A 113,919-nucleotide genomic window follows, 5' to 3' on the forward strand; every position below is an offset into this window, starting at 1 on the left:
GCGCGCCAGGGCTAGCAGACCCCCCAGTAAAGCAAGTTGAAAGCGCATAGTTCGCCCTAGGGCAATGACCCGGCCAAACTGGCGCGGCACCCACTTAACGCCCGCTACTGCCAGGCTAGTACCTGGGCGTTCCAGACCCCGAAGGTGTATAAAATTCGGGGCTTACCAAAATTTTAGGGGAGCTAACGGGTGTTAGTTCGGAACTTTGCCGTAAATTCTTCTACCTCCCCTAGTTCCGCCCCACTGTGTACTTGCACCACGTGGCCGCCTATTTGCCGGCGGCCGTCGTTACAAACGAACATTTCACCCAACTCAATGGCCTGGCTTCGGACTGGATAATTGAGCGAACCGGTATTCGGGAGCGGCGCAAAGCTGGCGAAGGTGAAAATGCCAACACCATGGCCGTGGCCGCCACCCAGGCCCTGCTGGCCGAGCTGCCCGACTTCGACCCCGCGCGCATCGACCTTATCGTGGCCGGCACCTATACCCCGCACGATACCATTTATACGGCGGCCCATGCCGTGCAGCGCTATCTGAACATCAACGAGATACCGACCGTAAGTATTTCGTCGGCCTGCTCGTCGCTGCTAAACGCGGTAGAGATAGTGGAGGGCTACTTTGCCCTGAAGAAAGCTAGCCACGCGCTGGTAATCGTGACGGAGCACAACACGGCCTACAACAACGAAACCGACACCATGGCCGGCCACCTGTGGGGCGACGGGGCGGCGGCGCTGCTCTTTACCCAGGAGCCGCTGGCGCCCGGCGACCTACGCGTGCGCCAGGTGCTGACCGGCGGCGCCGCCCCCATGGGCAAGGCCGACGAGGCCGTGACGCTGAAACCCGTCGAGAAAGGAATTGTGATGCCCTACGGCCGCGACGTGTTTCAGCAGGCTTGCACCTACATGACGCGCATTACGCAGGATTTGCTGAAAGCTAACAACTTGACCGTAAACGAGCTGACTTACCTAATTCCGCACCAGGCTAACTTGCGCATCTCGGCCAACGTGACCAAGCAGCTGGGCCTCGACCCCGCCCGCGCCGTCAACAACATCGACCGCCTGGGTAATACCGGCTGCGCTGGCGCCGCCATCGGCCTGGCCGAAATCTGGCCCGACCTCAAGCCCGGCGACCAGGTGATTGTGACGGTTTTCGGCGGCGGCTACTCCTACGGCGCCATGCTGCTGGAAAAGCCATAGGGCATCTACCAACTGACTAGCAAATGGCTCTGCCTCCTGCCGCCGCCTTTCTGCCCGAGCTAGCCTGGCAAACCAGCCGGGCCAGCGGCCCCGGCGGCCAGAACGTGAACAAGGTAGAAAGCCGGGTGGAGCTGCGCTGGCACCTGGCCAACTCGCAGCTACTGAGCGAAATGCAAAAACAGCTGCTACTCGAAAAGCTGGCCCCGCGCCTCACGGCCGACGGCTACCTGCTGGTAGTGGCCCAGGACGACCGCAGCCAATTGCGCAACCGCGAGTTGGCCCTCGCGCGCTTTCACCAGCTGCTGCAAAAAAGCCTGCACCGCCCCAAGGCTCGCCGCGCCACCCGCCCTAGCCCAGGCGCCGTGCGCGAGCGCCTGGAAGGCAAAAAGCGCAACAGCGAAAAGAAAGCCAATCGGCGGAGTTCGTTTGAGTAGCTGCTCTTCCGCGCAAAAGGTCGTTCCGCGTACTGTCCATGAGCAGGCTAGCAGCTTGAGCTACAGCAGCGTGCCGCGCAGCAACACCAGCGCCACGGTAAAGTAGATAATAAGGCCCGTCACGTCGACCAACGTGGCCACAAACGGCGCCGACGAGGTGGCTGGGTCGAGGCCCAGCTTCTTAAGTATTAGCGGCAGCATGGAGCCGGAGATGCTGCCCCACAGCACGATGCCTACCAGCGCCACGCCTACCGTGCTGGCCACCAGCAGCCAGTGCGGGCCATAGATGGGCGTAATACTCTGCCAGATGGCAATGCGCCCAAAACCCACCGCGCCTAGAATAATGCCCAGCAGTAGGCCGCCGGTAAGCTCGCGACGCAGCACCACCCACCATTCGCTCAGCGTAAACTCCCCTAGGGCCATGGCCCGGATGATGAGCGAGGTAGCCTGCGAGCCCGAGTTGCCGCCCGAGCTAATAATGAGCGGGATGAACTGTACGAGCACAATGGCTTTTTGCAGTTCGCCTTCAAAAAACTGCATGGCCGAGGCCGTCAGCAGCTCGCCCAGAAAGAGAACGACCAGCCAGCCGGCCCGTTTCTGCACCAGCCGCAGCAGGGGCATGGTCAGGTAGGGCTCCTCCAGGGCCTCCGAGCCGCCGAACTTCTGGATGTCCTCGGTGTCCTCTTCCTCCCGGATGCTGAGGATGTCGTCTAGGGTTACGATGCCGAGCAAAATACCTTGGTCAGGGCTGACCACGGGCAGGGCCACGCGGTCGTTGCGCCGGAAAACGTCGATGGCCTCCTCCTGGTCCTGGGCGGCCGTTAGCTCCACAAAGCGGTGGTCCATGAGGTCGCGCACGCGGGTGGCGGGGTCGGCCAGCAAAAACTCGCGGATGCGGATGTCATCGATGAGCTTGCCGCGCGCGTCGGTCACGTAGAGCATGCTCAGCGTTTCGGACTGCCCGCCGTGCTGGCGCACGTAGTCGAGCACCTGCTGCACCGTCCAGTTCTCACGAATGGCGATGTAGTCGGGCGTCATCAGGCGGCCCACCGAGTACTCGGGATACCCTAGGAGCTGCAGCGTTACGCGGCGCTCGGGCTCGCTCAGGTTTTGCACCAGCTCGGCCACGAAGTTGGCGGGCAGGTACTCCAGCAGCGCCGTGCGGTCGTCGGGCGACATCTCGTTGAGGATGCCGGTAATCTTGTCCTGAGCCAGGTTGTCGAGGAAGTGCCGCTGCACGTCCAGGTCCAGGTACTCAAATACTTCGGTGGCCAGCTTCAGCGGCAGCAGCCGGAAGATGATGAGCTGCTCGCGGTCGTCTTCGTTCTCAATGAGTTCGACCAGCTCGTTGGGCTGGAAGCCACGCAGGAGTTTCTTCAGCTTGAAAAACTCGCCCTCCTGGATTAATGCGGTTACTTGGTCCACGGTTTCGGGCGAGGTCATAGGCAAAAACCAGTTAAAGGTTTTGAAGTAGCAGAAGAAAGTGTTTCGCTAGGCAGCTAAGCAGTGGCGGCGCAAAATTACGGGTAAAAGCTGCGCTGGTTGGCAGCCCGGCGGGCTTTTTTGGCGTACTTAGCCTTCGCAACTAGCTCTGCCTGCCCTTTTGACTACTCCTACTGCCGCCTCGCCCGGCGCGGCCGCCCCCCAAAGCACCGTGCTGGTACTAGGTGGCGGCTACGACGACCCTACCCTGGCGCTGCTAGCCGGCCTGCTGCCCAGTCGCACCGCGCCCATCGAAATCCTAACTACGGCCACCGCCCACGAGCCCGTGCGCACCCACGCCGCCTACGCCCGTGTGCTGCGCGGCTTGGGCTGCCCCCACGTCGGCCACCTGCTCATCGACGAGCAAAACCCCGCCGACGCCCCCCATACGCTAAGCCGGCTTGAAGACGCGGCCCTGATTTTTCTGACTGGCGGCGACCAGGAGCGTCTTACCGAGCACCTGCTGGGCACCGAGTTTCTGCGCCTTTTGCGCCGCCGCCACCAGCACGACGCGGGCCTGGTGCTGGCCGGCACCAGCGCCGGGGCCTCGGCCCTAGGGGCCCAAATGCTGGTGGGCGGCCGAGGCTGGCGCAGCCTGCTGGCCGGGGGCATCGACGTGGTGCCGGGCCTGGGGCTGCTGCCCAATTGGCTTATCGACCAGCACTTTATCGAGCGAGCACGCTACCCGCGCCTGCTGCATGCCGTGCTGGCTTTCCCGCACCTGCTGGGCCTAGGGCTGAGCGAAGAAACCGGCTTGCTGCTGCGTCCCGGCCAGGCCCCCGAAGTAATTGGCGACGAAGTAGTGATGGTGGTAGATGGCCGGCGCCTGCGCAGCAAGAACCTGGCCGCCAAGGGCAAGCCCGTGGGTGGCCAGGGCTTCGAGGTGAGCCTGCTGGTGGCCGGCGACCGGCTGGAAATCAAGTAATAAATGCGGGAATGAGGTGATGAGAAAGCGGAAGTATTTCATTCTCCCATTCCTGCATTCCCGCATTCCCCAAACTAAACGGCCCTAGTTTTGCGTTGGGGCTGACGGATATTTTTAACGCTATGGCGCTGCTGCGTTTTCAGGTAGTTGGGGTGGGGCTGCTGGTACTGCTGGCCGGGGGCTGCATTCGCAAAACGGTGTCTTTCAACTCGAAAGACGAGATGCCCGTGATGGCCCTGGCCGAGCCCGGCGACTCGCTGACCACTACCGCCCGCCGGGGCCAGCCCAAGCTCAGCACCGCCGGCCGCAAAGCCGTGCTGACCAAAGAGGAAGAGAAAGCCGCTAAGGACGAGGAGAAAGCCGCCCAGCGCAAAAAGACGAAAACCAAGAAAAACGTCTTCCTGGGCGAGCGCGTGAAACGCGCTTTCGTAAAGTCGGGGCCGAAGGGTAAAAACCAGATTATTGAGGTGTTCTACTACCTCAAAACCTTCAAGCAGCCCAGCGAGCTAGCGCCGGCCGTGTATTACTACGACCCGCGCAAGCACAAGATTTTTAAGGCCGCCGAGCCCCTAGACCCGGCTACCGACAAGGTGCTGCACGGCGTGTATAAGAAGCTGCAAAACAACAAGGTGCTGGCTACCGGCTACTATGCCAACGGCACCCGCCACCTGCGCTGGGAAACCTTTGACACCAAGGGCAACCTCACGGCCAAGACGCACTACGAGATGGGCTTCCCGCGCGATGCCAACATCAGCTACTACGACGCCGGCCAAACCATGATACGCGAAGTGGTGCCCTACGTGAACGGCAAGCTGGAGGGTGACTACGTGAAATATACCGCCGACGGCAAGCGCGAATGGGCCGGCAAGTTTGAAAACGGCCACCGGGTAGGGGAGTGGACCAACTACTGGGATTACAAAAACTACCGCCACTACGTGCTGCAATACGCCGATAGCGGCTACGACCCCGAGCCTGAGGAGCCCGAGTTGATTCGGGAGTACAGCCACGGTGGCTCGGTGATTTACGACAAGGAGAAGAACATCGATAAGCGCGCCGATGCCGACCCCGATGCGGCCGCCAAGCCCGATGCGCGCCGCCCCGGCAGCCACGGCGCGCCCGCCCCGCGCCCGCCCGTGCGCAAAGCCGCCGACCGCCGCCCCGGCTACCACCCCAAGCCGGCCGCTACGCCCCCGCCCGTGCCCGCCACGCCCCGCGATACCACTGCGTCGCCGGCCCGGTAGCCCTAGGGCCCACTCTTACCAAAAAGCATCCTCAAACACTTCCAGCTGGAAGCCCTGGCTGAGGGGCGTCAGTGCCAGGATGTCGAAGCGGATGTCGCCGCGCCAGTCTAGCTCCTCCTGTAAGTGCGTGGCCGCCAGTCGGAATAGCTCTTTCTTGCGGGCCGACACGAAGGTTTCGGGCGGGCCGTACTGGCTGGTGCTGCGGGTTTTCACTTCGGCGAACACCAGCAGTTCCTGGCCCCGGCGCAGCACCAGGTCTACCTCGGCGCGGCCGTGGCGGTAGCCCTGAGCCAGCACCTCGAAGCCCGCTTGCCGGTAGAAGTCGGCCGCGGCGGCCTCGCCCGCTTGGCCTAGCACTTGGGCCGGAGTGCGCATAAGTAATTGGCTAATAAGCTATAAAAGACAATGCTCCAGGCTGAGCGGCAACAGGCCCCTAGGGGGTGCAAGCTAAAGCCTGCCGGGTGAAGTATTTTTGCCGTAACTTCTATAGTATTACGTTTCTACCCCGTGTTGCCCACCCCGCCCGACCAGTATTCGGCCTGCCAGGCCCCGGCCGCCCCGCCGGTTGCGTTGCCCGCGCCGGCCACCTGGCCCGCGGTGCAGGTGCAGGCCCTAGGGCTAGTGCCCTACGTGCCCACCTGGGAGCTGCAGGAACAGCTACTAGCCGCTACGCTAGCCATAAAGGCGGCTAATCGGACGGCTGCCGCTGAGGGCCGGCCGCCGCAGCCCACACCCCAGCACCTGCTGCTGTGCGAGCACCCACCCACCTACACCCTCGGCAAAAGCGGCAAGCCCGAACACCTGCTGCTCGGCGAAGCTGCCCTGGCCGCGCACGGCGCCACCTTTCACCGCATCAACCGCGGAGGCGACATTACTTTCCACGGTCCGGGCCAGCTGGTGGCCTACCCCATCCTCGACCTGGAAGCCCTGCGGCCCGACATCCACTGGTACCTGCGGGCGCTGGAGGAAGCGGTGATTCAGACGCTGGCGAGCTACGGGCTACGGGCGGGCCGCATTGCGGGCCTCACCGGCGTGTGGCTCGACTGGGAAGCAGGTGCCCCTAGGCCGCGCAAAATCTGCGCCATGGGAGTGCGGTGCAGCCGCTGGGTCACGCTGCACGGCCTGGCCCTCAACGTGAATACCGACTTGCGCTACTTCAGTTACATTGTGCCCTGCGGCATTGCCGATAAGGCTGTTACTTCGCTGCAAACCGAGCTGGGCCGCGCCGTGCCCCTGGCCGAAGTGCAGGCGCGCCTGCTGCCCGAGCTACTGCGGCAGCTGGGGGCCGTGCCCGCAGCGCCTTCTTTTTCGCTGGCCCCAGCGGCGGCCCCCCTGCCCGTATGAAGCAAGATATTTCGTTTGAGCCCGTAGCGGGCGTATCAGTGGCCGTAGTGCCCGACCAGCCTACCCCCACCCCAGGCGAGGCTGACCAAGCCGTGTGGACCGTTTACCTGTTGAACAACAACGACTTTGAGTTGGAAAATGTGCTGGTAAGTGCCGACGGGTACGGCGCGCAGCCCACCGGCGAAATGGTGCGCACCTCCACGCTGCGCTACCATTTTGAGCAGGTGGCTCCCCACTCCGCCACCGCCATCGAGCTGATTAGCCCGGCCGTATTTCACCTCACCAACCAATATTGGGTGAGCTACTACGTGGCGGGCCAGATTTTTGACAAGAAGTTTTTGTTTGTGCCAGGGGCTATAGACGGGGCCAACCTGAGCCGCGTCGATTTGCTGGCCGGCCAAGTGGGCGTGTTGCACAGCTAGGTCCGCTGGGTGGGGCTCGTCATCAGCTTGTTTACCGTTATAACTAGTATTATATGAGTCATTTAAGTCTATACCTAGGGTTGGCTTGCTTGTGGGCGCTACTGGTGTCCATGTTTGCCGTGCCGTCTATCATCTACATCGCTCACCTCAAAAACCTGCTCGATACCCCCAACGGCCGCACCGTGCACAAGTCGCTGACGCCCCGCCTGGGCGGCGTGGCCGTTTTCGCAGGCTTTATGTCGGCGCTTACCATCTTCGCCCCCCTCAGCAACGGGGTGAAGGAGCTGCTAGCGGGCTGCATTATCCTCTTCTTTGTGGGGCTGAAAGATGATATGGTGACTATTTCGGTAGCCAAAAAATTTGTGGGCCAACTCCTGGCCACGGGTATTGTCATGATAATGGCCGACGTGCGCATTACCAGTTTCCAGGGGGTGCTGGGCATCGGCGAGCTACCTATGGGCGTGAGCTACGGCTTCACGTTCGTCATCATCGTGGGAATTACCAATGCCATCAACCTTATTGACGGGCTCGATGGGCTGGCGGGCTCCATCGTGCTCATTATCTCGGGCACGTTCGGGTACTACTTTTTTCGCTACGGTGGCCCCGAGTTCAGCAACTACTCCTTCGTGTCCGTATGCCTGATTGGTGGTATTCTAGGCTTTTTACGCTACAACTTCCACCACGCCAGCATTTTCATGGGCGATACGGGCTCGCTCGTGTGCGGCTTTATCGTGTCTATTCTGGCCATTCAGTTCATCGAGCTGGGCGCGCGCACGGGCCAGCCTTTCAGCAGCTCTTCGCCCGCCATCACCCTAGGCATCCTGTTTGTGCCGCTTTTTGATACCCTGCGCGTATTTGTGCTGCGCATGGCGGCCGGCCATTCGCCCTTCCTGCCTGATAAAAACCACATTCACCACCGCATCCTGGCCATGGGCTTTTCCCAAATCAGCACTGTGCTGCTGCTGGCCCTGCTCAATGTGGTAGTGGTGCTGGTAGTCATCAACCTCTACGAGCTGGGCAATATGGTGCTCATTGGCATCATCGCGGTTATATCACTGGCATTGAGCGTGTTTCTGGGGGTGCACCACAGCCGAGCGGCGCGGCGCCAGGTAGCTACGCCCTCCTAGGTTGCCGGTCCGATTTTCTTTCTCAACCTCCACCTACCCCATGCGCGCACGTAGGCTGCTGCGGTACTGCTGGCTAGGGCTGCTGCTGAGCCTGGCGGGCCTAGCCCGCGGGGCCGAGTACCGCCCGCTGCCGCCGCCCGCCCCCACTGGCCTCGACCCCGCCAATTGGCTGCTGCACGATGCCGCCGGCAACCGGCTGATTTTATACTTGCCCGGCTACCACGCGCCTGCCCACACCTACTACCAATGGCTGCGGCTGGTGCCGCTGCGCCCCTTCCGACTAGCTTTCACGGCCCAGCCCGGTCTCACTATTTTCCTCGATAACCAACTGGTATTCACGGCACCCGCAGCCGGTAGCTATACCATTGACCTGGGGGCGCGGGTACTGTCTGCGCGCCAGGGGCAGCCCCACCTGCTGGCCGTATGGCAGCCCGACGGCTACCCGCTGCTCAGCTCGTTTGCGGCCGAAATGGGCACTAGTGCTCCCGCAGCGGCCACGCAGCCCCAGGTTGCCTCGCCCACCCGGGCGTTGCTACGCCTAGGGCCTCCCCAGAGCCAAAACGTGCTGCTGCTGCTACTGCTGCTAGTAGGGATACTCTACGGCGTTGTGCGCAGCACTTTTCCAGCGGCGCTGGCCCCGGTGCTGCAAATCAGCGAGCTAGCCAGCAGCCACAACGAGCCGCAGGCTTTCTTAACCCGGCCGGCCTTCACGCTGCTCAATCTAGTGCTGGTGGCCCTGTTCTCGCTGTCGCTGGCGCTGCTGCTCACGGCCTTGCGCACCGACCTGGGCAGCCTGCCGCTGGTGCGCCAGCTGCTCGACGTGCCCGAGTCGGCCGTAATGGCGCGCGTACTGCTCTATACTTTGTTGATAATGAGCTTTGTGCTAGCTAAGTTTCTGCTGCTCGAGCTGATGAGCTATATCTTCGACCTGCGCGAGCTGGTGAACGTGCACTACCGCGAGTTTTTGCGCACCACGCTGCTGCTGGGCCTAGGGCTGCCGCTGGTGCTGCTGCTTTACCTGGGGCTGAACACCCGCTGGCCACTCGTGGTGGAAGTAGCCAATGGCTCGGTGCTGCTGCTGCTCACCCTCACGGTGCTGCGCGTTGCGCGCACGCTGCACCAACGCGCTTCGCTGCTTAATCTTCATTTGTTCGCTTACCTTTGTGCTACCGAAATACTGCCCATAGCGGTGCTATTGAAACTCATCGTCTTTACTTATCCTACTTAAACTGGTCAGTTACGCCATTTTAGGTTCTGTTTCTCTATTGTTCTAGCGTTACCCTTTTCTTTTCATTATGGCCAATAGCGCACCATCGCCCGGTCAGGACCGGCACGCCAAGCCTATTCGCAGCATCCTGGTTACGCAGCCGAAGCCCGCTACCGACGTATCGCCTTATTCTTCGCTGGCTGACAAGTACGGCATTCAGGTCGATTTCCGGGAGTTCATCGAGGTGCAAGGCGTTCCTTACAAAGAATTTCGCAAGGAAAAGGTCAATATTCTAGAGCACACGGCTGTTATCTTCACCAGTCGCAACGCCGTCGACCATTTTTTCCGCACCTGCCAGGAAGCCAAGCTGGAAATGCCAGCAGAAATGAAGTACTTCTGTATTTCCGAGCAAACGGCCAACTACCTGCAGAAATACATTGTGCTACGCAAGCGCAAGCTCTTCGTGGGCCAGCGCACGGCGGCCGACTTGTTTGATGTCATCAAGAAGCACAAGAGCGAGAAATTTCTCTATCCCTGCTCCGATATCCGCAAGGACGACCTGCCCGAGTTTATGCGGGCCAATAATCTGAAGTTCACCGAGGCAGTCATCTACCGCACCGTAGCCAGCGACCTTTCCGACCTGGCTGAGGTGAAATACGACTGCCTAGCGTTTTTTAGTCCTTCGGGCATCAGCTCGCTGTTCATCAACTTCCCCGACTTTACTCAGGATGCCACGCGCATCGCCGCCTTCGGCCCCACTACCGCCAAGGCCGTGCGCGACGCCGACCTTATCCTGGACATCGAGGCGCCCATGCCCAACGCGCCTTCCATGGCCGGCGCCATCGAGGCCTACATCCGCCAGCACAATGGGCAACCCAGCGTAGCCACCGATAAAAACAAGAGCGCCAATTAACTATAACTGCCTCGTTTAGAAAGGCCAGCCTGCGTGACTAATCGCGGGCTGGCTTTTTTGCGTTCTACCTCAGTACGGTGCAATTTCGTGGGTACATTTGGTGTTAAGTACCCAGGTCTGCCTAGGCTGGTACGGGCTTGCTTTGCCCACCCGCTCTTTCCCCCTCGCTCATATGAAAAAAATCTTACTCGCCGCCTTATTGCTGGCAGCGGCTGGCTCGGTACGGGCGCAGCAGCAGCCGCAATTCACCCACTACGGCCTCAACGGCATGTACCTGAATCCCGCCTATGCGGGCATCAAGCAGCAAGTCGAGGTCAACGTAATCGGGCGCTACCAGTACCTGAATCTGGGCAACACCTTGGGGGATGATAACGGCTCGCCGCGCACGGGTATGGTATCGGCTTCCATTCCAATTTTGCCCCTAGGGGGTGGGGTGGGCATTGCCGCCTATTACGACCAGGCCGGCGTGACCAAGATTACCAATACTGCGCTCTCCTACTCGCAGCACATCAAGCTGGGCCAGGGCCGCCTGGGCATCGGCGTGCAGGGTATTTATACCTATATAGGGAAGGGTACTTATCGGGCCATCGACCCCGACGACATTAATATCCCAGCCAACGCTTCCGACCATAAGTTTGACCTAGGGGCCGGGCTGTGGTACGAAGCCCCCAAGTTTTACGCTGGCTTGAGCTTGAACAACCTGTTGCGCTCCGAGTATACGTTCAAAAGCAACGGAACCCAAGGTGTTGGTAGCCAGTACTTAGGCGAAAACCATGCTTACTTAAGTACCGGCTACAATATCGAAGCTTCCTCCAGCGTTACCGTCACGCCCATGGCACTAGTAAAAGCCGTGCTGCCAGGGCGCTACGACACCAAAAGCAAATACGACAACCAGCACAATTACTCGTTTGAGGCCGGTGTGCGGGCCACGGTAAATGACCAATTTTCAGTAGGCGCGAACTATCGCTACGACGAATCCATTTCAGGCCTGCTAGGCTACGCCTTCGGGGCCGACAATCGCTACCGCATTGGCTACGCTTTCGACTTTATTGCCTTTAACCAAGCCGCTCGCGCCTTCAGCTCCCACGAAATACTCTTCCAGTTGCGGCTGCCCCAAATGACCCTACTCACGCGCCCTGCTATCCACACCCCGCGTTATAGCTTCTAGATTTTTTTGGATTTTTCCAGCTTGCAGCAAAAGGGTCAAGTAGTAAAAAAGACAATAATTTCGTAGTCAAAACCAGCTCATTCAGCCCTTTTCCCCTACTTCTCAACGAATAATTATACTATCTGCAGGCCGGAAATATTGTGCGAAAGCTGCAGATGGTGTAGCTTTGCCATCAACATGCAATTCGACACAATTAACGCCTAGGTATAAGATTAATTCTTTCTTGTTATTATGAAAAAAATTCTGGTATTCCCGCTACTCGCGCTTTCGGGACTAATGCTGGGTGGTTGCTTTACCAAAGACTTTGGTGGCGACCTCGTGGGCTCGGAAGACCGTCCTATCTATAATCCTCAGGAAGTACCTTTTGGCATGGTGGCTTGCCCCGGCGGCACCTTCCACATGGGCCAAACCGACCAGGACATCGCAGCCTCGATGGTGAACATGAACAAGCAGGTGACTATCGCCGGCTTCTACATGGATGAGACCGAAATTACGAACAACGAATACCGCCAGTTCGTCAATGCCATTATGCAGGACTCGGTGGAAGCCCTAGGCGAAGACTACATTAAAACGGAGCTTTATCCCGATACCACGGTGTGGGTGCGTGACTTTACCTACCACATGGGCGACCCGCTGCTGGAATATTACTACTCGCACCCAGCTTTTGACGACTACCCGGTGGTGGGCGTAGACTGGTTTGCAGCCAAGTATTTCTGCAACTGGCGCACCAAGCTCAAGAATACCCACAACGAAGAAAGGGGCGAGTCGCCCATGCCCAACTTTCGCTTGCCTTCGGAAGCGGAGTGGGAGTACGCTGCCCGCGGGGGCCGCGAGCTGGCTACCTTCCCCTGGGGTGGCCCTTACGTGCGCAACACCAAAGGCTGCATGCTGGCCAACTTCAAGCCCGGCCGCGGTGACTATGCTTCGGATGGCTACGCCTACACCTCGGAGGTGGGCTCATACTTCCCCAACGACTTTGGCCTGTATGACATGGCCGGCAACGTGAGCGAGTGGTGCGACGACGCCTACATGGAAGCGGCTGTGCCGGTAGTGTGGGACCTGAACCCCACCAACCCCGACGATAACGAGCCTCGCAAAGTAGTGCGTGGCGGCTCGTGGAAAGATATTCAGTACTTCCTCGAAACCGGCACCCGCAACTTCGAATACCAGGATTCGTCGCGCTCCTACATCGGCTTCCGCTGCTCGATGATTCAAATTGGCATGGGCACCAACCGTCGTCTCAACTAACCAGATTTACTTCCAACATCACCATTTCTTTTCTCCTACAACCTTTACCTATTTACAATTCAAATGGCTGCTAAACCTAATTTTCTGTACGACCAAGTGATGCCTAAGATATATGGCATCGGTGCTGCCGTAGTTATCATTGGTGCTCTATTCAAGATTCTGCACTGGAAAGGTGCTGACGTTATGCTAATGGTGGGCCTCGGCACAGAGGCCGTTATTTTCTTCCTGAGTGCCTTCCAGCCCCACTCGCCCGATACCGACTGGTCGCTGGTATATCCCGAGCTAAGCGAAGGGTATGACCCCTCGACCAACGACAACCGCTTCCGCGATGCCAAAACGCCTGCGCCTAATGGCTTGACTGGCAAGCTGGACGACATGCTGAAAAACGCTAACGTAACTCCCGAAGCGCTAGCTAACCTGGGCCAGGGCCTCAACCGCCTCAGCACCACCACCGCGCAGCTAGGCAAGCTGGGCGAGGCTACCAACGTAACCGACGAGTACACGCAGAAAGTGCGCGCCGCTGCCAACTCGCTCGACGGCATCAACAAGGCTTACGGCAACACCGTGGAGGCTATCTCTTCGCTGTCGAATGCTACTAATGACGCCAAGGAGTACCACGCCCAAGTACAGAATGTGACCAAAAACCTCGGCGCCTTGAACGCGGTGTACGAGATGGAACTGCAAGATGCCAACACGCACTTGAAGTCGATGAACCAGTTCTACGGCACCCTCGGCAAGGCCATGGAAAACATGGTGCAGGCTGGCAAAGACACCGAAAGCCTACAGCACCAGGTAGCCGACCTAACTGGCAACCTGTCGTCGCTCAACCGCGTGTACGGCAACATGCTGAACGCCATGCGCGCTGGTGCCCCTGCCTAGGCTAAACAAGGTCATCTTTATTCAATTAGTTAATTAGAAAGATATCCGATGGCAGGTGCTAAAGAAACACCGCGGCAGAAGATGATTGGCATGATGTACCTCGTGCTAACTGCTCTGCTCGCGCTGCAAGTGAACTCAGCTATCTTGCTGAAGTTCAAGTTTATCGACGATAGCCTTACCGATGTAAACGCCAAAACTGACCAAGCAGCTGCTAACACAGTGAAGGGCATCGAGGCGGCGGTGAAAAAGAATCAGAATCAGGCGGGCGACATTGCCGTGCTTAAGAAGAGCGAAGAGATTCGTGAGGAGACGAAAAAGGTTGTTGACTACCTCAATGAGGTGCGCGACAAGCTTATCACGTCAACGGAGAACGTTAAGGGCAAGAACGACTATAAGAACATGAGCGCTGAGGACAAGGTGGCTATCACCATGCTCGGCGGCAAGCAAAACGGCTTGGCTTACCCCATGCAGAAGCGCTTGAACGACTATTCGGAGTACATCAAGCAGTTCGTGCCCGATGCCATGCCCCTGGCACTCGATGCTAAGAATGACCCGCGCATTGCCCCTAGCTCAGAGCAAAAGAACAAGAGCTTCGCCGAACTGAACTTCGAGAACACGCCGGTAGTAGCCGCGCTGGCCGTACTGAGCCAGAAGGAAACCGAAGTGCTGAAGTACCAGGCTGATGCCCTGCAAAAGCAAGCTGAGAAAGTAGGCGCCAAAACCATCGTATTTGATAAGCTGGGCGCTTTTGCCTCGGCCGAATCGAACACGGTAGCGGCTGGCACCAAGTACAAGGCTGACCTGTTTTTGACGGCTGCCGCCACGGGCCTCAAGCAAAATATGACCTACAACGGCCAACCCCTGAAAGTTGGTCCTGATGGCCACGGCAAAGTAGAGTTCACGGCTCGTCCTGGCAACTTCGACGCTTCGGGCAACGCCAAAGCTTCGTGGATTGGCAAAATCACCATCAACCAAGGAGGCCGCGATACCACTTTCACTCAGAAGGTTGATTACACTGTTACCAAGCCGGTAATGCAGATTCAGTCGGCTTCGGTGCAGGCTTTGTATTACGAGTGCGGCAACAAGCTGAGCGTGCAGGTGCCGGCCCTAGGGGCGCAGTACCAGCCGGCCTTCTCGGCTTCGGGGGCGCAGGTTATTACGGGCCAAAAAGGCGAAGTGACCCTGGTGCCCAACGCCCGCGAGGTAACGCTGAACGTGAGCAGCGGTGGCAACGCTATTGGCTCGCAAGAATTCAAGGTGCGGCCGGTGCCTAACCCCACTATCCAGTGCTACGCTGGCAGCACCGAAGTAAACGAAAAGGCTGGCACTCCTGCCAGCGCGCTTCGCTCGATTACGCTGCGTGCAGTAGCTGACCCCGGCTTCAAGACTTTCCTGCCCGATGATGCCCGCTACCGCGTATCGCACTTCCAGGCCGTTCTAGCCCGTGGCAAGCGCCCGGTAATTGGGCCGGTAGAAGTGAACGGCCCGACGGGTAACTTCAGCAACATGGTTGACGCCGCCAAGGAAGGCGACCGCCTGTATATCGAAGTAAAAGGTGTGCAGCGCCAGAACTTCCAAAACCAGATTAAGGATGTGCAGATGCCTTCCCGCATCTTCAACGTGCCGCTGCAATAATTAGAATCTACCTTCAGCTTATTAATCACTACGTTATGACCCGCTATTTCAAAGTTCTGCCCGTAACGGCGGCCGCAATGCTCCTGGCCCTAGCCGGCCATGCGCAAGAGCAGGCGGCGGCAGTGGCTTCGACCGGTGCCGTGCGTCCCATCCCGGTGTCGGACCAGATGTTTAAGAAAACTATCTGGCGCGCCATCGACTTGCGCGAAAAGCAAAACCGCCCCATGTTCTCGGATGGCCACGAAATCAGCCGGGTCATTATCGAGGCCGTAAAGCGCGGCGAGCTTACCCCTTACCGCAGCGATTCGGTCACCACGACCATCACGGCCAAGGAGATGTCAGCCAACATGTCGTACCCTATAGAAGCTCCCATCAGCCCCGACGCTGACGGCGGTGACTGGGGTGCGGGTGCCCCGCCGGCTACCAAGAAAAAGGCTGCCGCCAACGATGGCTGGGGTAGCTCGAGCAGCAGCAGCGGTGGCTGGGGTGCGCCAGTGGCGGCAGCCAAGCCGAAGGGCACGCCTAAGCGCGATGCGAAAGGCAAAATTATGAAGGACAAGCGCGGCCGTGTCATCTACCAAACGGTGGCTGCTACGCCCGCCCCTGTGGTAGCGCCGCCCGCTACGTCGGACGAATACCGCCCCAAGGACATCTACCAGATGGAGCTGACCGAGGAGATGATTTTCGACAAGAAGCGCTCGCGGATGTACCATCAAATCAAGACCATCTCGCTCAAGCTGCCTTCTACGCTGAAAGCCAACGTATCGGGACTTGAGAAGAATGTGGCTTCTTTTAAGTATGCCGACTTGGTGAAGGTGTTCCGCAACAATCCGCAGACGGCCATTTGGTTTAATGCGCAGAACGATGCGCAGCACAAGAATCTGGCTGACGCTTTTGAACTGTGGCTGTTCAACTCCTACATCGTGAAGGTGTCGAATCCTTCGGGCGACGACTTGGCTACGCAGTACGGTAGTGAGCGCGATGGCCTGCTAGCCGCTCAGCAAACCGCCGCCGACCTGGTAGAGTACGAGTACAATCTGTGGTCTTTCTAAGCCGCGGATTTAACAGATATGTAGCTTAGGCTTCTCTGCTACGCGAAGAGCCCCGACCATCCGGTCGGGGCTCTTTTGTTTATTAAGGAGCGCAAAAGTGCCTAGGGCTAGCTTATGCTTCTGAAACTGCCCTAGGGCAGCCGGCCAAAGCCTAAGGGGTTATTCGACGGAGGTGGCGGGCGTGGCGGTTTCCTGCTGGTCGAAGTAGTTGAGCAGTACCTTGGCTTTGGCTTTGCCTACTTCAGCTACCAACTGAGCTTCGGTCAACTCCTTGATTTTTTTAACTGACTTAAACTTGTTGAGTAGCTTATCGGCCGTGACGGGGCCTAGGCCCTTCACGTCGGTTAGCTCGGTTTTGAGGGTGGCGGCGTCGCGCCGCGAGCGGTGAAACGTGATGCCGAAGCGGTGCACCTCGTCGCGCATGCGCTGGAAGAGGCGCAGGCTTTCGCTTTTCTTATCGATGTAAAGCGGCAGCGGGTCATTGGGCACGTAAATCTCCTCCAGGCGCTTGGCAATGCCGATAACGGCCATCTGGCCCCATAAATTAAGGTCTTTTAGCGCCTTCACGGCCATGCTGAGCTGGCCCTTGCCACCGTCTACAATTACCAGCTGGGGCAGGCTAGCGCCCTCGTCCACAAGGCGGCGGTAGCGGCGCGTCACCACCTCATACATCGTATCGAAGTCGTTGGGGCCTACTACCGTTTTCACGTGGTAGTGGCGATAGTCTTTCTTGCTGGGCCGGGCGTTGCGAAAGCATACCATGGCCGACACCGGATTGTCGCCCTGAAAGTTGGAGTTGTCGAAGCATTCGATGTGCTTGGGTAGCTCGGTCAGGCGCAGGTCTTTTTTTATCTGCTCCATGATGCGGACCTCGTTCACATCCTTGCTTTTCTCGTTCATGCTTTCCTTTTCCTTGCGGGCGTATAGCACGTTCTTAATGCTCAGCTCTAGTAGCTTACGCTTGTCGCCAATTTGCGGCTGGGCGATGCTGACGCCGGGAAGCGGCAGGTCGCCCACGGGCACGTTGGTCAGAATTTCCCGCGCCTCGCTGGCAAACTCCTGGCGCAGCTGCATGATGAGCGGGGCCAGAATTTCGGCGTCGGTTTCGTCGAGCTTCTTGGTTAGCTCCAGGTTTTGGGTGAGGATGATGCTGCCATTCATCACCTTGAAGTAGTTGACGAACGCCGCCTTTTCGTTGGAGGCGATGCTGAACACGTCGATGTTAGTTAGCGAAGCATTCACAATTGTGCTCTTGGCCTGGAACTCATCAAGCTTATCGAGCTTCTGCTTGAACTGGTGCGCCAGCTCGTACTGCATTTCCTGGGCCGCCGCGGTCATCTTCTCGCGGAAGTACTGCCTAGGCAGCCGTAAGTCGCCGTTCAGAATCTGGCGAATCTGCTGAATATATTGCTGGTAAGCTGCCTCGTCCTCGTTGCCCACGCAGGGGCCTTTGCAGTTGCCGATATGGTATTCTAGGCACACCTTAAACTTGCCAGCCGCTACGTTCTCGGGGCTCAGGTTGTAGGTGCAGGTGCGCAGCGGGTACAAGGCCCGAATCAGCTCCAGCAGCACGTTGAGGGCGCCCTGGTTGGCGTAAGGGCCGTAGTACTGACCATCGTCGGGCTGCTTATTGCGCGTAGGAATGAGGCGCGGAAAGCGCTCGTTAGTTAATAGTAAATAGGGATAGGTTTTGCCATCCTTCAGCAGGATGTTATACTTGGGCTGGTGCTGCTTTATCAGGTTGTTTTCCAGCAAGAAAGCGTCCGATTCCGAGTTGACGATGGTAAACTCAATGCGCTTGATGTTCTTGACCAGCTGCTGGGTTTTCTTGTTGTGGTCCTGTTTGGTGAAGTAGCTGCTCACGCGCTTACGCAGGTCCACCGCCTTGCCCACGTAGATGATGCCCTCGTCGTCGTAGTAGCGGTACACGCCGGGCTGGTGCGGCAAGTGGCTTATTTGTTCCTGGAGTTCGGGTTTGGCTGCCATAGACCGCAGATTTAACGGATTTAACGGATTGCGCGGATACGCTTGGCTGCGCCAAGCTGGCTACGCGGACGTAAGATGAAAAGAGGGCGGCTTTGACACGCTAGTGGCCCTAGGGCTAGGGGTAGCCGCCTGGGTTAAACGCAAAACGGCTGGCAAAAGTAGCCAGCCGTTTAAGAGTACATTGCTTAAAGCCTACGTCATCCGCGTAGCCAGCTTGGCGCAGCCAAGCGTATCCGCGCAATCCGTTAAATCCGTTAAATCTGCGGTCTTAGATGTCCTTGTCGTCCAGCACGTTGGCTTTAGGCTGCTGCAGGCGCTGCTCGTAGGGGATGCTATCCTGCTGCGTGGCGGGGCCGCGGTACTGCGAGCAGTCGAGTTGAATGGTGAGCGGCTTGCTGGGCAGGGGGAAAGGGCCGGTGTCAATATCCAGCGACTTATCGCGGTATACCTTCTGCATAAACAGGCCGTAGAGCGGCAGCGCCAGGCGCGCCCCTTGCCCGTAGGCGCCGGTGCGGAAGTGGATGCTACGGTCTTCGCCGCCCACCCACATGCCGCACACTAGGTTAGGCGTCAGGCCCATAAACCAGGCATCGGAGTAGTTAGACGTAGTGCCCGTCTTGGCCCCGATGGTGGTATTGAACTTGAAGCCCGTGTGCAGGATGGTGCTGGTGCCGCCCGGCTCGGTGGTACTGGCTTGCAGCATGTTGGTCATCACGTAGGCGGTTTCCTCGCTCAGGGCTTCCTTGGTTTGGGCCACGAAGCGGCGCAGCTCGTTGCCGTTCTTGTCCTCGATGCGCGTCACCATAATGGGCTGGGTCCACACGCCCTTGTTCACGAACGTGCCGTAGGCGCCCACCAATTCATAGATGCTGCAGTCGGACGAGCCGAAGCCCACCGCCGGCACCGCCTCAACGGGCGAACTGATGCCTAGGCGCTTGGCGTAGGCTACTACCGTTTCGGGCCCCAGCTTCGATACCAACCAGGCCGTTATCGAGTTCATGGAGCGGGCCAGGGCCTGCCGCAAGGTGAAGGTGCGCCCCGAAAAGCTGCCCTCAAAGTTGTGCGGCGTGTAGGCCGGGCGGCCCGCCACGGCCGGGAAAGTAGTGGGCACATCGGGCCTAGGGTAGCAAGGCGAATAGCCCTGGTCGATGGCCGCCGTGTACACGATGGGCTTAAACGTAGAGCCCGGCTGGCGCTTGCCCTGCTTCACGTGGTCGTACTTGAAGAACTTGTAGTTGGGCCCACCCACCCAGGCTTTGATGTAGCCATTGAGCGGATTCACCGCTAGGAAGCCCGCCCGCAGGTAGCGCTTGTAGTACGCCAGCGAGTCCATCGGCGACATCATCACCTGCTGCTCGCCCTGCCAGCTAAATACCGTCATGGGTATCTTGTGGTTGAGGTAGTAGCGCACCGAGTCCTTGTTGCCCTCGTAGCGCTCGACCAGCGACTTGTAGCGCTGGGTGCGGCGCATGGAAGCCTCCAGAAAGCCCGGAATCACGCGGCCGTTCTCGTCGCGCCAAGGCAACTGGCCTTTCCACTGCGCCGAAAACCACTTCTGCTGCAAGGCCAAGTGCTCAGCCACCGACTTCTCGGCGTAGGCCTGCATCCGCGAGTCGAGGGTGGTGTAAATCTTCAGGCCATCGGCGTACAGGTCGTGGTCGGTGTCGCGCGCCCAGGCTTGCAGGTACTTAGCCACCTCGGTGCGGAAGTAGGGGGCTAGGCCCTGCACCGGGCTCTCTACCGAGTAGTGTAGCACAATGGCCTTGGTGGTATCCTGGCGCAGCTCGGCGGCGGGCAGGTAACCATATTTGCTCATTTGCCGCAGCACCCAGTTGCGGCGCCGCTTCGAGCGCACCGGGTGCAGGGCCGGACTAAAGCGCGAGGGCGCGTTCACGATGCCCACCAGCGTAGCCGCCTCGGGCGTAGTCAGCTGCTTGGGGCTTTTGTTAAAGAAAGTTTTGGCGGCTGTATTGATGCCGAACGCGTTCGAGCCAAAATCCACGGTGTTGAAATACATCCGCAGAATTTCGCGCTTGGTGTAGTTGCGCTCGAGCCGGATGGCCAGCAGCCACTCCTTGGTTTTGGTGATAAGCAGCCCCAGCTTGCCGGACCCGTTAAGGGTGCCGTCGTTCAGGTCTTCGCGGGTGCGAAACAGCACCTTGGCTACCTGCTGGCTGAGCGTAGAGCCGCCGCCCGCCCGCCCTAGACCCTTCACGGCCCGCATAATGCTCTTGGGGTCGATGCCCGAGTGCTGCTCAAAGCGCACATCCTCCGTGGCAATGAGCGCGTCGATGACGTTCTGCGGCAAGTCCTGGTACTCGATGGGCGTCCGGTTTTCGCGGAAGTACTTGCCCAGCAAAACCCCATCGGCCGAGTAGATTTCCGACGCCAGCTCGCTCTTCGGGTTTTCGAGCGAGTGCAGGTTGGGCATGCGCCCGAACAAGTTCAGGAAGTTGGCGTTGACGGCCGCCACGTAGAGCACCAGCGCTACTAGGCCCACACCAAACAGCCACCATAGCGTGCTGGTAAAGGCCTGAAACCGCCCCGGCCGCGCCGGTGCGGGCTTGCGCCGCGCCGCTGGGCTAGGGCGCGGGCGGGCAGGAGTAGGAGGAGTGGGCATGAGTAGTAAAGAAGGATAAAAAATTGAGCAGCAAAAAGTTGCTAAGTAGCGCGTTGCCAGCGGCCGCGGGCTTAGGCCCTACTGGCCGGCCACTGCCAATGCGGAGCGTTGGCGCCGCCAGCCGGCCTAGGGCTGCTGCCTAGCAAAAAGTATGTCAACTTAATACCCGCTACCAGCTATTGGTAAACCTGCTGGTAGAATTGCTGGTAGCCGGCCACGTTGCCGCCGCTCTGCTCTAGCAAACCGAGGTTGGCCAGGCTGATAACGACCGTTTCGTAGCCCTGCCCCCGCAGCCGCGCCAGCGGCGACTGCGGCCCGCGCAGCTTGGTGGCGTAGCTCTGGGCCACCTTGGCGCTGGGCAGCGCGCGCACCACCACCATTTCCTGCCCGGTGCCCAGGTCCTGCGCCGGCTGCACCTGCAAGCCAGCCGCCCTGAAAAACTTGTTGTCGTAGGTGGTCAGCGCCGCGGCCAGGTCGCCCACTGGCGCCTGGCCCTTCGGATACACCAGCACCACCGCGTGGGCCGCGCTCAGCTGGGTAGTGTACGCTACCGCTGGCGCCGAGGTAGGCGCTGGGGCCGGGCTGGGTATACCCGTAGTGGCGGGTGCGGCCGTTGGCGCGGGCGTGCCGCTGGCTACCGGAGCCGCGTTAGTGCCAGCAGGTGCCGCTGGGGTGTCGGCACCAGTAGTTGTAGTAGAAGGCGTCGGCGTGGGGTCAGGTTTGCCTTTCGTTGGCTTACTAGCCCGGCCCTTATTTGGAGCAGTAGGCGCGGCAGTGCTAGGCGCGGTAGCAACAGGTGCGGCTATAGCATCAGCGGGCGCCGGGGCTGCTGGGGCCACTACGGCCGGGGTCGGCGTAGCTGTCGCCGCTGGGGCGGGGCTAGGGGCCGGCGCAGGAGCTACGTCGATGTAGGGCGACTCGTCGGCGCCGTACACGATGCGCATGCGGTTCTCCACCTCGCCGGGCCGGAACTGCGACACTCCTGGCTTTTCGGTGGAGGCCATGGCGCCGGCTAGCTGCCCGGCATCGGCTTTTTGGTAAGCGGCCCCTAGGGCCTGCGCCTGGGCCACCAGTGGGCTATCGGCAAAGTCCTTGATGAACTGCTGCACGCTGGCGCGAGCCGCGCCCGGTGGCTGGGTGCGCACGGCCAGCAGCAGCTTCAAGTACGCCACCCGGTCGGCCAGGTCGCTCTTGGGGTACTGGCGCTCCAGGTCAGCAACTGCCGTCTTGGCCTTGGCAAACGACTGCTCTTTGTACAAGTCAAACGCCGCGTCGAGGCGGGCGGTTACGGCGTTGTGCAGGGCGCGCTCGTGCTCGCGGTACTGCGGGTCGGCAATCAGCCGGGCATACGTTGAAGTGGGGAAATATTCCTGCAAAGCCGCCGCGTACTGGGCCGCCTTGGCCGGGTCGGGCAGGTCCTTGTAGTAGAGGTACAGCAGGTAGTCGGCATCGGGGGCGTGGGCACCCCTAGGGTAGCGCTGCACCTCGCCCGCGTAGGTTTCGTAGCCGCGCTGCTTTTCCTTCAGCAACTCCTTGTAAATGCCGCCTAGCTCGTACATCGCGCCCTCAATCTGCTGGTTCGAGACTTCCAGCTTAGCGGGCGTGTCGGGCAGGGCTTGGCGATACTGTGTGGCCAGGGCTTTTTGCTCGGCCAGCGGGTCGGGCGGGCCGGCGGTGCCCGGCTGGCCGGTGGTGCCGGCCACGCGGGTTTGGTCATTGCCGGTCAGGCTTACCGGCGCGCCGCCGTTGGCGGGGTCGTTGGGCGAGCTGCTCGGCGTGTTCAGGGTGCGCCAGTTGTCTTGCAGCTTGCGGTCGCCCCAGCGCCGGATAAACTCGGTGCGCGCGGTGGCCAGGCTGGTGGGGTTGTCGAAATACCAAAGCGCTCCCGAGGCCACCGCGTTCAGTGGGTCGGTGGTGCCGGGGTTGGCGGCCGTGCGCTGGTCGCCGGTAAAGGCTGGCGCCGTGCCCGTAAAGCCTGCCGGTGAGCCCGTAATATTATTCACTGCCGCCGCCTGCTGGCGGGCGGCGGCTAGCTGGGCGGCCAGGGCCTTGGCCTCAGCTTGGCGCTTGGCCTCAATGGCGGCGGCGGCGTAGGTCGTCAGGCGCTTGTCCAGCTCATCGGCGGGCAGCTTGGCCAAGGTTTGCAGGCTGTCCTGGGTTTGAATAATAGTGTACTGCTTGGCGAAGTCCTTCAGAATGTCGCTGCGCTCCTTTACGCTGGCATACAGCGAATTATCTTTGGGCATGGCCGTGGCGGCGCTGTCGTAGTAAGCGGCGGCTAGCGGGTACTTCTGCAGGTTCTCGTAGTAAATGCGCCCCGCCAGCAGGTAAGTATAGCCCTTTTGGTACTTGCTGGGGCTAGGCACCTTGGCGGCCGGCCGCAGCAGGGCCAGCGCCTCGGGGTATTTCTTCTGGCGATACGCCAGGCGCGCCTGCTGGTAATAGATGCGGTCGCGGTACTCCTTGTTTTTTTCGTCTTTCAGCAGGGCGGCAAAGTACTTGTCCAGCCGCGCCGTGTTCTGCTGGTCCAGGTCGCTCACCTCGGCCAGTAGCAGCTTGGTATTAAAGTCTAGCTCGTAGGGCGGGTTACGCTTCAAAATCTCGTTCAACTGCTCGGCCGCGGCTTTTTCCTGCCCCTGGCCCTCGTACAGCTGCGCCAGCAGGTAGCGCGTGCGCGAGCGCTCGTTTTTTGCTGGAATGAGTGGAATAGCCCGTTCCAGCATCGGAATAGCCTCCTTAGGCTCGCCAGCTTGCAGGTAGTAGTTGGCCCGCGTCAGAAACAGCTCGCGCGCGTCCTTGGGCAGGCCGCGCTCCTTGTCCAGCAGCGCCGACACGGCGCGAGCATCATCGGGCCGCTTCTGCTGCATAAAGGTGCGCATTAGCCCAATCAGCGCCTCCTGCTTGGCAATGGGGTCGTGGCTGGTGCTGTTCACGTACTTAAACGTCAGCTCCGCATCGTCAAACTCCATCTTGTAAAACCGCGCCCAGCCCACCAGCAGGTAGGCATCGTCGGTCCAGTCCGACCCCGGCCGGTGCTGAATAGGCAGCGAGGCCTTCTTCACAATGTCATTGAGGTCGGCGCGGGTGGCGCGCACCGTCGTGCTATCCAGGGTAGGGTAGAGGGGCAGCAACTGGTTGTAGTCGTTGGCGCGGCCCTTATATAAGGTAGCTTCGGTGGCCCACAGCTTCTCGCGGGCCAAAAAAAAGCCGTTGTCGCGCGCCGCCACATTATTGAGCGCGTGGCTCACCAGCGACTTATCCGAGGCGCACGCCACCGCACCCGCACTCAGCAGCCCTAGGCCCAGCCAGCGGCAAAAGGTCGAAAATAGCGTAGGTTTCAACGGCAACAGCATAAGGAAATACCAGCAGCGCAACGCCGCGCCCGGCCCGAAATGTTCGCCGGGCTCAGCCTTAACGGGCGGCAACTCGTAAAATTACGCTGGTCTCCGCCATGCCCCCGGCTTTCGTTCACGCTCGCCTCACCCACCCCATGTCCACTACGCCGCCCCCCACCCCACCCGAATCGGAAGAAACCCTTGCTACCCGCTCGGCGCTGGCCCGCTACTCCGGCATCGCCGTGCAAATGTTCGCCATCATCGGCCTCAGCGCTTGGGCTGGCGTGTGGCTCGATGGGCACTTCCACACCCAAACGCCCTGGTACACGGTCGGCCTCACGCTGGCGGGCGTCACGCTGGCGATGGTGCAGGTTATTCGCTCGGCCAGCCAGCCTTAGCCCTCCACCTACCGACCTTTGCCTACTACTAAGGCCTAGGGCAGGCCCGCAGTCGCTTAGTTAAGCCGGCTGCTTTAGCATCATTTGCACCACAGGTTTTTGCCAATGACTTCCCGTTTTTTCACCCAGTTCTTGGCCTTTAGCCTGGCTTGCTTTGCCGTATTGGCGGGCCTAGGCGCCGCCTTTGGCACAGCCGTAGTGCATCCGCTGGCGCCCTACGTGCTGGCTGCCATTTTGCTGCTTACCCTATTAGGGTACGGCCTCACTGCTTGGGCCGTGCGGCGCAACCCCGACCACTTTTTAGGGGCCTATTTTGGGGGCGTAGGGCTCCGCTTAGTATTGGGCATCGCCATTATTTTGCTGTACTTTTTTCGGGATGGCCGGGCCGAAACCCACGGGCTGCTCACCTTCCTCGGGGTCTTCTTCCTGGCCTATTTCCTGTGCGCTGGCTTTGAAATATGGGCTATTTTTAGTAACTTGCGCCCGTTTTCAGCGAGGCAAAGCTCAAAAGACGACTGATTTATCGTCGAGCTTGCAATTTAAGCTAATTTGAATGAAGCGGTTACTCACTCTTTTTCTTTGCCTGTTCACGTTCGCCGGTTTCGCGGCCGAGCCCACTGAAGGGGGCAAGAAAGGGGAAGCGTTCAATCCGGGCGAAGTGATTTTGCACCACGTAGCCGACTCGCACGAGTGGCACTGGTTCAGCACTGACAACGGCAATTTCGTTACCTATTTGCCCATCATCGCCTACCAGCCAGGCAAGGGACTTTCTGTATTTTCGAGCAAACACGTTGCGGAAGGCGAAACCTACGGCAATTTCAAGCTCAATGGTGAAAAACTCGTGACGCTAGATGGTAGCAAGGTCTACGATTTTTCTATCACCAAAAACGTGGCTGCCTTAGCCATGAGCAGCCTGGTATTGGTCATCGCGTTTGCATCGGTAGCCAAGTCCTATGGCCGCCGTCGGGGCCAGGCACCCAGCGGCTTACAGTCCTTTCTAGAGCCTTTCGTAATCTTTATTCGCGATGAGGTAGCTATTAAGAGCATTGGGCCCAAATACGAGCGGTACATGCCGTATCTGCTCACTGTCTTCTTCTTTATTTGGTTTAATAACCTGTTGGGGCTCACGCCTGGTGCAGCCAATCTCACCGGCAACGTGGCCGTTACGGCTACGCTAGCAGTTATCACGCTGCTTATCACGCTGTTTAGCAGCAATAAGAATTACTGGACGCACATATTCTGGACGCCTGGGGTGCCGCTGCCTTTGCGCATCATTATGATTCCAGTGGAACTAGTAGGGGTTATCGTAAAGCCCTTCTCGCTCATGGTGCGTCTGTTTGCTAACATCACGGCGGGCCACATCATTATCCTGAGCTTCATTAGCTTGATTTTCATTTTCCGTTCGGCTTGGACTGGTTTCCTGTCGGTGCCGTTCGGCTTGTTTATCAGCGTGCTGGAGTTGCTGGTAGCCTTGCTGCAAGCATACATCTTCACTCTACTAACCGCCATGTACATCGGGGGCGCAGTAGAAGAGCACCACGATGATGAGCATCACGCTGGCCACGAGCATGATGACTATGGCTTCGCGGAACAGCGCCAGGGTGGTTCTAACTTCGGGCATTTTGAGCGTCCTGGCGTAGCAGCTGCGCACTAATTCCTTGGCTGGACCGCCAGATGGTGGTAAGCCTCATTTCCTCAATTCTCAAGTTTTTCTTTTCTCATTTCTTTTTTTACCATGCTTCTCTCGTTGTTGCTGCAAGTTGTTAATTCGGTTGGTTTGGCTGTAATGGGTGCCGGTATCGGTGCCGGTCTGGCTATCATCGGCGCCGGCCTAGGTATTGGCCGCATCGGCGGTAGCGCTATGGAAGCCATTGGCCGTCAGCCAGAAGCCTCAGGTAAAATTCAGACTGCCATGCTTATCGTAGCCGCGCTAATTGAAGGTGCAGCTTTGTTTGCGGTCGTAGTCTGCTTGCTTATCGCTCTGAACTTGAAGTAAGCGCGTTGAGAGGCCCGGCCGGCTGGCTTCCTGCCCCTCGGGCGGTAGGAAAGCTAGCCGGCCGGGCTTTCCTTCAGTTTGCTTAGGTAGCTGGTAGGTAGCTTAAGAGAAGCTGCCTAGCTAGCGCAGCAAGCAACTTTACTACTGCTGCTTAGTGTTGAGCTGCTCTATTGTCCCAGCTACCGGCTCGCTTATTTACCCCTGATTTTTGCCATTCTTATGGAACTCATTACCCCCGAATTAGGGCTGATTTTCTGGCAAACCCTCATCTTCCTCATCCTACTTGCCTTGCTGGCTAAGTTTGCCTGGAAGCCTATTCTCGGTTCGCTGCGCGAGCGCGAGCAGGGTATTGAGGACGCCCTCCGCCAGGCCGACCGTGCCAAGGCGGAAATGCAAAGCCTAAAGGCCGACAACGAAAAGCTGCTGGCCGAAGCCCGCCGCGAGCGTGACCAGATGCTGAAGGAGGGCCAAGCCATGGCTGCGCAAATTGTGGAGCAAGCCAAAACCACCGCTTCCGAAGAAGCCGCCCGCGTGACCCAACAGGCCCGCGAGTCAATTCAGCAGGAGAAAAACCAGGCTTTAGCTGAAGTGCGCAATACTGCTGCTCAGTTGAGCGTGGACATTGCCGAGCGCCTGCTGCGCCGCGAGCTGACGGACCCTAGTGCCCAGCAGAAGCTAGTTGACGAATACCTGAAAGACGTAAAATTAAACTGAGTTGCTAGCTATTAGCTGTTAGCTGCCAGCCACCCTAGGCCGGCAATAAAGCTGATAGCTAACAGCTACTAGCTATCAGCTAACCAAAAAATGGCCGACCAACAAGTAGCCGCCCGCTATGCCAAGTCGCTGCTCGACCTGGCCCAGGAGCAAGGCACGCTGGCAACCGTGAAGCAGGATATGGACTTGCTGGCCAAGACTATGTCGGAAAGCCGCGACCTGCGGCTGCTGCTGCGCAATCCCATTGTGAAACACGACAAGAAACTCAGCATCTTAAATGCGGTGTTTCAAGGCAAAGTATCGGAAACACTGCTGCGCTTCTTCCAGATTGTGACCAGCAAAAACCGCGAGGCTACGCTGGAGCACATTGGCGACGAGTTTCTGACGCAGTACAACAAACTGATGAGCGTGCAAGTAGCCGAGGTAACCTCGGCAGCCCCGCTCACGCCCGCTGCCCGCGCCGCCGTAGAGAAAATGGTGAAGGAGCAAAGTGGCCAGCAGGATGTTTCGCTCACCGAGAAGGTGGACGCCTCGCTGATTGGTGGCTTCGTGCTGCGCATCGGCGACCGGCAGATTGATGAATCGGTGAAAGGAGGACTGCGCCGTTTGCGCACCTCGCTCACTGATAAGACTTACATTCCCAGCCTTAATTAGATTATCCCAATGGCAGAAGTACGCCCGGACGAAGTATCCGCCATCCTGCGGCAGCAGCTGTCCAACTTTAAAACGGCCGCCGAGCTGGAAGAAGTCGGCACGGTGCTCCAAGTCGGCGACGGCGTGGCCCGCATCTACGGCCTTTCGCACGCGCAGTCGGGCGAGTTGATTGAGTTTGAGAACGGCCTGCAAGGGCTGGTGCTCAACTTGGAAGAAGACAACGTAGGTGCCGTACTGCTCGGCGATTATTCCGAGATTCGGGAAGGCGCTACGGTGCGCCGCACCAATAAAATCGCCGCTATCCAAGTTGGTGAGGGCATTGTGGGGCGCGTAGTAAACACCCTAGGGCAACCCATCGACGGTCGCGGTCCCATCCAGGGCCAGACCTATGAGATGCCTCTGGAGCGGAAGGCGCCCGGCGTAATTTTCCGCCAGCCCGTTACCGAGCCGCTGCAAACCGGCATCAAGGCCATCGACGCCATGATTCCGATTGGCCGCGGCCAGCGCGAGCTAATTATCGGCGACCGCCAAACCGGCAAGTCAACGGTGGCCATCGACGCCATCCTCAACCAGCGCGAGTTCTTTGAGCGCGGCGAGCCCGTATTCTGCATCTACGTAGCTATCGGTCAGAAAGCCTCGACCGTAGCGCAGGTAGTAAACTCGCTTACCAAGGGTGGGGCCATGGACTACACCGTGGTGGTATCGGCCTCGGCTTCGGACCCCGCGCCGATGCAGTTCTACGCGCCGTTCACGGGCGCCGCTATCGGCGAGTACTTCCGCGATACAGGCCGCCCGGCCCTCGTAGTGTACGACGACTTGTCGAAGCAGGCCGTGGCCTACCGTGAGGTGTCGCTGCTGCTGCGCCGCCCGCCGGGCCGCGAGGCTTACCCTGGCGACGTATTTTACCTGCACAGCCGCCTGCTGGAGCGCGCCGCCAAAATCAACGCTTCGGACGAAATTGCGCGCAACATGAACGACCTGCCCGAAAGCCTGAAGCCGCTGGTGAAAGGCGGTGGCTCGCTAACGGCGCTACCCATTATTGAAACGCAGGCTGGCGACGTATCGGCTTATATCCCAACCAACGTAATCTCGATTACTGACGGGCAGATATTCCTCGAAACCAACCTCTTTAACTCTGGCGTGCGTCCCGCTATCAACGTGGGTATCTCGGTGAGCCGCGTGGGTGGCAACGCTCAGATTAAGTCGATGAAGAAAGTGTCTGGTACGCTGAAGCTCGACCAGGCACAGTTCCGCGAGCTAGAGGCATTTGCCAAGTTTGGCTCCGACCTCGACGCTTCGACCAAGCTCACCATTGAGCGAGGCCGCCGCAACCTGGAGATTCTGAAGCAGCCCCAGTTTTCGCCGGTGAAAGTGGAAGACCAGGTAGCCATCATTTATGCGGCTACCAACGGCCTGCTCGACACCGTGCCTGTAAACCGGGTGCGCGAGTTCGAAACGGAGTTCCGCCAGGTGATGCACGCCCGCAACGCCGATGCCCTAGCCGCCCTGAAAGCAGGCAAGCTGGACGACTCGGTGACCAATGCCATTCGCCAGACGGCGAAGGACGTAGCCGCTGGGTACGCTTCAAAATAAGCTTCTAGCTGCTGGCCGTTAGCTACTGGCTTTTTCTACGGAGAGAAAGCAGAGCTAACGGCCAGCAGTTTGTGTTATACAGAGTTATATAGAAAAGCTATCGGCCAGCAGCTACTAACTGCATCAAAGCCACCGCTAACAGCTCAAAAGAATGGCATCGCTCAAAGAAGTTCGCTCCCGCATTCAGTCGGTATCGAGCACCCAGCAGATTACCAAAGCCATGAAGATGGTGTCGGCGGCTAAGCTGCGGCGCGCGCAGGATGGGGTAACCCGGTTGCGGCCCTACGCCCAGCGCCTTACCAGCATTCTAGCTAACTTGACCCGCACCACCACCGATGAGGTCGTGAGCGAGTATGGGGTAGCGCGTGAGGTGCGGCGGGTGCTGATTATTGCCATCACGTCGGACCGGGGCCTAGCCGGGGCGTTCAATTCGAACGTGTTTAAAGGGGTGACTGCCCTTATTGGGCAGCGCTATGCCAACTTGCCGCGCACCAATATTTCGATAATGGCCATTGGCAAGAAGGCGAACGATTATTTCTCGCGCCGCGACCTAAAGCTCGTGGGAGACTACACGCACGTCTTTTCGCAACTTTCGTTCGATACGGTGCGCGTGGCAGCCGAAGAAGCCATGCGCGGCTTCACCGAAGGCAGCTACGATGAGATAGTGATGGTATATAACGAGTTTAAGAACGTAGCTACCCAGATAGTGCAAGCCGAGCAGCTGCTGCCGCTGGTGCCTACGCCCGTGCCGGCCGGCACGCCCAGCGCCAACGAGGCTGCCAATAGCATCGACTACATCTTTGAGCCTAGCAAAGAAGAGATTATCCGCTCGCTGATTCCGCTCAGCATTAAGACGCAGCTTTATAAAGCCGTCTTGGAAAGCAACGCTTCGGAGCACGGCGCCCGCATGACGGCCATGGATAAAGCCACCGACAACGCTGGCGAGCTACTAAAATCGCTGAAGCTGACCTATAACCGGACGCGTCAGGCGGCCATTACAACCGAGATTCTCGAGATTGTGGGCGGCGCTGAGGCGCTGGCGGCCAGCCGCTAGCCTAGAAGCTAGGCAGCAGCCTAATTGAAAAAGCCCCGCGGTAGCAATACGGCGGGGCTTTTTAGGTAATGAGGTCTGCTTTTGCCAGAGGCAAGGCCAGCAAATCAGCTTAGTTAAAGGCCGGGGACTGCTGCTGTTCAAGGAGTTTGGTGCAGTAATTTGCGGAATGAAACTGCCGCTGCGCTGGAAAGGATATGGCGTGCTCTTATTACTACTGCTAGGGCCTTGTGGCGTAGGAAAGGCCCAGCCTGGGCAGCCGGCGACCACCGAAATAAACGCGGTGCCCGATAGCTTGCTGCGCTTGGCGCTCACTAACTCGCTTCCCGACACAGCCAAGGTAAACCGGCTAAACGCCGCTGCTTTTGCGTTGCGCATCAACCGCTCGCTACTAACCCGGCGGCTTGCCAAGCAGGCTTTTAACCTGGCGCAGACCCTAGGCTACCAAGTGGGAATGATTAATGCGAACTTGAACCTTGGTTATTACTACCGGGGCTGCAACAAGTATGACTCCGCCCTTTACTATACCCACGCGGCTATGCGCACGGCCAAGCAGCTGCACCGGCAGTACGACCTGACGCGCGGCCTGTATAATATCGCCCGCGTCTATTCGGAGCAGGGCAACTATAGTAAGGCGCTGGCTTACAATATGGACGGGCTGGCGTTAGCGCGGGCTATTCATAACCCTAAGGCCGAGTTATTTCAACTCATTGAGCTGGGCTTGATTGGCTGCGCGTTGGGCGAGTATTCTACCGCGAGCAAGCAGTTTGAGCAAGCAATGCTGCTGGCCCAGCGCCTGAAGGACTACGTTGGTATGGGCCATGCGTATAGCGGCCTCGGTGACCTCAATCGCCAGCAGGGGCGCTGGAGCCTGGCCGGATACTACTATACGGAAGCAGCGGCCAGCTACCGCCACGTGTTTAACGACACCGGCTTGCTATCTATTGAGCTGAGCGTGAATGATATGGTAGGCCGCCAGGGAAATCATGCCGCCGCCCGGCGGGCAGCGCAGCACCTGATGCGGCAAGCCCGGGCCGCCTCGCTGCCTGGGATGGTGGCCCGCGCCCAGCTGCTGATAGCTAGAGCCTGCCTGGCGGTTGGTCAGCCAGATAGCGCGCGCTACTATGCAGTGCAAAGCCTAGCTACGGTGCAGCACAGCGGAGTAAAATCTGATGCCCGCGACGCGGCGCTGATTTTGGCGCAGGCGACCTCGCAGCTAGGTCAGTGGCAAGCTGCCTACCGCTACCAGGTGCTGGCTGGCGCCTATGCCGATAGCCTGACTGGGCAGGCTACCCGCCGCCGGGTGGCGGGCCTGCAAGAGGCGGTAGCCCGCAGCCGCCAGCAGGCCCGCTTGCGCTTGCTGGGGCAGCAAGAGCGCCTACGGGCGCAGCAGCAGGAGCTACGTAACCTGCGCCGCCACCAGCAGCTGCTAGTGGCGACTGCCTTAGCGGCGCTGGCACTGGCACTGGCAGCCTGGAGCCTCTGGTACTACCGCCGCCGCGAAAACCAACGGCTGTTGGCGCTGCGCACCCGCATTGCCGCCGATTTGCACGACGAAGTGGGTAGCGTGCTGACGCAGATTTCGATGCAAAGTACGCTCTTGCGCGAGGGTAACTATACCCCTACCCAGCAGCAAATCTATCTCGACCAGATGGTGGACGCCAGCCGCCTGGCCGCCCGCCAGCTCAGCGATGCAGTATGGAGTATTGATGCCCGGTACGACTCAGCCGCTAGCCTGCTTGACCGCCTGCGCGACCACGCCTACGAGGTGCTAACTCCTGCCGGCTTGGAAATACTATTTGCCGCCGACCCCGTGCTGGCCGACACTACTATTCCACTGCCCGTGCGCCAGGCGCTTTATTACATCTACAAGGAAGCGCTGCACAACGTGGTGAAGCACGCGCAAGCCCAGCAAATACGGGTGCGCCTGCGTCTGCTAGGCCCCCTGCTGGAGTTGGAGGTATGCGATGATGGCCGAGGTATCGCGGCAGTGCCCCGCGTCGGTGGCCAGGGTCTGCGCAATATGCGCATGCGCGCGGCGGCCGTAGGCGGCTCTGTAAGCGTAGTTACCGCCGCTGACGTTGTTATGCCGGGTGTACAGCTTACCGCGCGCCTGCCGCTTAGTAAGCGTGCGGCTTAGCAGGTAGCTCAACCAGCTTTTTCGGAAACGTTTGCGGGCTATAAGGGCTTAATTATAAGCTAGTGGAAAAGTAAGCGGTAGTAGTAATATTTATGAGGATGCAGCGCGGTAGTTATTTGGCCATAATAAATATGGCTTGATAAAATAGTACTTTTTAAGTGGATGCCAACGGCTTACTGCTGGGGTTTAGGACGAATATCACATTTTCATGTGATACCGGCATAAGGTATTTAATTCGACCTTTGTGCAGTGATGATTACTCTCGGCATTATCGAAGACCAGCAAGCTATCCGGGAGGCGCTTTGTAGCTATCTCGGCGAGCAGCCGGACATCGACTGTGTGCTGAGCGTAGGCTCGGTGAGCGAGTTTGCGGAGCAACTAGACGGGTTGGTTGCCAAGCCCACGTTGGTGCTATCCGATATTGGCTTGCCGGTACTATCAGGTATTGAAGGGCTGGCTCTGTGGCAGCAGCGCTTGCCCGATGCTGCCGTGGTGATGCTCAGCATCCATACCGATGCCGAACGAGTATTTGAAGCCCTGCGGGCTGGCGCGGTGGGCTACCTCGATAAGATGACGCCCCTGCCTATGCTGGCCGAGCTGCTGCGGCAGGTGGCCGCTGGGGGCTCGCCCATGAGCCCGAGTGTAGCCCGCCACGTTATCCGGCACCTGTGGCCAGCCCGCCAGCCCACCGACACCACGCTCACCCCGCGCGAAAAAGAAATTGTGCGCGGTATTGAAGATGGCCTCAGCTATAAGTTGATAGCCGACCGGCTCAGCGTCAGCATTGATACGGTACGCACGCACATCCGCCAGATTTATCGCAAGCTACACGTCAACTCCAAGGCTGAAATTATCAGCCGCAGTTGGGCCCGGTCGCGCGAAGCAGGTTAAGCTACCACCCCTATTATTTCTCCTTTTCCTTTCACCAAGTAACCGAGCCAATGACCAATGACTGATTCTTTGCCCCCCTTATTGACTGGCCAGTGCGCCGTGCGCCAACGCGAAGTGGATAATGCAGTGCTGGTGCAAACGCTGTGTGGGCGCCAGCTGACGGCCACTATCTACGAGCAGCTGCGGCGCTACGTGTTGGGCGAGCTAACTCGCGAGCAGGCCTTTGCCAGCTTCTACAGCCGCCGCTAGGCACCGCCTCAGTTCCTTATACTACTCCAAATACAAAAAAGAAGTACTGACTTACAACCAGGTTAATAAAAAATAAAAAAAGAGATTTCTACGATATTTTGCTCTGAATCAAACTTTGCTTTGCTGCTAACCAGTTGTTGAGGCCCTCGCTGCACCCGCGGCGGGGGCTTTTACGTGGGCGGCGCGGGCCAACCTTGGCAGCGGTATTTTTGCGCGGCAATGCGTTACTTCATTCACTTCGCCTACGATGGCACGGCTTACTGCGGCTGGCAGGTGCAGCCCGGCGTGCCTACCGTGCAGGCCGTGCTCGACAAGGCCCTAGGGCAGGTGCTGCGCCAGCCCGTGCACACCGTGGGCAGCGGGCGCACCGATACTGGCGTGCACGCCAGCCACCAGGTAGCGCACTTCGAGGCCGAGCTACCCCTAGGGCTGACGCTGGAGCTGCTGCGCTACCGCCTCAACCGCGCCCTGCCCCCCGATGTGCAGGTGCTGCGCGTGCACGAGGTAGGCTCGCATGACCACGCGCGCTTTTCGGCCGAGGCGCGCACCTACGAGTATTTCGTGAGTTTGCGACCCGACCCCTTTCGGCGCGACCAGGCGCTGTACCTGGACCGCGCGCCCGACGTGGCCGCCATGAACGAAGCGGCCAGCTACCTAGTGGGGCAGTACGACTTCACGGCTTTCTCGAAGGTAAAGGGCGGCGAAAACCACTATGTCTGCTACCTCTACGAGGCGGGCTGGCACGACGACCCGCGCCAGCCGGATGGCCTCGTGTTTCGCATTCGTGCCAACCGCTTTGTGCGGGGCATGGTGCGGCTGGTGGTGGGTACCCTGCTCGACGTGGGCCGCGGCAAGCTTACACCCGCCGAGTTTCAGCAGGTATTGTACCGCCAGCAGCGGATTGCGGCCAGTGGCGCAGCGCCGGCCAAAGGGCTGTATCTGAGCCGGGTAGAGTACGCCGCTGGCATCGTGCCGAATGAATTGGGTTTCGTTGACCCAGCCCATCCAGCATAAAAAAGCTTGTTAAGTTCTATCGCAAGTAGATTGGCCAGTATAAAATAGCCTAAAAGCAAGGTGCCTGCTACGCGGTATTAGTCAGCGGTTCGTCGCGATACAGGGCATCAATCAGTTTCTAATGGCTTTGGCGGTATCGGGGTTGATAGTTTGGGCGAGGCCTAGGCAGGCCGCCAAAAGCAGCCCCTGATAAAAGCAAATGGGTAGCAAGGGGTATAGCGGCGCGGAGAGATAGGCTCTGGCCCGTCCCTAGGCCCTAGGCCTTATGCCGGCGCGAAAGACTTTCCGCGCCCGACCTTTGTTAGTACCCCAACGACTATGAACCCAACCTCTGCTACCAAAACCGGCCAGGTATTCGACTGGCTGGTGCTGCGCCGCCTGCTGGCCTACGCCCGGCCCTACCGCGGCGCGTTTATCGGCCTGATTTTTCTCACGGTAGCCGCCGCGGTGCTAGGCACCGTGCGCCCGGCCCTCATTCAGCGCATGGTAGATGTGGACATCAGCAACAACGACTGGGTGGGGCTGAACCGCTCCACGGTGTGGCTGCTGGTGCTGCTGCTGGTCAACACCCTGGTGAGCTACCTCCAAACCTACTACGGCGGCTGGCTGGGCCAGTACATCGTGCGCGACATTCGCACCGACCTCTACCGGCACCTGCTCAGCCTCAAGCTCAGCTTCTTCGACCGCACGCCCATCGGCGTGCTCGTGACGCGTAATATTTCCGACGTAGAAACGCTCTCCGACGTGTTCAGTGAAGGGCTGGCGGCGATGGTGGGCGATATCCTGCAAATCGTATTCTTGATGGCGTTCATGTTCTGGACCAACTGGCAGCTGGCGCTGGTGAGCCTCTCGGTCATCCCGTTCATGCTGTTCAGCACCTACGTGTTCAAGGAAAAGGTGAAAGTGAGCTTCCAGGAGGTGCGCAACGCCGTAGCCAAGCTCAACAGCTTTGTGCAGGAGCACCTAACGGGCATGAATGTAGTGCAAATTTTCAACAATCAGGAGCGAGAATACCGCAAGTTTGAGGCGATAAACCAGGAGCACACCAAGGCCAACATCAAGTCGGTACTCTATTACAGCATCTATTTCCCAGTGGCCGAGGTGCTAGGGGCCATTGGCGTGGGCCTGCTGGTGTGGTACGCCGCCCAGGGCCAGATTGAGGGCAGCATCTCGAAGGGGGCGCTCATTGCCTTTATCATGTATAATGCCCTTTTCTTCCGGCCTATTCGCCAGATTGCCGACCGCTTCAACACCCTGCAGCTGGGCCTGGTGAGCACCGAGCGCCTGCTGAAGCTGCTCGACAGCCACGACCTGGTGGCTACCTCCGGCACTGCCCCCGTGCCCCAGCTGCAGGGCGACGTGCAGTTCGACCACGTGTGGTTTGCCTACAAAGACGCCGAAGCCGAGCAGGTGCCCGAATGGGTGCTGCGCGACATTAGCTTCCACGTGAAGCCGGGCCAGACGGTGGCTTTCGTGGGGGCTACCGGCGCGGGCAAAACCAGCATTATCAACCTGCTCTCGCGCTTCTACGACATCCAGCAGGGTCACATCCGCGTCGATGGCCAGGACCTGCGCGATTACGACCTAAGCCAACTGCGCCGCCAGATTGGCGTGGTGCTGCAAGATGTATTCCTTTTCGCGGGCTCTATCCGCGACAATATCACCCTAGGCAACCCGGCCATTGCCGACGAGCAGATTTGGGAGGCGGCCACGCTGGTGGGCGCCCGGCGCTTCATCGAGCGCCTGCCCGGCGGCCTCGACTACCACGTGATGGAGCGCGGCGCCACGCTCTCGGTGGGGCAGCGCCAGCTCATTAGCTTCGTGCGGGCGCTGGTCTACGAGCCGCGCGTCATTGTGCTCGACGAGGCCACCTCGTCGGTTGACAGCGAAACGGAGGAACTCATCCAAACCGCCATTGACAAGCTCATGGAAGGCCGCACGGCGCTGGTTATTGCCCACCGCCTCAGCACCATTCAAAAAGCCGACCGCATCATTGTGCTGGACCGCGGCGAAATCAAGGAAACCGGCACCCACGAGGAACTGCTGCGCCAGGGAGGCTACTACGCGCAGCTATACCGGATGCAGTATGCTGGCAATGAAGAGCTAACAGTCAGAAAAGAGTAGTACGACAGTGCCCGCAAGCCGGCCAATAGTTTTTACTCTTTATTGCCTGTTCATCACGTTTGCTAATGCGTTTTCTCTTTCCCCTCGTATTGCTTTTCACTGCCCTTGGGTTGAGTATCTATGCCTACCTAGGGGGGCTGCACAGCCCCACGGTGGCCCTCGAAACCACCGTGGCTCCGGTGCTGCTGGCCGGCCAGCCCTTCGCGGGCAAAGCCAGCGAGGCGAGCTTCGGCGAGCTGTTTCGCGCGGCCAAAACCACCCAGGATGCCCGCTCGCTACCCGCCGCCCAGGCCCTGGCCAACCTCTACTACAACGACCCCGAGGCGGCCCACGACAGTATTCGGGCGTTTGTGGGCTTGCGCGTGGCCGACACCCTAGGGCGCTTGCCGGCTGGCTGGCGCTACCGCGTGGTGCCGGCCGGCCGCCGCACCATGCACGCCCGCATGGTAGGAACTAGCTTCTTGCTGGCTCCCGGCAAGCTCTACAGCGCTGCCGAGCAGGGCCTCAAAGATTTGAAGCTGACCAAGCAGCCGCCCTACCTCGAGCAGTTTGGCCCGGGCGATAGCAGCGAGTTGTGGCTAGGAGCAAAGTAGGGGCTAGTGCCAGCCCCAGGGAACAGTGGCGCTCAGGCTAGCCTGCCAGCCCGAAAACTCACCCGCTGCGCCCAGCCCGCTGGTGCCCGGCAAATACTGGTAGCCCAGCCGCGACGATAGCCAGAACTCGCGGCCCACTTTGTAAGTAAGGCCCGCACCGCCCTCCAGTAGCGGGTGTACGCTCAAGAACACGGTGGCTGCGTGTTCGCTGCGCCCATATTGGCCATAGCTTACTACCGTTTGGTCGCGGTCGTAGAGCTGCACTGCCCCCGCCCCTAGGCTGCCCACGGCCTCCAGGCGCCAGCGCTGGGTATTGAGCAGCTGGTAGCGCACGTTGCCAGTAAGGGTCTGGATGCTGAGCGCCGGGCGGGTCGCGTCGTAGCCATAATTGGTAGCGCTGCTGCGGGCGGCGCTCAGCCAGCCGCGGCCACCCACCGTCAGGCGTGGCGCCACGGCCCGCCCTATTTCTACGCCAAATCCCGCGTAGGCACGGCCCTCCCGGTCGGTAGTAGCCCCTAGGCTCGCCAGCAGGGCCAAGCGGTTGGTTTGCTCGGTGAGGAGCCGCTTGTGGTGCAGGCAGTGGCAGCAGCAAGGGCAGTGCCGGCCGTGGTGCGCGGTGCGCCGGGGCAGCGAGTCGGTAGCAACCGGCGCAGTTTGGGCCAGCGCCGGGCCGGCCGCGGCCACCGCCAAAAGGGTAAGTAGGTGTTTCATCGGGAGAGGGAAGGGTGCGCCGTGCCGAACAAGCCACTGACTGGTAAAAGATACTGCCAATCAGCGGCTTATTAGGTAAAATTCCCGTGAAATCCCACAAAAAAGGCCGCCTCTATCGTTAAATAGAGGCGGCCTTTTAATTGCTTGGTCGGGGTGGCAGGATTCGAACCTACGACCTCGTCGTCCCGAACGACGCGCGCTACCGGGCTGCGCTACACCCCGAAAAACGCGGAGCCGATGGGGTCGGCTCCGCGTCGGGAAATCCAATCTGGTAAAAGTTGGCCTTAAAAAAAGCCCCCGGCCCGAAGGTCGGGGGCTTTTTCGTGGGGCAACTTGTCCCTTGGTCGGAGTGGCAGGATTCGAACCTACGACCTCCAGCACCCCATGCTGGCGCGATACCAGGCTACGCTACACCCCGAGGGAGATTGGGAGCGCAAAGGTAGCCAGAAAGTTGGAAATAGCGCAAGCCCTAGCTCTTTTTTTCTGCAAAAAGCAATGCCTGGTTCTCCTCCACTCCCAAATAAGCAGGGCTATACGGTGGCCGGTCACCCTTCACAGGGTGTATATTTACTCCGAAAACTTGGCGTTACTTCTATTCTTATGAAGCAATTATTTTTTTTAGCAAGCGTAGTGCTCCTGGCCCCCGCCAGCCTGTTGGCCCAAACCAAGCCGAAGGTGGCAGCGAAGCCACCCGTGAAAGCCGCCGCCGCGAAAGCCACCCCGGCGGCCGCCCCCGCCAAGGCCACCGCGGCCGCCCCTGCCACAGCAGCGGTGGCTAGCGCTATCGACCCAGCCGCCGCGCCCGTGCCCATTCCGCTAGCCCCCGTTACGCCCCCAGCCGACCCTAACGCGCTGAAAATCAAAACGGAGGTAAATCCTATCTCGCACCTGCTCACGGTGCGCTGCGATGCCCCCGGCCCCACGCGCATCGAAATAAACGACAAGGAAGGCCGCCCCATCCTGACCAAAAACACCTTGGTCGGTACCACGCCCGTTACGCTTAATGTGGCCACCCTGCCGGCCGGCCCCTACGTGGTGCGCTGCACCGCCGGCGACAAAAAGGGCACCCGCCTGGTACAGATTAATTAGTGACTAACTACTAATGACGAGTGACTAATGCCGTTTTCTCTTAAAAAAGAACGACATTAGTCACTCGTCATTAGTAGTTAGTCACTAAAAATTAGGCTTCTTCGGTTTGCAGCTGCCGCTCGTAGAGGGCGCGGTAGAGGCCGCCGGTTTCGGCCATGAGGGCGGCGTGGGTACCGTGCTGCACAATCTGGCCGTCGTCGAGCACCAGAATCTCGTCGGCCAGCTTCACGCTCGATACGCGGTGCGAAATAAGCAAGCTGGTGCGGCCCTTCATCACGCGCTGCAAGGCCCCTAGGATGGCATTTTCGGTCTTGGTATCGACGGCCGAGAGCGAGTCGTCCAGAATCAGAATCTTGGGTTCCTTCACCAGAGCGCGGGCCATGCTCACGCGCTGCTTCTGGCCGCCCGAGAGAGTGATGCCGCGCTCGCCCACCTTGGTGTCGAAGCCCTCGGGGAAGCGGATAATGTTTTCGTACACGTCGGCATCGCGGGCGGCCTGCGCCATGCGGGCTTCGTCGGGCTGGTCGAGGCCGAAGTTGATGTTGTTGCGAATGCTGTCCGAAAACAAGAACACATCTTGCGGCACGTAGCCAATTTGCTCGCGCAGGCTGGCCAGGGAGTAGTCGCGCACGTCGGTGCCGTCAATGCGCACGTCGCCGCTGGTGGTGTCGTAGAGGCGGCAAAGCAGGGCGGCCACGGTGCTCTTGCCCGAGCCAGTATTGCCGATGATGGCGAGCGTGCGGCCCTTGCGCAGGTGGAAGCTCACGTCGCGCAGGGCTCGGATGCCGGTGTCGGGGTAGGTGAACGACACGTGGTCGAACACAATATCGCCCTCCAGCTCCTTCGCCACCTCGCGGCGCGACACGATGTCCGTTTTCTCGTCCAGAAACTCATTGATGCGCGCCTGCGAGGCCTCGGCCCGCTGCACCAGGCTAGAGGTCCACCCTAGGGCCGTAACGGGCCAAGTAAGCAGGTTGACGTAGATGAGGAACTCGGCGATGGTGCCCGTGGTGATGGTGCCCCGAATAACCTCCTGCCCGCCAATCCAGACCGTAACCACGGTGCTGATGCCCACCAGAAACATGATGAGCGGAAAAAATAGCGAATTCACAAAATTGAGGCTCAGCGACTTATCTTTGTAGTCGTTGCTAGCCACCGTGAACTGCGCCAGCGAGTCTTGCTGCCGCACAAACGACTTGAGCACCCGAATGCCCGAAAACGCCTCCTGGGTGAAGGTGGTCATGGCCGCCAGCGCCCGCTGAATCTCGTCCGACTTGCGCTGAATCAGGTTGTTGATGTAGAAGATGCTGACCGACAGAATGGGCAGCGGCAGCACCGTGAGCAGCGTCAGCTTGACGTTGACGAGCAGCATGAGCGGCACGATGAGCACGAACAGCAGCACCAGCTGCAGAAAGTACATGATGGCCGGCCCCAGGTACATGCGCACCCGGCTCACGTCTTCCGAAATGCGCGACATGAGGTCGCCGGTGCTGTGGCGGCGGTAAAAAGCCAGCGGCAGCGACTGGTAGTGGCGGTAAATCTCGTTTTTCTGGTCGTTCTCAATCAGGCGCGACATCACGATGAGCGTTTGGCGCATGAAGAACAGAAAAATACCCCGCAGCAGGGCTAGGGCGATGATTAACATGCCGTAGAACAGCACGTTGCGCCCAAACACGTGGTACACTGCCGCCTGCGCGGGCGTGCCGGCAAACAGGTGGTAGAGGTCGATGCCCTCGTTCACCAGGTCGAAGGCGTAGCGCACGAGCTGGGCCGGCCAAATAGCCAGCAGCGTACTCAAAATAACAAAGAGCACGCCGCCGAGGAAGTGCCATTTGTAGCGAAAAATATGCGGGTTGACGGCGGCGAGGGCGCGAGCGGGCATGGGCAGGGCAGGGGCTAGGGCCGGAAAACCGCACCTTAACCGAAAAAAAGCGGGTACTTTTGTAGCCGCACTGGCGGCCGATGGGCGGGAGGCGTTCGCCTCGGCACTCTAAACAAAGTTACGCCCCGCAGTTTCCCGGCCGGGCAACCAGTTTTGACCCTAGGCCCTGCTTTCCTCCTATTATATTACTATGCGCCCGGCCTCCCGGCTGGCCCGCACCCCGTACTACCCCCATGCTTAACCGCCGCTTACTCCGTATCAAGGTCATGCAGGCGCTCTACGCCTACCAGCAGGCGATAGCGGCCGATTTACTGCTGGCGCAGGACCGCATCGCGGCCGCGTTCGAGCCCGACCTGACCGCCGATAAAGCCCCCGACCGCCGCTTGCTCGAAGGCCAGCGCAAGCTGGGCGAGGCCCAGCTGCGCGAGTGGCACCGCACCGGCGAACTGCCCGAAGCCGGCGCCGACGACCAGGCCGTGGCCAGCGCCGTGCAAGCGGCCATTGCCTACTACCAGCGCCTGGTGCAGAAGGAAGGCGCTTTCTACGGCGGGCAGCTGCTGCACGGCGCCGAAAGCATTCACGACCAATACCTGCACCTGCTGAATATGCCGCAGGCCCTGCTCGAAGTCATCACCGAAGACAATGAGCGCGAGGCCCGCCGCTTCACCGGCCGCCGCTTCGAGGCGGCCGACTCGGCCCGGCTGTTTGCGAACGCGGCCTTTGAGAAGGTGCGCGAAAACGAGCAGCTGCTCCAAACTACCATCAAGCACAAGCTGCAGTGGACGGATAGCGAAGAGCTGGAAGCCCTGCGCGAAGCCTGGCAGAAAGAAATAAAGCCCGACCCCACGGTACAGACCTACCTGAGCGGCAAGCCCACCGGCCTGGTCGAAACCGACTACGAAACCGATATGGAGCTGCTGCGCCACCTTTACAAGGAGTTCGTTTTCAAGGGGGAGGCCCTGCCGCGCTGGCTGGAGGCTAATGACCTGAACTGGGAGGAAAACCGCCCCATCGTGCGCAACCTGGTGCTCAAAACCCTGAAGATGCTGCCCTACCCGGCCGAGCCCACCCAGGAGCTGATGAACCTGAGCGCCAACTGGCAGGACGACCGCGACTTTGCCGAAACCCTGTACAAGCAAACGCTGGAGGACGACGCCAAATCCGAAAAGCTCATTGCCGAGTCGGTGCAGAACTGGGACGTGGAGCGCGTAGCCCTGCTCGACAAGATTATCTTGAAGATGGCGCTGTGCGAGATGCAGCTCTTCCGCGGCATTCCGGTGAAGGTGACCATCAACGAGTACATCGAAATCAGCAAGCTCTACAGCACGCCCAAGAGCAAGCAGTTCGTAAACGGTATTCTAGACAAGCTGGCGCAGGACCTGGCCGCCAGTGGTGATATTCGCAAATCGGGCCGCGGCTTGCTTGATAACCAGTAGCGTAGCGGCGCTTACGGCGTAGTACTTACTGCTAAATAGCCGGCGGGAGTATCTATTGCCCGCCTCAGCGCGTTAAGCAGTAAGTTGCCTTCAATTCTTTCTTTCCCACCCTCCTTTACCATCTGGCTGGTGCCAGGGGGCTAGGGGCCTCACCGCCGCCGGCCACCGGGCGTAAGCCGCTAACCTTATTACCTACCATGGCTAGCAAAACCACTACCGGCCTGCTCTGCTTCACGGGCGGCGCCCTGGCCGGAGCCACCATCGGCCTGCTGTACGCGCCCGAAACGGGCCGCGAAACCCGCTCCTGGCTCAGCTACCAGCTCGAGCGCTACCGCTCGGTGCTGGCCGAGCTGACCGAGAGCCTGGTGACGAGCCGCGACAACTCGCCCTCGTCGGCCAAGAGCGAAGGCCAGCGCGTCATCCAGGACGCTAAAAGCAAAGCCGAGCAGCTGCTCGACGACGTAGACCAACTCATCAACCAAATTAACTCGCGCAAAACCAGCAAGTAGGTAATGAGCGAACGGGCGAATGGCTGAATGAGCGACGGGCAGGTAAGAGCTTAACTACCTTATCTTTCCGTCGCTCGTTCAGTCATTCGTTTTTTGGGTGCCCCGGCCCTAGGCCGCTTGCTTCACCACTCCTTTTTTCTCGACTATATGCACCTCGTAACCCTTACGCCCGGCGACGGCATCGGCCCCGAAATCACCCGCGCCGTAGTGGATATTTTTGCCGCTGCCCAGGCCCCCATTCAGTGGGAAGAGCACAATGCTGGCATCACGACGCTCGAAAGCCAGGGCGAGCTCATTCCGCAGGGCCTCTACGACTCGCTGGAGCGCACCCGCGTAGGGTTGAAAGGGCCCATTACGACGCCCGTAGGCAAGGGCTTCAAGAGCATCAACATCACGCTGCGCCAGAAGTACGACCTCTACCAGAACGTGCGCCCCGCTCAAAGCACTGAAGGCATTAACACGCCCTTTAAAGGTATTGACCTGGTGCTGTTTCGGGAAAACACCGAGGGCTTGTACGCTGGCTTAGAGATATTTGACGAGCGCCTAGGCATTGCCGACACCCTGAGCCGCCTGACGGTGGAGGGCTGCCACAAAATTGCCCGCGCCGCCTTTAAGTACGCCACTGAGCACGGCCGCAAGCACGTGACGCTGGCCCACAAGGGCAACATCATGAAAAACGCGGGCCGCCTCATGATTGAGGCCTGCAAAGACGCCGCGGCCGAGTACCCGGAGGTGACGTTTTACGACGAGCGCATCATCGACAACATGTGCATGCAGCTGGTGAGCAAGCCCCAGCAGTTCGACGTGATTGTAACCACCAACCTCTTTGGCGACATCCTCTCCGACCTGTGCGCCGGGCTGGTGGGTGGCCTAGGGGTGGTAGCCGGCGCCAACATCGGCGACAACATGGCCATTTTTGAGGCGGTACACGGCTCGGCCCCCGACATTGCCGGCCAGGGCAAGGCCAACCCCACCGCCCTGCTGCGCTCGGGCCTGATGATGCTGGAGTACCTGGGCGAAACCGAGAGCGCCGCCCGCATCGAAAAGGCCCTCAGCGCCACGCTCACGCACCAAGGCCAGTGCACCGGCGACTTGGGCGGCCCTGCCTCTACGGCGCAGTTCACGCAGTTTATCATCGATAAGCTGTGAGTTTTCTTGGCTGTTAGCTTTTTCTAAAACAGACGGTCATGCTCATCTGGCGTCCGCTTGCCGAAGCATCTCTACCACGCCATTCAACGATGCGGTAGAGATGCTTCGGCAAGCGGACGCCAGATGAGCATGACCGTCTGTTTTGCTTTATGCTCTCTCACTCTTGCGGCGGTGCCCCAGGACTTGAGCTAGTGCGTATTTTTGCACCTACTGAAACAAGCTAACAGCTAGCAGCCAGCAATTGCTGGCGCAAAAAAATGACCCGACTTCTGACTACCTGCGGGCTGGCCGCCGCGCTGCTGCTGACCGGCTGTAACCGCGATAAAACCCCCGAGGCTGGCACCCAAGGCATGAACGCCGCCGCCGACGAGGCCGCTGCCGACGCCAAGGCCAACCCCACTATCGACAACCCCAACGTGGCCAGCGACACCGAGGCGGCCAACCCCAACGCCCCGGTGCTCACCTTCGCCGAAACGCAGTACGACTTCGGCGACATTAGGCCCGACTCGGTGGTGCGCCACACCTTCGCTTTCACCAACACCGGCAAAACGCCCCTGCTCATTGCCGACGCCACCGCCTCGTGCGGCTGCACCACCCCTAGCTGGACCAAAGAAGCCATTGCGCCCGGCGCCAAGGGCGAAATGCAGGTGCAGTTCGACAGCCGCGGCAAGCAAGGCCTCATCAACAAGCAGGTGAGCGTGCGGGCCAATACGCAGCCGGCCATTACCACCATTTATATTAAAGGCAACGTACTGACTGATAGCCAGTAGTTAGGGTGCGGCTGGGCCGCGGCCGGCCCTAGGGCCTGGCCGCCCAAGTGGGGCCTAGGGCCAGTGGGCAGCCGCCCGCGCCCGCCGCGTACTTTTACGGCTCTATTCACTTCCCCATGACTTTCCTGACTCTTTTATTGCAAGCTGCGCCGGGCGGTGGCTTCACGTCGCTGCTGTTTCCCATTCTGATTGGGGCTGTGCTATACTTCTTCATGATTCGGCCGCAGCAGCGCAAAACGGCCGAAGCTAAGTCCTTTCGCGAGTCGCTGGTGAAAGGCTCGCGGGTGGTAACCATTGGCGGCCTGCACGGCACGCTGGTGGAGGTAGGCCCCGAAACGGTACTGCTGGAGGTAGAGCGCGGCCAGCGCCTGCGCTTCGACCGCAACGCCATTGCGCGCCTGGCTGGCAGCCCGGCCACCGAGGCCACCACTACCGCCAGTCCCGCCTAGGTTATGCCCACCCCTGCGCCCGCGCCGCGCCCGGCCCCGGCCAGGCTGGTGCTGCGCCGGCTGCTACGCCCCCTGGCCGCGCGCGAGTCGAGCTTTTACCGGGCCGTGCTCATTTGCTTCGTCATTGCCGGCACGCTCTGGATGCTGCGGGCCCTAGGGCGCAGCTACACCGCACCGCTCGACTACCCCATTAGCTGGCGCTACGATGCCCGCCGCTACCACCCGGCGCGCCCGCTGCCCGCCGCCGTGCCCGTGGAGGTGCGCGGCACCGGCTGGCGCCTGCTCACGCGCTCGCTGGGCCTGCACCTGGCGCCCGCCGACGTGCGCCTGCGCCTGCCAGGCACGCCGCCCCTCAACCGCTCGGCCATGCGCCCGCCCCTGCGCCGGGCCCTGGGTACCGTGCGCCTGATAAGCCTGCCGCCCGACTCGGCCACCTACTACCTGCTGCCGGGCGGGCAGCCCGCGCAGCCTTAACTTAATACGTAGTTAATTCCGCCATCTCACCATTTCACTGTATGCGGCGCATTGGTATCACCGGCGGAATTGGCTCGGGTAAGAGCGTGGTGGCGCGGCTGTTTGCGGCGCTGGGCGTACCGGTGTACGACTCCGACTCCCGCGCCAAGTGGGTGATGGCCCACGACTTGGTGCTACGCGCGCAGCTGCTGGCCGCCTTCGGTGCCGATACCTACGGCGCCGACGGCCAGCTCAACCGCCCCTACCTGGCCCGCGTGGCCTTTGCCGACCCCGCGCGCCTAGCCCAGCTCAATGCGCTAGTGCACCCTAGGGTGGGCGAGGATTTTGCCGCCTGGTCGGCGCAGCAGGCGGCAGCCGGCCACGCGTATGCCCTCAAGGAAGCCGCGCTGCTATTTGAGTCGGGCGCCTACCAAGGGCTGGATAAGGTGATTACCGTATTTGCCCCGCCCGAGGTGCGCACTGCCCGCGTGCTGGCGCGCGACGCGCACCGCACCGCCGCCGACGTAGCGCGCATCATTGCCCAGCAGCTACCCGAAACCGAGCGCCTAGCCCGCGCCGACTACGTGGTATACAACGACGACTCGCAGCTGGTGATACCTCAGGTGCTGGCGCTGCATCAGCAATGGGCGAGGGAGTAAATGAGTAAAGTAGGCGGTCATGCTGAGCGCAGCCGAAGCATCTCTTCTGAACAATGCCCCTAGGGTACTCCTGGCGGCGCGGTAGAGATACTTCGGCTGCGCTCAGCATGACGTTCTTTTTACTCACTTGCCCATTTACCGAATAATCGGATAGCGCTCGAAAGGCCTGTCGATGAACAGCTTGCGGTAGGTGGCGTGCGTTTTGATGACCTTGGCCCCGATGGCGCGGATGGTTACCATCATACGCGGGTTGAAGTCACCAATCCAGTTCATTTCGGTAGTGCGGTAACCCGCGGCCGGCACGGGGTCCTGCGTCGAGGCGATGAGGGCCATGTCGAGGCCTTTGTTTTGGTGCTCCGGCACCACGCCGTAGATGATGCCGAGCATCTTCTTATCCCGGCGGCGCGTGTAGCGCCAGCGCTCGTACAGAAAACGCACTTTGCCCAGCAGGTCGAGGCGGTGGCCGACGTGCTTGAAAATCTGGTTTAGCTCGGGCAGGTTCACGTAAAAAGCCACCGGCTCGCCTTGGTAATACACGAAGAATACGATTTTATCGTCGAGCACCGGCTTCAGCTCGCGCACGATTTTGCGGGCCTGCTCAAGGGTCATCTCCTGCACGCCGGCGTGCTTGCCCCAGGCCAAGTTGTAGACGTGCAGAAAGTCCTGGGCCAGCTTCTCAGGTTGGCTAGCGTCGGCGTGCCGAAACTCGTAGCCCGCCGCCAGCGCCTCATCCAGCAGCTTCCAGAAGCGGGGGTGCAGGGGCTGGTCGTCGCGGTGCGTAGCGCGCGAGCTGGTGAACTGCTTGAAGTACAGCTGAAACCCGTAGTTCTCGAGCAGTTGCTGGTAGTAGGCTGGGTGCCAGAACATCCCGTAATTGGGCTCCTTATCGAAGCCGTCAATCAGCACGCCCCAAAATTTGTCGCGGTCGCCGAAGTTGATGGGCCCGTCTACGGCCTCCACGCCCTGCGCCCGCAGCCAGTCGCAGGCCGCATCGAGCAGCAGGTTGGCCGCCGCCTGGTCGTTGAGGCACTCAAAGAACCCTAGGCCCCCTACCGCCAGCGTCGGGTCGATGCGCACGGTGCTAGGGTTGATAAAGGCGGCCACGCGGCCAATAACCTGCTGCTGGCCGTCGAGCAGCAGCCAGCGCCGGGCCTTACCACCGTTGGCGAACAGCTTGTTCTTTTTGGGGTTGAATACATCATCTACCTCATTGTCAAGCGCCCCGATGTAGGCGGGCTCGTGGCGGTGCAGGCGGTGCGGCAGGGCAGCGAACTGCCGCTCGTGCCGCCGGGTGGTTACTTCCTGGATAGTCATCGAAGCAAAAATAGCCGGTTGAAGCTGCCGGTGGGCCTAGGGCGCAGCCTCCAAAACATTCGCCCCGCCAAACTCGTTTTAGCGGCGCACCTTAGCCAGCCGCCACCCATGCAACCCGCGCCTCCCGCCCAGCACCGTCGGCTCGCCCGCCTCAATGCCTTTATTGAGCGCCAGGACCGCATCGTCTACATCCTGCTCATCGTCACGGCCGCCATTGGCCTGAGCTGGGTTATCTGGCGCCACCAATATTTGATTTACCGCGACCAGCACCCCACCAGCGTGGCCAAGCCGGTACCGTCGCCACAGGCTGCCAGGTAGGGTTCGCACCGTATTCAGCCTGATAGACTTAGGGGTATTTATTTCTCGGGCAGCTCGCCAAACAACCGCCCGGCGCTGCTTGTCGTACCTTTGTAGGTATCGGCCAACTCGTTGGCCGGTCCGGCGGCGCTGGCTGCCACTATACCTTGCCTGCTCCGATGATAGTTGAACCCGGCCCGCTCCTGGCGGCGATATCCTCGCCCGACGACCTCAAAAAGCTCTCGCCCGAGCAATTAGTGCAGGTTAGCGCCGAGCTGCGCGAGTTCATCATCGACACGGTAAGCATCTACGGCGGGCACTTCGGCGCCTCCCTAGGGGTGGTGGAGCTGAGCGTGGCCCTGCACTACGTCTTCAACACGCCCTACGACCAGCTGGTGTGGGATGTGGGCCACCAGGCCTACGGGCACAAAATTCTGACCGGCCGGCGCGACCGCTTCCCCACCAACCGCCGCTACGGCGGTATGTCGGGCTTCCCGAAGCGCAGCGAGAGCGAGTACGACGCCTTTGGCGTGGGGCACAGCAGCACCAGCATCGGGGCGGCCCTAGGAATGGCCGTGGCTTCGGATTACAAGAAGGAGTTTGACCGCCAGCACATTGCCGTGATTGGCGACGGGGCCATGACGGCGGGTATGAGCTTCGAGGCGCTTAACCACGCCGGCGACATTCGCAACAACATGATTGTCGTGCTCAACGACAACTGCATGAGCATCGACCCCAACGTGGGCGCGCTCAAGGAATACCTGACCGACATCACCACCTCGCGCACCTACAACAAAGTGCGCGACGAGCTGTGGAACGTGCTCGGCAAGCTCAGCAAGTTTGGCCCTAACCCCCAGCAGATTGCCCGTAAGGTGGAGGCCGCCATGAAGGCTACCCTGCTGAAGCAGAGCAACTTGTTTGAGGCGCTGAACTTCCGCTATTTCGGCCCCGTGGACGGGCACGACGTGCAGCACCTGGTGGCCGTGCTCAACGACCTTAAGCGCATCCCGGGCCCCAAGCTGCTGCATTGCGTCACGGTGAAGGGCAAGGGCTACGCGCTGGCCGAGAAAGACCAGACGCTGTGGCACGCGCCCGGCTTGTTTGACAAGATTACCGGCGAGATTTTCACCAAAGTCCCCGATAAGCCGCAGCCGCCGAAGTACCAGGACGTATTCGGCCACACGCTGCTGGAGCTGGCCGAGGCCAACCCCAAGATTATGGGCGTGACGCCGGCCATGCCCAGCGGCTCGTCGCTGAACATTATGATGGCGGCCATGCCCGACCGCGCCTTCGACGTGGGCATTGCTGAGCAGCACGCCGTGACCTTCTCGGCCGGCCTGGCCACGCAGGGGTTGGTGCCGTTCTGCAATATTTACTCGTCGTTTATGCAGCGCGGCTACGACCAAGTGGTGCACGACGTGGCCCTGCAAAACTTACACGTAGTCATGTGCCTCGACCGCGCCGGCTTTGCTGGAGCCGACGGCCCCACCCACCACGGCGCCTACGACCTGGCCTATATGCGCTGCATTCCCAACATGGTGGTATCGGCGCCCATGAACGAGCAGGAGCTGCGCAACCTAATGTACACCGCCCAGCTGCCCGAGAACGCCGGCCCCTTCAGCATCCGCTACCCGAGGGGCGAGGGCGTGATGCCTGCCTGGCGCACCCCGCTGCAGCGTGTGGCCATCGGCACCGGCCGCGTGGTGCGCGAGGGCGAGGAAGGCGGCGTGGCCATTCTCAGCATCGGCCACATCGGCAACTACGCCGTGCGCGCCACCGAGGCCCTAGGGGTCGAGGGCCTCGACGTGGGCCACTACGATATGCGCTTCTGCAAGCCGCTCGACGAGGAGCTGCTGCTGGCCATCGCCCGCCGCTACCGCGCCATCGTGACCGTGGAGGACGGCTGCCTGCAAGGCGGCTTCGGCTCGGCCGTGCTGGAGTTCCTTAGCGAGCAGGGCGTGAGCCTGCCCACCCGCCGCCTCGGCATCCCCGACCGCGTAGTGGAGCACGGCACCCAGGACCAACTCTACAAAGAGTGCGGCTTCGACGCCGAGGGCATCGCGCAGGCAGTTAGAGAAATGAGCGCCAAGGTGGCCGAGGTAGGCCGGCTGGTAGGATAGGGCCCTAGGGGTAGTTTGGTATGTGAAGCCCCGTGGCGCATGCTACGGGGCTTTTTCTATTTTACCAAAAACGATGTGGTCGGTGACAAGCAGCTCGACTGCCACGGAGTTACCTACCAGTTTATTCAATTGCAGCTTACGCGCCTCAATAGCGGCACCTTGCGGCGGCCGCTGCTCTGTAAAGCCGACGCACGCAATGGCCTGTACCGCACTGTGCGGTGCGATAATACCGACCTGTAAAAAATCATTGATTGCAGCGGCCAATTGCAAAATACAGTCTTTTATGCGGTCGGTGCGACGACGATAATTGCCATGCTTGAACTCCACGAAGTGAATTTCCTCACCGCAAACCAGCGCGCAGTCGCAACGAGTTGCGTCGCCGGAGCTGTACAGGCAGTGGTCGATGGCAACCAGGTGTACCAGTGCCGCGGCTGGATTATGCACCGCTAAGTCGGTTTCCTGCGGGGCATCTACCCGGTGGCGGCAGGGGTGGTTGCCTTCCGGGTCGTACACGTGAAATAGCGCGTCAGTATGGCTGCTGAGGCAGAGGGCGTGGCGCGCGGCAAAATGCGCCGTTATTCTCTCAATCATTTCAGCGCGACGCCCTTCGATAAGCGAATCAGGTTATCGAAGGCATCAGCGGCATCGCCAGACAAGCCATCCAGGCCATTGTCATCAATCAGCCCTAGGTCCTCATTTACCAGCGAAATAACCCCGCCATTCTCGACTTGGTAGCAGGCAAATTCCTTCGGATTTATCCAGCTCTCGCGGGGCACCAACTCGGCTACCTCATCGGCCCGCTCAGGATGTTGCTCGGCTACTTGGTAGGCGTAGAGCAATAGGTTGAGGTGGGAGAGAATATAGGGGCTATGCGTGGTTATCGTCAGGTCGTTTTCGCCTTTCGTGCATTTCTCCACCAGCCAGTTTAACAGGCCTTGTTGGGCGGTGGGATAGAGATTTAATTCAGGCTCTTCGATGATGAAGCTCTGCGCCTGCTCGGTATTGCGGTTTAGGTGTTCTATGAGTACCAATAGCGGCGTGACAGATTGCATTCCACTAGATGTTTCAAGTAGCATCAATGGCTCTTTCCTGTTAGGAATTTCTATGAAGTCTCGTCCATTAAGATGTAAATATTTGGCATTAAGAAAATGAATATCTAATTCAGATACAGTTTTCCTTGATAGTGAAAAGCTATTGGCGAATTCTAAAATTAATATTGATAAGCCAATATTGTCTTTTAATAATCCTGCCCATGAATATTCTATAGATGAAATAAAAGTTCTTTCAGCTGGAATATAAATTTGCTTGCTGCTTGTAAAATGATGTCCATGATTATTTTTTAATAAGTTTCTTACTTCTGTTATTAAATTATATAGTGTATTTTCGTTTTCTTGTAAGATTACTTCATCAATATTGTTTAAGTCTTTATAGTTTTGGCTAGGCATGCTATTAATAGTGTTAAGAACTTTTTCGCCAATTGATTTTAGGTCACGGCGTATATCTTCTTCACCCTCAGAATTGATTCTAGCATCATCTCTTTTTCTTGAAGAAATCTTTAAATTGCTATCAAAAAGCGATGTGATAGTAGCTGTAGAAAATTGCAGATAAGAATTATTTTGCATATAATTATTTATTGAATAATTTCTAAGAATTTCGCTCAGCTTTGATTCAAAATATATGCGCTCATCATGGAACACTGCCGCCAGCTTCGCTAGCGTACTCTTTCCGCCACCAGTAGGCCCAATAAATACCGTTACCCGCTTGAAGTCCACGGTGGCGTCTTTAATCGGGCCGAAGTTTTTGACGATTAGCTGCTCGTTCATGGCGGTAGGCTGGAAGGGGAGTTGCTTCAAAAGTACGAGGGTAATTAACGCAAAAGCCCCGCAGCGGGGTGGCTGCGGGGCTTTGCTGCCTAAGCCGGGCCTAGGGCACCTGCACCACGATTTTGCCGAAGTGGGCGCCGCTGCCCATGTGGTGCAGCGCCTGCTTGGCCTAGGCGAAGGGAAGGTGTGGCTAGTAGTCAGATAAAGGCAAAAATGCATTAGTGACGGGCTACTGCCCCCGGTACAACGGCGTCGCATCCAGCCCGAATACGTCGCGCAGGGCCCGGCGGGCGGCCCAGTAGCCGCAGAGACCGTGCACGCCCCCGCCGGGCGGCGTGGCCGACGAGCATAGGTAGAGCCCGCGCAACGAGGTGCGGTAGGGCGAGGCGCGCAGCACGGGGCGCGTAAATAACTGGCTGATATCCAGTAAGCCGCCGTTGATGTCGCCGCCCACGTAGTTGGGGTTGTAGTCTTCCATCTGGGCGGTGTCGAAGGTGTGGCGGGCCAAGATGCGCTCCCGGAAACCGGGAGCAAAGCGCTCAACCTGGGCCTCGATGGCGGCGGTCATGTCCTGGCGCGAGCCGTTGGGCACGTGGCAGTAGGCCCAGGCGGTGTGGCGGCCGGCGGGCGCGCGGGTGGGGTCGAAGGGGCTTTGCTGGGCCAGCAGCACGAAGGGCCGGGCCGGGTGCTGGCCCCGCGCGGTGGCCTGCTCGCCGGCCGCGATTTCGGCCAGCGTGCCCCCTATGTGCACGGTGCCAGCCTGGGCGCACGCGGCCGCCGCCCACGGGATGGGCTCGGCCAGGGCCCAATCAACCTTGAACACGCCCATGCCGTAGCGGTAGCGCCGCAGCTGCCAGCGGTAGAGACTCGAAAGGCGGTGCCCGGCAATTTGCAGCAGCTGGGCGGGCGTTACGTCGAGCAGGGTGGCGCGGGCGGTGGGCAGCTGCGCCAGCGAGCGCACGTAGGTGTTGGTTTCGATGCGGCCCCCTAGGGCCTGGAAATGGGCGGCCAGCGCATCGGCAATGGCCTGCGAGCCGCCGCGGGGCAGGGGCCAGCCCTGGCGGTGCGCCGTGGTCAGCAGCACTAGGCCAATGGCGGCGGTAGCCACGTTGCTGAGCGGCTGGATGGAATGGGCAGCCATGCCGGCCAGCAGGCCTTGCGCCGCCGCCGTTTGGAAGCGCCGGGCCAGCACGGTAGCCGGCAGCAGGCCCGACAGGCCGAACTGCGCCAGCCAGAGTGGGTGGCGGGGCAAGTGCAGCGGGGCCAGCACATCGGGGGCCAGGCTGGGCCAGCGGGCCACCAGCGGGGCCAGCAAGCGGCGGTAGGCGTCGGCATCGGGCCCCAGGCCGTCGGCCGTGTCGGCCAGCGAGGCGGCGAGGGCGGCCGTGTTATCGTCGAAGGGATGGGCGGCGGCCACGGGCGGCGTGACGTATTCCAGGCCGTACTGGGCCAGGGGCAGCGTCTGAAAAAAAGGCGACGCGGCCGCCAGCGGGTGAATGGCCGAGCAGATGTCGTGGCGGAAGCCGGGCAGCGTCAGCTCGGCCGTGCGCAGGCCGCCGCCAATCGTCGGCTTGCCTTCGAGCAGCAGTACCGACAGGCCGGCCTGCTGCAGCACGATGGCCGCCGCCAGCCCGTTGGGGCCGGAGCCCACCACCACGGCGTCGTAATCGGGAGTACTCATGCTGATAAAATACGCTGATTTATAACAAGTTGCTCGGCGTGACCACTTTTGAGTCAGTCTTAAACTAGCTTTCGCTAAAGGCCATTTACAGAAAGGCCGTTTACAGAAGGGTAGTACGGCCACGCCGCCTGGCCGGCTGCTTTTGCTCTACGGTGCCACCCAGCCGTAGGCTTGCAGAAAAGCCAGCAGGCGCGGGTCGTCGGCCGAGAGGGGTATCAGCCACAAGCCCAGGCGCTCGCGCTGCCACCAGCGGCCCTGCGCATTGCCGGGGCGGGCGAAGCGGTAGCGGTAAAGCACGGCCCGCACGTAGCGCGGCGGGCGGGTGGGGAAGGGGTTAGCGGCAAACAGGCTGAGGGCCCTAGGGTCGTTGCGCAGCAATTTGGCCAGCAAGTGCACCGCCCAGGGATATTGCTTGGGCGTGCCCATAGCGGCAAACCAAAGCTGCCAGTCGAGGTGCAGTTGGTAAGGCGCCACCTGGGGTGGGCGCTGGGTGAGGGCTACGGGCAGGCCCTTGTAGGGGTAGGGTCGCCAGCGCGAATTGTCGCCGGAGTTGTCGTCCAGAGTGCCTTCAAATACGATGTTCAGGCGCTGCTGGCCCACGGTGCCGAAGGCGCCGTAGGTATTCACCAAATCGAAGGGGTCGAAAGAGGTATTCATCACCTGCTGCGGCGACACTAGGTTGAGCACCGGCCGGATGCTGAGCACCGCCAGCACCGCCGTAGCGACCCAGGCAGCTACTTGCAGCGGGCGCGACACCTCGGCCTGGGCGGCGGCCAGCTGCGCCCGGCGCACCAGCCGGCCGGGCAGCACCCGCGCCCAGAAGCCGTCGTCAAAGCAAGCCAGGGCGGGCAGTATCGTCAGCCAGTTCAGGAACGAGAGGTTGCCGCTGAGCAGCAGAATGAGCTGCAAGCCAATCATGACGCCGCCGGCCACCTGCCGGGCCACCCGCGGCCCAAAGGCGAAGAAGGGCGCCCCCAGCTCGGCCAGCCAGTTGTACCACACGCCGGCCCGCAGCACGGCGTGCGGCAGCAGGTGAAACCACCGGCTCAACGGGCCCGGTAGGGGCTGCGTTTCAAAGTGGTAGTAGAGGGCCGTGGCATCGAGCCAACTGGCGTCGCCGCGCAATTTTATCAAGCCCGCGCCCAGCATAATGCGCACCACCAGCCACCGGAACAGCACGATAATGGGCTGCGGCGGCGCAGTGCGCGGGAAGGGCCGCCCATCGAGTAGCGGGCACAGGAAAATGGCCAGAAACCCGGTTTCGCAGAGCTGGATTTCCCAGCCGTAGCCGTACCACTCCTGCCCCACGTGCACCAGCGACAGGTACAGCACCCACAGCACGGCCAGCAGCACCGCGTTGGCGTAGCCGGCCACTACGGCGCAGCTCAGCCCTAGGCCCACCCAGGTGGCCGCGAGCAGCGCCGCATCGGAGTGCCAAAACCAGAACAGCGACGGCAGCCGCGCGAAGCCCGCGCCCGTGCCGCCCAGCGCCTCGCTTACCTGCTGCAAATAGGGCCCCACCGGCAGCAGCCCATCGGCCCCAATAAGCGGCAGCACCTGGTTGATAGCCACCAGAAACGCCACGGCGTAGAGCGCGCCCAGCAGGCGCAGCAGCACGAAGCGGGTGAGCCAGTAGGTAGGCGGGGCGGCGGGCACCCCTAGGGCCGGTTGCCGGTTGCGAGCCATGGGCAGGAAGCCGCCGCAAAAGCCAGCGGGCGGCTACCCCTACATACTGACGATGCGCGCCGGGGTTAAGGCGCAGCTTGGCCGCAGGGCGAAGTAGCGCTTTGCCCCAGGGCGCGGCGAAAACAAGCGCCCCCAGAAGCTTGTCTTACCTAGGCGAGCACTTGCTCGTGCTGCTTTTTTTCTTACGCTTTTCCACGACTACGAATGGCAACTACCACCGCATCTTATCCCGCCACTTTCACCCTAGGGGGCGACCTGACTGTAAACCGCCTGGGCTACGGCGCCATGCGCATCACCGGCGAGGGCATCTGGGGCCCGCCCCAGGACCATGCCGAAAGCATTCGGGTGCTGAAGCGCGCCGTGGAGCTGGGCGTCGATTTCATTGACACTGCCGACAGCTACGGCCCCAACGTGTCGGAAGAGCTGATTGCCGAGGCCCTGGCACCCTACCAGTCGGGCCTGGTAATCGCCACCAAAGGCGGCTTGCTGCGCACTGGCCCCAACCAGTGGCCCGTCGATGCCAGCCCCAAGCACCTCGAAGAAGCGCTGCACGGCAGCCTTGAGCGCTTGAAAGTAAAGCAGATTGACCTCTACCAGCTGCACCGCATCGACCCCAAAGTGCCGGCCGAGGACACGTTCAAATTCCTGCAAAAAGCCCAGCAGGACGGCTTGGTGAAGCACATCGGCCTCTCGGAAGTGGACGTCGACCAGATTAAGCACGCCCAGCAGTTCTTCAAGGTGGTATCGGTGCAGAACATGTATTCGGTAGACAACCGCAAATGGGAGCCGGTGCTCGACTACACCCGCGAGCAAAATATGGCCTTTATTCCGTGGTACCCCATTGCGGGCGGCAATAAAGAAGCCCTGGCCGCCCTCGACGGCGTGGCCAAGAAGCACGGCGCCAGCACCCAGCAAATTGCCCTGGCTTGGCTACTGCACCACTCGCCCAACATCCTGCTCATTCCCGGCACCTCGAAGGTGAAGCACCTGGAAGAGAACATGAAAACCGCTGATATTCAGCTGAGCGCCGATGACATGGCGGCCCTCGACAAAATCAAAAGCGCGTAACTAAGCGCCGCGCCGCTTACGTATGCAGTAGCAGCCTGCCCTAGGGGTGGGCTGCCCCAGCCCGGCCCGCCCGGAGCAGGGCGCTGGCCGCCCCGCTCCGGGCGGTTTCGTTGCTGCCGCCTTTTCCACCCCTTGCCCGCCATGCCTACCCGCTTCTCGCCGTACCTCCTGCTTCTGGCCTTCGGGCTGGGCCTAGGGGCCTGCTCGTCGTCCGAAAACTACACCCGCACCGATAGCCGGCCGGGCCTCGACCTGAGCCGCTACCACACCTACAACTTCATGGATGCGGTAGCCCGCAACGACTCGGCTTTTCAAAGCTCGGGCTCCAACATCTTCGACCTCAAGCGCTCAGTGACGCGCCAGATGGAGCTACGCGGCTTTCGGCTGGCGCCCAACCCTGACTTGTGGGTGAACATTGGCATGACGAACGAGCAGCGCACCCAAACCCGCGAAACCAACTTGGTGTCGGACCCGGCACCGGCTTACATCGGCCAGCGTAACTACCATTGGCATGCCACCAACGTGCCGGTAGGCACCTACCAGCAGGGCACCGCCACCATCGACCTGGTAGATGCCGCCCGCAAGGAATTGCTCTGGCAGGGCGTCACTACCAGCATCCTCTCCAATAATCCCAGCCGCGCTTCCAAGTCCATCGACAAGGGCGTGGCCGAGGTGTTTGCCAAGTTGCCGGTGGCTAGCGGCCCAGTGCCGAGCGGTCAATAAGCTGCACCACGTCCTTGGTTGAAACCGCCTGGCCGGTGGCGGCGGCGCGGTAAATGGCTTCCAGCAGCTGCACGTCGCGCAGGCCCATCTCGCCGGGCACGCGGGTGGGCTTGTTTTGCAGGATGCACTGGGCAAAGTCGTCCATCTGGGCGGCCTGCTGGTTAATATTGGGCAGGTCGAGCTTGCCATCACCGGCGCTGGTGCGGCCAGCCAGCCCACCGTAGCCAAAGGCCGGCTCCAACTCAAACCAGCCGCTGGGCGTTTCTGCCCGCAGGCGGCCCTGCATATTTTCGGTGTAGCTGGTGCGGCAGTCGGCCACCGAGTTGTCGGCAAAGCGCATCTGCCAGCTCAGCGCCGCCTCCACGTCCTGAAACAGTTGGGGATTAGGGTTGGGGCCAAACTTGGCCGTGACCGAAACCGGCACCTGGCCCTTGGTATAGAGGCAGCCCTGCACGCAGTAAATACCCATGTCCATGAGCGGGCCGCCGCCACTCAGCTTTTTCTGCACGCGCCAGGGCGTGCTGCCGGCCCCAAACTTGAAGCCGTTGTCGGCCGCCAGATGCCGAATGGCGCCGTAGGCCTGTTGCTGCCCCAGGCGCATCATGGCCTGGTTGTGGGGCTCGAAGTGCAGGCGGTAGCCCACGCTCAGCTGCTTGCCCGCCCGCTGGCAGGCCGCAATCATGCGGCGACAATCGGCCACGGAGGTAGCCATCGGCTTTTCGCAGATGACGTGCTTACCCGCCTGGGCCGCGCGCACCACGTACTCGGCGTGCAAGGCATTGGGCAGCACCACGTACACGATGTCAATATCGGGGTTGTCGACCAGGCGGTCGAAGGTTTGGTAGTCGTAGCAGTTCTTGGCTGGCAAGCCGTACTGCTGCTGCCACCGCTGGACCTTGGCGGGCGAGCCCGTGACGACGCCCGCCAGCCGGCAGTGCTGGGTTTGCTGCAAGGCCGGGGCCAGCTGGCCGGTGCTGTAGTTGCCTAGGCCCACCAGCGCAATACCCAGTTTGCGGTCGGCCAGCGGGGCCGCCCAGGCGGCGGGGGCCACCAGCGCCGCGCCCGCCCCTAGGGCCAGCTGGCGCGCAAAAGTCCGACGGGAGGGCAGCAGCGGGGAGGTTTTCATTTTCATAAAGAAGGGGAAAAGGAAAGTAAGGCAGGCGCGGTAGGCTGCCAGGTAATTGCTTACGTGCTAAGCCTAGCTAAGGCTAACCAGCAGTAGCCCAGCTAACCTCGGCTGCCAGGTGCCACCGTGCCGCCGTTTCCCGGCGGGGGCGCCTGCACCGCCGCGCTTTGCCCGCGCTCCTTGCCGGGTGGTACTCCTTTGGCCGGGCGTCTATACTGGCTGCAATAGCCTACGCGCCGCGCCCTGAGCGCCGGCTTACTCCGCAACTGCTGGCAACTGGTGGGCCCGTCTGGCGCCCTCTAATTAATCCTGTTTTTCAACAGCATTTTTTAAATATTAATTGTACTTTATAAAAAAAGGTTCGAGGGTATAGGTGCGTAAGTATGCCATGTACATTACATTAGCGATAAAACAGGCTTTGTAAAAATTTAATATTTTATAATTTACAGGATATCTATGAAAAGTATTAATTCTTGACCGAGGGAATTGAATAACGATACCAGATAACTAAAATTTTTTGATGCACGTGCGCAAATCCTCTTGTCCTGCTATTTATGAAAAAGTCTCTAGCCATTACTAATCAAGAGTATACCAAAGCCCAACGCTTTGCCTACCGGGTGCTACGCCAGCTGCCGGCCCTGCTAGTAGTCGCCTTCACGGTCCGCGCCCAGCTGCCAGCGGCTAGCCCCCGCGCCGTTGCTCCCGCCCCCGCTGCTCCTGCAGTCGCCTCAGCCAAGGTCAACTCCTTCAGCTCTACGGCTCCGGTTGCTACCGCTGGCGCAACCCTAGGCACTACGCCACTCGACACAAATACGCCCGGCTATAATCCGCCCGCCGCAAAGACCAGTGTGGATGGCAAGCTGCTGGTTTACTGCCTCGGCGATAGCCGCACGGCTGGTCCTTACCAGGTTAGTCCGTGGCCGCAGTCTTCCCAAGCGCTGCTCAACCAAGGAATGGGCAAGGGGCACTACGTGGTGACCAACGCGGGCGTAAGCGGGCGCATGACGGGCTACGACCTCGCCGTAAATGGCGCGACGGTTACCGGGGCGCTCTCGGCCGTTGACGCAACCATGGGTGACAAAGCCCAAAAAAATACCTATTACCGCTCAATTGTCGTGTATCAGCACGGCGTGAACGACCCTGGCACCGACCCGCAGCACGCTACCTACCCAACTTCCCTGGCCAACGTGCGCCAGGCAGTGGCCAAAATCGTAGCCGATGGTTTCGACGGGGTGTTTCTGGTAAATGAGCCCCAGAGCTACGTGCGGACGAACCATCCAGAATTCTTCGGTGGCTACAATAGTGGGCTCGACGATATGGTGGGCACGGTGCCGGGCGTGTTGGGTGTCATCGACCTCAATACGCTGGCCAGCATTCAGAACATGAGCGACCGCAACGTGTCTGGTGATGGGCTGCATTTTACCGATGCGGCCAACGCCAACCTGATTGCACCATTCGTGGCGGGCTACGTCAATAAGTACGCGGCCTCCGTGGGTATTCCTACCTCGGCCCAGGCGCTGCCGCTGCCAGTGGAACTGGTCGCCTTCACGGCCCAGGAGGCGGGCCCTGCGGCCGTGCGCCTGGCCTGGACCACCGCCTCGGAGCAGCACGCCGACCACTTCGAGGCCGAGCGCAGCGTTGATGGCATCGCATTCATTCGGATTGGGGCGGCGGCGGCCGCCGGCAGCAGCAGCAGCACCCGCAACTACAGCCTGCTGGATGCCAGCCTACCGGTAGGCTCGGGCCAACTCTACTACCGCCTGCGGCAGGTAGACGCCGATGGCAGCTTCCGCTATTCGCCCGTGCGGACCGTAACGTCAGTTAGCCAAACGGGGGCAATGCTAATGGACCTGTACCCGAACCCCACGCGCGCGCAAACGACGCTCATCGGCGCCTTACCCGGCCAGCCGGTGCAGGTGCTCGATGCGCTTGGCCGCCCGGTAGCCACGGCCCTGGCCGATGCCACGGGTACCGCCAGCCTAGTGCTGCCGGCTACTCTGCCCACGGGGGTATACGCAGTGCGCGCCGGCACCCGGGCCCTGCGCCTGACGGTGGAGTAGCTGCGTAGCCGACGCGCACGAGGCAAGCCCTTTATCTCCTAGGGGCTCTTGGCCGGGTGCAACAACAGCGCGCAGCATAAGGGTGCTGGCCAGTCGTTGGGCCGAGGCCGCTGCCAGGGGCTTTCTGAAAACGCCGCGCCTGGCTGCCAGCCAAGCGCGCTACGCTGCAAACCAGGCGGCTAGCCGGCGCTTGAAGGCAGGGCCGTCCCAGTCGTTGACCTGAAAGCGGCCCAGCTTATGCGGGGCCGCGCTGGTAGTGACCAGGCGCCCCTCGGTGGTGAAGGCCGCTCGAAAACCTAGCTGAGCGGCTAGGGCGGCGGTTTCCTCGTTGTAGCTGCCATAGGGGTAGGCCAGCAGTTCTATGGGCTGGCTACTAGCTGCCCGTAGCGCCTGCCGGCCCGCTGCCAACTCCTGCGCCTGCACGGGGGCGGGGTGGCTGGCCAGGGCCGGATGCGTGGCGGTATGGGCGCCAAGCGTGAAGAGCGGATTTGCGTTTAGCTCCCGCAGCTGGCACTCCGCGAGGCTTTGGTAGGCTGGCCGCGCGCTAGCTGCCAGGCTTGCCCAGTTTCGCAGCTGCTGTAGCACTAGCTGCTGGGTTGGCGCGGGCAGCGGTCGCAGCTGCTGCCACAACTGATAAAACAAGGCTGCCCGCCGGGTCGGCGGGGCCACCTCACCGGCTCGCCAAAGCTGATGCTGCCGCCGCAGCGCTGGGGTCAGCAGCTGCTCGCCTTGCAAATCGGCGGCTAGGTGGGGGAGGGCGCCGGGTAGGGCAAGCGCAAGCGACGCCGGCAAGCGCTCCGAAAGCAGCAGGATGCCCGCCAGCTCATCCCACCAAAACTCTTCGGCTAGCCCTACGTTGCCGGAGACGATGAAAAAAGTGGCTGGCAATTGATAATGGGTTAGTAAGGGGCTGGCAGTGGTGTAGTTATCCAAGTAACCGTCGTCGAAGGTAATGGCGATGCTTCTTCTTGGTAACGTGCGAGTGCGTAGCCGCTCCACCAGCTCCGAAGCTGAAATAACGGTTCCCAGTTGCTTTAACACCCGTAACTGCTGCTCGAAATGCGCCGGCGATACGGCTAGGTCCCAGATGTCGGTATCGGGCTCGGCTACCCGGTGGTACATCAGCACCAGGGCCCTAGGCTTAGTATAGCGCCGGACCAGTTGCGCGTAGCTCCTAATCCAGCGGCGCATGCTTGACGGCTTTTACCGCGTTGATGACTTGAAACTGCGGGTCGTAGTAAGCGAGGCTCGCCCGGTCGATTTCGGGCAGCCCCAGGCCATAGAGGTAGGCCGTGGCCACGCGCACGTTGCCAAATGAGGAAATCTCCACGTCACCCGCCGGAAACGTCTCTGCCAGCAAGCGTTCCAGGGCCGTATCAGTGAAGGTCCAGTACCAGGTTTTCTTCCACTCGCCCCGGTCGATGGGCGTAAGGCCCGGCACCGTGAGCAGCAGGGTGCCCCCCGGCTTCAGAATGCGGTAGCACGTTTGGAGCGCGCTTTTAAAGTCATAAATCAGGTGCAGCGTTTGGGTAAGCACCAGGCAATCGAAGGTATTGTCGGGGATGTGCGGCGCGGCGCTTAGGTCGCCTACCAGCGTGGCCTGCGGGTTGGTAGCATCCACGTGCAGCACGTCGCTCTGGCTGACGGCGGGCCCGCCATACTGCAAAGTGTACGCGTTATCGCCGATTTCCAATACCCGGCCCCGAATGCTAGCTGCCTCCTTCAACAGAAAATTTTCAATGTAGTAGCGGTCTATCGGCCCACCCCGGTCGTACCCAAATTCGTTGCTGAGGGGGGCTAGGCGCCAAAAGTCGCCGAGGGCAACTTGACCCACGGCGGGCGTCCAGTCGCCAAGCCGACCTTGATAATGCAGCCAGCGCTTGCCCGCAGTAGGCAGCAGTTTCTTGAGTAGTTTCTTAAGCATAGCTTTGGGTTGCTTTAACAAGCGCGGCAAGGCGTACCCTAGCGAGTACCGAAGCGCCGTGTAGGGCGCAGCCTTCAGAAAGAGCGCCAGCGCGGGGGAGAAAAGTGGGAGGGAGCCTGGAAGAAATTTAAACTCTTTGCCACCAGTATAATATGTATGCCAAAAGTGAATGCCTCGGTAGTATGCCTCCAGCTCGGCAGGCCCCCGCAGGTGCTCGCGCTGCCGGCCCAGTACTTTCAGCGCACCTGCTAGCATGGGCTGGGCACTAGCCGACATAGCTGCCGCGTGAATGCGGTAGGCAGCCAGCTGCTGACTGTGCTGCACAATAGGATGGTGCCGAGTAATATTGAGGTACAAGTCGTAGTCCTCGCAGTTGAGTAGCGAAGGGTCGTACTCAAACTCTGCCAATGCCCAGCGGGTAAACATAACCGCCGCAATCATGGCGATGTAATTGCCCCGGCTTAGCAGCGCCTGGTAAGGGTGGGCTGGTAGTACGGCGCCTTCCGCCTTCGCAGGCTGCCCATCACTATAAAACCGGGTATGCGCGCCCACCACAAAAGCTGCCTGCGGATGCTGCTGCAAGTGCCGCACGTTGCTAGCCAGCGCCTCCGGAAACAGCCAATCATCCGCATCTAGAAATACCAGGTAGGTGCCCTGGCTGTGCTGGATGCCCGTATTGCGGGCGGCCGAAAGGCCCTGATTTGGCTGGTAAACGTACTTGACCGCGGGATAATGAGCAGCGATTTCCGACGTATTATCGGTCGAGCCATCGTCTATTACCAAGATTTCTTTGGCAGGGTAAGTCTGGTTCGCGGCGCTTTCGATAGCTTCCGCCAGAAAATGCCCATAGTTATAGCACGGGATAATAATAGAAACTAACGGATATGCTCGGGATGACGTAGCGGATTCCATTAGAAAAATAAGCAATTAGGGTAAGGAATAGCGATAGGGAAGCGCGCTACCCAAGGCTATTCCTTTTCGGCTATTTACAGTTAGTAAACAGCGGTTTCAACTTGGGTGAGCTGGAAGGGGAACAATGGGCGCACGGCCCCCCACCATTTGCCATACCACTTAATTTCGCCCCGGTAGTCCTCCAGCTCAAAGGAGAGGCAGTTCTCGTAATCGTAGAGCGGCGTGTTCGTGTCCTTCACCACGAAGAGCGAGACGTAATAAGCCCCGTCGTTCAGGAAATTCCCCGGAATAGTGCACTCCCCGCTTACTACCCCCGAATGGCAAACAACCGCCGCCGATGGCACATCAAAAATGCACTCCCCGCTGCTGGAGAATAGCACCAGATTGGTGCTGAGTAAAACGTCGTCGGTCTGGTTCCAAAATTCGAACTGCACCGTAAGCGGCGTCCGTATGTCGAGTACCTCGTCGGGCGCGGCCAGCTGCGGCACCAGCGCCACTTTCTTGAAGCGAATGAAGTCGTTGCCAGGAGCGCCAGCGGGCGTGTTCCAGCTCTGATGCAGGTTTGACTGCTGCGTATCGGCCAGGTACTGATTGACCACTTGCGATGCTTCCCCAATGGCTTTCATCTTACCATTTTGCAGCCATATACCTTTGGTGCACAAATTGGTAATGGCCTGCATGCTGTGGCTGACGAATAAAATAGTGCGGCCGGTATTCTGCGAAACTTCCCGCATCTTTCCTAGGCACTTTTTCTGAAATTCGGCGTCACCCACCGCCAGCACTTCGTCCAGAATCAGAATATCGGGCTCGAGGTGCGCCGCCACTGCGAAGGCCAGGCGCACGTACATGCCCGACGAATAGCGCTTGACGGGCGTATCGAGAAATTTTTCGATGCCCGAAAACGCTACGATTTCGTCAAACCGCGCCCGAATTTCTTGCTTGCTCATGCCCAGGATGTAGCCGCTCAGGAAAATATTTTCGCGGCCCGTCAGCTCGGCCTGAAACCCCGTGCCAACCTCTAGCAGGCTGCTAACGCGGCCCCGACCGCGCACCACCCCGTGCGTGGGGCGCACAATGCGGGACACAATTTTGAGCAAGGTCGATTTGCCCGCCCCGTTGTTGCCGACCAGTCCCCACACCTCGCCCTGCTGCACTTCAAAACTGATATCTTGCAGGGCCCACAGGCTTTGGCCAGAATTTCTGGCGGAGGTCGAATCCAGTTGGAAGTACGGGTCGGCTTTTTTGCGCACGGCCATCGTCCACCAGCGCTGCATATCCTGGCGCAGCGAGCCCGTGCCGATGGTACCTAGCCGGTAGAGCTTCGACAAATGCTCAATTTGAATAGCGGTAGCTGCCATAAGCCGTTATACCACGTCCATGAGCTTGTCGCCCTGTTTGTTAAAAGTCATTACCGAAACTACAAAAAGGAGTAGCGTAAAGCCCAGGCTATACAGCACCTGCCCGGCCGTCACGAGGCCCTGCCCGAGCAAGGCCCACCGAAACAATTCGAACAGCGGCGTGAGCGGGTTCAGCTCCGTGAGCCAGCGCCATTTAGGGGCCACGTGCTGCATTGGGTAAATGACGGGCGTAAGGAACATGAGTAGCCGCGTGCCCAGGCCCACTAAAAACTTGATGTCGCGGTACTTGCCGGTGAGCACCGAAAATAACAGGCCTAGGGCAATGCTTTGGATGCTCACCAGCCCAACAGCCAGCAGCGCCAGCGGCAGCCTCTCCGGCATGGGAGCAGCCCAGCCAGCAAACAGCCAGTAATAAAGCAGCAGGAGCAGTAGGCTGCCGAACTGGATGCCAAAGCTAAGGAGGAAGCTCGCCAGCCGGGCGCCGGGTATAAGCAGCCGGGGGAAGTATACTTTGCTGAAAATGTGGGCATTCTCGCTGAAGGTAGCGGAGGTGCCTAGGAAAGAATCATTAAAGAGGTTCCAGAGCACGATGCCAGCCAGGTAGAATAGCACCGGCGGCACGCTACCCGTCGAAATCCCGATTACTTTGCCAAAGACCAGCACGTAAGTAATCACGGTCATCAGCGGCTGAACCAGCATCCACAAAGGTCCGAGCAGGGTTTGCTGGTAGCCCAGCAAAAAATCGCGCCGTACCAAGCCTATCAGCAAATGCCGGTACGACCAATACTCGGCGAGGCCGGCTCCCCACCAACTGGTTTGCGGCCGAATTTCCCAATCCCACTTCGCGGCAGGCGTAGCCGCGGCCGGTGGGCGATAACTCTCAAGTGGTGCTTGCATAAACTAAGCTGGGCTGTACCAATGCAGTAACTTATTGATTATTGACTGTTAGAAGGGTCCAGCTTAAGCCGCTTAAAATTTAGTAGTGTTTTGAGATAAATCTTTAAGGACCATAAAATAATACCGGAGTGCTGACTCATTTTCAGGGCCCCCCTTAGCTGCTTGATAGCGGCGCGCTTGTCGGTGGCAGAGAGCCCTTCGCTGAGCGAGAGGCAATAGTAAGCATAGTTGCGCAGGCCAATAGCTTTTAATCTTTTACGGTGCTCAACTGGTAAATATTGGTTGATAATGGTTAGCACTTTGGTAATATCCCGGACATTCTGGCCTTCCCTGATGGAGTGGTGCGTAATACTCGTATTATTCAGGTAGCGGTAGTGGGCCAGGCACTTGGGCGAGTACGCGACGGGGAAGTGAGCCGCGATGCGCGCCCACATTATCCAGTCTTCGCCGTAGTGCACTGCGAAGAAACCGCCTAACTGCTCATATACGCTGCGCTTCACCACCATACTAGGAGTTTCCAGCTGCTGCCCTTCGGCTAGCCTGAGCAGCAAATCTGGCAGCAGGCCAGCTTTGGGAACAATCGGCGGCCGGTCTTTAACCTCGACCCCCGTGGCATGCATTTGTAGGTTGGCCGTGTTGGTGAAGGCTGCGCCGGCTTCGGGGTATTGGTGAAAAAGGGTAGCTATTTCGGTATAAAAGCCTGGGGCTACCCGGTCATCGCCATGCAGCAGGTGCACCCACTGGCCCTGCGAGCGGTTCAGGCAGGTTTCAAAATTGCGCAGGCTGCCCACGTTGGCTACCTGCCGGAAGTAGCGTATCCGGCCTTTGCCCAGCGTGGCTACCAGTTGGGCCACATCGGCATCGGTACTGGCATCATCCACCACTTCAATCTGCATGTTCTCCTCGCCCATATCCTGCATCAGCACGCTGTTAATGGCTTCTGCCAGGTAAGGAGTGCAGTTATAGGTAGGAATCATGACCGACCATAAGGGGCGCTTGCTGGAGCTTGGTGGCGGGGCTATGATGGGTGGCGCAGTAGGGATACGGCTAGCTAAGGGCTTCATAGTTGGGTAGAAGGAAGAGCAACGGGGCAACAGGGCAGCTTCTGGGACCTTAGTCAGGTAGCCACGGGCTAGCGATAAGCCTGCACCAAACCCTTTTTTGAAATCAAAACACAGGAATAGCTACTATAAAAATTTATTAATATTTCAAACTGCTTTAGATAAGCCAATATACTAGTAAGGCGGTAAATGCCAAACAATTGCGGGGATTAGCAGGCCTAGGGTGAATGCCAGCGCCCGTGCTGCGCCGGGTGCCGGATGCCAGTCTCGCTGCGCAGCACGGGCCCACTGGTGTAAGCAACAGGTAGAAATACCCGTTTTTGCTGCCTAGGCCCGACAAGCTGGGGTAGTTGCGCGCATTCTTTACCAGCTGGCCGCAAGCGGCTGGAGCCCGCGCAAACCCGCGCTACTGCCCTAGGGCACCTGCTAAGGCGGAAGAAGCCCGCCTTAGGGTTGGTTGACTACCTCGGCTACCTCAGGCTTTGTCGTGCGTTCAAAGGGTTGGTGTTCACTACCGCTGAGCACGTGCCGCTAGTAGCTGAAGAAGCCTTGCAACAGTATAAAATCAACGCGGCCGATGAGTGAGCAGGCATTCGCTGCCTTGATATGCAGCAGCACCTAACTAAGCCAGGAGTTCGCAATCCTGACAGCCAACGCTTACTACTTGCTAGAAGAATGGGGAGCCGGTGCTTTGAGCGGGCGCACCCCGCCAGTTGAGCGCAGCTCCCAGCGCACCGGAGCGTGGGTGGCGGGGAGGGCAAAGCCCAGCCGCCGCTGCACTCGCGCCCGCGCCTCCGCGGTTTCGTGCAGCAAGCCGGCCAGCCTGAAAGCGTTCTGCTGCCGCGGGCGGGTACCACGATGGCGGCGATGCGTGGCCAAGCCTTCCGCTTTGCCTAGGTAGGCGCGACCGCTGGCCTAGCTGAGGCAGCCCACAAAAGGGCCTAGGGTAGCGCCGCCCGTCACGGCATCGGGGGGGCAGGCGGTACCGGGGGCCTAGGGCAGTGCTCCGGCCCGGCCATAATTGTTGCTACCTGTTAACGCCAGGCGCGGCCGGCCGGTACTCATCACGGAAGCCTAGACCTTTGCCGGAACGGAGCTTCTTCTACTTTCTGTTTACGGGCGGGAAAGCAGTACCCGGCAGCGCACCTGCCAGGTGCGGCTGGTGTAGCGCGTCGCTACGCAGTAATGGCTGCCGCGCTCCGGCCCAGGTAGCACTGGCAGTGAATGGGCTGGTTATCCCCGTCGGCACGTATAGCCTGCTATGCCACGCCCCCCTTTTACCCCTGCTTCGGTAGCCGTCCAGGTCGCGGCCCGCAACCGGCGGCGCGGGCGCCAAAGCAAAAGCGAGCGCGTGATTCATCGGCTGTTGCTTGCCTGGGTGCTGCTGCTGGGTGGCCTACTACTCCTGCAAGCCTATCCTTTTCCGGGCAGTGCGCAACTTAGCTACTGGCTGGTGGTAGCTGTAGCGCTTGGCAGCCCGGTGGTGGCGGGGCTTTTGCTCTGGCTGGCGGGCCTAGGGCTGCGCAGTGCCTATCACCAGCTGCGCGTGCTGCGGCGCGCGGCCCAGTGGACCCGCCAGGAGCCATCTGACGAGTGGCTGAACGAGGAAGGAAATAGGAAGCTGCGGTAAGACGGTGAGCATAATCGAAAAAAACGCGCTGGAAATACGCCGCGTTGCAGAAAGCAATGCCCTTGCGCCGCAGCCACTTTAGCTGGGGCCGGCTGGTTGCGTTCGGGTTGCTAGCGGCTTGCTTGATTAGGGCTTCCGGCAGGGCGGTTTCCTCAAAGCCCGCCCATTCGCCCGCCACGCGCAGCAGGTTGGTAATGAGTAACGGGCCTACCCCGGCGTAGTCAATCTGCCAGGTTTTCTGCAGCGAGTAGCCGCTCTAGCCAAACACGGCGCGACTCCGCTCGAAGTCGGCGGGCTGTAGCGCCGTACTTAAATAAAACTTGGAGAGCGCGAGGCAAACCGACTGGCAGCGCGCTCTTTCGTGCGCGTCTAGGCGCACGAAAGAGCGAGCCTACCAACTGCTGCCCGCCCCACCGCCGCCCGATGCGCCACCGCTGCTGGTGCTGCTAGAGCTACCGCTGCTAGAGCTGCTACTGCTGCCCCACGAGGAAGCAGCCGCACTGCCCGACGAGGAGCGGGCAGTGCGGCTGGACCGCCGCGGAATTGTCTCCCTGACTTTTTCTTCGTGCTGGCAGAAGTGGCACTGCTGCACGCGCCAGCCCCAGCCCTCGGCGGTGGTGGTGGCCACCCGCACGGGCCGCAACTGACCCTTCGCCAGGGTTTGGTAGTGGCAGGCGGGGCAGGCGGTGAAGCTACTGTCGGGGTTGCGGTAGCCGAGGGGCAGGTAGTGGGCGTTGGCACACGCCCACACGTCGTAGGCCACGGACCGCACCGCCTGCTCGGTTTGCTGGCCGGGCGCCAGATGGCTTGCGGCCGCATCCGCCGCCAGTTGGTGCATAAGCTCGGTGCAGGTAGGGCAGGCCAAGGGCGCCTGGCGCAGCTGCGGCAGCCGCTGCCGGTACCAGCGCCAGTACCAGGCCAGCACCAGCGGAAACAGGTAGGCCGTGAAGCCCAGTCCCCGGTGCACCTGCGCCAGCCGCTCGTACTCGGCGGGGCGCTGCGCGGGCGGCACCGGGCGCCGCCCGCGCCGGTACTGCCACCCGAAGTAACCGTGCAGATACAGCAGCGGCAGCCCGTACACCAGCGCCAAAAAAGCTTCCGTAGCCAGCGTGTCTTGCAGCGCCAGTAGCGCCAGGCCGGCCACCAGCCCTAGGGGCACCAGCACCAGCCAGCCCCGCCCACGTAGCCCCTGGGTGGTGCGGTACCACAGCACTAGGTACAGCACCAGCGCCAAAGTGGCCACCAGCAGCGTGCCCACCGGCGGCCCCGGCGCGGGCGGCGTGTAGGTGTCGGGGGTGAGGGCTTCGCCGGGCAAGGCGGTGTTCAGCGGGTCTTCGTTGGCCAGCAGCCCGTTTTGCGCCCTGATGACTCGTTGCAGGCTGTCCAGGTAGTAGCGCGTAGAGTCGGCGGCGGTGCGCAGCACGGGGGGCTTGGGCAGCGGCGCGGGCGGCCGCAAGTGCTGGATGATGGCCGCTACCCCTTGCTGCACAGCCCGGTCGTAGTCGCGGGCGCGGGCCGGCTCCACCATGTAGCGCTGCTGGATGCGGTAGCAAATGATGTCGGGCAGGTCGCCTTCCAGGCCGTAGCCGGTTTCAAATTCCACGCGGCGCTGGTCGAGCACCAGCAGCAGTAGCAAGCCGTTGTTGGTGTCTTGGCGGCCGATTTTCCACTTGTTGAACAGCGCCGTGGCGGCCGTTTTTGGCACTTCGCTGCCGATGCTGCGCACCACCACCACGTCGATATGCGCCCGGCCGCTGCGGTCGAGGCTGTCGAGGCGCTGGTTGAGGGCCGCCACCGTCGCGCCCGCCAGTACCGTGTCGGGGTCGCTGACGTAGGTTTCGCCCAGGGTTTTAGGGTCGGGGATGGTGACTAGGTAGCTGGTGGCCGGGCGCGCTGGCTCTGGCGGCTGGCAGCCACCCAGCAGTAGCCCGCCGCCTAGCAGCAGGCCCCACCACCAACTGGCCGCCGAAAGAGAAAACCGAGCAGGCATAAGGCAAACCCCAGGGGTCTGCGTTGAACGACTGACCTCGGCCAGAGGTTGGGCGCGCCCGATTACTGGCGGGCGCCGCCTGCCGTATAACCAAGCGCCCAGCCAGTACCTTACGCCTCCCGCAGTGCCGCGGCCCAGCTAGCACATGGCGGTAGCCTAGGGCTGGGTTTTAAACCAAGCACCTCGCTAATTTTTGCCATGCCTACTCACTCGCCCGCGGCGCTTGCGGCTCGGCCCGGCCTCCGCAGCCTGGTAGTGCGCAATCCCCGCAGCCAGCTGGCGGCGTGGCTATTTGGGCTGGGCCTGCTGCTGGTGCCGCTGGCGGCCCTGCAGGCGGCGCAGGGCAGCTACCAGCGCGCCACTACCGCTGGCCTGCTGAGCCTGGGCTTGCTGCTGCTAACGACGCGCCAGATTACTCGCCGCAACCCGCCCATGCTGCTAACCAGCGACCGGGAAGGCCTGCACCTGGCACCGCTCGGCCACCGTGCGCAAGGCCAGCCGGCCGAAACCATTCCGCTGGCTAGCATCCAAGCCTATCAGTATTGGCTGCGGCTGCTGCGGTGGCGCGTGTTTGCGCAGGGCCACCTGCGCCTGGAGCTGGCCGATGGCCGGGTGCTGCACCTGGCCGACCGGCCCGGTACCCACCCCGACGACCCCACCGGCACCGTGCGCCTGGACGCGGTAGTGCGCCGGCTGGCGCGCCGTAAGACGGGCCCGGTGCGGCGCCCGCTTTTTTTCCAAACCCGCCCGGCCCACGTGCTGCGGTGGGGTAGCTGGGGAGCCATCGCCATCGGCGGGGTGCTACTGGGGCTGGGGTACCCGGCGGGGCTGCTGCCGCTATTGGGAGGCCTAGGCTACGGGGCCAGCTACTACCTGTGGCACGACGCAGACGAACCTGCGGCCTAAAGGTTAGAAGCAAGCCGCTGGTCCTCAGCTCCTAATATCGTTGCCATGGAAAACCGCTTCATCTACCGCCCAGCAGGCCCGGCGCAACGGCCGCCGGCCTTCGTCGCCGAGCAGAAAAAAGCTGGTCGGCTAGTCGGCAATTTCCCCTTTCGTGACTGGCTTCCGGTTGTAGCCCGCCTGGCGTACCCCTAGGCTACCGAGGCCGTACAGGCGCAGCGGGCAAAAGCATCCGACCTTGTGCCCCATGAGCATTTCCCCACTGCTAACCGGCTTTTTCCTGAACGAGTTGACCCTGCCTTGGGGCACGACGCTGGCCGAAGTGGCTGACCGCGTGCCGGACCGGGCGCAGTGGCCCCCCTACGGCGCCAGGGCCACCCTGCTGGTGGCCTGCCCGCAGGTGCTCGGCCTCGCCACTACTGGTTGCACCCTGCACGCGCCCTCCCGCCACCGGCCGGTGCTGCAAGCAAGCTACAAGCTGCCGCCACCCCCTGGCTACGCCGGGCAGCCCGCCGAAGCTCAGCACTGGCAGCAGTTACTCACGGCGCGGCTAGGGCCACCGGCGCGGGTTGAAGCCGTAGCGCGGCCCGGCGCGGTGGGTACCGGCCAGGTGGTGTACGCTGCCCGCTGGCTGGCGCCGGGCGTGCAGCTAGCGCTGGCCAGCTACGGAGCCGCCCGGCCCGAAGCCCACGGCTTGGCGGCGGCGGGCTTGTCGCTAGAGTGGGAGGATGAGCTGGCGGCCACCCACCCGTACGCGATGGCGGCCGCCCGCGAGGCTGCGGCGCTGGCCGCCGTAGCCGGACCAAACGTAGGGCCGCGCGTGTTTCAGCTTGCCCGGCCGCAGGCGCCTTACGTGCATTTCGACTTCCGGCAGCCACAGCCGCCCAGCGATGAGCAGCGCCGGGCGCAGCGCGCACTCTACTGCCCCAACCTGCTCGAAACGCCGCCCTTGCTGCAACAGCACCTGGCGGCCACCGAGGTGGCGTTGTGGGCCGTGCCCGGCCAAGCTGCCTCGGCCGTATCCACTCGCTGGGATACGCTGGTGCTGCCCACCGCCGCACCGCCGCACGTGGAGCTGCTGACCGCCCAGCCGGGCCGGGGGCCGGGCTACCTGCAACTCGCCATTGGTACGCTCCGCCTAACGGATGAGCTGACGGCGCCCACGCTGCCCACCCTGGCCGCTGCGCTGGCTCAGCTGCCCGGTGTAGTGGTTGCGCGCCGCGAGGATTACGATGGCTGGTAAGCCCGGCCGCCGCTCGGAAAGCAAATCGGACCCGTTGCCGATAGTGGGCGCTAGCAGTAAAAGACCCGCTTGCGTAGCCTGCGGCAGGCTGACTAAGTGGGCGCGGGGCTTGCCGCGCCCATACTTTACGTTGGGCATGGCTGATGCATTTCCTACTTCCAACCCCTCGCCCGTCCTGCCTTTCGACCGGGCCTATTGGGTGCTGCCCGGCCGCTTGCTAGCTGGCTATGTGTCCGTTAAGCCCGACTCGGCTGGCACCCGCCGCCAGCTGCGCGCGCTGCTCAGCCAGGGTATTCGCACGTTCGTCAACCTCATGCACGGCGACGAGCAGAACTACACCGGGCAAGTCATTTCCGGCTGCGAGCAGGAGTTGGCCGAGGAAGCCGCCGCCCTAGGGGTAGCAGCCACCGCCCACCGCCTGTCCATCGTGGATTTGGATGTGCCTACCGTTGCGCACATGTAGCACGTGCTCGACGTGGTGGATGCCGCGCTGGCGGCCGGCCGGCCCACCTACGTGCACTGCTGGGGCGGGCGCGGGCGCACGGGCACGGTGTGGGCTGCCTTCTGGCCCGCCACGGCTACGCCACCGGGCAGCGTGCGCTCGACTTCGTGCAGCACCTGCGCCGCACCGATGCCAAAAGCGACACGCGCTCGCCCGAAACGCCGGCTCAGTGTCAGTTTGTGCGCGAGTAGCCCCTAGGGCAATAGGTTAGCCAAAGCGGCAATACCTATGCCCCAAGGCCACCAGCCAAGCCCCACTACGCGCAGTGCCAAGCTACGCGGCAAAGAGCTAAGGCGACAACCAACAACCACAGCTGATAAACGACGAGAAGCCAGCAACTTGCTAAAAGCAAAGCAGCCACTCAGATTTGCATCTAAGTGGCTGCTGCTGCATGAGCGAGAAACGAGGTTCGAACTCGCGACCCTCAGCTTGGGAAGCTGATGCTCTACCAACTGAGCTACTCTCGCGGGGGTTGGTAGGGCAAAGATAGGGCGAGGCCGGCAAACGGCAGCGGGGAACATCGCACCGGATTTAGGAGTTTAAGGGGTCGCTATGCCTGCTCGCCGTCCTTCGTCCCGCACCATCCTCACGCCGGCCTCGCGCCGCGTGGTAGCGGGCCTACTCATTGCCGCGGGCGCTTTGCTGATAATTGGCTATGCCCTACAGCTTTACGTACTGCTCTACGACTACCGCAAGCTGGGCGTGCTGGGGAGCGGGCCGCTGGCGCAGGTAGTGTTTGGGCTGGTGGCCGGAATGCTCACCTGCTACGTGGGCTGGCGCGTGGGCCTGCACGGCCAAACGCCTTTCCGCGAGTAATGTGCCCCTAGGGCCCGACCTTTGCGGGGCTATGTCTTCTCCCCTTCGCCTGGCCGTGGCCAAGGCCAACCCGGCTACGGCCACGCTGCTGGCCGAGCTGGGCCGCCAAACCTTCACCGAAACTTTTGCCGCCAGCAACACGCCGGCCGACCTGGCCGCCTACCTGGCCGAAACCTATAGCCCCGAGCTGCAGCTAGCGCAACTGCAAGACCCCGCCGTGACGTTTTTGCTGGCCGAGATGCAGGGCCAGGCCGTAGGCTACGCCCAGGTGGTGCGCCACTCGCGCCTAGGGCTGTCCGCCGGCAAAGAGGCCAACCAGCTGGAGCTGAAGCAGCTATACGTGCTAGAAGACTGGACGGGCACCGGCCTGGGTGGGGCGTTGATGCGCCGCGTGCTGGAGCTGGCGCAGGCCGCCGGGTGCACGGCCGTGGTGCTGGGCGTGTGGGAGCACAACGAGCGCGCCAAGGCCTTTTACCAACGCTTCGGCTTCAAAGAGATTGGTGAGCACGCGTTTCGTCTGGGCCAGGACGTGCAGCGCGACCTCATTTTGCGCAAAGGATTGGCGGGCAGGTAAATGCGCTAAATGAATTGAAAAAGACGTCATGCTGAGCTTGCCGAAGCATCTCTACCGCGCAGTATCATACGGTAGAGATGCTTCGGTAAACTCAGCATGACGTCTTTTTTGGTTTGTTTGCCCACTTACTCCCTTACCGCTACACCAGCAGCAAGCCCTTTTCGCGTAGCAGCTGCCAGGGCTCACTTTCTAAGAATGCCTCCCAAGCACCCGCGCCGGTGGGGAAGGTGGCGGCGGCTTCCTTGAGCAGCACTTTGGCATCGTAGTCGCGGCTGAGGCGCGTGAGCAACTCGTGCAGCCAGGCGCCGATTACTTCGCTGGTGGTCAGCTCGAAGTCTTCGGCCTGCTCGTAGCAGGTGAGCACGGCCCTAGGGCCTTTACGGCCGGCCTCGCGGCGCAGCGCGGGGGCGTTGCCCAGCCAGAAGAGGCGGCGGTTGGGCTGGGCGAAGTCGGGCTTAGCTTCCGCTGACCTTCGGTTGTTGGGCGCTTGCAGGGCCTGGCCGATGAGCTGGCGCGGCACGGTAGGCCGGGGCGTCTTGAAGTCGAACCAGAAGCTGAGCGGCTCGCGCAGGGCCACGCCGTGCATGTAGTTGTAGAGGCTCTTGGCCAGGCCGGGGCCAAACTGCTCGTGGTCGGCGCCCAGGGGGTCGTCGTGCCAGAGGTCGTTCCAGGCGAAGGGGCCGGGCTCGGGGCCGATGGCGGCCACCTGGTACTTCGCGGGGTTCTTGCCCACGGGGGAATGGGCCGTCATGCTGAAGCGGTGCCAGTAGCCGCTCTGCACGATGCCCGCGTCGAAGAGCTGGCGCACCACTTCCAGCGCGTCAATGGTTTCCTGGGCGGTTTGGGTGGGGAAGCCGTACATCAGGTAGGCATGCACCAGGATGCCGGCCTGGGTGAAGCCCTGCGTGACGCGCGCCACCTGGGCAATGGTCACGCCCTTCTCCATGAGGGCCAGCAGCCTATCCGAAGCCACCTCCAGCCCGCCCGAAATGGCGATGCAGCCCGAGGCGGCCAGCAGCCGGCAGAGGTCGGGCGTGAAGGTCTTCTCAAACCGGATGTTGCCCCACCAGCTGATGCTGACCTGCCGCTTGAGCAGCTCGATGGCCAAATCGCGCAGGGCCAGCGGCGGGGCGGCCTCGTCCACGAAGTGAAAGCCAGTTTGGCCGGTTTGGGCCACTATCTGCTCGATGCGGTCCACGAGCAGCGTGGCGGGCGCGGTTTCGTAGCGGCCGATGTAGTCGAGCGTGACATCGCAGAACGAGCAGCGCTTCCAGTAGCAGCCGTGGGCCACAGTGAGCTTGTTCCAGCGCCCGTCGCTCCAGAGGCGGTGCATGGGGTTCAGCACCTCAATCACCGAGAGGTAGTCGCCCAGGGGCAGGTCGGAGTAGTCGGGCGTGCCCACCTCGGTGTGCGGCACGTCGGGGTGCGGGTGGTTGACGTACTCAACCGCCCCGGCCGCGTTGCGCAGGAAGGTGCGCTGGAATTGGCTGGTATCTAGGGATGCTAAAAGGTGGTCATGCTGAGCCTGTCGAAGCATCTCTACCGCGCCGCCTGGGTTGTTCGGTAGAGATGCTTGGCTAACGCCGTCCTCCGGTTCGGCAAGCTCAGCATGACGTTCTATTATTATCTTATTTTCCACCCCTAGGGCCTCCAAAATTCGCAGCCACGGGCCCTCGCCGTCGTCCAGGGTCAGGTAGTCGATGTAGTCGAAGAAGCGCGGCTCCTTTAGGGTGCGCAGCTCGGTGTTGGGGTAGCCGCCGCCCATGATGGTGAGCGTGCCGGGGCTGACTTGCTTGATGCGCTGGGCCAGGCGCAGGGCGGCGTAGAGGTTGCCGGGGAAGGGCACGGTGAAGCCTACCACGTCTGGCTTTTGCTGAGCCAGCAGTTCGTCGAGCAGCTCTAGCAGCAGGGTATCCACTAAGTTGGGCGGGGCTTGCAGGGTGTCGTGCAGCGGGTCGAAGTGGGTAGCCGACATGGCTAGGCTCTCCGCATACCGGGAAAGGCCGAACTGCGGGCCCACGGTTTCCTTCACCAAATCGGCTAGGTCTTCGAGGTAGAGCGTGGCCAGGTGGCGCGCCTGGTCGGTAAGGCCCATGGTGCCGAAGGCGGTTTCGAGGTCGGCCACGTTGTCGAAGCGGCTGGCCTCGGGCAGGAAGCGGCCGTGGCAGATGCGCGGGGCCAGCGTCAGGTCCTTGTTTTGCAGAAACCGGATGGCCGGGCCGATGGTGGCTTCGTAGCGGTGGCGCAGGCGCAGCATCCGCTGGGCGTTGTCGCTAAGCTGGTAGTTGCCGCGCTCGATTTCGTCGAACACGCGCCCTAGGCCCTGCTTCGAGAACAACTTGAGCACCAGCCCCAAGCTAAGGTCGGCCTGGTGCACCTGGTAGCCGCGCCCGCCCAAAAAGCCCTTGATGTAAGCCGTGGCCGGGTAGGGCGTGTTGAGCTGCGTGAGCGGCGGCGTAAGAAGCAGGATGCGGGGCGAGGCGGTCGGCACGGGACTACAAACCTACGCGGGGGCCGGGAGGTTCGGCGGGGCTGGAGGTTATAATGAAAGAACGTCATGCTGAGCTTGCCGAAGCATCTCTGCCGCGTAACTAACTCCTGACGTTGAGTTTACTTACGTGGTAGAGATGCTTCGGCAAGCTCAGCATGACGTTCTAGCTGTCGGGTGCCTAGTACTCTATATCGCCGGGTCGGCAGGCGTGCCGGAGTTGTTCTCCCGCTCGACGCGCGGATAGGGATAGAAGTTGCGGTTGCGCTCGGCGCCGGTGGTGCCCGCGCCGGGGCGGTTGAAGCGGCGGCTATCCTCGAGGCGGAAGCCCTGGAAGGCCAGCTCGATGTAGCGGTTGCGCAGGATTTCGAAGAGCACGGCATCCTGAGTGAGAGCGCCGCTGTAGGCAGGCAGGGCGGCCCCTAGGCCATACACGTCTTGCGCAGGCGTTTTGGTAAGCACCCGGTTGAGGTAGGTGACGGCGTTGGTGAGGTCGTTTTTGCGGGCGTAGGCCTCGGCCTGAATCAGCAGCATCTCGCCGGGCAGGTACACCGGGATGGGCGCGTTGTTGGCGGTGTAGAAGGCCAGGCCGCGGTTTTGGGTGGCGGTGGGGTTGGCGCGCATCAGGAAGGGCAGGCGCTGGTCGGCGCTGCTGGGGGCCAGGCTGCCCGTGAGGCCCAGGGCGTAGTCGGTGGGCTCGAACACGTTGCGGTTGCCGAAGGCCACTTCGAAAATTGGGTTGCGTGTGTTGTCGTCGTAGTTGAATACAGACTTGCTGGTGAGGCTCACCTTGGCGGCGGCCGTCAGGGCTTTGTCGTAGTTGCCGGCTTCCAGGCTGTAGCGCGCGATGAGGGCTTGCAGCGTGTTGGTCAGGTCGAGGCCGGGCACAATCTTGCTGGTGAAGTCGCTCGACACCGGGTTGGCGGCCAGGCCGGCGGCGGCCGTTTCGAGCTGCGTCACGGCATCGGTGAGCAGCTGTAGGCGCGGCACGAAAGGCGCGTTGTCGCCAGTGGTGAGCGGGGCTTGCTCGAACGACTCGGCCAGGGTGCCTAGGGCCAGCGCCCGGAAAATGCTGGCGTAGGCCACGATGCCGGCGCGGGTGCCCGCGTCGGGCGCATTGCCGGCGTTGGCCAGCACCAGGTCGGCGTTGGCGCGCACCAGCTGGCACTGCGTCCACACGTTGCGCACCACGCCGTTGGCGTTGTTGACGCTGCCGCCGCCCAGGCTCACGTTATACTCCTCGATGTTGCCCACGTTGAGCACGGTCAGCTCGCGGGTGCTGAGGCCCCCTAGGGCCACCGCGTTGTAAATGACGCTCAGCAGGCCGCCCGTGCTGTAGCGGTACTGCAAGCCGTTGCAGAGCGTGAGCAGACCGTCGGAGGTGCTCACTACCTGTTGCTGGCTGGCGGTACTCGGGTTCAGGTATTCGCGCTGGCAGGCCCCTAGGGTGCCCAGGGCCAGCAAGGCGGTGATATATAGAATGCGTTTCATGGATAATGACTGACGAAGAAGTTAAAAACCTGTCCGTCATGCTGAGCTTGTCGAAGCATCTCTACCGCGTAACTAACTCCTGGCGTTGGGATTACTTACGCGGCAGAGATGCTTCGGCAAGCTCAGCATGACCGCCTTTTTGTGCCGAGCAGCCCCTAGAAAGTGGCCGCCAGCTTGAGCTGGTAGGTGCGCGGAATGGGCACGTTGCCGAAGTCGATGGCGCGCAGCAAATCCGACGAGCCGCCGGCGCTGGTTTCGGGGTCGAAGCCGTTGTAGTTATCCCACGAAATGAGGTTGCGGCCCACCACCGATACGCTCAGGCCGCTGATGTACTTGCTGATGGTGGGCAGCGTGTAGGTAAGCGCCGTTTCGCGCAGCTTCACAAACGAGCCGTTGTCCACGCGGAACTCTTGGGTGTTGTAGATGGCGAAGACGTAGCCGCGGGGCAGGTTGCCGCGCAGCTCCTGCTCGGCAAAGTCGCCCCCTAGGCCCACGCCCTGGCGGGTGCGCTTGTCGGCGTTGAACACGCTCACGCCCTGCACGGCATCGAGCAGCACGTGCAGCGAGAAGCGCTTCACGGCCAGGTTGGTGCTGAATGAGCCCGTCCAGTTGGGGTTGGGGTTGCCGATGACCACGTTGGCCACGCTGGTGCCGGCGGCGTAGCTGGGCTGGCCGTCGGCCCCGCGCGAGGGCACGTAGGTGGTGCTGCCCGTGGCCTGGCCGCTGGTGCGCTCATCCTGCGGGAAGCCCTGGCTGGTGAGCAGCAGCGAGCCGTCGGGGTTGCGGGCGTAGGCCGAGCCGTAGAACACACCCGCCGGCTGGCCACTGAGCAAATACACCGGCGCGCCGGCCGCGTTGTCGATGCTGATGGCCTGGGTGGCGCCGTTCGAGCCGGGCAAATCGAGCACCTTGTTGCGGTTGCGGCTGAAAATCACGCTCACGTCCCAAGTCACGGCCGTGGTTTTCACCGGCACGGCGGTCAGGGTGGCTTCCAGGCCCCGGTTTTGCATCGAGCCCACGTTATTCACGATGGCCGAGCCGCCGGTGCTGGGCGCCAGGTTGCGGCGTACCACCAAGTCGGTGATTTTCTGCGAGTACAGCGTCACGCCCAGCCCTAGGCGGTCGTTGAGGAAGCCCAGGTCGAGGCCGCCCTCCAGCTCGGCCATGCGCTCGGGGCGTACGGCGGGGTTAGCCAGCGTGGTGCCCGGCACGATGGTGTTGCGGCCCAAAAAGCCCACCGGCTGAAACTGGTAGAAGCGGTCGTAGGAATTGATGCCCGTCAGGTTGCCGGCTTCGCCGTAGCTGGCGCGCAGCTTGAAGCTGTTGAAGGCCTTGGCGAAGCTGGCGCCCTGCCAAAACGTCAAGTCCGACACCACCAGCGAACCGCTGATTTTGGGGTAAAGCTGGTTGGTTTCCGAGCTGGAGAACTTCGAGGAGCGGTCGCGCCGCAGCGAGCCGGTGAGGAACGCCAGGTTGCCGTAGCCGATGGTGGCTTGGCCGTAGTAGCCGCTCAAATCGAAGCGGTCGAGGGTGTAGGCCGAGGTGACGGTGGTGCTGCTGGCCCCGCTCACGGTAGTGATGAAGGGCGCCAGGTTCTGGCCCTGGGTGGCGGTCAGCTCCGAGCGGCTGTACTGGTAGGAGTAGCCGGCTAATAGGTTCAGCTTGAACTTATCGCCCAGCATCCGCTCGTAGCCCACGTTCACGTCCGAGTTCAACTGCAGAGCGTTGTTGACGGCATTGGAGGCGTAGCCTAGGGGGTAGCGGGCGGCGGGCAGGCCGGCCGTGGCCTGGTAGGGGTAGGGCCGGATGTAGCCCTGCCCGGCCTGCGCAAAGGCATCCACGCCCAGCACGTAGTCCACCGAAAAGCCTTTGAAGGGCGTCAAATTCACTTGCACGTCGCTCACGGTGCGGTTCACGCCCTGCGTGAAGCTCATGTCCTCGATGGTCGAGAGCGGGTTTACGCGGGTGGGCTCCACGGCCAGCAGGTTGCCGCTGGCGTCGCGCTGCGTAATGTCGTAGATGTTGTTGGTGATATTCACCGAGTTGATGGGGCTGTAGAACACGTTGCCGTTGGCCTTCTCGTTGGCGAAGCTGTTGATATAGCTCAGCCCGGCCGACGCCTTGGCCCACTTGGCCAGGCGCTGGTCTACCCGCGCCCGCAGGTTGTAGCGCGTGAAATCGGTGCCCTTGATGATGCCCTGGTTTTTGAGGTAGCCCAGCGACACGTAGTACTGCGTGTTGTCGGAGCCGCCCGAGATGGAGAGCGCGTCGTCGGTGCCGTAGCCGGTGCGGAAAATCTGGTCGAAGTAGTTGTAGCGCGTCACATCTACTTGGTTGCTAGCCAGCTGGGTAGTCACATTAGCCCGGTTGATGCCGATGGTGGTGGTGCCGGGGTTGGCCGCCACCTGCGCCGCCGACACGGCCGCGATGGGGTACAACCGCAGTCCGGCAAAGCCAAACTGCTTGCCGTAGGTGTTCACCGGCACCATGTGGCGCAGCTCGTTGAGCTGGGCGCTAGCCGAAAACGACACCCTAGGGGCCCCGGCCCGCCCGCGCTTGGTGGTAATGAGCACCACCCCGTTGCTGGCCCTAGAGCCGTACTGCGCCGCCGCCGCCGCCCCGTTTATCACGTTGATGCTGGCAATGTCATCGGGGTTGAGGTCGGCCAGGCGGTTCTGGCCGGCGTTGGCGCTCCCGATGTCGTTGGCCAGCGCCAGCTGCGACACGTTGGTGCTGGCATTGCTAATTATTACGCCGTCAATGACGTAGAGCGGGTCGGAGGAACCCGACAGCGAGTGCACCCCGCGCAGGCGCACCGACATAGCGCCCGAGGGGTCGCCGGAAGTCTGGGTTATCTGCGCGCCCGGCACCTTGCCCTGCAGCGAGTTGAGCACCTGCGCCGAGCCGCTCTGCGTCAGGTCGTTGCCGTTGATGGTGCTGATGGCGTTGCCCAGCTCGCGCCGGCTGGTGGTCACCGTCGAGCCCACTACCACCACCTCGTCGAGGCTCTGGCGGCTCTCGGCCAGCGTCGCGTTGGTAGTAATGCTGGTGGCAGTCCCGAGGGTCACGGGCCGCGTTTCGGTGCGATAGCCCACCGCCGAAAAGACAAGCGCGTAGTCGCCCGGCGCCACCGTGCCCGCAATGGAGTAGCTGCCGTCGAGGTCGGACGTGGCCCCTAGGGTGGTGCCCGTCAGCAGCACCGTGGCGCCCGGCAGGCCCTGCCCGCTGGCGTCGGCCACCCGCCCGATGAGGGTGTAGCGCTGGCCCGCGCCGCCCTGGGCCCAGGCGGCAGTGGTCAAGAGCAGGCCTAGCAGCGCCGCCCAGCTAGCGGCGGCCCAGCGGCCCGATACGTACAAACGAACCATAAGCAAAAGCAGAAAAAAGTGAACAGAACCGTTGCGAGGTCAAGTATAAGCGGTTTTGTTCACTTTTTGCTCATGTGGGCTTTTGCGGGCTGATATAGGTTGGCAGCCAGTATAGTTACGAGCGGCGCTGCCGGCAGACCCCACCCCCGGCCCCCCCCTCCGGGGGAGGGGAGCCACGGCGGCGCATACGTGTTCAATCGTTCGGCTCCCCTCTCCCGGAGGGGAGGGGCCGGGGGTGGGGTGAATCGTAGAGAGCGACCACCCACCCTACCCCGGCCAGCTCAGCTTGCCCATGCTCACGGCCGGCACCCGCTGGCGCCCGGCCCCGATGGCTACCGGCTGGCCCGCCACCGCCTCGTTGGCCAGCACTGCGAAGAGGATGGCTTCCTTGGCATCGGGCGGTACCCCTAGGGCATCGGTGGTGGCAAAGCGGGCGCCCGGCAAGTGGCGCTGCAAGGCCGCTACCAGCGCCGGGTTGTGCGCCCCGCCGCCGCTCAGGTATACGGGCGGCACGGGGCGGCCTTCAAATGCCAGCTTCACGGCGCGGGCTACCCCTAGGGCGCTCAGCTCTGCCAGGGTGGCCAGCAGGTCTTCCAGCCCCAGCGTTTCGGTGTAGCTGGCGGCTTGGGCGGCGGCCAGGTAGGCGGGGCCAAACAGTTCGGGGCCAGTGGTTTTAGGCAGGGGCGCGGCAAAGAAAGGGTGCGTCAGCAGGGCCGCGAGTAGCCCTTCGTGCACCTGCCCGGCCAGGGCCAGGCGGCCGTCCTCGTCGTACTGCAAGGGCGGGCGATGCTGGCGCACCAGGGCGTCGAGCAGCGTGTTGCCGGGGCCAGTGTCGGTGCTGAAGGCGGCGCGAGCATCCTGGCTGGCCGGGGGCAGGTAGGTGAAGTTGGCGATGCCGCCCAGGTTGAGCAGCAGGCGCGGCTCGGCGGGGCTGCTCAGCAGCAGATAGTCGCCGTAGGCGGCCAGCGGGGCCCCTTCACCGCCCGCCGCAAGGTGCTTCTGGCGGAAGTCGCTCAAGGTAATGATGCCGGTTTCGACAGCCAGGTGGTCGCCGTCGCCTAGTTGCAGAGTAGCGTTCTGGCCCGCGAAGTCGGGCTGCTGGTGCTGGTGCTGCGGCGCGTGGTACACGGTTTGGCCGTGGCTGGCCAGCAGGTCTACCTCGGCGGGCGCTACCTGCCACTGGCGCAGGCAGTCGAGCACCAGCCGGGCGTGCAACCGGGCTATCCAGGGGTTGAGCAGCGTGAGGTACTCCAGGCTCACCTGCCCCTGGGCAAACACCTGCCGGATGCGGCGGCGCGTCTCGTCGTCGTAGGGCACGGTGGCGAAGTGCTCCAGCGTGAGTTGGGTGCCCGGCCCGGCGCCCGCCAGCCGGCACAGCGCCACGTCGAGCCCATCGAGCGAGGTGCCCGACATCAGGCCGATAATGCGGCGGCTAGGTGCCTGGGCCAGTTGGCAGAGGCGAGTGAGGGCGGGGTTCATTCGAGTAATGGGAATAGTGAGCGTAATGGAAGTAATGATAATAGTCAGTCATGCTGAGCTTGCCGAAGCATCTCTACCGAGCGACGACTCTAGGGCTATTCTGACGGCGTGGCAGAAATACTTCGGCAAGCTCAGCATGACGGCCTTCTAGTACCCTACTACCTCATTACTCCACTGCCCATTCCTCAAAACGGCACCACCAGCTTCACGCCCAGGTTGCGGCCGGGGTTGAAGATGCCCAGCCGGCCGGTGGGTGAGGCCTGGTAATACTCGAAGTATTTGAGGCGGCTCAGGTGGCTTTGGTAGGCGGTGTTCAGCAGGTTATCGACTTGCACGAAGAGCTGCAGGGCCTCACGGCCGGCGCGGGTGCGGTAGGTGGTGCCGGCGCCCAGGCCCAGCAGGGCATAGCCGGCGGTGGGCGTTTCGGCGCCGTCTACGGCGTAAGGATGGGTTTGGGCGGCGGTGGCGTCGAGGGTGAGGCGCAAGTAGCTGGCCGCCAGGCGCTGGCCGGGCCTAGGGGGTGCGGTGAGGCGTAGCTCGGTGCGGGCTTGGGGGGCGGGCATCAGGGGCAGGTAGCGGGCGGCGTCGCCGGCGCGCTCGCGCAGGGCGGGGTTGTCGTTGAGGCCGATGACCAGGGCCGCGCCGGTGCGCCAGCTCAGCCAGGGCAGGGCGGTGGGGTGCAGGTTGAAGGCCAGCTCGCCGCCGTAGAGGCGCGCGGCGGCCTGCTGGTACTGGTAGGTGGCGTTGCCGGGCACTACCTCCACCGGCTGCCCTAGGGCATCGAAGAGCCGCGCCTGGTAGATGAAGTTGCTAACGTAGTTGTGGAAAACCTCGGCGCTGGCCTCCCAGCTGCTCGACTGCCAGAGCACCCCCAGGTCCTGCTGCCACGAGAACTCGGGCCCGAAGGCGCGGTTGCCCAGGTACACGATGTGGGCGCCAGGGTCGAGGCCGTTGGAGCCGATTTCGGGGATGTTGGGGGCCCGGTAGCCGCGCGCTACGTTGGCCCGCAGCACCAGGTGGGGCCCCAGGGCGTAGCTGCCACCCAGGCTGGCCGACACCCCCCGGTAGCTGCGCCCAAACGCCGCAAACGGCCGCGTGGCGCCTACCGCATCCGGCCCGGTAGCCTGGTCGAAACCCGTGGCTGGGTTCGGCGCCACCCAGAAATCGTCCCAGCGCACGCGGCGCGTGTCGAGGCGCAGGCCGCCAGTCAGCTCCAGTGCCCCTAGGGTCTTTTTTACCACCCCAAAGCCGCCGAGGTCGTGCAGGCGGTAGGGCGGGATGGGGAAGTCGGTGGCGTTGAGGTGCTCGTTGAGCTGGCTCATGCCCCCTAGGCCCACCGTCAACTCGTAGCCGCGCCAGGCGGGCAGCAGGTAGCGCGCCTCGTAGTTGGCGGTGGTCAGGCGCAGGTCGAGGCCGGGCTGGCCGGGGGCGGTGGGGTGGTTGAACTCCTGGCGGTGGTTTTGCTGGGCGCCCAGCAGCAGGCGCAGCTCGCCGGGCCCTAGCCGCACGCTGCCGGTGCCAAAGGCCCGGTAGTGCCGAATGTGCTGGCGCAGCGGCCCGAGGGTGTAACTGCGCAGCTCGTCCTTGGGCACCAGCGGCCGGTGGCGCACGTCGTCGAGGCCCGTTTCCAGCACCTGCCGGGTGAAGCGCCGGCTCAAGGAGTCGCGGCTGCCGTCGGGGATTTCCTGGCGGTTGTCGTAGGTGGTCAGCCAGAGGCGGGCGTCGCCCCACTTCTTCTCCACGCCCACCATGCCAGTCAGCGTAAGCTCTTGAAAACCGGTGTTGTATACCAGGCCATCCACCGGGTTGCGGTAGTCGCGGGCCAAGCGGTGGCTGGCGCGCAGGCTGGTTTGCAAGCCGCTCTTGCTGCGGTAGTTCAGCCCTAGGGAGTTGCCGAACAGGCCGTTCACGCTCTGGTACTCGGCCAGGGCCTCGCCGTGCAGCTCGCCGGCTGGGCCGCTGGGCAGGGCGGGCAGTAGGTTCACCACGCCGGCCACGGCGTCGGAGCCGTAGAGCAGGCTGGCGGGGCCCTTCACCACCTCCACCCGGTCCACGCCGTAGCCATCTACCTCAATGCCGTGCTCGTCGCCCCACTGCTGGCCTTCCTGCCGCAGGCCGTTGAAGAGCGTCAGCACCCGGTTGTAGCCCAGGCCCCGAATAAACGGCTTGCTGATGTTGGGCCCGGTGGTCACGGCCGTGAGGCCCGGCACACCGCGCACGGCCGCGTCAATCACGTTGGCATTGGCGTTGAGGCGAATCTCGCGCTGGCCCAGCGCCGCGATGGGCACCGGCGAGCGGCGCAGCTCGGTGCGGCGGCTCACGCCTGTTACCACCACTTCGCCAATGGCCTTTTCCTCCGCTACTAAGGTGATGATGAGCACGCTAGCCAGCGGCAGCGTCACGCGCGGCCGGCCAGTGGCGTAGCCCACGGCGCTCACTTCTAGCTGCTGGGGCCCTAGGGGCAGCGCCAGGCTAAAAGCCCCCTCGGCATCGGCCGTAGCTCCTTGCTTCAGGGCCGGCACCGCCACGCTGGCGTAGGGTACGGGCCGGCCGGCGGCATCCTGCACCCGCCCGCGCAGCGGGGCCTGCGCCCAAGCACCAATGGGGATAAGCAGCAAGTAGAGAAGAAGTTGCTTCATAGGGCGGGGTGAGGGTAAAGGCAAGGCGCGGCCCGTAGCCGGCCGAAAGGCTGCTTGGAGTTGGGAAGTCCGGGAAGGGAGTGGGGGCGGCGCAGACGTGGGACCCCACCCCCGGCCCCTCCGGGAGAGGGGAGCCACGGTGGTGCTTGTGTTTGCTTACGTCAGGCAATCATCGGGCTCCCCTCTCCCGGAGGGGAGGGGCCGGGGGTGGGGTTAACCGTTGGGCCTACTCGTTGCCGCTCAGCGTTTGCCAGAGCAGGAAGAGGTTCAACGTCAAAATAATGCCGGCTACCGACCAGGCCAGCGCCTTCAGCCAGGGGCCGTTGACGAAGGTGCCCATCTTGAGCTTGTCGCTAGTGAACAGTACCAGGGGGATGACGGCGAAGGAGAGCTGCAGCGACAGGATAACCTGGCTGAGCACCAGCAGCTGGCCGGTGCCCTTCTCGCCGTAGATGATGGCCACTACCAGCGCCGGCACCACCGCCACCAAGCGCGTAATGAGGCGGCGCACCCAGGGCTTCAGCCGCAGGTTTAGAAAGCCTTCCATCACAATCTGGCCCGCCAGGGTGCCGGTCAGCGTCGAGCTTTGGCCCGAGGCGAGCAGGGCGATGGCGAAGATGACGCTGGCCGCGCTGGCCCCCAGCACCGGCGAGAGCAGGCTGTGGGCGTCGGCAATGTCGGCCACGTCGTCGTGCCCCTTGCCGTGGAAAGCCGCCGCGGCCGTCACCAAGATGGCGGCGTTGATGAAGAAGGCCAGAAACAGCGCCACCGTCGAGTCGATGGTGGCAAACTTGAGGGCCGAGCGGCGGCCAGCTTCGGTAGGCTCAATCTGGCGCACCTGCACGATGCTGCTGTGCAGGTACAGGTTGTGCGGCATCACGGTGGCACCTAGGATGCCGATGGCCACGTAGAGCATAGCCGGGTTGGTAACCACCTGTAGCTGCGGCACCAGGCCCTTGGCCAGTCCCAGCCAGTCGGGGTGCGAGGCGATAATCTCGTACAGGAAGCACCCGAATATCAAGAAGATAAGCCCCGCCACCAGGCTCTCAATCACCCGGAAGCCCTTGTTTTGGAGCAGCAGCACCAGCAGCACATCCAGAGTGGTGAGGGCCACGCCCCAGGGCAGCGGCAGGCCAAAAAGCAGGTTGAGCGCGATGGCCGAGCCGATGACTTCGGCCAGGTCGCAGGCCGCAATGGCGATTTCGCAGAACAGCCATAGCGCCAGGCTCACGGGGCGTGAGTAGTGGTCGCGGCAGGCCTGGGCCAGGTCGCGCCCGGTCACGATGCCTAGCTTGGCGGCCAGGTGCTGCAGCAGCATGGCAAAGAGGTTGCTCAGCAGCACCACGCTCAGCAGGGTGTAGCCAAAGCGGGCGCCGCCCGCAATGTCGGTGGCCCAGTTGCCGGGGTCCATGTAGCCCACGGCCACCAGCAGCCCCGGCCCCCAGTAGGCCCGAAACCGCTGCCAGAACGTGGCGCCCGGCCCCGGCACGGCAATGCTGCCGTGCACTTCGCTCAGCGAGTTGCCGGTGCGAGCGTGGCGCCAGCCCGGCTCGGGAGCGGCTGCAGGGGCTAGGGTAGAGGCAGGCACTATAGTAGTAGGTAGCTGTGACAAATGTAATGAAATTTTTAGACTTGCCTAAAAATATTTTTAAACCTCCCTAAATACAGATTTTTTAGCGAAAAAGTTGCGCATTTTGTTTCGCGGGCCCTGCGAGTCCACGAGTTTACCCGGCTAGTGGCCTTGCGGCGTCCACGGTACACCCATCCGTGCCGACCTTTGTGGGCCTATGCCAGCCACCCCCGCCCTCAAGCGTCGCCTCGGCCTGCTGTCGCTGGCCGTCAGCATCGTGTTGGTGCTCACCAAGTTCTACGCCTACCGCCTCACCCGCTCGCAGGTGGTGCTCACCGATGCCCTCGAAAGTATCATCAACGTCTTTACCAGCGGCTTTGCCCTCTACAGCCTCTACCTGGCCGACCAGCCCAAGGACGAAAACCACCCCTACGGCCACGGCAAAATCGAGTACCTGAGCATCGGCTTCGAGGGCGCGCTCATCATCAGCGCGGGCGCCTTTATCCTCTTCGACGCCACGCGCTCGCTGCTGCACCCGCACGCGGTGCACAAGCCCGATTTTGGGGTGCTACTGCTCTCGGCCACGGCGCTCGTCAATTTCGGCCTAGGGCTGTGGCTGGTGCGGGCGGGACGGCGGGTGCAGTCGGTGGCCCTGGTGGGCGATGGCAAGCACCTCTACCTCGACGCCGTGACTAGCCTGGTGGCCTCGGCGGTGCTGGTGCTGGTGTACTTCACAGGCTACGCCAGCATCGATGGGGCGGCGGCGTTCGTGCTGGGCTGCTTCATTCTGTATAATGGCTACCAGCTGGTGCGCAGCGCCGTGGGCGGCCTCATGGATGAGAGCGACATTGCCACCGTGGCTGAGGTCATTGCTGAGCTGCAGCGCCTGCGCCGCCCCTGCTGGATAGACGTGCACAACCTGCGCGTGCAGCGCTACGGCGCCAACCTGCACATCGACTGCCACATGCAGATGCCTTACTACCTCTCGCTGGAGCAGGTGCACACCGAAATTCACGAGGTGGAGGCCCTTATTCGCGTCAAGTTCGAGGCCGTGGAGGTCGAGATGTTCGTGCACGCCGACCCATGCTCGTTCGCCGCCTGCGCCATCTGCCACATGCCCGATTGCCCCGTGCGCCGCCACGCCTTCGAGCACGAAATCGAGTGGAACATCCACAACGCCGTGAAGGACGAGCGCCACCATTTGGGAATGGGTAGCGAGCTAGTTAGATAGCGGCCAATAGATAAAAGAGGCGGTCATGCTGAGCTTGCCGAAGCATCTCTACTGCGCAACTAACTTCAATCGTCGGGATTACTCGCGCGGTAGAGAGGCTTCGGCAAGCTCAGCATGACCGCCTCTTTTACCTGACTACTTACTTCGCCGGGCTGGTCCACTTGCTGTCGGCCAGGCGGAAGCGCCAGGGTAAATCCACCGCGTCCTGGCCGGCGTATTCCAGACCCACGCGCGAGCTGGCAACAACCTGCTCATCGGCAATGGGTTCGCCCAGGTCGTCGAACCAGATGTGGGGGCCGGTGACCCGCTCACCGTTCAAGGCCGGCGTGAGGCCTAGGGCCTGGCTGAGCACGCCGGGGCCAGCGGTGAGGTTGCGCGCCGGCTTGGCCAAGCCCCGGCGGCGCAGCATCACGTCTTGTCCTTCGAGCGGCTCGATGGCCCGGATGAGCACCGCGTCGGGGTGTTGCGCGTCGTGGGTAGTGATATTGAAGAGCGTGTGCACCCGGTACACAGTGTAGAGGTAGGCGTGGCCGCCGGCCCGGTACAGCGCCTGGGCCTGCTGCCGCTTGCGCTGCAAATGCAGCGTAATGGAGGGGTCGCCCTCGTGCCGGTAGGCCTCCGTCTCGACGATGCGGCCGCTGGTTAGCTCGCCGCCGATGTGGGTGCTCACGCGCTTGCCCAGCAGCTCGCGGGCGATGAGCAGCACGTCGGGCCGCTGGAAAAAATCTAATCGCAGATTCAACGGATTTAACGGATTTCGCGGATACGGAGCTAAAGCTCCTGCCTACGCGGGTGGTGGGGGAGGCGTTGCCGGGGGCCAGGCCGGGGCACTGCTGGAGCCACGGGACACTGCCGGCTACCCGCTCTGTTGACGCTACTTTACCAGGGGCCGGCCCCCGGCGGCGACCAGTTGCTAAGTTGCATTTGCGAAGTAACCAAATCACTCATTTGTCAACGTAATACTTTGACAATCAAGAATAAATTTTGATGAACGGCGCTGCCACAACACCCGCGTAGTTAGCCTGCGCAGCAGGCGTATCCGCGAAATCCGTTAAATCCGTTAAATCTGCGGTCTATCTTTGTAGAGCCACGGTGCCAACCCCCTACCCACGGGGCGCGGCTTAAAAGGGAATCCGGTGAAGGGCCGGAGCTGTCCCCGCAACTGTAGGCGCGATATCGGGGTGGGCACCCCATGCCACTGCCGGCGCTTGGCTCCCTAGGGGGCCGGGGCCGGTGGGAAGGCCGCCCACCCGGCCGCGCAAGCCAGGAGACCTGCCGGGGCACTCACTAGGTTCAGCGCCCGCGGCGGACGGGCGGAGAATGACTGCCCTGCCCCCAGCTGCTTTGGTAGCTGGGGCGGGCGCTCGGCCTCGGCGCCGTCGGCTGGCTTGCTTTCGGGCGGCTGCTTCGATGGGGTTTTGAGCTGAATTTTCGTTGGAAAATTTAGTTCAATGCTGTTTTTCAGCAAGTTATTTGTTATCAGCAAGTTATTTGTTAATAAATGCTGCCTGCTGGGTAGCCTGCTTGCGTGTACCCTAGGGCTGCTGCTGGCCGCCCCGGTTGCCCGCGCCCAGGTGGCCCCGGCCGCGCGGCCCAGCGCCACATCTGCGCCGCGCCCCCCGGCCGACACGCTCACGACCCGCCCGCACCGCCTGGCCGAAGCGCGCATCAGCACGGTGCGGCCCACCCAGTTTGCGGTGGGCAGCCGCCAGCTGGTGCTCGACTCGACCGACCTGGCGCTGGGCCGCGGCGCCTCGCTGGCGCAGGTGCTGCAGGCGCGCACGCCCTTGTATTTCAAGGATTATGGGCCGGGGCAGCTGGCGTCCATCAGCATCCGGGGCACGGCGGCGCGGCACACGGCGGTGCTCTGGCAGGGGCTCAACATCAACATTCCCTCGCTGGGCGAGGCCGACTTTGCCATCTTGCCGGTGGGCGGGCCCACCAGCGTGGCGGTGCAGCCGGGGCCCGCGGCGGCGCTTTACGGCAGCGGCGCCATCGGCGGCACGGTGCTGCTGGACAATACCCTGGACTGGCGGCCGGGCGCGCGCGGCAGCGTGCAGGCCGACGCGGGCAGCTTCGGGCTGCTGGGCGGCAGCGGCACCCTAAGCGTGGCCGGCGGCCGCGTGGCCGCCCGCACCGCCGCCAGCTACCGCACCGCCCAAAACGACTACCCCTACACCGTGCAGGAAGCCGCCGGCCCGGTGCGCCGCCTGCTCACCAACGCCGTGCTGCACCACCAGTGGAGCCTGACCCAGGACCTGGCCCTGCGCCTGGGGCAGGGCGGCGAGCTGACAGCCACCGCCTGGCTTACCGACACCGACCGCGACATTCAGCCCAGTATCTACGCCGCGCCCACCCAAACCCGCGAGCTGGACAAGAGCCGCCGCCTGCTGCTGGCCTACCGCCACCTGGCCTCGGCCCGGCGGCAGTGGGCGGTGCGCGCCGCCTGGTTCGAGGACGTGCTCGACTACCAGGATGGCGGCGCCACCAGCCGCTCGCTGATGCGCACCACCCAGGCCCAGGCCGAGCACACCAGCGCCCTAGGGCAGCGCGGCAGCCTGCGCCTGGGAGCCGAAGCCCAGCACTACGCCGCCCAAATCGACGGCTACGGCCCCGCGCCCATCACCGAAAACCGGGCCGCCGCCTTCGCCCTGCTGCGCTTCGACCCGCGCCCCGGCCTGCGCCTGTCGGGCAACCTGCGCCAGGCGCTGCTGCCCGGCGGGGCCGCCCCCCTCACGCCCACCTTGGGGGCCGAGTGGGACCTCGGGGCGGGTCGCCGCGCCGCGGCCGACTCGGCCAGCGCGCGCCTCACGCTGCGGGGCAGCGCCTCGCGCAGCTACCGCGCCCCCACCCTGAACGAGCGCTACTGGCAGCCCGGCGGCAACCCCAACCTACGCCCCGAAACCGGCCTGGGCTACGAGGGCGGCTTGCGCTATACCTACCCCCTAGGGCCCGGCGCCAGCCTAGTGGCCGAGGCCACGGCCTTCCACCAGCTCGTGAACGACTGGGTGCAGTGGACGCCCGACGACCGCGGCATCTGGAGTCCGCTGAACCTGCGGCAGGTGCGTAGCCAGGGTCTGGAGGCCACCGCCGCCTACCGCCTGCGCCGGGGCCCGTACCGCCTGCTGGCCCGCGCCGCCTACAGCCTCACTAGCACCACCAAAACCCAGGGCGCCCCCGGCGACTACGACCCCCTAGGGGTGCAGCTCATGTACGTGCCCCGGCACCAGGGCAGCCTGGTGGCCGACCAGTACTGGGGCCGCTGGCTGCTGAGCGCGCAGGCCACCGCCACCGGCCGGCGCTACACCGATGCCTCGGGCACGGCCAACCTACCCGCCTACGCCGTGGCCGGGGCTACCCTGGGCTACACCTGGCGCCTGCCCGGCTGCGACCTCACCGGCCTGCTGCGGGCCACCAACCTGCTCAACCAAGCCTACTTCGGCTACCCCGGCCGGCCGGCGGCCCCCCGCGCCTGGCAGGCCAGCCTGCGCCTCGACTGGCGCTAACTCACTCCATATCTTTTCCCTTCACCCATTTGTAGCGTTCGGTAGAACGCAGAGTTGTATGCAAAAACTTTTTCGCCCCTTGCTGCTCGGCGCGGCGTTTGCCAGCTTCCTGGCTAGCTGCTCGAAAGATGATAACACCACGCCCACGGCGGCCGGCACGGGCCAGTATGCCTTCGTCATCAACGAGGGTAACTTCAGCAACGGTACCGGCTCGGTGAGCCGGGTGAATAAGAGCAACGTCAAGGACATTGCTATCGACGCCTTCGGCAGCGCCAACGGCGGGGCCGTGCTGGGCAGCGTGGTCGAGAGCATGACCGTGGTAGACACCAAGGGCTACGTGGTGGTCAACAACAGCAACAAGATTGAGGTGGTGTCGCTGCCCGATTTCAAATCGACGGCTACCATCGCCGGGCTCAACCAGCCGCGCTTCCTCACGCGCTCGGTGGCCAATACCAATCGGGGCTACGTGACGGAGTGGCTCGGCGGCCCCTACCCGGCGCCCTACACGGCCGGCCGCATCAGCCTTATCGACCTAAGCAGCAATAAGGTAACGGGTACCGTGCCGGTGGGCATCAACCCCGAGCGCATGGCCCTGACGGGCGGCAACCTCTACGTGGCCAACAGCAGCAGCAGCTTCCTCACGGTCATCAGCGACGCCAGCGGCGCGGCCACGGGCACCATTGCCCTGCCCACCCCGGCCAGCAGCCTCGTGGTTGATAAGAACAACACCCTGTGGGTGCTGTGCGGCAGTGACTACGCCAGCCAACCAGCTAAATTGCTGCACTTTAGCAGCGGCGCCACGCCCGCCGTGCAGCAAACCTTTACGTTTGCCACCGTGGGCTCGGGCGGCGGCCTGCGCATCGGCCCCGACGGGCAGCAGCTCTACTACAGCTACCGCAACGGCGAGTACCGCATGGCCATCACCGATACCAGCCTGCCCACCACGCCCCTTATCCGGCGCAACTTCTACGGCTTCGACATTGACCCCAGCACCGGCCTGCTCTACGGCACCGACGCGCTTAACTACAGCAACCCCGGCTGGCTGATTCGCTACCAGCCTAACGGTACCAAGCTCGACTCGGTAACCGTGCAGGTGAGCCCCAACGGCGTGGTATTTTACTAGCGCCCGCCCCGCACCCCGTGCGCTAAAAGCCAAAGCGGCCTGCCCTTCAGAAGGGGCAGGCCGCTTTTAGTTGGGACCAGGCCTAGGCCCAGCTAGTCGGCCAGGCCGTCGTGGTTGCGGTCAACGGCGCGGTCGGTGCTTTTATACACCTGCTTGCCACTGGGGCGCCGGGCTGTGTCGCGCGGAATGCCAGCGGCCAGCGAGTCGCCGTTGCTCATGCTGGGGGTGGTGTTGGGCGTCCTCTTTTTGGCCGAAGCCTGCTCCACGTTGGTATCGCCGGTAGCGGAGCCGGTAGAGAAGTTGCAGGCCCCGAGGGCCAACGGGAGCGATAGCGCCGCCAGCAGGGCGGGCAGGCGTAGGGTGCGAAGCATAACTAAAAGGAGAGGAGGGTGAGGAAAACGCGCCGGCCCTAGGCCGCCCGGCAAGTATAAGGCCGCCCAGGGTACTGGCCTACTCTACCGCAAACCGGCGCCTGGGGTTGCCCGGCGCCTTACGGCGAAATCTTTTACCTTTGCGGGCATGGCTCGTTCTCGCCCGGCTACCCTTGCCCCCCGCCTGCGCCAGCGCCTGCTGGCCTACCGCTGGCGGCGCGTGGGTGGGCTGGCCGCCATCAGCCTGGCCCTGAGCCTGGGGCTGGTGGCTTACTTATTTGGCTGGAGCGACCATTTTGTAAGTCGTTTACTGACAGCATTCTTGGTGGGCTTCTGCTTGCTAGCTGTTACTTTTCTGGGGGCTTTACCGTTTATTAGTTGGGCGGCGGCCCACTGGTTTGGGCCGGGCTGGGCCAGTGCCGAGTCGGCCCCCGCTCGCCGGCCTGCGGCCGGGCGGTCCCGGCCGGCCGGCCGCCGCCCTATTACTACCACTTAATCGTCTTATTTATCTCGTGAAAACCAATCTGCTGCACATCAAAAACATGGTTTGCCCGCGCTGCGTCGAGACGGTAAAAAACCTGCTCACCAAGGCCGGCTACGAGCCCACCCAGGTAACGTTGGGCCAAGCCAAGCTGCCCGCCACCGCGCCCGTAGACCCCCGCGCCGTGGCCCCCATGCTGCGCGAGGCGGGCTTCGATGTGCTGCTCGACCGCGCCGAGCAGCTAACTGAGCAGATTAAAACCGTGCTGCAAGAGTACCTGGAGCACCTGCGCACCGCCCCGGCCCCGCTCACAACCTCGGCTTTCTTGGCCGACCGCTTTGCCACTACCTATTCGCACCTGAGCAAGGTGTTTTCGCGCACGGCCAACCTCACCATCGAGAAGTACCTCATTCGCATGAAGATAGAGCGCGTAAAGGAGCTGCTGAGCTACGGCGAGATGACGCTGGTGCAAATAGCCGACCAGCTGCGCTACAGCTCGGGCCAGCACCTGAGCAACCAGTTTCGGCAGGTGACGGGCCGCTCGGTGAGCGAGTTTCGCCGCCTGATGCAGCCCGAGCGCCTCTCGCTCGACGCGCTGGGGTAGTACCTTATTTTGCGCTAGTTCAGCACAAAGCCGCCGCAACAGCTGTTGCGGCGGCTTTGTGCGTTTCATCGAGCAGGTGGGCCTAGGCCTGGTAAGCGCGGCAAGCCTCCAGGCACTCCTGGCAGGCCTTGGCGCACTGCTGGCAGTGGTCGTGCTGGTGCTTGGCGCATTCGTCGTGGCACTTCTGGCAAATCTCGATGCACTCCTTTATGATGTGCTGGGCGTGGGGCGAGTTACGCGAGAGGTAGCTTGAAAACAGGCGACAGATGTCGGCGCAGTCGCGGTCGAGGCGAATGCAGGGCACCATCATCTTGATGTCGTCCTCGTCGAGGCAGGCATCGGAGCAGTACTCGCAGTTGGCAATGCAGCGGGCCAGGGCATCGAGCAGGGAGCGGTATTCTACGGGCGTGTTTTTCATGAGAAATGAAGAGGATAACTTAGTCAAAAGCAAGCATTATGCGCTGCCAATTGGTTGTACGTAGGGCCTGGTGGGATGGTGGTGCACTTTTTGGGCCTAGGCGTACAGAATTGCCGCGCCACACCTGCGTTGGGCGTTGGCAGCCCGAATTCTGCACACCGGCGGCGCAATAGTGCCGGCCCGGCGCGCTACTATTAGCGCCGCCGGGCCGTTAGAGGGATAGTTACTTACCTACGCAATCAATGACAGTTTCTTACGCATTTGCAGCGGCTTGCCTGCTAGCCCTGGCCGCTACCCCGGCCCTGGCCCAGCATCAGATGCCCGGCATGAAGATGCCCGCCGACACCACCCGCCGGCCCACCCAGCCCCCTAGGGGCCCCGCGCCTGCCGATAGTGCCCACGCCGGGCACCAGCCGGGCATGGGCGGGATGAATATGGGCAGCATGGATATGGGGGGCATGAACATGAGCCACAGCTACTCGCGCAACCTGCCCATGAGCCGCAACGGTTCGGGCACGGCCTGGCAGCCCGACCAGACGCCCATGTACATGTGGATGCAGCACAAGGGGCCCTGGATGCTGATGTACCACGGCGCGGCCTTTGGGCGCTACACCAGCCAGAACTTCAACCACCGCGGCGCCCGCGGCCAGGCCGATGCCGTGGACGGCCCCAACTGGCTGATGACCATGGCCCAGCGCACCGTGGGCGCGCGCGGCCTGCTGAACCTGACCCTGATGATGAGCCTGGACCCGCTGACCGAAACGCGCGGCGGCTACCCGCTGCTCTTCCAAACCGGCGAGAGCTACAAAGGCCAGCCGCTCATCGACAAGCAGCACCCGCACGACTTGTTTTCGGGCCTGAGCGTGGGCTATACCTACGCCTTCTCGAAGGATGTGGACCTGACGGCCTACCTGGGCTACCCCGGCGAGCCGGCCATCGGGCCCACGGCCTTTATGCACCGCATCTCGGCCATGCCCAACCCCGACGCGCCCCTCTCGCACCACTGGACCGACGCCACCCACATCACCTTCGGCGTGGCCACCCTCGGGCTGCGCTACAAGCAGTTTAAGCTGGAAGGCAGCAACTTCACCGGCCGCGAGCCCGACCAGTACCGCTACGGCTTCGACCGCCCCAGGGCCGACTCCTGGGCCGCGCGCCTCAACTGGAACCCCACCAGCGAGCTGGCCTTGCAGGTGAGCCACGCCTACATCAAGAGCCCCGAAGACCTGCACCCCGACGAAAACGTGCGCCGCACCACGGCCTCGGTGCTGCACAGCCGCAGCTGGGGCGAGCGCCACTTCATCGCCTCGGCCCTTGTCTGGGGCATGAACCAGGGCCACGGCCCCCGCGCCGAGCACGCGGTGCTGGCCGAAACCAACCTCACCCTGGGCCGCCCCACCTTCTACGGTCGCTACGAGTTTGTGCAGAAAGACAGCGAGGAGCTGAATTTCATTGCCTACGGCGAGCCCAACGCCGCCGACCGCATCTACAACGTGAACGCGCTGACGCTGGGCGCCAGCTACCGCCTGGCCAGCCTAGGGGGCGCGCGCGGCCCCGAGCTGAGCGTGGGCGGCCAGCTCACGGGCTACTTCATTCCGCAGACGCTGCAAGACGCGCACGCCGGCGACAGCTACGCCTACCAGCCCGGCTACGGCCAGCTGCCGCTCTCGGCCTCGGTGTACCTGCGCCTGAACGCGCCCTGGATGAGTATGCGGGCCATGAAGAGATAGGCGGGACTTGGGCGAGTGGGGTAGGCAACCTTATCGGGCCGCCGGGCATCTGACTTACTACCTTGCTACCTCCTTTTCCCAAGTCGCCGCATGAATTTTCGCTGCCTGCTTGCCATCCCCTTGCTTGTCCTCGCGGCCCTAGGAAGCCACGGCCAACCTGCGCCTACCGCCCTCAACCTGGATTTTGAGCAAGTAAACCCGCGGACGCACCGCCCCCTGGGGTGGACCGCCCCCACCCAAAACGGCTACCTAATGGCGGCCGACTCGGTGACGCGCCACGGGGGGCGCTACGCGCTGCGCCTACAATCGCCCAGCGCGGTGCGCAAGGCGGGCGAGTTTGGCGTGGCTACCTGGCAGCTGCCCGCCAATTTTTGGGGTAAGCGCATCACGCTTACAGGCTTTCTGAAAACCGACCAGGTGCAGAATGGCTTTGCGAGTATGTGGCTGCGGGTGAATAACGATGAGGGCACCATCGCTTTCGACAACATGGCAAACCAGCAGGTGCAGGGTACTACCGACTGGACGGAGTACAGCATTACCCTGCCGCTGGCCGACGAGGCGCGGGTTATTTATTTCGGGCTGATTTTGCCCGCAACCGGCACGGCCTGGCTCGACGACCTGAGCTTGACCGTGGATAACAAGCCGCTAACCAAGGCAGCCGCTAAGGCGATACCCTACTACAAGGCCGAGAAGGACACCGCGTTTCGGCGTGGCTCGGGCATCGAGTTGGAGAAGCTGAGTGAACTGCAAACCACCAATCTGGCGCTGCTGGGCCGGGTGTGGGGCTTTGCGAAGTACTACCACCCTGCCGTGGCCCGCGGCGACTACAACTTCGACGCCGAGCTGCTGCGCGTGCTGCCTAAGGTGCTGGCCGCCCCCAGTCCCGCCGAGAATAGCGCCGTGCTCAGCACCTGGCTGGCGGGCCTGGGGCCGGTGCCGCCCTGCCGCGGCTGCCGCGAGCCCGCCGCCAAAGACGTGCGCCTGCAGCCCGACCTGGCCTGGCTCACCGATACCCGGCAGCTAAGCCCCGCTTTGAGCCAGCAGCTAGTGCAGCTGCGCCAAAACCGCAACCAGGGACCGCACTACTACATCCGCCCCGCGCCGTTCGTGAGCAACCCGCTCTTCGCGCACGAAGAAGCCTACGCCAGCCAAACCGCGCCCGACGCCGGCCTGCGCCTGCTGGCCCTATTCCGCTACTGGAACATGGTGGAGTACTTCTTTCCCTACCGCTACGCCATTGGCGAAGACTGGCAGCAGGTGCTACCCCAGGTGCTGCCGCAGGTGGTGGCCGCCCGCAGTGCCGAGCAGTACCGGCTGGCAATGCTGGCGCTCATCGCCCGCATCCACGACACGCACGCCAACATCTACGGCGATAAGGTGCTGGAGCAGTATAAGGGCCTGTACCAGGCGCCGCTGTGGCTACGCTTCGTGGACGGCCAGGCCACGGTGGCCGGCTACTACGACGCCACCCTAGGGCCTGCCACTACCCTGAAACCCGGCGACGTGGTAGTGCAGGTGGAGGGTCAGCCAGTGGCCGACCTAGTGAAAGCCCGCCGACCCATCACCCCCGCCTCCAACGAGCCCACCCAACTGCGCAACATCGCCCGCGACCTGCTGCGCGGTCCTACCAAACAAGTGAGCCTGGTGGTGCGCCGCGCCGGCCGCGAGTTCCCGGTCACCGTTGACCGCTGGCCACTCAGTCAGCTCAACCTGAACTTGGGGGTGCGCTATAACACCCTTGACCCCAAGGCCTCGCCCTGGAAGCTGCTACCTGGCAACGTTGGCTACCTGGCCCTAGGCACTCTGCACCTGGCTGAATTGCCCGGCATCATGGCCCAGGCCCAGGGCACCAAGGGCCTGGTAATTGACCTGCGCAACTACCCGGCCGAGTTTGTGCTGCAAACGCTCGGCAAATACCTCGTGAGCAAGCCCACGCCTTTCGGGCGCTTCAGCGGACCCGATGTCACGTATCCCGGCGTGTTTAGGCTGAGTCCGGTGCAATATCTGGCGGCTGGTCGCGGCCCGGTCTATCCCGGCAAGGTGATAATTCTGGTGGATGAGGTTACGCAAAGCCAAGCCGAGTATACGGCCCTGGCCCTACGCACCATCCCCAGGGCCACCGTGGTGGGCAGCACCACGGCCGGCGCCGACGGCGACATATCAAGCATCGTGCTGCCCGGCAACGTGCAAACGTACATCAGCGGCTTGGGCGTGTACTACGCCGACGGGCGCGAAACCCAGCGCATCGGCATCGTGCCCGGCGTGGAGGTGCCCCCCACTATCAAGGGCCTCAGCGAGGGGCGCGACGAAGTGCTGGAGCGCGCCGTGCAGCTCATTGAGGCGGCCTAGGCCCGCGCGCGGCTCGTTATGCCCTACTCGTATCCGCTGGCGCTGCTGGGTTGGGCGCTGCTGTGGAGCAGCCTGTGCCTGCTGCTGACGGCGAGCAAGCTCTGGGTCGCGCCCCGGCCGCTGGGGCGGGCCGCGCTGGTGTGCGCGCTGCACATGCTGGTGCTGGTGCTGCCTTGGTCGCAGCTGCTGGGTCTGCCCGCAACACCGACTTCGCTCGGGCACCCGCCCCTGGCCTGGGCGGCCAAGGTGGTGGCCCTGCTGGTGTCGGGGCTGGTGCTGTACGGGGTGCGGTGGGTGGTACCCGCTGCGGCCGGCCTGCGCCGCCCCGGGCCGGGCACGCTGCGCCCGGTAGGGCTGGTGGTAGGCGCGGTAGCGGTGGCCGTGTTCGCCAGCGCCTACGCGGCGCGGCGGTCCTTCTTGCCCCTGTGGTGGCCCGAGCGGCTGTACTACTCGGTCGTGCCCGGCCTGGAAGAAGAATTATTTTACCGCGGCGCGCTACTGGGGCTGCTCGGGCCGGTTTTTGCGCGCTCCATCCCGTTGCCCGGCACCCGCACCAGCTGGGGCGGCCTGGCTACGGTGCTGCTATTTGCCCTAGGGCACAGCCTAAAGCTGTCGTTTATCTACGATGCGGTGAACAACCTCTTGCTGAGCCAGGCGCACCTGGCGGGCCACGTGACGTGGTGGCAGTCGCTGCTATACTTCGTGCTCACCGATACTGCCTACCCGCTGCTGATGGGGCTGCTTTTGCTGTGGGTGCGCGAGCGCACGGGTTCGGTATGGGTGGCTGTCGCGGCCCATTGCCTCCTAAACACAGCGCTGACCCTAGGCCGCACGCTGCCGTAGCGCGGGCGCTACCGCCGGCCCGCGCCCGGCACGTCGGCCCACAGCAGCAGCGCCTCCGACAGTGGGTTGACATCCAACTTAATAAACCGAACGCCATAGCGCAGCTCGTTGCCCTCCCGGATTTCGCGGCTGCCCAAGCTGATGACGCGCCGCAGCCGCTGGGCGTTGCGGTAGTCGCCTAGGGCCACCGCGTCGGCAAAGGCGAAGGTGGTGGCCGGAATGCCGTAGCCCAGCACGAGCGGGCCACTGTCCACGTTGCCCGCGCCGATGGCGTAGCCGTGGGCAAACTCGCGGTACAGCCGCAGCGCGCCCAGGTTGGTGCTGTGGTGCTGCTGGTATAGCGCGTACTGCTGCCGGGCAAAGGCGCTGTCGACCTGCGCCAGAAACCAGATGCTCCAGCCCAGGTGCGAGCCCCTAGGCTCCTCGCTGGGTCGGCCTACCGCATCTACCATCGAGGCCAGCAGGCCGGTATCGGCGTCGAGCCACTGGCGGCGGGCCCGCGCCACCCAGCGCTGGCCCACGGCGGCGTAGGGGCTGCCCGTGAGGCGGCTGTGCAGCGCCAGCGAAGCCAGCGCCACCGCGTTGTCGGGCAGCCAGCGCAGGTTGGGGTAGGAGGGGAGGTTGCCGGCCGGGTCCTGCCCTAGGCGCCACGCCAGGCGGGCCGACAGCGAGTCGTGCAGCCGAGCGTAGGGCGAGGCCGGGTCGAGGCGGCGGTGGCAGCCCAGCATCAGGTTGAGGTGGCCCAGGTACAGCACCGACTGCGGCAGCGCGTAGCCCAGGCAGCTATCGGCCGGGCCAGCCAGAAAAGGCTGCCGCACTGGCGCCGTCAGCGTCACCCCAATGGCCTGCCCAATGATGCGGGCCGCCTCGGGGCGCAGCGCAGGCTGCCGGGCTGCCTCATTGGCCAATCCGTAGGTGCTGAACGCCAGCGTGAACAGCCCCCACTCGGCGTTGGTGGCGGTGAGCTGCCCTAGGGCGGTGCCGGGCGCCGCCCCCTCGTCTATCACCCGCCCCAGGTAGTTGAGGCGCGGGCGCAGCTCGGCCGCGGTGGGCGGCCGGTAGGTGGGCCAGCTGGCGGCCAGCCACGCTAGCGCGGCTGCCAGCAGGAGCAGCCGGCCCCAGCGCAGGCGGCGCAGCAGGTTCTTCTGGGCCATTCAAAGATGGAATAAACTAAAAAAGAACGTCATGCTCAGCTGGCGTCCGCTTGCCGAAGCATCTCTACCGAACACCCCCTAGGGGCGCAGTAGAGATACTTCGGCAAGCGGACGCCAGCTGAGCATGACGTTCTTTTCCCCTAGGCTACTTGTTCTCCACCAAGCCTTTCGCCACCAGGTACTCGGCAATTTGCACGGCGTTAGTGGCGGCGCCTTTGCGCAGGTTGTCGGCTACTACCCACATATTGAGGGTATTGGGCTGAGTTTCGTCGCGGCGCAGGCGGCCCACCAGCACGGCGTCGCGGCCGTGGCTGTCCTTAGGCATGGGGTAGTGGTTGTTCTGCACGTCGTCCACCAGCTCCACGCCGTCCGTTTTCGCCAGGATGTCGCGCACCTCAGCCAGGTCGAAGTCCTGGGCAAACTCCACGTTCACCGACTCGGAGTGGCCGCCCATCACGGGCACGCGCACGCAAGTGGCCGTCACGCGGATGCTGTCGTCGCCCATTATTTTCTTGGTCTCGTTCACCATCTTCAGCTCCTCTTTGGTGTAGCCGTTAGGTTGAAACACGTCGATGTGGGGCAGCACATTTAGGTCGATGGGGTAGGGGTAGGCGGGGTTGCTGGCCTGCTGGCCGCCGCGCTCCTCCATGAGCTGGTCCACGGCCTTCTTGCCGGTGCCGGTTACGCTCTGGTAAGTGCTGATAACGAGGCGCTTGGCGTGGTAGCGCTTGTGCAAGTCGTTAAGGGCCACCACCAGCTGAATGGTCGAGCAGTTGGGGTTGGCGATAATTTTATCTTCCGGGGTCAGCACCTCAGCGTTCACCTCAGGCACTACCAGCTTCTTGCTGGGGTCCATGCGCCAGGCCGACGAGTTATCCACGACCACCGTGCCCACCTCGGCAAACCGAGGGGCGTTTTCGAGCGACACGCCGCCGCCGGCCGAGAAGATGGCGATGGCTGGGCGGGCCGCCACGGCGTCGTCCATGCTCACCACCGGGTAGTCTTTGCCCTGAAAATGAACCAGCTGGCCCACCGATTTGGCCGAAGCCACGGGCAGCAGCTCGGTGACGGGAAACTGGCGCTCGGCGAGCACCTTCAGCATCTCGGTGCCTACCAGTCCGGTGGCACCCACTACGGCAACCTTCATTGCGAGAGAGTTTTAGGCGGCAGGTTAATTGGGCCTGCCGGTGAAGCGGGCAAAGGTCGGCAGAAACAAGCGAGTTTTGCGCGGGGCGTGGCCGCCGCCCAACCCCAGCGCGGGAAAGCCAGTTAGAAGCGCTACACGCTTTCAACCTTCCAAACCAAACCGATGCCGATTAACCCCAAAACCAAGGGCCTAGCCCACGTGGCCCTGCGCACCACCGATTTTGCCCGCGCCAAGGCGTTTTACCACGACCTGCTGGGCTTCCCGGTGGCTCTCGAAACCCCTGAAATCCTGGGCTTCCAGGTGGGGCAGCTGTTCCTGGGCTTCAAGAAAGCCGAGCCCACCTATCCCGGTGGCAACGTGTTTACGCCCTTCAACGTGGGCCTCGACCACATCGCCATTGCCTGCGAAGACGAAGCCGAGCTGCGCCGCGTGGCCGACGCGCTGCAAGCCGCTGGCGTCGAGAACACCGGCGTGAAAACCGATTCTGTGCAACCCAAGCAGTACGTGGCCTTCAAGGACCCCGAGCGCATTCAGTGGGAGTTTTACATGGTTTAGGCCTCGCGGCTAAATCAAAAAGCCCGTCATGCTGAGCCTGCCACAGCATCGCTACCGCACTACTAATCTTAACGAGTGAGTTTAGCAATGCGGTAGCGATGCTGTGGCAGGCTCAGCATGACGGGCTTTTAGGAGCGGGCTGCCCCTAGGGCCCGCCGTGCACCACCAGCGCAGCTATACTTCAGCTTAAACGGACTTAACTTGGGACGGCCGCGCTCAGTGGCTGCTCCTCAATGAAGCCCCCTTACTTGCTGCTGCTCTTGTGCCTGCTGTCCCTAGGGGCCCGCGCCCAGCTAAGCGAAACCTTTGCCGACGGCGACTTCACTCGCAACCCAACCTGGACAGGCGACGCCAGCGGCTTTGTGGTGGCCGGCCAGGTGCTGCAAAGCAACGGCCCCGCCACCACCGGCACCCAGCTGCAACTGGCCACGCCCTGCCAGGCCAGCACCGGCACCACCTGGGAGTTTTGGGTGAACCTGAAGCTGGCCACCAGCGCCGGCAACCTGGCCGACGTGTGGCTCATGGCCTCGCAGGCCGACCTGCGCAGCCCGGCCACCAAGGGCTACTTCGTGCGCCTGGGCGGCACCGACGACGAGGTGAGCCTCTTCCGCAAAGACTCGGCCCGCACCGCCGCGGTAGTAATTGACGGTCAGAACGGTACGCTGGCTTCTAGCACTAACAACCTGGTGCGCGTGCGCGTGACCCGCACCCTAGGCGGCCAGTGGAAGCTGGAGCGCGACCTGACCGGCGGGCGCACCTTCGTGGCCGAGGCCGCGCAGCCCATTGACCAGACCTACCAGCGCAGCGCCTACTTCGGCGTGTCGCTGCTGTACTCGGCAGCCAACAGCAAGAAGTTTTTCTTCGACGATTTTCTGGTAACCGACGCCACGCCGCCGCTGCTGCTCCGCGCCACCGCCCTGGATGCGCGCACCGTGGACGTAGTATTCAACGAGGCCTTGGAAGCCGCCGGAGCCGCCCAGCCGGCGCGCTACCAGTTGGCCGCTGGCGCCGTGCCGCTAGCGGCCCAGCCCTCGGCCCTGAATCCGGCCGTGGTGCGCCTGACGTTCGGGCAGGACCTGGGCGCCCGCAACGTACTGCAAGTAAACGGCGTAGCCGACCTGTTTGGCAACGTGGCGGCCGGGCCCCTCACGGCCAGCTTTGGCGGGGTGCCGGTGGCCCCTAGGGTGGGCGAGCTGCTCATCACCGAAATACTGGCCGACGAAACGCCAGTAGTGGGCCTGCCCGCCTCGGAGTTTGTGGAGATTTTCAACAATACCGCCACCAAAACCCTGAGCCTGAAAGGCGTGCGCCTGCTGAAGCCGGGCAGCCCCGCCGCCCAGCTGCCCGACACCGCCCGCCTGCTGCCGGGCCAGTACGCCGTGGTGTGCGCCACCACGCGGGCCGCGCAGTTCGCGCCCTATGGTAAAGTGTACGGCGTCAGCAACTTCCCCGCCCTCAGCAACGGTGGCGACCAGCTGGTGCTACGCGGCCTGGGGGGCACCACCCTGTTTGAGGTGAGCTACAGCGACGACTGGTACGGCGACACGCGCAAGAAGGCGGGGGGCTGGACGCTGGAGATGGTAGACCCCGCCAACTACTGCGGTGGCGCCAGCAACTGGCGCGCCAGCCAGGACCCGAGCGGCGGCACGCCCGGCCGCCGCAACAGCGTGGCCGCCCCCAACCCCGACCGCACCGCGCCGGCTTTGCTGCGCGCGGCAGCCCTAGGGCCCCGCACCATCCGGCTGTATTTCGGCGAGAAGCTGGACAGCGCTGCGTCTGCCAACTCGGCACTCTACCAGGTGCAGGCCAGCGTGGCGGGCACCGCCCTGGGGGTGCAGCAGGTGGCACCCGTCGGCCCCGACTTCCGGGCCGTGGACCTAGCGCTGAGCGCCGCCCTGCTGCCCAGCCAGCCGGTGGGGGTGGCCGTGGCCCGCGCTACCGACTGCGCCGGCAACGCCAGCGGTGCGCTGGCCGCCGCCAGCCTGGCCCTGCCCGAAGTCGCCCAGCCCGGCGACCTGGTGGTGAACGAGGTGCTTTACAACCACCGGCCGGGCGGCGTGTACTTCGTGGAAGTGCTCAACCGCTCGCTGCGCTACGTGAGCCTGCAGGGCTACCAGCTGCGGGCCGAGCGCAGCACCGGGCCGGCGTCGGCGCTCATCAGCCTGGGGGCGCCCTACGTGCTGGCGCCCGGCCAGCTGGCGGCCCTCACCAGCGACGCGGGCGTGCTGGCAGCGCAGTACCCCAGCAGCGCCGACGCGGCCAATTTGCTGACCATAAGCGGCTTTCCGGCGCTGGACAATAAAAGCGGCACTATCGTCCTGCTCGACCCCCTAGGGGCTACCATCGACCGCTACGCCTATGCCGACGGCCAGCAGCTGGCGCTACTCAGCAGCACGGCAGGCGTGAGTTTGGAACGCATCCGGGCCGCGGGGCCGAGCGCGGCCAGCAACTTCCACTCGGCGGCCAGCGCCGTGGGCTACGCCACGCCCGGCCGCCCCAACTCGCAGAGCCAGGGTGCCACCGGCGGCGGGCAGGAGTGGACGGTGCTACCCGAGCTGTTTACGCCCGACGAGGACGGGCACGACGACTTCACGACCCTCAACTACCAGCTCGACCAGCCCGGCTACGTGGCCTCGGTGACGGTGTACGACGCCCTGGGGCAGCTCACGCGCCGCCTGCTGCGCAACGAGAGCCTGCCCACCAGCGGCTTCGTGCAGTGGGACGGGTTGGATGAGCGTGGCCACAAGGCGAACGTGGGGTATTATGTGCTTTACATCGAGCTGTTCCAGCCCAGTAGTGGCGAGCGGCGCGAGTACCGCAAAACGGTAGTGGTAGGTGCCCGGCTATAAAGGTGATTTCACCGCAGAAGACGCCGAGGGTGGCGCAGAAGAAGCGCAGAAGCCTTCCCCGGCGCGTACTTTCCCGCTGCGTTTCTTCTGCGCCCCCCGGCGTCTTCTGCGGTGAAATCACCTTCCATTTATCCCCTGGGCGACACGGCCGCCGTGGTCGAGTTTGGCGGCGGCATCAGCGCAGCCACCATGCGGCGCATTGCGGCCCTAGGGCAGCAGCTAGTCCGGCAGCCTCTGCCCGGCCTGCGCGAAACCGTGCCCGCCTACACCACCCTCACCGTGTTTTATGACCCTGCGTGCGCCTACGAGCAAGTAGCCGCCTGGCTGCGCAATGCCTTGACCGCCAGCGAAGCCGCGCCTAATACCCCGGTGTCCCCGCCCGAAGTCGTGGAGATTCCAGTGTGCTACGGCGGCGAGTACGGGCCCGACCTGGCGGCGGTGGCGGCGCATACTGGGTTAGAAATGAACGAGGTAATAACTCGCCACGCCGCGCCCACCTACCTAGTGCACCTGCTAGGGTTTCTGCCAGGCTTCCCCTACCTGGGCGTGCTCGATGCGCAACTGACCACCCCGCGCCGCGCCAGCCCGAGGGCCCGGGTGCCGGCCGGGGCGGTGGGCATCGCGGGCGCCCAAACGGGTATTTACCCGCTGGCCTCGCCCGGCGGCTGGCAGCTGATTGGGCGCACGCCGCTACGCTTGTTCGACCCCGCCTGGCCCGAGCCTACGCGGCTGCGCGCCGGCCAGCAGCTGCGCTTCGTGCCCATTAGCGCTACCGAGTTTGAAAAAATGCGGCAAATGTGCAGATATAAAGATGTGTAGATGTAGAAAAATGGTGAATGCGAAAACGCATAGGCAAATGGCTTTATCATAGCTAATAAAATTCTGGTATTCTGCACATTTGCTATATTTCTACTTCTACACATTCACCCCATGAGTATTAGCCTCATTCGGCCCGGCCTGCTCACGACTGTGCAAGACTTGGGCCGCCCTGGCTACCGGGCCGCGGGCGTGCCCCTGGGCGGCGCCCTCGATGCGCCCGCCCTGCGCCTGGCCAACTTGCTGGTGGGCAACGCGCCGGGCGAAGCCAGCCTGGAAATCACCCTCGCTGGCCCGACGCTGCGCTTCGAGGCGCCGCACCTGCTGGCCCTCGTCGGCGCCGACCTGTCGGCCACGCTCGACGGGAAGCCGCTGCCGCTGGGCCGGCCAGTGGCGGTGCAGGCGGGCACGGTGCTGGCCTTCGGGGCGGCGCGGGCGGGCTGCCGGGCCTACCTGGCGCTGGCGGGGGGCCTGGGGTTGCCGCCGGTGCTGGGCAGCTGCAGCACGCTGGTGCGCGCGGCCCTAGGGGGCCTGCACGGCCGCGCCCTGCTGGCGGGCGACGTGCTGCCCGCGCCCGGCCCCGGCGGCCCAGGGGCGGCGCTGCGGGCCAGGCTGGCGCTTGCCTTCCAAGGCAGCAGCCACGCCGCGGCGCCCTGGCATCCCGCGCCCGCGGAGCGCCCGGCGCTAGCCGCCGCGCCGGTGCTGCGCGCCCTGCCGGGGCCCGAGTACGCGGAGTTTGCGCCCGAGAGCCAGCGGGCGTTTTGGCAGCAGCCGTTCACCGTGACGCCCGCCGCCGACCGCATGGGCTACCGGCTGGCCGGGCCGCCGCTGGCGCGGCTGGCCGGCGCCGAGCTGCTCTCGAGCGCCGTGGCGCCGGGTACGGTGCAGGTGCCGCCCGGCGGCCAGCCCATTGTGCTGCTGGCCGACTGCCAAACCACCGGCGGCTACCCCAGGCTGGCCCACGTCATTGCCCCCGACCTGGGGCTACTAGCCCAGGCCCGCCCCGGTACGCCGCTGCGCTTCCAGCAGCTGAGCCAGGCCGAAGCGCACGCGCTGTACCTTGCGCAGGAAGCCCAGCTGCGCACGCTGGCCGCCAACTACTCGGCCTTCCTCACCCAGTGGCTGCGCCAATAGTGCTCTGCGCCCTCTGCGAAAACACTGCGTCCTCTGCGGGAAATAGCATCCGCAAAAAACCATGAAAACCATCGACTTAAACTGCGACATGGGCGAGAGCTTCGGCGCCTGGACCCTAGGCGACGACGCGGGCGTGATGCCCCACATCACCTCGGCCAACATCGCCTGCGGCTTCCACGGCGGCGACCCCAGCGTGATGCGCCGCACCGTGCGCCTGGCCTTGCAGCACGGCGTGGCCCTAGGCGCCCATCCCGGCCTGCCCGACCTCGTAGGCTTTGGCCGGCGCGACCTGGCCATCTCGCCCACCGAGGCATTCGATATGACGGTCTACCAGCTCGGTGCGCTGCAAGCCGTGGCCCGCAGTGAGGGCGCCACCCTGCGCCACCTCAAGCCCCACGGCGCCTTCTACAACATGGCCGCCACCAGCGCCCCCCTGGCCGAGGCCTTGGCCGAAGCCGTGTACAAGGTGCAGCCCGAGCTGGTGCTCTTTGGCCTGGCAGGCTCGCAGCTCACCAAAGCCGGCGAGAAGCTGGGCCTACGCACCGCCCACGAGGTGTTTGCCGACCGCACCTACCAGCCCGACGGCACCCTCACGCCCCGCCGCCAGCCCGACGCCCTCATCACCGACTCCGCCCAGGCCCGCGCCCAGGCGCTGCGCATGGTGCAGGGCGGCTACGTGCGCACCCAGGCCGGCCAGGAAATCGCCATCCGCGCCGACACCGTGTGCTTGCACGGCGACGGTGCCCATGCCGTGGCCTTTGCGCGCGAGCTGCGAGCGGCGTTTGAGCAAGCGGGCGTTAAGGTGGCCGCCGCATGAGTGGCACCCTAGGGCCCACCGCGCGGCGCTGGCGCAGCCTGGGCGGAGCCGGCCTGGGCGCCGCCTTCCTGATGGCCAACTCGTCCATCGGCCCCGGCTTCCTCACCCAAACCACCGTCTTCACTCAGCAGCTCACCACCAGCTTCGGCTTCGTCATTCTGGTATCGGTGCTGCTCGATGTGGTGGCCCAGCTCAATACCTGGCGGGTGCTGACGATGAGTAACTTGCGCGCCCAGGACCTGGCCAATTGCCTGCTGCCGGGCCTGGGCTACGCGCTGGCGGCGCTGGTGGTGCTGGGTGGTTTCGCCTTCAACATCGGCAACATCGCCGGCTGCGGCCTGGGCCTGAACGTGCTGCTGGGCCTGCCCTACTGGCAGGGCGCGGTGCTCACGGGCGGGCTGGCCCTCGGCCTGTTCTGGGTGAAGGAGATGGGCCGGATGCTCGATGGCTTCACCAAAGCCCTGGGTACCATTAAGATACTGCTGACGCTGGGCATCGCCTTTCTGGCCCGGCCACCCCTAGGGCAGGCGCTGCACCACACATTGCTGCCCGCGCAGTTCAGCGCCCCGGCCATCGTCACCATCGTGGGGGGCACGGTGGGCGGCTACCTCATGTTTTCGGGCGCCCACCGCCTGCTCGACGCCGGCGTGCACGGCCCCGCCCGCCTGCCCGAAGTCAACCGCAGTGCCGTGAGCGGCATCCTGATTTCGGCCTTTATGCGCTTCGTGCTGTTTCTGGCGGTGGTGGGCGTGCTGGCCGGCGGCGCCCGCCTGGGCACCGACAACCCCATGGCCGACGTCTTTCGGAGCGCGGCCGGGGCGGTAGGCTACCGGCTATTCGGGCTCATCTTGTGGGGCGCGGCGCTGTCGTCGGTGGTAGGGGCGGCCTACACTTCGGTGTCGTTCCTCAAAACCCTGCACCCGGCCCTAGGGCGCCACGAGCGGCTCACCATTTCGCTGTTTATCGTGCTCTCCACCAGCGTATTCGTGCTGGTGGGCAAGCCCACGCAGCTGCTGGTGCTGGCCGGCGCCCTCAACGGCCTCATCCTGCCGCTGGCCCTCGGGGTGGTGCTGGTGGCCGCCCGCCGCCCGGCCCTGCTCGGCGGCTACCGCCACCCGCTGTGGCTGCAAGCCGCCGGCTGGGCAGTAGTGGCCCTCATGGGCGGCCTGAGCGTGGCGGCACTGATGGGGTAACCTCACCCCCGGCCCCTCTCCTTGGGGAGAGGGGAGCCACGGCGGTGCTGCCGTCTGCTCACGTGGATAATCGTCAGGCTCCCCTCTCCCCAAGGAGAGGGGCCGGGGGTGAGGTTTCGCCGCTTATTAAACCCTAGGCTCCTTTTGCCCTCCAAAGGGCATGGATGCACAAAAGCTTCAGCATTTGTACTGGCGGGCGGGCTTTGGGCCGCGGCCGCAGGAGGTGGCGGCCGGCCTGAGCCCCGCCAAGGCGATACGCCAGCTGCTGCGCGAGGCGCAGGACTGCGCCCCCATCGCGCCGTTCGTGTACGCCGACCCGCAGGGCGAGGTGATAGCCGTGACCAGCGAATCGACCATGCGCGGGCGGCAGGTGCCTGCCTCGCCCGGCCCGGCCGCCGCGCCGCCCGCGCCCGCCACCTCGGCCCAGCCGGGCACCAACCGGCCCGCTGGCCTCGATACCGAGGCCCTAGAGGCCCTGGCCGCGCGCCGGGCCGCGCTGGCCCTGCGCCGCCAGGGCTTGCCCCAGCTGCGCCGCCGCGACCTGACGCCCGAGCAGCGCAAAGCTCAGAATGCGGGCATCCGCGACGCCTTTATTGATATGAGTGCCAAGTGGATGACGCTCATGAGCGATTCGCCCGGCCAGCTGCGCGAGAAGGTGGCGTTGTTCTGGCACGGGCACTTCGCCTGCCGCACGCGCCGGCCCGACGACAGCTTAAGCCTGCTCAATACCATCCGGACGCACGCGCTGGGCAAGTTCCCCGATTTGCTGTTGGCCGTGAGCCGCGAGCCGGCCATGCTGCAATTCCTCAACAACCAGCAAAATCGCAAGGCGCACCCCAACGAGAACTTCGCCCGCGAGGTGATGGAGCTGTTCACCCTGGGGCGCGGCAACTACACTGAAACCGACGTGAAGGAGGCCGCCCGCGCCTTCACCGGTTGGGGCTACGATGGGCAAAGCAATTTTAAATTCCGGGCCAAGGAGCACGACGACGGCCCCAAAACCCTGCTGGGTGAAACCGGCAACTGGGGCGGCGAAGATGCCCTGCGCATCATGCTAGAGCAGCCCGCCGCCGCTACCTTCTTGGTTACCAAGCTCTACCGCTACTACGTAAACGACCAGCCCGACCCCCAGCGCATTGCGCCGCTGGCCGAGGCTTTCCGCCGCAGCGGCTACGACGTGGCCGATTTGCTGGAGCGCATGTTCTCGGCCGACTGGTTTTACGACCCGGCCAACGCGGGCGCCCTCATCAAGTCGCCGGTGCAGCTGGTGGCGGGCCTGCGCCGCACCCTCAACTTGCAGGTAGACAACGACAAGGCGCTGCTGGGCTACCAGAAGGCCCTAGGGCAAACCCTATTTATGCCGCCCAACGTGGCCGGCTGGCCCGGCGGCCGCGCCTGGATAGACTCGTCGTCGCTGCTGCTGCGCCTGCAGCTGCCCAACATCCTGTTCAAGAACGCCGATTTCGCCGTGCGCCTCAAGGACGATGAGAACGACATCAACCCCCAATCGACCGGCAAGGAGCGGCTGGTGAAGGCCGACGCCACCCACCTGCCCCTAGGCCCCTTGCAGCTGCTGCTGGGCGGCGTACCGGCCGAGCGGCAGCCCCAGGCCCTAGGGGCCTTCCTGCTGCAAGCCCCCCTGCGGGCGGAGAATTTGAGTTTGGTGCAGGGCGTGGCTGCTAAAGCCACCACCCCCGAAGAGCAGCTGCGCAACACGCTGGTGGCGCTGCTGAGTTTGCCGGAATATCAATTGGCGTAATACCCCAGGCGGTCATGCTCATCTGGCGTCCGCTTGTCGAAGCATCTCTACCGCATAAGTAATCTCAACGTCAGGAGCTAGTTACGCGGTAGAGATGCTTCGACAAGCGGACGCCAGATGAGCATGACCGCCTTTTTTATTCCTTAACAGCCACAACATGCAACGCCGCCAATTTCTGCACGCCTCTGCGCTGGCCAGCACCCTGCTGCTGGTGCCCAAGTTTCTGCACGCCCTCGACCGGCCCAAAAACCAACTGGCCGCCCGCCTGCGCGACGCGCCCGGCGACAAGGCGCGCCGCCTAATCGTGGTGCAGCTGGGTGGCGGCAACGACGGGCTGAATACCATCATCCCGTACCGCAACGACTTGTATTACAAAGCTCGGCCCACGCTGGCGCTGCGCGAAGCCGACGGCCTGCTGCCGTTGAGCGACGAGCTGGCCCTGCACCCGGCCATGCGGGGCCTCAAGGGCTTGTTCGACCAGGGCCAGCTGGCCGTGTGCAACGCCGTGGGCTACCCCAACCCCGACCGCTCGCACTTCCGCTCGATGGACATCTGGCAGAGCGGTTCGGGCTCGGGCCAGACGCTGAGCACCGGTTGGCTGGGTCGCTACCTCGACACCACCTGCCAGGGCGGCGCCCCCGCCTACCAGGCCCTCGAAATCGACGACACCCTGAGCCTAGCCCTGAAAGGCGCTCAGCGCAACGGCTTGGCCCTCAAGAACCCCGGCAAGTTTCACCAGCTCACCCAAAACCGCTTCCTGAGCCAGGTGAGCCAGGAGCAGCACGTAGCCCCGGCCGGCTCAGCGCTCGACTACCTCTACAAAACGATGGCCGAAACGGCCTCGGCCGCCGACTACCTCTACGACAAGTCGAAGATTCACCAAAGCACGGCCACTTATCCCAACACCGACTTCGGCAAGAACCTAAAAACCACCGCCGAGTTGATTAATTCGGGCGTCGAGTCGCGGGTGTACTACCTGGCCCTGAGCGGCTTCGATACCCACGTGGGCCAGCACGGCCGCCAGGCGCAGCTGCTGGGTCAGCTCTCGGACGGCCTGGCCGCCCTGGCCGCCGATTTGCAGCAAAGCCACGAGTGGGAGAATACGCTGGTGCTGGTATTCAGTGAGTTCGGCCGCCGCGTGAGCCAAAACGCCAGCAACGGTACCGACCACGGCACCGCCAACAACGTGCTGCTGCTGAGCGGCGCCCTGCGCAAGCCCGGCCTGCTCAACCAGCCCGCCAGCCTCGCCGACCTCGACCAGGGCGACTTGCGCTACCAGCTCGACTTCCGCAGCCTCTACGCCAGCATCCTCACCGACTGGCTCGGCGCCGACGACCAGTTGGTGCTAGGCCCTGGCATTGAAAAATTGGCGGGGCTGGTGTAAAGGGAGTTAAGAGTTAAAAGGTAGGAGTTAGGAGTTAGAAAGGCGGTCATGCTTCGCGGGGCTCAGCATGACCGCCTTTCTAACTTCTTACTCTCTTCAAATCGGCACGTTGAAGCCGAAGCCGTAGATGAGCTGGGCCGAGCCGAAGTGGTGGGTGACGCGCCCCAGGCGGTCGGCGCCGATGTAGCTGTTGGTGTAGTTGGCGAAAGCGCCTTGGAAATCGGTGTTCAGGAAAAAGTAGCGGTAGAACTCCAGGCGCAGGCCGCCGCTGGTGCCCGCCACCCAGCCCTCGTAGTGGAAGGGCCCCTCGGCGTGGCTGGTGAAGATGCTGGAGATGGTGTAGGAAATCATGGGTCCGCCGCCCACCTTGCCCACGGCACTCAGCACCACGTGCCGGCCGGCGGCCAGCTGCCAACGTTTCACCAGGTTCACCATCAGGTAGTTGTTGCCGTTGGTGTGCTGCAAGTGCACGAAGTTGGGCGTCACCAGCGTATCGCGGTCGAAGCGGAAGCCGCGGATTTCGCCGGCGACGCGCATCGTCTGATAGTCGTCCACCACATACTTGAGGTGGTTCCAGCTCACTTCGATGCCCAGGTCGTGCTTGTCGTGAAACATGTAGCCCACCGTGAGGTCGTATTGCGGCACCGTCAGGTTGCTGAGCTTCCAGAAGTCGCTCATGCTGGGGTGGTCGTGGGCCTTGGCGTCGTAAAACGTGAAGTCGTAGTCGTCCGACTTATCGTTGCGAAACCGGATGTTGGAGCGCGTGTACCAGTCGCGGTTGTAGCTCCAGTTCAAATACACGCTGCCGTGGTCTTTGGGGTGCGGCCCAGTAGTGGCGGCTGGCGAGGGGGCGGCCGCTGCCACTAGGGGCATCAGCTGGGCGCGGCTGGCGCTAGCGCAGCCCAGCAGGCCAGCCAGCAGCAGTACATACTTCTTCATGCAAGGCAAATAGCAAAACCTTGCACGGGGCGCAAGGC

General features: G+C 62.6%; 98 protein-coding genes, 3 tRNA genes, 2 pseudogenes and 1 riboswitch (1 of these 104 cut by a window edge). Of the genes and pseudogenes, 67 read left to right on the plus strand and 36 right to left on the minus strand.

Going from position 1 to position 113,919, the window contains the following annotated elements; genetic code table 11:
• On the minus strand, window positions 1-48 hold the 5' end (the start) of the coding sequence (locus HHL22_RS17845) for a hypothetical protein (RefSeq protein ID WP_169532760.1). 429 nt of this gene lie to the left of the window's left edge; 48 of the gene's 477 nt are visible here — the first part of the coding sequence; the start codon lies at window positions 46-48; its stop codon lies off the left edge, out of view.
• Between the two features lie 197 nt (window positions 49-245).
• On the opposite strand from HHL22_RS17845, the gene HHL22_RS17850 reads away from it, so the two are divergent.
• Window positions 246-1,196, plus strand: a complete 951-nt coding sequence (locus tag HHL22_RS17850) for a 3-oxoacyl-ACP synthase III family protein (RefSeq protein WP_169532761.1) — start codon at window positions 246-248, stop codon at window positions 1,194-1,196.
• 23 nt (window positions 1,197-1,219) lie between these two features.
• Window positions 1,220-1,630, plus strand: a complete 411-nt coding sequence (arfB, locus tag HHL22_RS17855) for an alternative ribosome rescue aminoacyl-tRNA hydrolase ArfB (protein ID WP_169532762.1) — start codon at window positions 1,220-1,222, stop codon at window positions 1,628-1,630.
• 60 nt (window positions 1,631-1,690) lie between these two features.
• Here the strand turns inward: arfB and mgtE are convergent, their stop codons facing one another.
• Window positions 1,691-3,073 carry a magnesium transporter gene (gene mgtE / locus HHL22_RS17860; RefSeq protein ID WP_169532763.1) on the minus strand — a complete coding sequence of 461 codons (1,383 nt, stop codon included), beginning with the start codon at window positions 3,071-3,073 and terminating at the stop codon, window positions 1,691-1,693.
• 160 nt (window positions 3,074-3,233) lie between these two features.
• On the opposite strand from mgtE, the gene HHL22_RS17865 reads away from it, so the two are divergent.
• Both HHL22_RS17865 and HHL22_RS17870 read left to right on the plus strand, forming a co-directional pair.
• Window positions 3,234-4,037: a cyanophycinase gene (locus HHL22_RS17865; RefSeq protein ID WP_169532764.1), complete on the plus strand. Its 804-nt coding sequence runs from the start codon at window positions 3,234-3,236 to the stop codon at window positions 4,035-4,037.
• A gap of 122 nt (window positions 4,038-4,159) precedes the next feature.
• Window positions 4,160-5,278: a toxin-antitoxin system YwqK family antitoxin gene (locus tag HHL22_RS17870; protein ID WP_169532765.1), complete on the plus strand. Its 1,119-nt coding sequence runs from the start codon at window positions 4,160-4,162 to the stop codon at window positions 5,276-5,278.
• 15 nt (window positions 5,279-5,293) lie between these two features.
• Here HHL22_RS17870 and HHL22_RS17875 read toward each other — a convergent pair whose 3' ends face one another.
• Window positions 5,294-5,653: a YraN family protein gene (locus tag HHL22_RS17875; RefSeq protein ID WP_169532766.1), complete on the minus strand. Its 360-nt coding sequence runs from the start codon at window positions 5,651-5,653 to the stop codon at window positions 5,294-5,296.
• 195 nt (window positions 5,654-5,848) lie between these two features.
• Here HHL22_RS17875 and lipB point away from each other — a divergent pair, with 195 nt between their 5' ends.
• The 10 genes from lipB to porN all read left to right on the plus strand — a co-directional run bounded on the left by lipB (window position 5,849) and on the right by porN (window position 16,273).
• Complete coding sequence (gene lipB / locus HHL22_RS17880) at window positions 5,849-6,622, plus strand: lipoyl(octanoyl) transferase LipB (protein WP_195809355.1); 774 nt, start codon at window positions 5,849-5,851, stop codon at window positions 6,620-6,622.
• On the plus strand, window positions 6,619-7,044 hold the full coding sequence (locus HHL22_RS17885; RefSeq protein WP_169532767.1) for a hypothetical protein: 426 nt from the start codon (window positions 6,619-6,621) through the stop codon (window positions 7,042-7,044). Before lipB ends, HHL22_RS17885 begins: the two co-directional genes overlap by 4 nt.
• Before the next feature lie 53 nt (window positions 7,045-7,097).
• Window positions 7,098-8,171, plus strand: a complete 1,074-nt coding sequence (locus tag HHL22_RS17890; RefSeq protein ID WP_241738172.1) for an MraY family glycosyltransferase — start codon at window positions 7,098-7,100, stop codon at window positions 8,169-8,171.
• 40 nt (window positions 8,172-8,211) lie between these two features.
• Entirely contained in the window at window positions 8,212-9,399 is a 1,188-nt protein-coding gene (locus tag HHL22_RS17895) for a DUF4271 domain-containing protein (protein WP_169532768.1), read from the plus strand.
• 67 nt (window positions 9,400-9,466) lie between these two features.
• Window positions 9,467-10,291: a uroporphyrinogen-III synthase gene (locus tag HHL22_RS17900; protein WP_169532769.1), complete on the plus strand. Its 825-nt coding sequence runs from the start codon at window positions 9,467-9,469 to the stop codon at window positions 10,289-10,291.
• A 172-nt stretch (window positions 10,292-10,463) separates the two neighbouring features.
• On the plus strand, window positions 10,464-11,459 hold the full coding sequence (locus HHL22_RS17905; protein ID WP_169532770.1) for a PorP/SprF family type IX secretion system membrane protein: 996 nt from the start codon (window positions 10,464-10,466) through the stop codon (window positions 11,457-11,459).
• Between the two features lie 276 nt (window positions 11,460-11,735).
• A complete protein-coding gene (gene porK / locus HHL22_RS17910; RefSeq protein WP_449404406.1) occupies window positions 11,736-12,707 on the plus strand; it encodes a type IX secretion system lipoprotein PorK/GldK in 972 nt (323 codons plus the stop codon).
• A 63-nt stretch (window positions 12,708-12,770) separates the two neighbouring features.
• Window positions 12,771-13,586: a type IX secretion system motor protein PorL/GldL gene (porL, locus tag HHL22_RS17915; protein ID WP_169532772.1), complete on the plus strand. Its 816-nt coding sequence runs from the start codon at window positions 12,771-12,773 to the stop codon at window positions 13,584-13,586.
• Between the two features lie 48 nt (window positions 13,587-13,634).
• Window positions 13,635-15,221, plus strand: coding sequence for a type IX secretion system motor protein PorM/GldM (porM, locus tag HHL22_RS17920; protein WP_169532773.1), 1,587 nt, complete (start codon window positions 13,635-13,637; stop codon window positions 15,219-15,221).
• A 35-nt stretch (window positions 15,222-15,256) separates the two neighbouring features.
• The gene (porN, locus tag HHL22_RS17925; protein WP_169532774.1) at window positions 15,257-16,273 is read left to right on the plus strand and encodes a type IX secretion system ring subunit PorN/GldN; all 1,017 of its coding nucleotides are present in this window, start codon (window positions 15,257-15,259) and stop codon (window positions 16,271-16,273) included.
• Window positions 16,274-16,432: 159 nt separating this feature from the next.
• Here the strand turns inward: porN and uvrC are convergent, their stop codons facing one another.
• From uvrC to porW, 3 genes are all read right to left on the minus strand, one after another.
• Window positions 16,433-18,259, minus strand: coding sequence for an excinuclease ABC subunit UvrC (gene uvrC / locus HHL22_RS17930; RefSeq protein ID WP_169532775.1), 1,827 nt, complete (start codon window positions 18,257-18,259; stop codon window positions 16,433-16,435).
• Window positions 18,260-18,527: 268 nt separating this feature from the next.
• Window positions 18,528-20,879, minus strand: coding sequence for a penicillin-binding protein 1A (locus HHL22_RS17935; RefSeq protein ID WP_169532776.1), 2,352 nt, complete (start codon window positions 20,877-20,879; stop codon window positions 18,528-18,530).
• Between the two features lie 176 nt (window positions 20,880-21,055).
• Window positions 21,056-24,220 (minus strand): type IX secretion system periplasmic lipoprotein PorW/SprE, encoded by a 3,165-nt coding sequence (porW, locus tag HHL22_RS17940; RefSeq protein WP_169532777.1) that lies wholly within the window; start codon window positions 24,218-24,220, stop codon window positions 21,056-21,058.
• 149 nt (window positions 24,221-24,369) lie between these two features.
• Here porW and HHL22_RS17945 point away from each other — a divergent pair, with 149 nt between their 5' ends.
• The 14 genes from HHL22_RS17945 to HHL22_RS18010 all read left to right on the plus strand — a co-directional run bounded on the left by HHL22_RS17945 (window position 24,370) and on the right by HHL22_RS18010 (window position 37,631).
• Window positions 24,370-24,612, plus strand: a complete 243-nt coding sequence (locus tag HHL22_RS17945) for an AtpZ/AtpI family protein (RefSeq protein ID WP_169532778.1) — start codon at window positions 24,370-24,372, stop codon at window positions 24,610-24,612.
• Between the two features lie 105 nt (window positions 24,613-24,717).
• Complete coding sequence (locus HHL22_RS17950) at window positions 24,718-25,131, plus strand: hypothetical protein (protein WP_169532779.1); 414 nt, start codon at window positions 24,718-24,720, stop codon at window positions 25,129-25,131.
• A 34-nt stretch (window positions 25,132-25,165) separates the two neighbouring features.
• On the plus strand, window positions 25,166-26,266 hold the full coding sequence (atpB, locus tag HHL22_RS17955) for a F0F1 ATP synthase subunit A (protein ID WP_169532780.1): 1,101 nt from the start codon (window positions 25,166-25,168) through the stop codon (window positions 26,264-26,266).
• Between the two features lie 81 nt (window positions 26,267-26,347).
• On the plus strand, window positions 26,348-26,608 hold the full coding sequence (atpE, locus tag HHL22_RS17960; protein WP_068338359.1) for an ATP synthase F0 subunit C: 261 nt from the start codon (window positions 26,348-26,350) through the stop codon (window positions 26,606-26,608).
• Between the two features lie 219 nt (window positions 26,609-26,827).
• Window positions 26,828-27,322: a F0F1 ATP synthase subunit B gene (locus HHL22_RS17965; protein ID WP_169532781.1), complete on the plus strand. Its 495-nt coding sequence runs from the start codon at window positions 26,828-26,830 to the stop codon at window positions 27,320-27,322.
• A gap of 90 nt (window positions 27,323-27,412) precedes the next feature.
• Window positions 27,413-27,976 (plus strand): ATP synthase F1 subunit delta, encoded by a 564-nt coding sequence (atpH, locus tag HHL22_RS17970; RefSeq protein WP_169532782.1) that lies wholly within the window; start codon window positions 27,413-27,415, stop codon window positions 27,974-27,976.
• 9 nt (window positions 27,977-27,985) lie between these two features.
• Window positions 27,986-29,569, plus strand: coding sequence for a F0F1 ATP synthase subunit alpha (gene atpA / locus HHL22_RS17975; RefSeq protein WP_169532783.1), 1,584 nt, complete (start codon window positions 27,986-27,988; stop codon window positions 29,567-29,569).
• Window positions 29,570-29,720: 151 nt separating this feature from the next.
• Complete coding sequence (gene atpG, locus HHL22_RS17980) at window positions 29,721-30,623, plus strand: ATP synthase F1 subunit gamma (RefSeq protein ID WP_169532784.1); 903 nt, start codon at window positions 29,721-29,723, stop codon at window positions 30,621-30,623.
• Window positions 30,624-30,789: 166 nt separating this feature from the next.
• Window positions 30,790-32,760 (plus strand): tetratricopeptide repeat-containing sensor histidine kinase, encoded by a 1,971-nt coding sequence (locus HHL22_RS17985; protein WP_169532785.1) that lies wholly within the window; start codon window positions 30,790-30,792, stop codon window positions 32,758-32,760.
• A 252-nt stretch (window positions 32,761-33,012) separates the two neighbouring features.
• Entirely contained in the window at window positions 33,013-33,651 is a 639-nt protein-coding gene (locus tag HHL22_RS17990) for a LuxR C-terminal-related transcriptional regulator (RefSeq protein WP_241738217.1), read from the plus strand.
• 57 nt (window positions 33,652-33,708) lie between these two features.
• Entirely contained in the window at window positions 33,709-33,900 is a 192-nt protein-coding gene (locus tag HHL22_RS17995) for a hypothetical protein (protein ID WP_169532787.1), read from the plus strand.
• Window positions 33,901-34,119: 219 nt separating this feature from the next.
• Window positions 34,120-34,914: a tRNA pseudouridine(38-40) synthase TruA gene (truA, locus tag HHL22_RS18000; RefSeq protein ID WP_169532788.1), complete on the plus strand. Its 795-nt coding sequence runs from the start codon at window positions 34,120-34,122 to the stop codon at window positions 34,912-34,914.
• 318 nt (window positions 34,915-35,232) lie between these two features.
• Window positions 35,233-37,038 (plus strand): ABC transporter ATP-binding protein, encoded by a 1,806-nt coding sequence (locus HHL22_RS18005; protein ID WP_169532789.1) that lies wholly within the window; start codon window positions 35,233-35,235, stop codon window positions 37,036-37,038.
• Window positions 37,039-37,103: 65 nt separating this feature from the next.
• Entirely contained in the window at window positions 37,104-37,631 is a 528-nt protein-coding gene (locus HHL22_RS18010; protein ID WP_169532790.1) for a hypothetical protein, read from the plus strand.
• A gap of 3 nt (window positions 37,632-37,634) precedes the next feature.
• Here the strand turns inward: HHL22_RS18010 and HHL22_RS18015 are convergent, their stop codons facing one another.
• The 3 genes from HHL22_RS18015 to HHL22_RS18025 all read right to left on the minus strand — a co-directional run bounded on the left by HHL22_RS18015 (window position 37,635) and on the right by HHL22_RS18025 (window position 38,760).
• Complete coding sequence (locus HHL22_RS18015; RefSeq protein WP_169532791.1) at window positions 37,635-38,342, minus strand: hypothetical protein; 708 nt, start codon at window positions 38,340-38,342, stop codon at window positions 37,635-37,637.
• A 145-nt stretch (window positions 38,343-38,487) separates the two neighbouring features.
• Window positions 38,488-38,564 (minus strand) — tRNA-Pro (locus HHL22_RS18020).
• Between the two features lie 119 nt (window positions 38,565-38,683).
• Window positions 38,684-38,760: transfer RNA gene (locus HHL22_RS18025), tRNA-Pro, on the minus strand.
• A gap of 182 nt (window positions 38,761-38,942) precedes the next feature.
• On the opposite strand from HHL22_RS18025, the gene HHL22_RS18030 reads away from it, so the two are divergent.
• Entirely contained in the window at window positions 38,943-39,431 is a 489-nt protein-coding gene (locus HHL22_RS18030; RefSeq protein WP_169532792.1) for a T9SS type A sorting domain-containing protein, read from the plus strand.
• A 91-nt stretch (window positions 39,432-39,522) separates the two neighbouring features.
• Here the strand turns inward: HHL22_RS18030 and HHL22_RS18035 are convergent, their stop codons facing one another.
• Window positions 39,523-41,313 carry an ABC transporter ATP-binding protein gene (locus HHL22_RS18035; RefSeq protein ID WP_169532793.1) on the minus strand — a complete coding sequence of 597 codons (1,791 nt, stop codon included), beginning with the start codon at window positions 41,311-41,313 and terminating at the stop codon, window positions 39,523-39,525.
• Window positions 41,314-41,546: 233 nt separating this feature from the next.
• Between HHL22_RS18035 and nusB the strand changes: the two genes are divergently transcribed.
• The 7 genes from nusB (at window position 41,547) to coaE (ending at window position 46,738) form a co-directional block, all read left to right on the plus strand.
• The gene (gene nusB, locus HHL22_RS18040; protein WP_169532794.1) at window positions 41,547-42,749 is read left to right on the plus strand and encodes a transcription antitermination factor NusB; all 1,203 of its coding nucleotides are present in this window, start codon (window positions 41,547-41,549) and stop codon (window positions 42,747-42,749) included.
• A 197-nt stretch (window positions 42,750-42,946) separates the two neighbouring features.
• Window positions 42,947-43,258, plus strand: a complete 312-nt coding sequence (locus HHL22_RS18045; RefSeq protein WP_169532795.1) for a YtxH domain-containing protein — start codon at window positions 42,947-42,949, stop codon at window positions 43,256-43,258.
• Window positions 43,259-43,405: 147 nt separating this feature from the next.
• A complete protein-coding gene (locus HHL22_RS18050; protein ID WP_169532796.1) occupies window positions 43,406-44,407 on the plus strand; it encodes an isocitrate/isopropylmalate dehydrogenase family protein in 1,002 nt (333 codons plus the stop codon).
• Between the two features lie 257 nt (window positions 44,408-44,664).
• Entirely contained in the window at window positions 44,665-45,177 is a 513-nt protein-coding gene (locus tag HHL22_RS18055) for a DUF1573 domain-containing protein (RefSeq protein ID WP_169532797.1), read from the plus strand.
• Window positions 45,178-45,293: 116 nt separating this feature from the next.
• A complete protein-coding gene (yajC, locus tag HHL22_RS18060) occupies window positions 45,294-45,626 on the plus strand; it encodes a preprotein translocase subunit YajC (protein ID WP_169532798.1) in 333 nt (110 codons plus the stop codon).
• Between the two features lie 3 nt (window positions 45,627-45,629).
• Window positions 45,630-46,100, plus strand: coding sequence for a hypothetical protein (locus tag HHL22_RS18065; protein ID WP_169532799.1), 471 nt, complete (start codon window positions 45,630-45,632; stop codon window positions 46,098-46,100).
• A 41-nt stretch (window positions 46,101-46,141) separates the two neighbouring features.
• Window positions 46,142-46,738, plus strand: coding sequence for a dephospho-CoA kinase (gene coaE / locus HHL22_RS18070; RefSeq protein ID WP_169532800.1), 597 nt, complete (start codon window positions 46,142-46,144; stop codon window positions 46,736-46,738).
• Between the two features lie 135 nt (window positions 46,739-46,873).
• Here coaE and HHL22_RS18075 read toward each other — a convergent pair whose 3' ends face one another.
• On the minus strand, window positions 46,874-48,052 hold the full coding sequence (locus HHL22_RS18075) for a hypothetical protein (RefSeq protein WP_169532801.1): 1,179 nt from the start codon (window positions 48,050-48,052) through the stop codon (window positions 46,874-46,876).
• 108 nt (window positions 48,053-48,160) lie between these two features.
• Between HHL22_RS18075 and HHL22_RS18080 the strand changes: the two genes are divergently transcribed.
• A complete protein-coding gene (locus tag HHL22_RS18080) occupies window positions 48,161-48,370 on the plus strand; it encodes a hypothetical protein (RefSeq protein WP_169532802.1) in 210 nt (69 codons plus the stop codon).
• Window positions 48,371-48,528: 158 nt separating this feature from the next.
• Window positions 48,529-50,469 carry a 1-deoxy-D-xylulose-5-phosphate synthase gene (gene dxs, locus HHL22_RS18085; protein ID WP_169532803.1) on the plus strand — a complete coding sequence of 647 codons (1,941 nt, stop codon included), beginning with the start codon at window positions 48,529-48,531 and terminating at the stop codon, window positions 50,467-50,469.
• 42 nt (window positions 50,470-50,511) lie between these two features.
• Here the strand turns inward: dxs and HHL22_RS18090 are convergent, their stop codons facing one another.
• Window positions 50,512-51,060: a hypothetical protein gene (locus HHL22_RS18090; protein WP_169532804.1), complete on the minus strand. Its 549-nt coding sequence runs from the start codon at window positions 51,058-51,060 to the stop codon at window positions 50,512-50,514.
• On the minus strand, window positions 51,057-52,322 hold the full coding sequence (locus HHL22_RS18095) for an AAA family ATPase (protein ID WP_169532805.1): 1,266 nt from the start codon (window positions 52,320-52,322) through the stop codon (window positions 51,057-51,059). The genes HHL22_RS18090 and HHL22_RS18095 overlap by 4 nt, the downstream gene beginning before the upstream one ends.
• Window positions 52,323-52,374: 52 nt before the next feature.
• Here HHL22_RS18095 and HHL22_RS24280 point away from each other — a divergent pair, with 52 nt between their 5' ends.
• On the plus strand, window positions 52,375-52,497 hold the full coding sequence (locus HHL22_RS24280; protein WP_262888396.1) for a hypothetical protein: 123 nt from the start codon (window positions 52,375-52,377) through the stop codon (window positions 52,495-52,497).
• Window positions 52,498-52,521: 24 nt separating this feature from the next.
• Here the strand turns inward: HHL22_RS24280 and HHL22_RS18100 are convergent, their stop codons facing one another.
• Together HHL22_RS18100 and HHL22_RS18105 are read right to left on the minus strand one after the other, a co-directional pair.
• A complete protein-coding gene (locus tag HHL22_RS18100) occupies window positions 52,522-53,973 on the minus strand; it encodes a phytoene desaturase family protein (protein WP_169532806.1) in 1,452 nt (483 codons plus the stop codon).
• Window positions 53,974-54,120: 147 nt separating this feature from the next.
• Window positions 54,121-55,659, minus strand: a complete 1,539-nt coding sequence (locus HHL22_RS18105; protein ID WP_169532807.1) for a lipase maturation factor family protein — start codon at window positions 55,657-55,659, stop codon at window positions 54,121-54,123.
• Between the two features lie 204 nt (window positions 55,660-55,863).
• Here HHL22_RS18105 and HHL22_RS18110 point away from each other — a divergent pair, with 204 nt between their 5' ends.
• On the plus strand, window positions 55,864-56,727 hold the full coding sequence (locus tag HHL22_RS18110; RefSeq protein ID WP_169532808.1) for an aldo/keto reductase: 864 nt from the start codon (window positions 55,864-55,866) through the stop codon (window positions 56,725-56,727).
• A gap of 141 nt (window positions 56,728-56,868) precedes the next feature.
• A complete protein-coding gene (locus HHL22_RS18115) occupies window positions 56,869-57,450 on the plus strand; it encodes a DUF4136 domain-containing protein (RefSeq protein WP_169532809.1) in 582 nt (193 codons plus the stop codon).
• Here HHL22_RS18115 and HHL22_RS18120 read toward each other — a convergent pair.
• The gene (locus HHL22_RS18120) at window positions 57,422-58,582 is read right to left on the minus strand and encodes a Gfo/Idh/MocA family protein (protein ID WP_241738174.1); all 1,161 of its coding nucleotides are present in this window, start codon (window positions 58,580-58,582) and stop codon (window positions 57,422-57,424) included. The genes HHL22_RS18115 and HHL22_RS18120 overlap by 29 nt on opposite strands.
• 548 nt (window positions 58,583-59,130) lie before the next feature.
• On the opposite strand from HHL22_RS18120, the gene HHL22_RS18125 reads away from it, so the two are divergent.
• Window positions 59,131-60,636 (plus strand): GDSL-type esterase/lipase family protein, encoded by a 1,506-nt coding sequence (locus tag HHL22_RS18125; protein ID WP_169532810.1) that lies wholly within the window; start codon window positions 59,131-59,133, stop codon window positions 60,634-60,636.
• Between the two features lie 159 nt (window positions 60,637-60,795).
• On the opposite strand, the gene HHL22_RS18130 is transcribed toward HHL22_RS18125, so the two are convergent.
• The 5 genes from HHL22_RS18130 to HHL22_RS18150 all read right to left on the minus strand — a co-directional run bounded on the left by HHL22_RS18130 (window position 60,796) and on the right by HHL22_RS18150 (window position 66,704).
• Window positions 60,796-61,827 carry a polysaccharide deacetylase family protein gene (locus tag HHL22_RS18130; protein ID WP_169532811.1) on the minus strand — a complete coding sequence of 344 codons (1,032 nt, stop codon included), beginning with the start codon at window positions 61,825-61,827 and terminating at the stop codon, window positions 60,796-60,798.
• Window positions 61,811-63,472, minus strand: coding sequence for a glycosyltransferase (locus tag HHL22_RS18135; RefSeq protein WP_169532812.1), 1,662 nt, complete (start codon window positions 63,470-63,472; stop codon window positions 61,811-61,813). Before HHL22_RS18135 ends, HHL22_RS18130 begins: the two co-directional genes overlap by 17 nt.
• A gap of 80 nt (window positions 63,473-63,552) precedes the next feature.
• Window positions 63,553-64,830 carry an ABC transporter ATP-binding protein gene (locus tag HHL22_RS18140; protein WP_169532813.1) on the minus strand — a complete coding sequence of 426 codons (1,278 nt, stop codon included), beginning with the start codon at window positions 64,828-64,830 and terminating at the stop codon, window positions 63,553-63,555.
• A gap of 6 nt (window positions 64,831-64,836) precedes the next feature.
• Complete coding sequence (locus tag HHL22_RS18145; RefSeq protein ID WP_169532814.1) at window positions 64,837-65,727, minus strand: ABC transporter permease; 891 nt, start codon at window positions 65,725-65,727, stop codon at window positions 64,837-64,839.
• Window positions 65,728-65,765: 38 nt separating this feature from the next.
• Window positions 65,766-66,704, minus strand: coding sequence for a glycosyltransferase (locus HHL22_RS18150; protein WP_206680743.1), 939 nt, complete (start codon window positions 66,702-66,704; stop codon window positions 65,766-65,768).
• Between the two features lie 1,345 nt (window positions 66,705-68,049).
• On the opposite strand from HHL22_RS18150, the gene HHL22_RS18155 reads away from it, so the two are divergent.
• On the plus strand, window positions 68,050-68,418 hold the full coding sequence (locus HHL22_RS18155; RefSeq protein WP_169532816.1) for a hypothetical protein: 369 nt from the start codon (window positions 68,050-68,052) through the stop codon (window positions 68,416-68,418).
• An 85-nt stretch (window positions 68,419-68,503) separates the two neighbouring features.
• Here HHL22_RS18155 and HHL22_RS24555 read toward each other — a convergent pair.
• Window positions 68,504-68,662 (minus strand): annotated as a pseudogene (locus HHL22_RS24555) (DUF7079 family protein); the annotation flags it as partial.
• 147 nt (window positions 68,663-68,809) lie between these two features.
• The gene (locus HHL22_RS18160; RefSeq protein WP_169532817.1) at window positions 68,810-70,408 is read right to left on the minus strand and encodes a TPM domain-containing protein; all 1,599 of its coding nucleotides are present in this window, start codon (window positions 70,406-70,408) and stop codon (window positions 68,810-68,812) included.
• Window positions 70,409-70,606: 198 nt separating this feature from the next.
• Between HHL22_RS18160 and HHL22_RS18165 the strand changes: the two genes are divergently transcribed.
• The 6 genes and pseudogenes from HHL22_RS18165 to HHL22_RS18185 all read left to right on the plus strand — a co-directional run bounded on the left by HHL22_RS18165 (window position 70,607) and on the right by HHL22_RS18185 (window position 73,247).
• Window positions 70,607-71,314 carry a hypothetical protein gene (locus HHL22_RS18165; RefSeq protein WP_169532818.1) on the plus strand — a complete coding sequence of 236 codons (708 nt, stop codon included), beginning with the start codon at window positions 70,607-70,609 and terminating at the stop codon, window positions 71,312-71,314.
• A 45-nt stretch (window positions 71,315-71,359) separates the two neighbouring features.
• Window positions 71,360-71,506 carry a hypothetical protein gene (locus HHL22_RS18170; RefSeq protein ID WP_169532819.1) on the plus strand — a complete coding sequence of 49 codons (147 nt, stop codon included), beginning with the start codon at window positions 71,360-71,362 and terminating at the stop codon, window positions 71,504-71,506.
• A gap of 52 nt (window positions 71,507-71,558) precedes the next feature.
• Window positions 71,559-72,554 (plus strand): hypothetical protein, encoded by a 996-nt coding sequence (locus tag HHL22_RS18175; RefSeq protein WP_169532820.1) that lies wholly within the window; start codon window positions 71,559-71,561, stop codon window positions 72,552-72,554.
• Window positions 72,555-72,690: 136 nt separating this feature from the next.
• On the plus strand, window positions 72,691-73,017 hold the full coding sequence (locus HHL22_RS18180) for a hypothetical protein (RefSeq protein ID WP_169532821.1): 327 nt from the start codon (window positions 72,691-72,693) through the stop codon (window positions 73,015-73,017).
• A gap of 15 nt (window positions 73,018-73,032) precedes the next feature.
• Window positions 73,033-73,104: pseudogene (locus HHL22_RS24510) on the plus strand (hypothetical protein); the annotation flags it as partial.
• 2 nt (window positions 73,105-73,106) lie between these two features.
• Window positions 73,107-73,247, plus strand: a complete 141-nt coding sequence (locus HHL22_RS18185; protein ID WP_169532822.1) for a hypothetical protein — start codon at window positions 73,107-73,109, stop codon at window positions 73,245-73,247.
• A 203-nt stretch (window positions 73,248-73,450) separates the two neighbouring features.
• On the opposite strand, the gene HHL22_RS18190 is transcribed toward HHL22_RS18185, so the two are convergent.
• Window positions 73,451-73,523 (minus strand) — tRNA-Gly (locus HHL22_RS18190).
• 85 nt (window positions 73,524-73,608) lie between these two features.
• On the opposite strand from HHL22_RS18190, the gene HHL22_RS18195 reads away from it, so the two are divergent.
• Both HHL22_RS18195 and HHL22_RS18200 read left to right on the plus strand, forming a co-directional pair.
• Window positions 73,609-73,872: a hypothetical protein gene (locus HHL22_RS18195; protein WP_169532823.1), complete on the plus strand. Its 264-nt coding sequence runs from the start codon at window positions 73,609-73,611 to the stop codon at window positions 73,870-73,872.
• Window positions 73,873-73,903: 31 nt separating this feature from the next.
• Window positions 73,904-74,446 (plus strand): GNAT family N-acetyltransferase, encoded by a 543-nt coding sequence (locus HHL22_RS18200; RefSeq protein ID WP_169532824.1) that lies wholly within the window; start codon window positions 73,904-73,906, stop codon window positions 74,444-74,446.
• A gap of 139 nt (window positions 74,447-74,585) precedes the next feature.
• Here the strand turns inward: HHL22_RS18200 and HHL22_RS18205 are convergent, their stop codons facing one another.
• The 6 genes from HHL22_RS18205 to HHL22_RS18230 all read right to left on the minus strand — a co-directional run bounded on the left by HHL22_RS18205 (window position 74,586) and on the right by HHL22_RS18230 (window position 87,496).
• A complete protein-coding gene (locus tag HHL22_RS18205; protein WP_317172693.1) occupies window positions 74,586-76,937 on the minus strand; it encodes a B12-binding domain-containing radical SAM protein in 2,352 nt (783 codons plus the stop codon).
• 186 nt (window positions 76,938-77,123) lie between these two features.
• Window positions 77,124-78,425, minus strand: coding sequence for a RagB/SusD family nutrient uptake outer membrane protein (locus HHL22_RS18210; RefSeq protein ID WP_169532825.1), 1,302 nt, complete (start codon window positions 78,423-78,425; stop codon window positions 77,124-77,126).
• Window positions 78,426-78,580: 155 nt separating this feature from the next.
• Window positions 78,581-81,790 carry a SusC/RagA family TonB-linked outer membrane protein gene (locus HHL22_RS18215; protein WP_169532826.1) on the minus strand — a complete coding sequence of 1,070 codons (3,210 nt, stop codon included), beginning with the start codon at window positions 81,788-81,790 and terminating at the stop codon, window positions 78,581-78,583.
• Between the two features lie 267 nt (window positions 81,791-82,057).
• Window positions 82,058-83,269, minus strand: coding sequence for an anhydro-N-acetylmuramic acid kinase (locus tag HHL22_RS18220; RefSeq protein ID WP_169532827.1), 1,212 nt, complete (start codon window positions 83,267-83,269; stop codon window positions 82,058-82,060).
• A 185-nt stretch (window positions 83,270-83,454) separates the two neighbouring features.
• On the minus strand, window positions 83,455-85,908 hold the full coding sequence (locus tag HHL22_RS18225; protein ID WP_169532828.1) for a TonB-dependent receptor: 2,454 nt from the start codon (window positions 85,906-85,908) through the stop codon (window positions 83,455-83,457).
• A gap of 226 nt (window positions 85,909-86,134) precedes the next feature.
• Window positions 86,135-87,496 (minus strand): Nramp family divalent metal transporter, encoded by a 1,362-nt coding sequence (locus HHL22_RS18230; RefSeq protein ID WP_169532829.1) that lies wholly within the window; start codon window positions 87,494-87,496, stop codon window positions 86,135-86,137.
• A 199-nt stretch (window positions 87,497-87,695) separates the two neighbouring features.
• Between HHL22_RS18230 and HHL22_RS18235 the strand changes: the two genes are divergently transcribed.
• On the plus strand, window positions 87,696-88,709 hold the full coding sequence (locus HHL22_RS18235) for a cation diffusion facilitator family transporter (RefSeq protein WP_169532830.1): 1,014 nt from the start codon (window positions 87,696-87,698) through the stop codon (window positions 88,707-88,709).
• Window positions 88,710-88,848: 139 nt separating this feature from the next.
• Here the strand turns inward: HHL22_RS18235 and HHL22_RS18240 are convergent, their stop codons facing one another.
• A complete protein-coding gene (locus HHL22_RS18240) occupies window positions 88,849-89,451 on the minus strand; it encodes a DNA-3-methyladenine glycosylase (RefSeq protein WP_169532831.1) in 603 nt (200 codons plus the stop codon).
• Window positions 89,452-89,782: 331 nt separating this feature from the next.
• Window positions 89,783-90,003, plus strand: a riboswitch (cobalamin riboswitch).
• Window positions 90,004-90,160: 157 nt separating this feature from the next.
• Between HHL22_RS18240 and HHL22_RS18245 the strand changes: the two genes are divergently transcribed.
• Together HHL22_RS18245 and HHL22_RS18250 are read left to right on the plus strand one after the other, a co-directional pair.
• A complete protein-coding gene (locus HHL22_RS18245; RefSeq protein WP_169532832.1) occupies window positions 90,161-92,215 on the plus strand; it encodes a TonB-dependent receptor plug domain-containing protein in 2,055 nt (684 codons plus the stop codon).
• A gap of 58 nt (window positions 92,216-92,273) precedes the next feature.
• Window positions 92,274-93,338, plus strand: a complete 1,065-nt coding sequence (locus HHL22_RS18250; RefSeq protein WP_169532833.1) for a YncE family protein — start codon at window positions 92,274-92,276, stop codon at window positions 93,336-93,338.
• A 92-nt stretch (window positions 93,339-93,430) separates the two neighbouring features.
• Here HHL22_RS18250 and HHL22_RS18255 read toward each other — a convergent pair whose 3' ends face one another.
• The gene (locus tag HHL22_RS18255) at window positions 93,431-93,709 is read right to left on the minus strand and encodes a hypothetical protein (RefSeq protein ID WP_169532834.1); all 279 of its coding nucleotides are present in this window, start codon (window positions 93,707-93,709) and stop codon (window positions 93,431-93,433) included.
• A 148-nt stretch (window positions 93,710-93,857) separates the two neighbouring features.
• On the opposite strand from HHL22_RS18255, the gene HHL22_RS18260 reads away from it, so the two are divergent.
• Entirely contained in the window at window positions 93,858-94,205 is a 348-nt protein-coding gene (locus tag HHL22_RS18260; protein ID WP_169532835.1) for a hypothetical protein, read from the plus strand.
• Window positions 94,206-94,221: 16 nt separating this feature from the next.
• On the plus strand, window positions 94,222-94,794 hold the full coding sequence (locus tag HHL22_RS18265) for a helix-turn-helix domain-containing protein (protein WP_169532836.1): 573 nt from the start codon (window positions 94,222-94,224) through the stop codon (window positions 94,792-94,794).
• 82 nt (window positions 94,795-94,876) lie between these two features.
• Here HHL22_RS18265 and HHL22_RS18270 read toward each other — a convergent pair whose 3' ends face one another.
• Complete coding sequence (locus tag HHL22_RS18270) at window positions 94,877-95,212, minus strand: four-helix bundle copper-binding protein (protein WP_169532837.1); 336 nt, start codon at window positions 95,210-95,212, stop codon at window positions 94,877-94,879.
• A gap of 242 nt (window positions 95,213-95,454) precedes the next feature.
• On the opposite strand from HHL22_RS18270, the gene HHL22_RS18275 reads away from it, so the two are divergent.
• The 3 genes from HHL22_RS18275 to HHL22_RS18285 all read left to right on the plus strand — a co-directional run bounded on the left by HHL22_RS18275 (window position 95,455) and on the right by HHL22_RS18285 (window position 100,134).
• A complete protein-coding gene (locus HHL22_RS18275; RefSeq protein ID WP_169532838.1) occupies window positions 95,455-96,942 on the plus strand; it encodes a hypothetical protein in 1,488 nt (495 codons plus the stop codon).
• A gap of 90 nt (window positions 96,943-97,032) precedes the next feature.
• Window positions 97,033-99,291 (plus strand): S41 family peptidase, encoded by a 2,259-nt coding sequence (locus HHL22_RS18280; RefSeq protein WP_169532839.1) that lies wholly within the window; start codon window positions 97,033-97,035, stop codon window positions 99,289-99,291.
• 18 nt (window positions 99,292-99,309) lie between these two features.
• On the plus strand, window positions 99,310-100,134 hold the full coding sequence (locus HHL22_RS18285) for a CPBP family intramembrane glutamic endopeptidase (protein ID WP_169532840.1): 825 nt from the start codon (window positions 99,310-99,312) through the stop codon (window positions 100,132-100,134).
• A gap of 8 nt (window positions 100,135-100,142) precedes the next feature.
• Here the strand turns inward: HHL22_RS18285 and HHL22_RS18290 are convergent, their stop codons facing one another.
• The gene (locus HHL22_RS18290) at window positions 100,143-101,288 is read right to left on the minus strand and encodes a hypothetical protein (RefSeq protein WP_169532841.1); all 1,146 of its coding nucleotides are present in this window, start codon (window positions 101,286-101,288) and stop codon (window positions 100,143-100,145) included.
• Between the two features lie 145 nt (window positions 101,289-101,433).
• Window positions 101,434-102,435, minus strand: coding sequence for an aspartate-semialdehyde dehydrogenase (locus HHL22_RS18295; protein WP_169532842.1), 1,002 nt, complete (start codon window positions 102,433-102,435; stop codon window positions 101,434-101,436).
• Window positions 102,436-102,597: 162 nt separating this feature from the next.
• Here HHL22_RS18295 and HHL22_RS18300 point away from each other — a divergent pair, with 162 nt between their 5' ends.
• The 8 genes from HHL22_RS18300 to HHL22_RS18335 all read left to right on the plus strand — a co-directional run bounded on the left by HHL22_RS18300 (window position 102,598) and on the right by HHL22_RS18335 (window position 112,942).
• Window positions 102,598-102,990, plus strand: coding sequence for a VOC family protein (locus HHL22_RS18300; RefSeq protein ID WP_169532843.1), 393 nt, complete (start codon window positions 102,598-102,600; stop codon window positions 102,988-102,990).
• 233 nt (window positions 102,991-103,223) lie between these two features.
• Window positions 103,224-105,839 carry a lamin tail domain-containing protein gene (locus HHL22_RS18305; RefSeq protein WP_169532844.1) on the plus strand — a complete coding sequence of 872 codons (2,616 nt, stop codon included), beginning with the start codon at window positions 103,224-103,226 and terminating at the stop codon, window positions 105,837-105,839.
• A gap of 111 nt (window positions 105,840-105,950) precedes the next feature.
• Window positions 105,951-106,658 carry a 5-oxoprolinase subunit PxpB gene (pxpB, locus tag HHL22_RS18310; protein ID WP_169532845.1) on the plus strand — a complete coding sequence of 236 codons (708 nt, stop codon included), beginning with the start codon at window positions 105,951-105,953 and terminating at the stop codon, window positions 106,656-106,658.
• 111 nt (window positions 106,659-106,769) lie between these two features.
• The gene (locus HHL22_RS18315; RefSeq protein WP_169532846.1) at window positions 106,770-107,789 is read left to right on the plus strand and encodes a 5-oxoprolinase subunit C family protein; all 1,020 of its coding nucleotides are present in this window, start codon (window positions 106,770-106,772) and stop codon (window positions 107,787-107,789) included.
• Between the two features lie 61 nt (window positions 107,790-107,850).
• Window positions 107,851-108,606 carry a LamB/YcsF family protein gene (locus HHL22_RS18320; protein ID WP_169532847.1) on the plus strand — a complete coding sequence of 252 codons (756 nt, stop codon included), beginning with the start codon at window positions 107,851-107,853 and terminating at the stop codon, window positions 108,604-108,606.
• Window positions 108,603-109,799 carry an NRAMP family divalent metal transporter gene (locus tag HHL22_RS18325; protein WP_169532848.1) on the plus strand — a complete coding sequence of 399 codons (1,197 nt, stop codon included), beginning with the start codon at window positions 108,603-108,605 and terminating at the stop codon, window positions 109,797-109,799. Before HHL22_RS18320 ends, HHL22_RS18325 begins: the two co-directional genes overlap by 4 nt.
• 160 nt (window positions 109,800-109,959) lie before the next feature.
• Window positions 109,960-111,558: a DUF1800 domain-containing protein gene (locus HHL22_RS18330; RefSeq protein WP_169532849.1), complete on the plus strand. Its 1,599-nt coding sequence runs from the start codon at window positions 109,960-109,962 to the stop codon at window positions 111,556-111,558.
• A 157-nt stretch (window positions 111,559-111,715) separates the two neighbouring features.
• Window positions 111,716-112,942, plus strand: coding sequence for a DUF1501 domain-containing protein (locus HHL22_RS18335; RefSeq protein WP_169532850.1), 1,227 nt, complete (start codon window positions 111,716-111,718; stop codon window positions 112,940-112,942).
• A 96-nt stretch (window positions 112,943-113,038) separates the two neighbouring features.
• Here HHL22_RS18335 and HHL22_RS18340 read toward each other — a convergent pair whose 3' ends face one another.
• The gene (locus tag HHL22_RS18340; RefSeq protein WP_241738175.1) at window positions 113,039-113,881 is read right to left on the minus strand and encodes a hypothetical protein; all 843 of its coding nucleotides are present in this window, start codon (window positions 113,879-113,881) and stop codon (window positions 113,039-113,041) included.
• Window positions 113,882-113,919: the final 38 nt, after the last annotated feature.

Origin of the sequence: Hymenobacter polaris, assembly GCF_012927305.1 — a bacterium.
Classification (GTDB): Bacteria; Bacteroidota; Bacteroidia; order Cytophagales; family Hymenobacteraceae; genus Hymenobacter; species Hymenobacter polaris.

Coding starts and splice junctions, on each gene's coding strand:
- arfB (WP_169532762.1), top strand. CDS start 1,220: ATGGCTCTGCCTCCTGCCGCCGCCTTTCTGCCCGAGCTAGCCTGGCAA.
- mgtE (WP_169532763.1), bottom strand. CDS start 3,073: ATGACCTCGCCCGAAACCGTGGACCAAGTAACCGCATTAATCCAGGAG.
- HHL22_RS17870 (WP_169532765.1), top strand. CDS start 4,160: ATGGCGCTGCTGCGTTTTCAGGTAGTTGGGGTGGGGCTGCTGGTACTG.
- HHL22_RS17875 (WP_169532766.1), bottom strand. CDS start 5,653: ATGCGCACTCCGGCCCAAGTGCTAGGCCAAGCGGGCGAGGCCGCCGCG.
- HHL22_RS17885 (WP_169532767.1), top strand. CDS start 6,619: ATGAAGCAAGATATTTCGTTTGAGCCCGTAGCGGGCGTATCAGTGGCC.
- HHL22_RS17890 (WP_241738172.1), top strand. CDS start 7,098: ATGAGTCATTTAAGTCTATACCTAGGGTTGGCTTGCTTGTGGGCGCTA.
- HHL22_RS17895 (WP_169532768.1), top strand. CDS start 8,212: ATGCGCGCACGTAGGCTGCTGCGGTACTGCTGGCTAGGGCTGCTGCTG.
- HHL22_RS17900 (WP_169532769.1), top strand. CDS start 9,467: ATGGCCAATAGCGCACCATCGCCCGGTCAGGACCGGCACGCCAAGCCT.
- HHL22_RS17905 (WP_169532770.1), top strand. CDS start 10,464: ATGAAAAAAATCTTACTCGCCGCCTTATTGCTGGCAGCGGCTGGCTCG.
- porK (WP_449404406.1), top strand. CDS start 11,736: ATGCTGGGTGGTTGCTTTACCAAAGACTTTGGTGGCGACCTCGTGGGC.
- porL (WP_169532772.1), top strand. CDS start 12,771: ATGGCTGCTAAACCTAATTTTCTGTACGACCAAGTGATGCCTAAGATA.
- porM (WP_169532773.1), top strand. CDS start 13,635: ATGGCAGGTGCTAAAGAAACACCGCGGCAGAAGATGATTGGCATGATG.
- porN (WP_169532774.1), top strand. CDS start 15,257: ATGACCCGCTATTTCAAAGTTCTGCCCGTAACGGCGGCCGCAATGCTC.
- uvrC (WP_169532775.1), bottom strand. CDS start 18,259: ATGGCAGCCAAACCCGAACTCCAGGAACAAATAAGCCACTTGCCGCAC.
- HHL22_RS17935 (WP_169532776.1), bottom strand. CDS start 20,879: ATGCCCACTCCTCCTACTCCTGCCCGCCCGCGCCCTAGCCCAGCGGCG.
- HHL22_RS17945 (WP_169532778.1), top strand. CDS start 24,370: ATGTCCACTACGCCGCCCCCCACCCCACCCGAATCGGAAGAAACCCTT.
- HHL22_RS17950 (WP_169532779.1), top strand. CDS start 24,718: ATGACTTCCCGTTTTTTCACCCAGTTCTTGGCCTTTAGCCTGGCTTGC.
- atpB (WP_169532780.1), top strand. CDS start 25,166: ATGAAGCGGTTACTCACTCTTTTTCTTTGCCTGTTCACGTTCGCCGGT.
- atpE (WP_068338359.1), top strand. CDS start 26,348: ATGCTTCTCTCGTTGTTGCTGCAAGTTGTTAATTCGGTTGGTTTGGCT.
- HHL22_RS17965 (WP_169532781.1), top strand. CDS start 26,828: ATGGAACTCATTACCCCCGAATTAGGGCTGATTTTCTGGCAAACCCTC.
- atpH (WP_169532782.1), top strand. CDS start 27,413: ATGGCCGACCAACAAGTAGCCGCCCGCTATGCCAAGTCGCTGCTCGAC.
- atpA (WP_169532783.1), top strand. CDS start 27,986: ATGGCAGAAGTACGCCCGGACGAAGTATCCGCCATCCTGCGGCAGCAG.
- atpG (WP_169532784.1), top strand. CDS start 29,721: ATGGCATCGCTCAAAGAAGTTCGCTCCCGCATTCAGTCGGTATCGAGC.
- HHL22_RS17985 (WP_169532785.1), top strand. CDS start 30,790: ATGAAACTGCCGCTGCGCTGGAAAGGATATGGCGTGCTCTTATTACTA.
- HHL22_RS17990 (WP_241738217.1), top strand. CDS start 33,013: ATGATTACTCTCGGCATTATCGAAGACCAGCAAGCTATCCGGGAGGCG.
- HHL22_RS17995 (WP_169532787.1), top strand. CDS start 33,709: ATGACTGATTCTTTGCCCCCCTTATTGACTGGCCAGTGCGCCGTGCGC.
- truA (WP_169532788.1), top strand. CDS start 34,120: ATGCGTTACTTCATTCACTTCGCCTACGATGGCACGGCTTACTGCGGC.
- HHL22_RS18005 (WP_169532789.1), top strand. CDS start 35,233: ATGAACCCAACCTCTGCTACCAAAACCGGCCAGGTATTCGACTGGCTG.
- HHL22_RS18010 (WP_169532790.1), top strand. CDS start 37,104: ATGCGTTTTCTCTTTCCCCTCGTATTGCTTTTCACTGCCCTTGGGTTG.
- HHL22_RS18015 (WP_169532791.1), bottom strand. CDS start 38,342: ATGAAACACCTACTTACCCTTTTGGCGGTGGCCGCGGCCGGCCCGGCG.
- HHL22_RS18030 (WP_169532792.1), top strand. CDS start 38,943: ATGAAGCAATTATTTTTTTTAGCAAGCGTAGTGCTCCTGGCCCCCGCC.
- HHL22_RS18035 (WP_169532793.1), bottom strand. CDS start 41,313: ATGCCCGCTCGCGCCCTCGCCGCCGTCAACCCGCATATTTTTCGCTAC.
- nusB (WP_169532794.1), top strand. CDS start 41,547: ATGCTTAACCGCCGCTTACTCCGTATCAAGGTCATGCAGGCGCTCTAC.
- HHL22_RS18045 (WP_169532795.1), top strand. CDS start 42,947: ATGGCTAGCAAAACCACTACCGGCCTGCTCTGCTTCACGGGCGGCGCC.
- HHL22_RS18050 (WP_169532796.1), top strand. CDS start 43,406: ATGCACCTCGTAACCCTTACGCCCGGCGACGGCATCGGCCCCGAAATC.
- HHL22_RS18055 (WP_169532797.1), top strand. CDS start 44,665: ATGACCCGACTTCTGACTACCTGCGGGCTGGCCGCCGCGCTGCTGCTG.
- yajC (WP_169532798.1), top strand. CDS start 45,294: ATGACTTTCCTGACTCTTTTATTGCAAGCTGCGCCGGGCGGTGGCTTC.
- HHL22_RS18065 (WP_169532799.1), top strand. CDS start 45,630: ATGCCCACCCCTGCGCCCGCGCCGCGCCCGGCCCCGGCCAGGCTGGTG.
- coaE (WP_169532800.1), top strand. CDS start 46,142: ATGCGGCGCATTGGTATCACCGGCGGAATTGGCTCGGGTAAGAGCGTG.
- HHL22_RS18075 (WP_169532801.1), bottom strand. CDS start 48,052: ATGACTATCCAGGAAGTAACCACCCGGCGGCACGAGCGGCAGTTCGCT.
- HHL22_RS18080 (WP_169532802.1), top strand. CDS start 48,161: ATGCAACCCGCGCCTCCCGCCCAGCACCGTCGGCTCGCCCGCCTCAAT.
- dxs (WP_169532803.1), top strand. CDS start 48,529: ATGATAGTTGAACCCGGCCCGCTCCTGGCGGCGATATCCTCGCCCGAC.
- HHL22_RS18090 (WP_169532804.1), bottom strand. CDS start 51,060: ATGATTGAGAGAATAACGGCGCATTTTGCCGCGCGCCACGCCCTCTGC.
- HHL22_RS18100 (WP_169532806.1), bottom strand. CDS start 53,973: ATGAGTACTCCCGATTACGACGCCGTGGTGGTGGGCTCCGGCCCCAAC.
- HHL22_RS18105 (WP_169532807.1), bottom strand. CDS start 55,659: ATGGCTCGCAACCGGCAACCGGCCCTAGGGGTGCCCGCCGCCCCGCCT.
- HHL22_RS18110 (WP_169532808.1), top strand. CDS start 55,864: ATGGCAACTACCACCGCATCTTATCCCGCCACTTTCACCCTAGGGGGC.
- HHL22_RS18115 (WP_169532809.1), top strand. CDS start 56,869: ATGCCTACCCGCTTCTCGCCGTACCTCCTGCTTCTGGCCTTCGGGCTG.
- HHL22_RS18120 (WP_241738174.1), bottom strand. CDS start 58,582: ATGAAAATGAAAACCTCCCCGCTGCTGCCCTCCCGTCGGACTTTTGCG.
- HHL22_RS18125 (WP_169532810.1), top strand. CDS start 59,131: ATGAAAAAGTCTCTAGCCATTACTAATCAAGAGTATACCAAAGCCCAA.
- HHL22_RS18130 (WP_169532811.1), bottom strand. CDS start 61,827: ATGCGCCGCTGGATTAGGAGCTACGCGCAACTGGTCCGGCGCTATACT.
- HHL22_RS18135 (WP_169532812.1), bottom strand. CDS start 63,472: ATGGAATCCGCTACGTCATCCCGAGCATATCCGTTAGTTTCTATTATT.
- HHL22_RS18140 (WP_169532813.1), bottom strand. CDS start 64,830: ATGGCAGCTACCGCTATTCAAATTGAGCATTTGTCGAAGCTCTACCGG.
- HHL22_RS18145 (WP_169532814.1), bottom strand. CDS start 65,727: ATGCAAGCACCACTTGAGAGTTATCGCCCACCGGCCGCGGCTACGCCT.
- HHL22_RS18150 (WP_206680743.1), bottom strand. CDS start 66,704: ATGATTCCTACCTATAACTGCACTCCTTACCTGGCAGAAGCCATTAAC.
- HHL22_RS18155 (WP_169532816.1), top strand. CDS start 68,050: ATGCCACGCCCCCCTTTTACCCCTGCTTCGGTAGCCGTCCAGGTCGCG.
- HHL22_RS18160 (WP_169532817.1), bottom strand. CDS start 70,408: ATGCCTGCTCGGTTTTCTCTTTCGGCGGCCAGTTGGTGGTGGGGCCTG.
- HHL22_RS18165 (WP_169532818.1), top strand. CDS start 70,607: ATGCCTACTCACTCGCCCGCGGCGCTTGCGGCTCGGCCCGGCCTCCGC.
- HHL22_RS18170 (WP_169532819.1), top strand. CDS start 71,360: ATGGAAAACCGCTTCATCTACCGCCCAGCAGGCCCGGCGCAACGGCCG.
- HHL22_RS18175 (WP_169532820.1), top strand. CDS start 71,559: ATGAGCATTTCCCCACTGCTAACCGGCTTTTTCCTGAACGAGTTGACC.
- HHL22_RS18180 (WP_169532821.1), top strand. CDS start 72,691: ATGGCTGATGCATTTCCTACTTCCAACCCCTCGCCCGTCCTGCCTTTC.
- HHL22_RS18195 (WP_169532823.1), top strand. CDS start 73,609: ATGCCTGCTCGCCGTCCTTCGTCCCGCACCATCCTCACGCCGGCCTCG.
- HHL22_RS18200 (WP_169532824.1), top strand. CDS start 73,904: ATGTCTTCTCCCCTTCGCCTGGCCGTGGCCAAGGCCAACCCGGCTACG.
- HHL22_RS18210 (WP_169532825.1), bottom strand. CDS start 78,425: ATGAAACGCATTCTATATATCACCGCCTTGCTGGCCCTGGGCACCCTA.
- HHL22_RS18215 (WP_169532826.1), bottom strand. CDS start 81,790: ATGGTTCGTTTGTACGTATCGGGCCGCTGGGCCGCCGCTAGCTGGGCG.
- HHL22_RS18220 (WP_169532827.1), bottom strand. CDS start 83,269: ATGAACCCCGCCCTCACTCGCCTCTGCCAACTGGCCCAGGCACCTAGC.
- HHL22_RS18225 (WP_169532828.1), bottom strand. CDS start 85,908: ATGAAGCAACTTCTTCTCTACTTGCTGCTTATCCCCATTGGTGCTTGG.
- HHL22_RS18235 (WP_169532830.1), top strand. CDS start 87,696: ATGCCAGCCACCCCCGCCCTCAAGCGTCGCCTCGGCCTGCTGTCGCTG.
- HHL22_RS18245 (WP_169532832.1), top strand. CDS start 90,161: ATGCTGTTTTTCAGCAAGTTATTTGTTATCAGCAAGTTATTTGTTAAT.
- HHL22_RS18250 (WP_169532833.1), top strand. CDS start 92,274: ATGCAAAAACTTTTTCGCCCCTTGCTGCTCGGCGCGGCGTTTGCCAGC.
- HHL22_RS18255 (WP_169532834.1), bottom strand. CDS start 93,709: ATGCTTCGCACCCTACGCCTGCCCGCCCTGCTGGCGGCGCTATCGCTC.
- HHL22_RS18260 (WP_169532835.1), top strand. CDS start 93,858: ATGGCTCGTTCTCGCCCGGCTACCCTTGCCCCCCGCCTGCGCCAGCGC.
- HHL22_RS18270 (WP_169532837.1), bottom strand. CDS start 95,212: ATGAAAAACACGCCCGTAGAATACCGCTCCCTGCTCGATGCCCTGGCC.
- HHL22_RS18275 (WP_169532838.1), top strand. CDS start 95,455: ATGACAGTTTCTTACGCATTTGCAGCGGCTTGCCTGCTAGCCCTGGCC.
- HHL22_RS18280 (WP_169532839.1), top strand. CDS start 97,033: ATGAATTTTCGCTGCCTGCTTGCCATCCCCTTGCTTGTCCTCGCGGCC.
- HHL22_RS18285 (WP_169532840.1), top strand. CDS start 99,310: ATGCCCTACTCGTATCCGCTGGCGCTGCTGGGTTGGGCGCTGCTGTGG.
- HHL22_RS18290 (WP_169532841.1), bottom strand. CDS start 101,288: ATGGCCCAGAAGAACCTGCTGCGCCGCCTGCGCTGGGGCCGGCTGCTC.
- HHL22_RS18295 (WP_169532842.1), bottom strand. CDS start 102,435: ATGAAGGTTGCCGTAGTGGGTGCCACCGGACTGGTAGGCACCGAGATG.
- HHL22_RS18300 (WP_169532843.1), top strand. CDS start 102,598: ATGCCGATTAACCCCAAAACCAAGGGCCTAGCCCACGTGGCCCTGCGC.
- HHL22_RS18305 (WP_169532844.1), top strand. CDS start 103,224: ATGAAGCCCCCTTACTTGCTGCTGCTCTTGTGCCTGCTGTCCCTAGGG.
- HHL22_RS18315 (WP_169532846.1), top strand. CDS start 106,770: ATGAGTATTAGCCTCATTCGGCCCGGCCTGCTCACGACTGTGCAAGAC.
- HHL22_RS18320 (WP_169532847.1), top strand. CDS start 107,851: ATGAAAACCATCGACTTAAACTGCGACATGGGCGAGAGCTTCGGCGCC.
- HHL22_RS18325 (WP_169532848.1), top strand. CDS start 108,603: ATGAGTGGCACCCTAGGGCCCACCGCGCGGCGCTGGCGCAGCCTGGGC.
- HHL22_RS18330 (WP_169532849.1), top strand. CDS start 109,960: ATGGATGCACAAAAGCTTCAGCATTTGTACTGGCGGGCGGGCTTTGGG.
- HHL22_RS18335 (WP_169532850.1), top strand. CDS start 111,716: ATGCAACGCCGCCAATTTCTGCACGCCTCTGCGCTGGCCAGCACCCTG.
- HHL22_RS18340 (WP_241738175.1), bottom strand. CDS start 113,881: ATGAAGAAGTATGTACTGCTGCTGGCTGGCCTGCTGGGCTGCGCTAGC.